At 70.9% G+C, this 81,425-nt stretch carries 71 protein-coding genes, 1 tRNA gene and 6 pseudogenes; 33 read left to right on the top strand and 45 right to left on the bottom strand.

What is annotated here, in order from left to right; all coding sequences use genetic code 11:
* Positions 1-106: 106 nt before the first annotated feature.
* From ACFYZB_RS41110 to ACFYZB_RS41100, 3 genes are all read right to left on the bottom strand, one after another.
* Positions 107-241 (bottom strand): hypothetical protein, encoded by a 135-nt coding sequence (locus ACFYZB_RS41110; protein WP_388767022.1) that lies wholly within the window; start codon positions 239-241, stop codon positions 107-109.
* Between the two features lie 63 nt (positions 242-304).
* Positions 305-389: transfer RNA gene (locus tag ACFYZB_RS41105), tRNA-Leu, on the bottom strand.
* Between the two features lie 436 nt (positions 390-825).
* Positions 826-1,083: an aldehyde dehydrogenase family protein gene (locus ACFYZB_RS41100; protein ID WP_388767021.1), complete on the bottom strand. Its 258-nt coding sequence runs from the start codon at positions 1,081-1,083 to the stop codon at positions 826-828.
* Here ACFYZB_RS41100 and ACFYZB_RS41095 point away from each other — a divergent pair.
* On the top strand, positions 1,066-1,845 hold the full coding sequence (locus ACFYZB_RS41095; protein WP_388767020.1) for a low temperature requirement protein A: 780 nt from the start codon (positions 1,066-1,068) through the stop codon (positions 1,843-1,845). The two genes, ACFYZB_RS41100 and ACFYZB_RS41095, sit on opposite strands and share 18 nt — an antisense overlap.
* Here ACFYZB_RS41095 and ACFYZB_RS41090 read toward each other — a convergent pair whose 3' ends face one another.
* The 4 genes from ACFYZB_RS41090 to ACFYZB_RS41075 form a co-directional block, all read right to left on the bottom strand.
* Positions 1,846-2,523 (bottom strand): GntR family transcriptional regulator, encoded by a 678-nt coding sequence (locus ACFYZB_RS41090; RefSeq protein WP_388767019.1) that lies wholly within the window; start codon positions 2,521-2,523, stop codon positions 1,846-1,848. It abuts the gene before it with no gap.
* A 127-nt stretch (positions 2,524-2,650) separates the two neighbouring features.
* The gene (locus ACFYZB_RS41085) at positions 2,651-3,598 is read right to left on the bottom strand and encodes a beta-ketoacyl-ACP synthase III (RefSeq protein WP_351212090.1); all 948 of its coding nucleotides are present in this window, start codon (positions 3,596-3,598) and stop codon (positions 2,651-2,653) included.
* 138 nt (positions 3,599-3,736) lie between these two features.
* On the bottom strand, positions 3,737-3,865 hold the full coding sequence (locus tag ACFYZB_RS41080) for a hypothetical protein (protein WP_351212088.1): 129 nt from the start codon (positions 3,863-3,865) through the stop codon (positions 3,737-3,739).
* Complete coding sequence (locus ACFYZB_RS41075; protein WP_388767017.1) at positions 3,840-5,180, bottom strand: OFA family MFS transporter; 1,341 nt, start codon at positions 5,178-5,180, stop codon at positions 3,840-3,842. Before ACFYZB_RS41075 ends, ACFYZB_RS41080 begins: the two co-directional genes overlap by 26 nt.
* Before the next feature lie 179 nt (positions 5,181-5,359).
* Here ACFYZB_RS41075 and ACFYZB_RS41070 point away from each other — a divergent pair.
* The 4 genes and pseudogenes from ACFYZB_RS41070 to fdhD all read left to right on the top strand — a co-directional run.
* Positions 5,360-5,840: pseudogene (locus ACFYZB_RS41070) on the top strand (ketopantoate reductase C-terminal domain-containing protein); the annotation flags it as partial.
* Positions 5,807-6,119 (top strand): annotated as a pseudogene (locus ACFYZB_RS41065) (molybdopterin-dependent oxidoreductase); the annotation flags it as partial. The pseudogenes ACFYZB_RS41070 and ACFYZB_RS41065, both read left to right, overlap by 34 nt.
* A pseudogene (locus ACFYZB_RS41060) lies at positions 6,116-6,520 on the top strand (4Fe-4S binding protein); the annotation flags it as partial. The pseudogenes ACFYZB_RS41065 and ACFYZB_RS41060, both read left to right, overlap by 4 nt.
* Before the next feature lie 7 nt (positions 6,521-6,527).
* The gene (fdhD, locus tag ACFYZB_RS41055; RefSeq protein ID WP_388767016.1) at positions 6,528-7,376 is read left to right on the top strand and encodes a formate dehydrogenase accessory sulfurtransferase FdhD; all 849 of its coding nucleotides are present in this window, start codon (positions 6,528-6,530) and stop codon (positions 7,374-7,376) included.
* 275 nt (positions 7,377-7,651) lie between these two features.
* Here fdhD and ACFYZB_RS41050 read toward each other — a convergent pair whose 3' ends face one another.
* Both ACFYZB_RS41050 and ACFYZB_RS41045 read right to left on the bottom strand, forming a co-directional pair.
* A complete protein-coding gene (locus ACFYZB_RS41050; RefSeq protein WP_351212082.1) occupies positions 7,652-8,173 on the bottom strand; it encodes an isochorismatase family protein in 522 nt (173 codons plus the stop codon).
* Positions 8,174-8,192: 19 nt separating this feature from the next.
* Positions 8,193-8,630, bottom strand: coding sequence for a MarR family transcriptional regulator (locus ACFYZB_RS41045; RefSeq protein ID WP_351212080.1), 438 nt, complete (start codon positions 8,628-8,630; stop codon positions 8,193-8,195).
* Positions 8,631-8,759: 129 nt separating this feature from the next.
* On the opposite strand from ACFYZB_RS41045, the gene ACFYZB_RS41040 reads away from it, so the two are divergent.
* Positions 8,760-9,677 (top strand): zinc-binding alcohol dehydrogenase family protein, encoded by a 918-nt coding sequence (locus ACFYZB_RS41040; RefSeq protein ID WP_388767013.1) that lies wholly within the window; start codon positions 8,760-8,762, stop codon positions 9,675-9,677.
* 124 nt (positions 9,678-9,801) lie between these two features.
* Entirely contained in the window at positions 9,802-11,679 is a 1,878-nt protein-coding gene (locus tag ACFYZB_RS41035) for an exo-alpha-sialidase (protein ID WP_388767012.1), read from the top strand.
* Here the strand turns inward: ACFYZB_RS41035 and ACFYZB_RS41030 are convergent.
* Positions 11,629-12,672: a bile acid:sodium symporter family protein gene (locus tag ACFYZB_RS41030; protein WP_388767011.1), complete on the bottom strand. Its 1,044-nt coding sequence runs from the start codon at positions 12,670-12,672 to the stop codon at positions 11,629-11,631. The genes ACFYZB_RS41035 and ACFYZB_RS41030 overlap by 51 nt on opposite strands.
* Before the next feature lie 131 nt (positions 12,673-12,803).
* On the opposite strand from ACFYZB_RS41030, the gene ACFYZB_RS41025 reads away from it, so the two are divergent.
* Positions 12,804-13,673, top strand: coding sequence for a LysR substrate-binding domain-containing protein (locus ACFYZB_RS41025; protein WP_388767010.1), 870 nt, complete (start codon positions 12,804-12,806; stop codon positions 13,671-13,673).
* 6 nt (positions 13,674-13,679) lie between these two features.
* Here ACFYZB_RS41025 and ACFYZB_RS41020 read toward each other — a convergent pair whose 3' ends face one another.
* On the bottom strand, positions 13,680-14,660 hold the full coding sequence (locus ACFYZB_RS41020; protein ID WP_388767009.1) for an Lrp/AsnC family transcriptional regulator: 981 nt from the start codon (positions 14,658-14,660) through the stop codon (positions 13,680-13,682).
* 118 nt (positions 14,661-14,778) lie between these two features.
* Here ACFYZB_RS41020 and ACFYZB_RS41015 point away from each other — a divergent pair, with 118 nt between their 5' ends.
* Positions 14,779-16,266, top strand: coding sequence for an MFS transporter (locus ACFYZB_RS41015; RefSeq protein WP_388767008.1), 1,488 nt, complete (start codon positions 14,779-14,781; stop codon positions 16,264-16,266).
* Positions 16,267-16,614: 348 nt separating this feature from the next.
* Positions 16,615-18,441: an AMP-dependent synthetase/ligase gene (locus ACFYZB_RS41010; protein ID WP_388767007.1), complete on the top strand. Its 1,827-nt coding sequence runs from the start codon at positions 16,615-16,617 to the stop codon at positions 18,439-18,441.
* A gap of 16 nt (positions 18,442-18,457) precedes the next feature.
* On the opposite strand, the gene ACFYZB_RS41005 is transcribed toward ACFYZB_RS41010, so the two are convergent.
* Genes ACFYZB_RS41005 through pqqA form a run of 9 tightly spaced genes read right to left on the bottom strand, consistent with a single transcriptional unit; the run spans position 18,458 to position 30,351 of the window.
* On the bottom strand, positions 18,458-20,488 hold the full coding sequence (locus tag ACFYZB_RS41005; RefSeq protein ID WP_388767006.1) for a PQQ-dependent sugar dehydrogenase: 2,031 nt from the start codon (positions 20,486-20,488) through the stop codon (positions 18,458-18,460).
* A 22-nt stretch (positions 20,489-20,510) separates the two neighbouring features.
* Positions 20,511-22,760: an alpha-galactosidase gene (locus tag ACFYZB_RS41000; RefSeq protein WP_388767005.1), complete on the bottom strand. Its 2,250-nt coding sequence runs from the start codon at positions 22,758-22,760 to the stop codon at positions 20,511-20,513.
* Positions 22,757-26,002, bottom strand: a complete 3,246-nt coding sequence (locus tag ACFYZB_RS40995; protein WP_388767004.1) for a glycosyl hydrolase family 28 protein — start codon at positions 26,000-26,002, stop codon at positions 22,757-22,759. Before ACFYZB_RS40995 ends, ACFYZB_RS41000 begins: the two co-directional genes overlap by 4 nt.
* A gap of 13 nt (positions 26,003-26,015) precedes the next feature.
* Positions 26,016-26,801, bottom strand: a complete 786-nt coding sequence (locus ACFYZB_RS40990; protein ID WP_388767003.1) for a Tat pathway signal sequence domain protein — start codon at positions 26,799-26,801, stop codon at positions 26,016-26,018.
* Positions 26,798-28,033: a glycoside hydrolase family 105 protein gene (locus ACFYZB_RS40985; protein WP_388767002.1), complete on the bottom strand. Its 1,236-nt coding sequence runs from the start codon at positions 28,031-28,033 to the stop codon at positions 26,798-26,800. The genes ACFYZB_RS40990 and ACFYZB_RS40985 overlap by 4 nt, the downstream gene beginning before the upstream one ends.
* The gene (pqqE, locus tag ACFYZB_RS40980) at positions 28,030-29,130 is read right to left on the bottom strand and encodes a pyrroloquinoline quinone biosynthesis protein PqqE (protein ID WP_388767001.1); all 1,101 of its coding nucleotides are present in this window, start codon (positions 29,128-29,130) and stop codon (positions 28,030-28,032) included. The genes ACFYZB_RS40985 and pqqE overlap by 4 nt, the downstream gene beginning before the upstream one ends.
* Positions 29,127-29,414, bottom strand: a complete 288-nt coding sequence (gene pqqD, locus ACFYZB_RS40975; protein WP_388767000.1) for a pyrroloquinoline quinone biosynthesis peptide chaperone PqqD — start codon at positions 29,412-29,414, stop codon at positions 29,127-29,129. The genes pqqE and pqqD overlap by 4 nt, the downstream gene beginning before the upstream one ends.
* 56 nt (positions 29,415-29,470) lie before the next feature.
* Entirely contained in the window at positions 29,471-30,187 is a 717-nt protein-coding gene (pqqC, locus tag ACFYZB_RS40970) for a pyrroloquinoline-quinone synthase PqqC (protein WP_388766999.1), read from the bottom strand.
* A complete protein-coding gene (pqqA, locus tag ACFYZB_RS40965; protein WP_388766998.1) occupies positions 30,184-30,351 on the bottom strand; it encodes a pyrroloquinoline quinone precursor peptide PqqA in 168 nt (55 codons plus the stop codon). Before pqqA ends, pqqC begins: the two co-directional genes overlap by 4 nt.
* A 328-nt stretch (positions 30,352-30,679) precedes the next feature.
* Here pqqA and ACFYZB_RS40960 point away from each other — a divergent pair, with 328 nt between their 5' ends.
* Positions 30,680-31,516 (top strand): aldo/keto reductase, encoded by an 837-nt coding sequence (locus ACFYZB_RS40960; protein ID WP_388766997.1) that lies wholly within the window; start codon positions 30,680-30,682, stop codon positions 31,514-31,516.
* Between the two features lie 373 nt (positions 31,517-31,889).
* Here the strand turns inward: ACFYZB_RS40960 and ACFYZB_RS40955 are convergent, their stop codons facing one another.
* On the bottom strand, positions 31,890-32,501 hold the full coding sequence (locus tag ACFYZB_RS40955; RefSeq protein ID WP_388766996.1) for a hypothetical protein: 612 nt from the start codon (positions 32,499-32,501) through the stop codon (positions 31,890-31,892).
* A 210-nt stretch (positions 32,502-32,711) separates the two neighbouring features.
* Here ACFYZB_RS40955 and ACFYZB_RS40950 point away from each other — a divergent pair, with 210 nt between their 5' ends.
* Positions 32,712-33,419 carry a glycoside hydrolase family 75 protein gene (locus ACFYZB_RS40950; RefSeq protein ID WP_351212042.1) on the top strand — a complete coding sequence of 236 codons (708 nt, stop codon included), beginning with the start codon at positions 32,712-32,714 and terminating at the stop codon, positions 33,417-33,419.
* Positions 33,420-33,432: 13 nt separating this feature from the next.
* On the opposite strand, the gene ACFYZB_RS40945 is transcribed toward ACFYZB_RS40950, so the two are convergent.
* Positions 33,433-34,134, bottom strand: a complete 702-nt coding sequence (locus ACFYZB_RS40945) for an SDR family oxidoreductase (RefSeq protein WP_388766995.1) — start codon at positions 34,132-34,134, stop codon at positions 33,433-33,435.
* A 126-nt stretch (positions 34,135-34,260) separates the two neighbouring features.
* A complete protein-coding gene (locus ACFYZB_RS40940) occupies positions 34,261-35,175 on the bottom strand; it encodes a class I SAM-dependent methyltransferase (protein ID WP_388766994.1) in 915 nt (304 codons plus the stop codon).
* A 144-nt stretch (positions 35,176-35,319) separates the two neighbouring features.
* Here ACFYZB_RS40940 and ACFYZB_RS40935 point away from each other — a divergent pair, with 144 nt between their 5' ends.
* The gene (locus ACFYZB_RS40935) at positions 35,320-36,084 is read left to right on the top strand and encodes a phytanoyl-CoA dioxygenase family protein (RefSeq protein ID WP_388766993.1); all 765 of its coding nucleotides are present in this window, start codon (positions 35,320-35,322) and stop codon (positions 36,082-36,084) included.
* Positions 36,085-36,112: 28 nt separating this feature from the next.
* On the opposite strand, the gene ACFYZB_RS40930 is transcribed toward ACFYZB_RS40935, so the two are convergent.
* Together ACFYZB_RS40930 and ACFYZB_RS40925 are read right to left on the bottom strand one after the other, a co-directional pair.
* On the bottom strand, positions 36,113-37,846 hold the full coding sequence (locus tag ACFYZB_RS40930; RefSeq protein ID WP_388766992.1) for a glycoside hydrolase family 6 protein: 1,734 nt from the start codon (positions 37,844-37,846) through the stop codon (positions 36,113-36,115).
* Between the two features lie 49 nt (positions 37,847-37,895).
* Positions 37,896-39,371: a cellulose binding domain-containing protein gene (locus ACFYZB_RS40925; RefSeq protein ID WP_388766991.1), complete on the bottom strand. Its 1,476-nt coding sequence runs from the start codon at positions 39,369-39,371 to the stop codon at positions 37,896-37,898.
* Between the two features lie 275 nt (positions 39,372-39,646).
* Here ACFYZB_RS40925 and ACFYZB_RS40920 point away from each other — a divergent pair, with 275 nt between their 5' ends.
* A complete protein-coding gene (locus tag ACFYZB_RS40920; RefSeq protein WP_388766990.1) occupies positions 39,647-42,565 on the top strand; it encodes a glycoside hydrolase family 48 protein in 2,919 nt (972 codons plus the stop codon).
* Positions 42,566-42,600: 35 nt separating this feature from the next.
* Here ACFYZB_RS40920 and ACFYZB_RS40915 read toward each other — a convergent pair whose 3' ends face one another.
* From ACFYZB_RS40915 to ACFYZB_RS40905, 3 genes are all read right to left on the bottom strand, one after another.
* Positions 42,601-43,350: a class I SAM-dependent methyltransferase gene (locus ACFYZB_RS40915; protein ID WP_388766989.1), complete on the bottom strand. Its 750-nt coding sequence runs from the start codon at positions 43,348-43,350 to the stop codon at positions 42,601-42,603.
* A gap of 5 nt (positions 43,351-43,355) precedes the next feature.
* Entirely contained in the window at positions 43,356-43,664 is a 309-nt protein-coding gene (locus tag ACFYZB_RS40910; protein WP_351212026.1) for a 4a-hydroxytetrahydrobiopterin dehydratase, read from the bottom strand.
* A 72-nt stretch (positions 43,665-43,736) separates the two neighbouring features.
* Positions 43,737-44,864, bottom strand: a complete 1,128-nt coding sequence (locus ACFYZB_RS40905; protein WP_388766988.1) for an ADP-ribosylglycohydrolase family protein — start codon at positions 44,862-44,864, stop codon at positions 43,737-43,739.
* A 29-nt stretch (positions 44,865-44,893) separates the two neighbouring features.
* Between ACFYZB_RS40905 and ACFYZB_RS40900 the strand changes: the two genes are divergently transcribed.
* From ACFYZB_RS40900 to ACFYZB_RS40890, 3 genes are all read left to right on the top strand, one after another.
* On the top strand, positions 44,894-45,721 hold the full coding sequence (locus ACFYZB_RS40900; protein ID WP_388766987.1) for a helix-turn-helix domain-containing protein: 828 nt from the start codon (positions 44,894-44,896) through the stop codon (positions 45,719-45,721).
* 109 nt (positions 45,722-45,830) lie between these two features.
* A complete protein-coding gene (locus ACFYZB_RS40895; RefSeq protein WP_388766986.1) occupies positions 45,831-46,694 on the top strand; it encodes a helix-turn-helix domain-containing protein in 864 nt (287 codons plus the stop codon).
* A 37-nt stretch (positions 46,695-46,731) separates the two neighbouring features.
* Positions 46,732-47,544: an SAM-dependent methyltransferase gene (locus ACFYZB_RS40890; RefSeq protein WP_388766984.1), complete on the top strand. Its 813-nt coding sequence runs from the start codon at positions 46,732-46,734 to the stop codon at positions 47,542-47,544.
* Positions 47,545-47,572: 28 nt separating this feature from the next.
* Here the strand turns inward: ACFYZB_RS40890 and dnaK are convergent, their stop codons facing one another.
* The 5 genes from dnaK to ACFYZB_RS40865 all read right to left on the bottom strand — a co-directional run bounded on the left by dnaK (position 47,573) and on the right by ACFYZB_RS40865 (position 55,202).
* Entirely contained in the window at positions 47,573-49,429 is a 1,857-nt protein-coding gene (dnaK, locus tag ACFYZB_RS40885) for a molecular chaperone DnaK (RefSeq protein WP_388766983.1), read from the bottom strand.
* A gap of 137 nt (positions 49,430-49,566) precedes the next feature.
* A complete protein-coding gene (locus ACFYZB_RS40880) occupies positions 49,567-49,992 on the bottom strand; it encodes an OsmC family protein (protein ID WP_351212014.1) in 426 nt (141 codons plus the stop codon).
* An 82-nt stretch (positions 49,993-50,074) separates the two neighbouring features.
* Complete coding sequence (locus tag ACFYZB_RS40875) at positions 50,075-51,808, bottom strand: hypothetical protein (protein ID WP_388767025.1); 1,734 nt, start codon at positions 51,806-51,808, stop codon at positions 50,075-50,077.
* Positions 51,809-51,894: 86 nt separating this feature from the next.
* The gene (locus ACFYZB_RS40870) at positions 51,895-52,956 is read right to left on the bottom strand and encodes a MoxR family ATPase (protein WP_351212012.1); all 1,062 of its coding nucleotides are present in this window, start codon (positions 52,954-52,956) and stop codon (positions 51,895-51,897) included.
* An 80-nt stretch (positions 52,957-53,036) separates the two neighbouring features.
* The gene (locus ACFYZB_RS40865; RefSeq protein ID WP_388766982.1) at positions 53,037-55,202 is read right to left on the bottom strand and encodes a phage holin family protein; all 2,166 of its coding nucleotides are present in this window, start codon (positions 55,200-55,202) and stop codon (positions 53,037-53,039) included.
* 176 nt (positions 55,203-55,378) lie between these two features.
* Here ACFYZB_RS40865 and ACFYZB_RS40860 point away from each other — a divergent pair, with 176 nt between their 5' ends.
* The 5 genes from ACFYZB_RS40860 (at position 55,379) to ACFYZB_RS40840 (ending at position 59,931) form a co-directional block, all read left to right on the top strand.
* Positions 55,379-57,718 carry a DUF4132 domain-containing protein gene (locus tag ACFYZB_RS40860; protein WP_388766981.1) on the top strand — a complete coding sequence of 780 codons (2,340 nt, stop codon included), beginning with the start codon at positions 55,379-55,381 and terminating at the stop codon, positions 57,716-57,718.
* Positions 57,718-58,110: a hypothetical protein gene (locus tag ACFYZB_RS40855; protein ID WP_388766980.1), complete on the top strand. Its 393-nt coding sequence runs from the start codon at positions 57,718-57,720 to the stop codon at positions 58,108-58,110. Before ACFYZB_RS40860 ends, ACFYZB_RS40855 begins: the two co-directional genes overlap by 1 nt.
* 77 nt (positions 58,111-58,187) lie before the next feature.
* On the top strand, positions 58,188-59,267 hold the full coding sequence (locus tag ACFYZB_RS40850; protein ID WP_351212004.1) for a MerR family transcriptional regulator: 1,080 nt from the start codon (positions 58,188-58,190) through the stop codon (positions 59,265-59,267).
* A 20-nt stretch (positions 59,268-59,287) separates the two neighbouring features.
* Complete coding sequence (locus ACFYZB_RS40845) at positions 59,288-59,797, top strand: hypothetical protein (protein ID WP_388766979.1); 510 nt, start codon at positions 59,288-59,290, stop codon at positions 59,795-59,797.
* On the top strand, positions 59,794-59,931 hold the full coding sequence (locus ACFYZB_RS40840; RefSeq protein WP_388766978.1) for a hypothetical protein: 138 nt from the start codon (positions 59,794-59,796) through the stop codon (positions 59,929-59,931). The genes ACFYZB_RS40845 and ACFYZB_RS40840 overlap by 4 nt, the downstream gene beginning before the upstream one ends.
* A 10-nt stretch (positions 59,932-59,941) precedes the next feature.
* Here ACFYZB_RS40840 and ACFYZB_RS40835 read toward each other — a convergent pair whose 3' ends face one another.
* Positions 59,942-60,445, bottom strand: coding sequence for an NUDIX hydrolase (locus ACFYZB_RS40835; RefSeq protein WP_388766977.1), 504 nt, complete (start codon positions 60,443-60,445; stop codon positions 59,942-59,944).
* Positions 60,446-60,814: 369 nt separating this feature from the next.
* Between ACFYZB_RS40835 and ACFYZB_RS40830 the strand changes: the two genes are divergently transcribed.
* Positions 60,815-61,450: a hypothetical protein gene (locus ACFYZB_RS40830; protein WP_351211998.1), complete on the top strand. Its 636-nt coding sequence runs from the start codon at positions 60,815-60,817 to the stop codon at positions 61,448-61,450.
* Between the two features lie 190 nt (positions 61,451-61,640).
* Here the strand turns inward: ACFYZB_RS40830 and ACFYZB_RS40825 are convergent, their stop codons facing one another.
* Both ACFYZB_RS40825 and ACFYZB_RS40820 read right to left on the bottom strand, forming a co-directional pair.
* Positions 61,641-62,477: an SDR family NAD(P)-dependent oxidoreductase gene (locus tag ACFYZB_RS40825; RefSeq protein ID WP_388766976.1), complete on the bottom strand. Its 837-nt coding sequence runs from the start codon at positions 62,475-62,477 to the stop codon at positions 61,641-61,643.
* 3 nt (positions 62,478-62,480) lie between these two features.
* A complete protein-coding gene (locus ACFYZB_RS40820; RefSeq protein ID WP_388766975.1) occupies positions 62,481-63,074 on the bottom strand; it encodes a TetR/AcrR family transcriptional regulator in 594 nt (197 codons plus the stop codon).
* Between the two features lie 88 nt (positions 63,075-63,162).
* Here ACFYZB_RS40820 and ACFYZB_RS40815 point away from each other — a divergent pair, with 88 nt between their 5' ends.
* The 4 genes and pseudogenes from ACFYZB_RS40815 to ACFYZB_RS40800 all read left to right on the top strand — a co-directional run bounded on the left by ACFYZB_RS40815 (position 63,163) and on the right by ACFYZB_RS40800 (position 66,815).
* Complete coding sequence (locus ACFYZB_RS40815) at positions 63,163-63,873, top strand: SDR family oxidoreductase (protein WP_388766974.1); 711 nt, start codon at positions 63,163-63,165, stop codon at positions 63,871-63,873.
* Positions 63,874-64,011: 138 nt separating this feature from the next.
* Positions 64,012-65,014, top strand: a pseudogene (locus ACFYZB_RS40810) (IS481 family transposase).
* Between the two features lie 86 nt (positions 65,015-65,100).
* Positions 65,101-66,219, top strand: coding sequence for an IS630 family transposase (locus ACFYZB_RS40805; RefSeq protein WP_388767024.1), 1,119 nt, complete (start codon positions 65,101-65,103; stop codon positions 66,217-66,219).
* Between the two features lie 80 nt (positions 66,220-66,299).
* The gene (locus ACFYZB_RS40800; protein WP_388766973.1) at positions 66,300-66,815 is read left to right on the top strand and encodes a hypothetical protein; all 516 of its coding nucleotides are present in this window, start codon (positions 66,300-66,302) and stop codon (positions 66,813-66,815) included.
* Positions 66,816-66,921: 106 nt separating this feature from the next.
* Here the strand turns inward: ACFYZB_RS40800 and ACFYZB_RS40795 are convergent, their stop codons facing one another.
* The gene (locus tag ACFYZB_RS40795; RefSeq protein ID WP_351211996.1) at positions 66,922-67,359 is read right to left on the bottom strand and encodes a hypothetical protein; all 438 of its coding nucleotides are present in this window, start codon (positions 67,357-67,359) and stop codon (positions 66,922-66,924) included.
* A gap of 85 nt (positions 67,360-67,444) precedes the next feature.
* Here ACFYZB_RS40795 and ACFYZB_RS40790 point away from each other — a divergent pair, with 85 nt between their 5' ends.
* Together ACFYZB_RS40790 and ACFYZB_RS40785 are read left to right on the top strand one after the other, a co-directional pair.
* Positions 67,445-68,218 carry an MBL fold metallo-hydrolase gene (locus ACFYZB_RS40790; protein ID WP_388767023.1) on the top strand — a complete coding sequence of 258 codons (774 nt, stop codon included), beginning with the start codon at positions 67,445-67,447 and terminating at the stop codon, positions 68,216-68,218.
* Positions 68,215-68,826 (top strand): DedA family protein, encoded by a 612-nt coding sequence (locus ACFYZB_RS40785; RefSeq protein WP_388766972.1) that lies wholly within the window; start codon positions 68,215-68,217, stop codon positions 68,824-68,826. The genes ACFYZB_RS40790 and ACFYZB_RS40785 overlap by 4 nt, the downstream gene beginning before the upstream one ends.
* On the opposite strand, the gene ACFYZB_RS40780 is transcribed toward ACFYZB_RS40785, so the two are convergent.
* The 3 genes from ACFYZB_RS40780 to ACFYZB_RS40770 all read right to left on the bottom strand — a co-directional run bounded on the left by ACFYZB_RS40780 (position 68,789) and on the right by ACFYZB_RS40770 (position 71,722).
* On the bottom strand, positions 68,789-69,982 hold the full coding sequence (locus ACFYZB_RS40780) for an MBL fold metallo-hydrolase (protein ID WP_351211992.1): 1,194 nt from the start codon (positions 69,980-69,982) through the stop codon (positions 68,789-68,791). The two genes, ACFYZB_RS40785 and ACFYZB_RS40780, sit on opposite strands and share 38 nt — an antisense overlap.
* Complete coding sequence (locus tag ACFYZB_RS40775) at positions 69,979-71,235, bottom strand: aminotransferase class I/II-fold pyridoxal phosphate-dependent enzyme (protein WP_351211990.1); 1,257 nt, start codon at positions 71,233-71,235, stop codon at positions 69,979-69,981. The genes ACFYZB_RS40780 and ACFYZB_RS40775 overlap by 4 nt, the downstream gene beginning before the upstream one ends.
* A gap of 184 nt (positions 71,236-71,419) precedes the next feature.
* A complete protein-coding gene (locus ACFYZB_RS40770) occupies positions 71,420-71,722 on the bottom strand; it encodes a hypothetical protein (RefSeq protein WP_388766971.1) in 303 nt (100 codons plus the stop codon).
* 1,144 nt (positions 71,723-72,866) lie between these two features.
* Here ACFYZB_RS40770 and ACFYZB_RS40765 point away from each other — a divergent pair.
* A complete protein-coding gene (locus ACFYZB_RS40765; RefSeq protein ID WP_388766970.1) occupies positions 72,867-74,663 on the top strand; it encodes a thiamine pyrophosphate-requiring protein in 1,797 nt (598 codons plus the stop codon).
* A gap of 306 nt (positions 74,664-74,969) precedes the next feature.
* Here ACFYZB_RS40765 and ACFYZB_RS40760 read toward each other — a convergent pair whose 3' ends face one another.
* From ACFYZB_RS40760 to ACFYZB_RS40750, 3 genes and pseudogenes are all read right to left on the bottom strand, one after another.
* The gene (locus ACFYZB_RS40760) at positions 74,970-75,104 is read right to left on the bottom strand and encodes an ATP-binding protein (RefSeq protein ID WP_388766969.1); all 135 of its coding nucleotides are present in this window, start codon (positions 75,102-75,104) and stop codon (positions 74,970-74,972) included.
* Positions 75,105-75,131: 27 nt separating this feature from the next.
* Entirely contained in the window at positions 75,132-75,728 is a 597-nt protein-coding gene (locus tag ACFYZB_RS40755) for an ATP-binding protein (RefSeq protein WP_388767026.1), read from the bottom strand.
* Between the two features lie 63 nt (positions 75,729-75,791).
* A pseudogene (locus tag ACFYZB_RS40750) lies at positions 75,792-75,905 on the bottom strand (PAS domain-containing protein); the annotation flags it as partial.
* Positions 75,906-76,216: 311 nt separating this feature from the next.
* Between ACFYZB_RS40750 and ACFYZB_RS40745 the strand changes: the two are divergent.
* Positions 76,217-77,266, top strand: coding sequence for an alpha/beta fold hydrolase (locus tag ACFYZB_RS40745; protein ID WP_388766968.1), 1,050 nt, complete (start codon positions 76,217-76,219; stop codon positions 77,264-77,266).
* Positions 77,267-77,712: 446 nt separating this feature from the next.
* On the opposite strand, the gene ACFYZB_RS40740 is transcribed toward ACFYZB_RS40745, so the two are convergent.
* Positions 77,713-78,477 carry an SDR family NAD(P)-dependent oxidoreductase gene (locus tag ACFYZB_RS40740; RefSeq protein WP_388766967.1) on the bottom strand — a complete coding sequence of 255 codons (765 nt, stop codon included), beginning with the start codon at positions 78,475-78,477 and terminating at the stop codon, positions 77,713-77,715.
* A 366-nt stretch (positions 78,478-78,843) separates the two neighbouring features.
* Positions 78,844-79,803: an SDR family NAD(P)-dependent oxidoreductase gene (locus tag ACFYZB_RS40735; RefSeq protein WP_388766966.1), complete on the bottom strand. Its 960-nt coding sequence runs from the start codon at positions 79,801-79,803 to the stop codon at positions 78,844-78,846.
* Between the two features lie 161 nt (positions 79,804-79,964).
* On the opposite strand from ACFYZB_RS40735, the gene ACFYZB_RS40730 reads away from it, so the two are divergent.
* Both ACFYZB_RS40730 and ACFYZB_RS40725 read left to right on the top strand, forming a co-directional pair.
* Entirely contained in the window at positions 79,965-80,549 is a 585-nt protein-coding gene (locus tag ACFYZB_RS40730; RefSeq protein WP_351211976.1) for a helix-turn-helix domain-containing protein, read from the top strand.
* A 640-nt stretch (positions 80,550-81,189) separates the two neighbouring features.
* Positions 81,190-81,425, top strand: a pseudogene (locus tag ACFYZB_RS40725) (NAD-dependent malic enzyme); the annotation flags it as partial.

Raw genomic sequence — 81,425 nt, 5'->3', positions numbered from 1 at the left:
CATGCTCCGCGACGGCACCTTCTACGAACCACGCACCCCCGAAGCAGCCACCGCATGACCACTCAGCCTTGACGAAGGACATAGAGGCACCCCCCAGAAGAAGCAATCACCGCTCGACGCGCGACAGATCCGGCATATCACTGAGAGTCTTGGAGATATTGCACAGCGCATCCAGATCGCCGCCGCCGAGAAGAAAGGTCCGCTCTACGAGGCCCTGGGCATCACCATCAGCTACGAACACGCAACGAGGACCGCGACCGTAAGGTCGAGGCCCTCGTCTCCGTATCGTCAATCATTGTCGTTGTGTCCGAGGGGGGACTTGAACCCCCACGCCCGATAAAGGGCACTAGCACCTCAAGCTAGCGCGTCTGCCATTCCGCCACCCGGACTAGGTGTTTGTCGCCCTGCCGGGGGTGTTCCCCGTGGCGACAGGGACAACAATACCAAGGTTTCGGAGTGCGTTTCACCTGCGTATCCGTCCCGTGGGGGCGGCCCGGGACGAGCGGGGCCGCCCGGGCGGGGGCGTGTACGGAATGGATGAGGTTGCGTACAGAACGTGAACGTTGCGGCATGACCTGGTAGTCCGGGAAGTTCCCGGGCAGCCGCTCCCCCACCCGCCCGCCGGTCACGGCGCGGATCAGGAGGTCGCCGCCTACGAAGGCACCGCGCCAGGAGGCGCCGGAGCCGCCGAGGAGCCTCGTCGCGGTCGCCCCGGGAGCGAGGGACGCCGTGGCCGGTCCAGGAGCGCGTCGAACAGGGAGCGCTGCACCACGAAACGCGGGTAAGAGGTGCAGCGCTGTTTTCCGTAGTCGAAGAGCTTGGGGATCACGGCGGTGAGCCGCTCCCAGCCCGAGAAGCCCCAGATGCCCCAGGTGTCAGGCCCTCCTGTTCCAGGATGTGCCGTTTGCCGAGGCCGGCGACCGCCGTGGCGACGTCGGCTCCGGTGTCCCGGCCGCCGACGAAGGAGACGCAGCCGATCTCCGGCGCTCGCACCAGTGCCTGGTTCAGCTCACGGTCGCTGCGCCGACCAGCGTGACCAGCACCCCCTCGCGGGCGGCCAGCGCCATGGCCAGGGTGAGGCATGCCACACCGTCGTCGGTCGGGGTCTTGGCGATCGCCAGAGCTTGCCGATCTCCCAGACCAGCAGCAGGGCGAGCAGCTCGCGGTGTGCGGCGAGCGTCCAGGGTCGCGGTGATCCGCGCCCGCCGTTCGGGCAGTGGGACGTGCACGCACTTCGTGGAGCGGCACGGACTGCTGCTGATCATCGCCTTCGGCGAGTCCGTGGTCTCCATCGGTGTCGGGATCGGTGATCTTCCGCTCACCCCCGGCCTGTTCTGCGGCGCATTCCTGGCGCTGGCCCTGTCGGTCGCGCTGTGGTGGATGTACTTCGTGCGGGACGAGGAGGGGGCCGAGGCCGCGTTCCGCGCGACGCCCGCCCCGGCCCGCTGGCGGCTTGCGATGAACGCCTACTACTACGCCTTCCTGCCGATGCTGCTCGGCATCGCCTACCTCGCCGCGGGCATCAAGAAGACCCTCGGACATCTGGCCCAGCACCCTCAGCCGGGAGCGGCCCTGGCGCGCGCGGGTGGAGTGGCCCTGTTCCTCGTGGGCGACGTGGCCTTCCGTACGGCCCGGCGGCTGCGGCCGGTCCGCTTCCGGGCGGCCGGAGTCGCGTTCGCCCTGGCCGGCAGCGCGGCTGGCATCCACCTGCCGGTCTACGGTGAACTACTGCTGCTGATGGCCGCGTTGGCGGCGATGCTGGCGGTGGAGGCCCGGTCGTGCGCGGCGGCCCGGCCGGAAGACGCACCCGTGCGATCAGGCCGTCCGGGAGACGAACCCGTGTGATCAGGACGTGTTGCGCTCGTGGTAGGTGCGGCGGGTGTATTCGGTGTGGTACCGCATCAGGTAGGCGGCCCGCTCGTCGTCGCGGTCGGCGATCGCGGTTATCAGCTCCCGGTGTTCGATCCACGACTGGCGCCCGCGCTGCCGGGCCACCGGGGTGTAGTACCAGCGGACCCGGCGGTCCACCTGGGCGGCGAGTTCGGCGAGGACCGCGTTGCCTGCCAGGTCCATGACCTTGGCGTGGAAGGCGGCGTTGAGGGCGACGGCGCGGTCCACGTCGTCGGCGGCGACGGCCTTCTCCCCTTCGGCGCACAGCTCCTCCAGGGCGCCGATCCCCGAGGCGTCGGCGTGGAGGGCGGCCAGCCGGGCCGCCTCCGCCTCCAGCAGGGTGCGGACCGTGAGGAGCTGGTCGGCCTCCTCCTCGGTCGGCTCGTGCACGAACGCCCCCTGCGCGGGCCGCAGATCGACCCAGCCCTCGGTGTTGAGCCGCTGCAGCGCCTCGCGCACCGGCTGCCGGGAGACGCCGAGGTGTCCGGCGAGCTCGCTCTCGACCAGATGCTGGCCGGGCTGCAGCGCGCGGGTGGTGATGAGCTCCAGCAGTGCTTCGTAGACGCGGTCGCGCAGGGGTCCGGGGCGGTCCAGCCTGGGCACGGCCCCATGCGGCAGTCCGGTCGACAACATCTACGGTCCCCCTCCTGGGCAGTTCTGCGCGTGGGCGCTGGACGCCAGTACCGATTGTCTTTTGTCTACAGTCTACGGTGCACACAATCCAGGCCTGTATGCGCCGGCTTCACCGTTCGTCCGGCCCTCACGGGCAGCGTACGACCTGCCCGGCGTACGACAGGTTGCCGCCGAAGCCGAACAGCAGCACGGGGTCGCCGGACCGGAGCTCCCCCTGCTCGATCAGCTTGGAGAAGGCAAGTGGGATGCTGGCGGCCGAGGTGTTGCCGGATTCGGTGACGTCGCGGGCGACCACGGCGTTGACCGCGCCGAGCTTCTCGGCCAGCGGTTCGATGATGCGCAGGTTGGCCTGGTGCAGCACGACCCCGGCGAGCTCCTCGGGTGCCAGGCCGGCCCGTTCGCAGGCGCTGCGGGCGATGGCCGGCAGCTGGGTGGTGGCCCAGCGGTAGACGCTCTGCCCCTCCTGCGCGAACCGCGGCGGGGTGCCCTCGATCCGCACGGCGTGCCCCATGTCGGGCACCGATCCCCACAGCACCGGCCCGATCCCCGGCTCCTGACCCGGCGGGCAGGCCTCGACGACGGCGGCCCCGGCGCCGTCGCCGACCAGGACACAGGTGGTGCGGTCGCTCCAGTCGGTGACGTCGGACATCTTGTCGGCACCGATGACCAGTGCACGGGAGGCGGCACCGGCCCGGACAGTGTGGTCCGCGGTGGCCAGCGCGTGGGTGAACCCCGCGCACACCACGTTGACGTCCATCGCGGCGGGCTGCGGGATGCCGAGCCGGGCCGCGACCCGGGCGGCGGTGTTCGGGGAACGGTCGATCGCCGTGGAGGTCGCGACCAGGACCAGGTCGATGTCGCCGGGGGCCGTGCCTGCGGCGGCGAGGGCCTTGGCGGCGGCGTGCGCGGCCAGCTCGTCCACCGGCTCGTCGGGTCCGGCGATGTGCCGGGTGCGGATGCCTACCCGGCTGCGGATCCACTCGTCACTCGTGTCGACCAGCTCGGCCAGGTCCTCGTTGGTGAGCACCCGGGCGGGCTGGTAGTGACCGATGGCGGCGATGCGCGAGCCGTTCATGGCGGGAGTCCCCTCGTGGCCGTGGGTTGCGGGATCCACCAGTCTGATCAGTGACCCACGGGTACGAGGGCAGGTGAAGCCACAGGAATCGGGCGTCCGAGTTGTCGGCTTCCCTCAGGCCCTCGGACGCCCGAGCAGTCACCTGGTGAACAGCTGTGTCGCCTTCTGTACGAGTTCGTACACCCCGTAGGCGAGGGGCGCCCCCACCCACAGCCAGGCGAGGGTGATCAGGCCCCGCCGGCTAGGCGGGCTGCTGTCGCTGGGCATCGGCGGCCTCCCTCGGGGCGGGGATGTGATGGCGGGCGTGGACGGGACGGACGAGTTCGTTGGCGACGAAGCCGACGACGAGCAGGCCGATCATGATGCCGAACGACAGCCCGTACAGCGCCGGGCCGTGTTTCCCGGCCTCCTTCTGGCGGTCCGCGATCCAGTTGACGATCAGCGGCCCCAGGACGCCCGCGGTGGACCAGGCCGTGAGCAGGCGGCCGTGGATGGCGCCGACCTGGTAGGTGCCGAAGAGGTCCTTCAGATAGGCGGGGACCGTCGCGAATCCGCCACCGTAGAAGGAGAGGATCACCAGGGCGCAGAGCACGAACAGCGGCTTCGCCGAGTCCCCGAACAGGGCGATGAGCAGGTACATCAGCGCGCCGACGCCGAGGTAGCAGCGGTAGATGTTCTTGCGGCCGATCCGGTCGGAGGCGGACGACCAGCCGATCCGGCCGGCCATGTTGGCCGCCGACAGCAGGGCGACGAAACCGGCGGCCGCCGAGGCCGACACCGGGGTGGAGCTGTCGGCGAAGAAGTCCGTGATCATCGGGGCGGCCTTCTCCAGGATGCCGATGCCGGCGGTCACGTTCGTGCACAGCACGATCCACAGCAGCCAGAACTGCGGGGTGCGCACCGCGCTGCGGGCGGACACCTGCACGCCGTCGACGACACGCGGCCCGTTCGCGCTCGCGCTCGTCGCGGGAGTATCCGCGCGCGGCACGCGCACGAGCAGCACGCCGAGCGCCATGAAGATGGCGTACGACAGCCCGTGCACCAGGAACGCGAGGGCGATCCCGGAGTGGCCGGTGCCGAAGGAGGAGAGCATCTGCGCGGACCAGGGCGAGGCGATCAGCGCGCCGCCGCCGAAGCCCATGATGGCGATGCCTGTGGCCATGCCGGGCCGGTCCGGGAACCACTTGATCAGCGTGGAGACGGGCGAGATGTAGCCGATGCCGAGCCCGATCCCGCCGACGAAGCCGTAGCCGAGGACGATCAGCCAGTACTGCCTCGTCTGGGCGCCGAGCGCGGAGATCAGGAAGCCGGAGGAGAAGCAGACGAGGGCCACGGTCATGGCCCAGCGGGGCCCGTTGCGTTCGACGAGGGTGCCGCCGAACGCGGCGGACAGACCGAGCATCACGATCGCCAGTTGGAAGGGCAACGCGCTCTGCGTGCCGTCGAGGTGGAGCGCGGACTCCAGCGGCGGCTTGAACACACTCCACGCGTAGGCCTGCCCGATGGACAGATGGACGGAGAGGGCGGCGGGCGGGACGAGCCAGCGGCTCCAGCCCGGGGGTGCGAGAGGGGGGCTGCTCATGCCCGCGGACGGTAGGTCGGGGAGCGGGAGTTGAGAAGGCCGCGGTCGACCGTATGCGGTGAACGGTATCCGGGACGCGTTCAACGGTCGCCGTGCGAACCCATGCCGCGGAAGTGTCGGGGAGAGGGGCCGACGCGAGTATGCAGTTCTCGGCGCCGGCGCCATCGGCGCCCACCGCGCGCTGTCTGGACCTCAGCGAGGTCATGCGGACCGGCGGGCTGAGGTGCCCGGTGGAGCGTGACCCTGCGCGGGGGCATCTGGGTCAAGCTGCGGGGGAACATCTCCTTCGACCCGATCAGCGCGCTCGCCCGCGCCACCATGCGGCAGATGTGCCTGCACGGCGGCACCCGCCAGGGCATCGAGACCATGATGCGCGAGACGCTCGCGGTCGCCGAGGCCCTCGGCTGCACAGCCGGCGTCTGCGTCGAACGCCGGCTCGCGGGCGCCGAACGCGTCGGCGACCACCGCACCTCTTCCCTTCAGGACCTGGAACGCGGCAAGCCGCTGGAGCTGGACGTGCTGCTCGCGGCCGTCGTCGAACCAGCGGAGATCACCGGCGTCGAGGTGCCCGCGCTGCGCACCGTGCACGCCATCTCGGACCTGCTCGCGCTGAGGAGCGCCGCACGAGGAAACGGCAACCGAAGACCTACACCCGGCTGACCCACCCGCTGGTCCGGGACAGCCGCGACGCACCCTTCCGCCGGGCGAGCTGGGAGGAGGCGCTGGACCGGGCGGCCCGGGGCCTGGAACGCGACAAGGGCGCACACGGGATGTTCTCCTGCTCCCGCGCCACCAACGAGACGAACGACGAACTAGGTGGCGCAGAAGTTCGTCCGGGTCGTCATGGGCACCCACAACGTCGACTCCTGCAACCGGACCTGTCACGCGCCGAGTGTCGCGGGCCTGTCGGCGGCGTTCGGCTCGGGTGGCGGCACGTCCTGTGCTGCAAGTTCGTCGACGCCTGCGGCGACCAGTGGCAGAACACCTTCGCCATCTCGGTCGCCGGGCACGGTTTCGGCGCGCGGATCGCCGTCGAGCACGACGCCCCGCTCACCGACTCGGCGTGCGTGTACTGCGGGAACTGCGTCGAGGTGTGCCCGACCGGGGCGCTCGCGCCGAAGACCGAGTTCGACATGCGGGCGGCGGGCACCTGGGACGAGTCCCGGCAGACGCGAACGTCCACGGTGTGCGCCTACTGCGGAGTGGGCTGCACCCTCACGCTCCACGTGCAGGACAATGAGATCGTCAAGGTCACCTCGCCGCACGACAACCCGGTGACCCACGGCAACCTCTGCATCAAGGGCCGTTTCGGCTACCAGCACGTACAGAACCGGGGCTGATCAGGACATGGGACGAGTCACGGAACGACGCAAGGTCCTCCGCATCCGGGACGGGGCGCTCTCCACCCGGCCGGACACACTCGTCGCCGAGGAACCCCTGGAGATCCGCCTGAACGGCAAACCGCTCGCGATCACCATGCGCACCCCGGGAGACGACTTCGCGCTGGCCGCGGGTTTCCTGGTGAGCGAGGGCGTACTGGCGACTGCAGACGATCTGCAGAACATCGTCTACTGCGCGGGGGCGATCGAGGACGGCTCGAACACCTACAACGTGGTCGACGTGAAGACCGCGCCCGGCGTCGCCCTGCCGGACTTCACCCTGGAGCGGAACGTCTACACCTCCTCCTCGTGCGGACTGTGCGGCAAGGCCAGCCTGGACGCCGTACGCACCACCGCGCGCTTCCCGATCGCCGACACTCCCCCGGTCCGGGTCGCCCCGGAGCTGCTGGCGAGCCTCCCCGACCGGCTGCGGGCGGCCCAGCGGGTGTTCGACCGGACCGGGGGCCTGCATGCGGCGGCGCTGTTCAGCGAGGGCGGCGAGCTGCTGGACGTACGGGAGGACGTGGGCCGGCACAATGCGGTCGACAAACTGGTCGGGCGGGCGCTGCAGCACGGCGACCTGCCGCTGTCGCGGGCGATCCTGCTGGTCTCCGGGCGGGCCTCGTTCGAGCTGGCGCAGAAGGCGGTGATGGCGGGCATCCCGGTGCTGGCGGCCGTGTCGGCGCCGTCCTCGCTGGCGGTGGACCTGGCCGCCGAGGCGGGTCTGACGCTGGTGGGTTTCCTGCGGGGCAGCTCGATGAACGTGTACGCGGGCGAGGACCGCATCGCCCTACGTGAGGCGGCCGCCCAGGGCTGAGCTCCCTCCCCGCAGCACGACGGCGGGGCCCGTCCGGCCGGGAGCGCCCCCTGCGCCGCCGGGTCCCGCCCCTCCTTTTGCTTCGTTCGCCTCCGGGGGCGCCTCAGCCGGTGTCGAGGGGCCCGAACGCGCGCAGGCGCGAAGCGTTGAGCACGATCGGGCCCCTCGACACCGGCACGCCCCCTACGGCTCTCTTCGCGGCCGGCGCGTACGGACAGCCGGCCTTGGTGGGCTCGCACGTCGGCCGGGGCGGGCCGGTCGGGCTGACGGTGCTGTCAGCTGAAGCTCACCTCGGCCGACCTCGTCACCGTACCCAGTCTCGGGAAGTCCAGCCGGACGGACGCCTCGTGCTCGGCGGCGGTCAAGGCCGCCATGGCGTCCTCGACGAAGACGAGGTCGTAGCCGAGGTCAGCGGCGGCGCGGGCGGTGGACTCGACGCCGAGGTTGGTGGCGATGCCGCCGAACACCAGCGTGGTGACGCCGCGTTCGCGCAGCCGCTCGTCCAGGCCGGTGCCCTGGAAGGCGCCGATGGTCCGCTTGACCACCTCCAGGTCGCCGTGCCTGGCGAGACCGGGCACGAGTCCGCTGCCGGGCGGCTGTTCGGCGAGCGAGGGGCGTTCGACCCGGACGAGGACGACGGGTGCTCCGGCGGTGCGGAAGGTCTGCGCCAGCTCTTCGGCGGTGGCCAGCACTTCGGTGCCTTTGCGGGGTTCCAGCGGCAGCGCGACGATGCGTTCCATCAGGTCGACGAGGACCAGGGCGGTGCGCTGCGGGTCGAGGACGGAAGCTGCGGTCATGACGGAACGTTAGCCGCCGTCAGCCGTCCGTGCCGGAAATCCGGATCAACAGGCCCATGAACTGATCGCGTTCGGCGGCGGACAGCGGGGCGAGCAGCTCGTCGTTGGCCTCGCGGGCCGCCTTCTCGCAACGCACCAGGAGGCGGGCGCCGTCGTCGGTGAGGGACACGGCGTTCTTGCGCCGGTCCCTGGGGTCGGGGGCGCGCAGGACATGGCCGGCGGACTGCAGGTCGTTGAGCACGCCGACCAGGTCCTTGGGGTCCAGGCCCACGCTGCGGCCGAGGTCAGCCTGGGCGACGGGCTGGAGGTCGCGGACGGCGGACAGGACCACGTGGTGCCACATCTTCTGGCCCTCGGCCGCCAGCGCGCCGGCGACCAGGGAACGGCCCCGGGCGGCGGCTCGGCCGAGGTGCCAGCTGGGCAGGGAGCGGATCGCGGGCAGGGGTGCGTCGGCCATGCCGGCAGCCTATCCGAGAAACCGTTGGACCTCCCAATGAAACTCGACTACCGTTGGGGCTCCCAACGAGTTCATGGGTGTTCCCAACGATCGACGTGCCGGGCGTACCCGGCCCCGGAGGTGTGTGCGATGCGTCGCGTCCGATACGAATCCACCGGCGGACCGCTGTTCCTGGAGGAGGCTGCGGTCCCCGAGCCCGGCCCCGGGGAACTGCTGGTGCGCTGCGCCGCGATCGGCGTCACCCTGCCCGTGGTCCGCAAGGTCACCGAGGCCGCCGAACCGATCGCACTGGGCGGCGAGATCGCCGGCGAGGTGGTGGCGGTCGGCGAGGGCGTGACCCGCTTCCGGCCGGGCGAGCAGGTGACGGGGATGTGCTTCGGGCACGGGTACGCCGACTTCGCCCTGCTGCACGAGGCCATGACCTCCCCCGTCCCGGACGGCGCCGATGCCGTGGACGCGATCGCGCTGGTGCGCAGCGGCCTGGTGGCGTACGGGGCACTGGAGGCGGCGCGGCAGGCACCGGGCGAGGCGGTCCTCGTCACGGCGGCGGCCAGCGGGATCGGCCACCTCGCCGTGCAACTGGCACGGGCGCGGGGTGCGGGACGAGTGGTGGGCGCCGTGTCCGACCCGGGGAAGGCGGACTTCGTCCGCTCGCTCGGCGCGGACGACTGCATTCGGTACGGCGACGACAGCTGGGGGGACCCCGTCGACTGTGTACTGGACGCCGTCGGCGGCGACCTGCTCACCCCCGCCCTCGCCGCCCTGGCCCCGCACGGCCGCCTCGTCGCCTACAGCTCGGGCGGCGGCACCATCCAGGCGTACGACCTGCTGGTCGGTGCCAAGTCGGTGATCGGGTTCCAGATGGCCCTGATCGCCCGCGGCCGGCCGGACCTGTACGAGCAGTGGCGCCGGGAGCTGTGGCGGCTGTTCGCCGAAGGCGCCCTGAAGCCCGCCGTGCACGCCGAGTTCGCGCTGGAGGACGCGGCGAAGGCGCACGAGACGATCGAGCGGCGGGCCAACCTCGGCAAGGTGGTGCTGCGCCCGTAGCCCCCGTACGCGCTCCTTGTGCTGCACGCTTCTTGTGAGGCGACCTGGCCCCAACTACCTTCGACGGGGCGCACGTTGGACATGGGATGTCCGGATGTCCTCCGACGAAGGGCAAGGTCGCACCATGCCGTCAGGCCTACGCGCCCGTCTCAGAGCCGTACTCGTCACCGCCCTCACCACGGCGGCGCTGCTCCTGGTGCCGCTCGCAACCCCCCACCCGGCACACGCCCGATCTCCCGCAGCCGACCCCGAGTTCGCGCAACAGGTCCTGTTCAAGGCCTCCCAGGACCCCGGCTACGCCTGCTTCCGCATACCGGCGATCGTGCGGACGACCGACGGCACGCTGCTGGCGTTCGCCGAGGGCCGGGTCCTCAACTGCGGGGACGCCGCCGACATCGACATCGTGCTCAAGCGCTCCACCGACGGCGGCCGCACCTGGGGCCCGCTGCGGGTGGTCAACGACGGCGGCGGCGACACGCACGGCAACCCCGCGCCGATCGTGGACCGCGCAACGGGCCGGGTCTGGCTCGCGGAGACGTACAACACCGGCCGTACCGACAGCGCCAGTTGTTCGATCCCCTGCGACCGCACCCCGCACCTGCAGTACAGCGACGACGACGGCCGGACCTGGTCGGTGCCGCGCGACCTGAGCCCGGAGATCCTGGCCGCCGACTGGAACTCCTGGTACGCGACCGGGCCGGTACACGGTATCCAGCTCACCAAGGGCAGGTACGCGGGCCGGCTGGTCTTCGGGGTCAACACCGAGACCTGGGACGGCACCCGGGTCACCGCCAACCACGCGGCGCTGATCGTCAGCGACGACCACGGCGGCCACTGGCGGATCGGCGCCACCGACACCTGGCCCATCGCCGACGACGGCACCTTCCGGCAGAAGCCGTCCGAACTGGCCCTCGCCGAGCGCGGTGACGGCTCCATCCTGGTCAGCGGCAGGGAACAGGACGGCACCGACCTGGGCCACCGCACTCAGGCCGTCAGCCGCGACGGCGGGGGCAGCTTCACCGCGCCCTTCCACGACCTGCCGGACCTGTACGCCCCGCAGGTGGAGGGTTCGCTGCTGCGCCTGGGCGACCGCGTGCTGCTCGCCTGCCCCGGCGACCCCGACCGGCGGCGCACGATGATGATCCGCTCCTCCTACGACGGCGGCCACACCTGGGACAGTGTGGACCGCGGCACGGTCGTCACCACGGACTGGTCCGGCTATTCCGACATGGCTCGCCTCGGCGCGGACACGGTGGGCCTGGTCTACGAGGGCGGCGCGGTGGACGCGCGCGACGAGATCCGCTTCGCCCGGTTCACCGAGGACTGGCTCGACCCGCGCCGCGGCCCCGACCCGGTCACCGCCGACCTCGCCCCGCACGCCCGCCCGGCCGCCGTGCTCGGCGGCGCCGAGGAGACGGCCGGGGTCTTCGGGGGCGCGCTGCGGTTCGACGGCACCGACGACGCCGTACGCCTGCCCTTCCGCACGGAACTGCCCCTGGGGACGAAGGACTTCACGGCGTCCCTGTGGTTCCGGTACACGGCCACGACCGGGGAGCAGCCCCTGCTGTGGATGGGCGGGGTCGGCACCACCCAGCCGCAGGTGTGGGTGCGCGGGGAGCCCGCGAACAACCGTATCCAGGGGCTGATCACGGTACGGGACGGGGCGAACGCGCCCCAGACCGCGTACGTGCGCACGGACACCGCATACAACGACGGCCAGTGGCATCACCTCGTGCTGCGCCGGGGCGGAGGGCGGCTGGCCTTGTTCGTCGACGGTGTGCCGTCGTCCGTCGCCGACATACCGGGTTCGGTCAGCCGCAACTCCCCCTTCGGCGTGCACATCGGTCAGCGCATGGACAGCCGGGCCTTCTTCACCGGCGCCCTCGACGAGGTCCACGTCTGGGACCGGGCCCTCACCGACGAGGAGCTGTCGGACCCCAGGGCGCTCAGGTCACCGAAGGACACGGTCCTGTGGCTGCCCCTCGACCAGGTGAGCCGCTGACCCGCCGACGACGCCCGGGGCCTCCTGCGGGTCCCGGGCCCGGCGCTTGGCGATGACCGCGCACACCATCAGCTGCATCTGGTGGAACAGCATCAGCGGCAGCACGGCGAGGGAGGCGTGGGCGCCGAACAGGACACTGGCCATGGGCAGCCCGGAGGCCAGGGACTTCTTCGAGCCGGCGAACTGGATGGCGATCCGGTCCTCCCGGCCGAAGCCGAGCGCCCTGCCGCCGTACCAACTCAGCAGGAGCATCACGGCGAGCAGCACGGCCTCGACGGCGAGGAGCCCGCCGAGCCGGGCGGGGCTGACCTGGTGCCAGATGCCCCGGACCATGCCCTCGCTGAAGGCGGTGTAGACGACCAGCAGGATCGAGCCGCGGTCGACCAGTCCGAGGACCTTCTTGTGCCGGGCGACGAAGCCCCCGATCCAGCGCCGCAGCACCTGCCCGGCGACGAACGGCACCAGCAGCTGGAGCACGATCTTGACCAGAGAGTCGGCGGAGAACCCCCCGCCGCTGCTGCCGAGCAGCCCGGCCGCCAGCAGCGGGGTCAGGACGATGCCGACGAGAGAGGAGAAGGAGCCCGCGCAGATCGCCGCGGGCACGTTTCCGCGGGCGATCGAGGTGAACGCGATGGACGACTGGATCGTGGACGGCACGAGTGTCAGGAACAGCAGTCCCTGGTAGAGCGGCTGGGTCAGCAGCACGGGCACCAGGGCGCGCGCCGCCAGCCCGAACACCGGGAAGAGGACGAACGTGCAGACCAGCACGGTGACGTGGAGCCGCCAGTGGCGCAGTCCGTCCACCGCCTCCTTCGTGGAGAGCCGGGCGCCGTAAAGGAAGAAGAGGAAGGCGATCGCGGCCGTGGAGGCACCGGAGGCGACATGCGCGGCGGTGCCGTGGGCCGGGAACAACGCCGCGAGGCCCACCGTCCCGATCAGCAGCACGATGTACGGGTCGACCGGTATCCAACCCGGCCAGGACAGGCGTTTCACAGTGCTCCGTTCCGTTCGTTCGCGGGCCCGCAAGGGCCTCCTCCATCGTCCTCCACGGCACACCGATCGGGAATCCCGCATACCACTCTGACTGACATCACGTTTCACGATGGCCAGATAGCCTGGCAGGCGTGTACGACCCGACGCAGCTGCGCACCTTCCTCGCCGTGGCCCAGACGCTGAGCTTCACGCAGGCCGCGCGCCGGCTGGGGCTGCGCCAGTCCACGGTCAGCCAGCATGTGCGCCGGCTGGAGGACGCGACCGGGCGGCAGCTGTTCACCCGGGACACCCATGCGGTGGAGCTGACCGAGGACGGCGAGGCGATGCTGGGCTTCGCGCGCCGGATCCTGCAGGTCCACGAGCAGGCGACGGCGTTCTTCACCGGCACCCGGGTGCGCGGCCGGCTGCGGTTCGGCGCGTCCGAGGACTTCGTGCTCACGAGGCTGCCGGAGATCCTGGAGGGCTTCCGCTACGACCACCCGGAGGTCGACCTGGAGCTCACCGTGGAGCTGTCCGGCACCCTGCACGAGCAGCTGGCCGCCGGGAAACTGGACCTGGTGCTGGCCAAGCGGCGCCCGGAGGATCCCCGGGGCGAACTGGTCTGGCGCGACGACCTGGTGTGGATCGGCGCCGAGCGGCTGCGCCTGGACGCGGACCGGCCCGTCCCGCTGATCGTGTACCCGCCGCCCGGCATCACCCGGGCCCGCGCGCTGCGGGCGCTGGAGCGCGAGGGCCGCGACTGGCGGATCGTGTGCACCAGCGGCAGCCTCAACGGACTGATCGCGGCGGCCCGCGCCGGGCTCGGCGTGATGGCCCACTCCCGGCGCCTGATCCCGCCCGGTCTCTTCCGTCTGCCGGACCGTGCCGGGCTGCCCGACCTGGGCAAGGTCGACTTCGTCCTCGTCCACGGCCGGCGCCGGGGCACGGCGGAGGACGCGGCGAACGCGCTGGCCACGGCGGTCCTGGCGGGCGGGGAGCGGCTGCGGCGGCGGGGCGGCTGAGAGCCGTCAGCGGGGCACCGGGTACGTCAGCTGTTTGACCCGGCGCAGGAACGGCGTGGTCTCCACGTGCTGCACTCCCTCCAGCTGCCCGAGGGGACCGCTGAGGTAGGCGTAGAGACCGGCGGTGCTGCGGGCCAGCGCGGTGACGACGAGGTTGGACGGTCCGGCCGTCGCGGAGACCCAGGCCGTCTCCTCGTGCCTGGCCAGCGCCTCGCCGACGGAGTGCAGAGCGGCCGGGGCGGCGGTGATCCACAGGATGGCGGCGACGGGGTGGCCGAGTATCTCCGTCTGGTACTCGGTGTCGAGGTACACCGCCCCGGAGGCGCGCAACAGCGCCAGCCGGCGCTTGAGCGAGGACTCGGAGCGGCCCGTCGCCCGCTGCAGTCGCGGGTACGAGGCGCGGCCGTCGCGCTGCAGCACCGCCAGCAGGGGTTCGTCCTCGGGCTCGAGGCGTGGCGGTCCGGGGACGGCTTCGAAGGCGGGGCGCAGGGCGGCGATCTGCTCGTCGGTGAGGGCGCCGAACTTGCTGATCCAGCCGGCGGCACCACCGTAGAAGCGGTGCAGGAGCTGCTGGGCGCGGATCTCGACCACGCTCGGGGTGCGCGGCAGTTTGCCGAGCAGCAGGTCGTCGTGGTCGCCCGGATGGCGCGGCCGGGTCACGCACAGCACCTCGGTGCCGCCCGAGGCGAGGCCGATCCAGGAGGTGTCGGGGCGCTTGGCGAGAGCCTCCGCGATGGCCAGGGCGCCGTCCGGCGCGCAGCGGATCCGCAGCATCCACTGGTCCTGGCCCAGCACGTAGCCGTCCCGCACGGCGACCACGCGCAGGCCTCCTTCCGCGCACAGGCGCCGGTAGCGGCGCGCGATGGTCTGGTCGGAGACGCCGAGCACGGAAGCGATGCGGCTGAAGGAGGCCCGGGCGTCGACCTCCAGCGCGGACAACAGCTGCAGGTCGAGTCGGTCGAGTATGTCGGATTCCATCTCCAGCATGCCCTCTCCTGTCGGATTCTGCCGTTTCTGTGCGGTGCACACATCCGATCGGCCGTGCCGGGGCCATCGTACGGAGCGATCGAACGCCGTCGTACGGAATTGCGGGGAGTGGAAGGACATGCGCAGTTGGGGGACGCTCACGGCCGTGTGCCTGGGCACGTTCATGTTGCTGCTGGACGTGACGATCGTGGTGGTGGCGCTGCCGGACATGGCCGCTTCGCTGCACGCGTCGCTGGGTGATCTGCAGTGGGTGGTGGACGGGTACGCGCTCGCGCTGGCCGCGCTGCTGCTCGGGGCGGGGGCCGCCGCCGACATTCTCGGGCGCCGCCGGGTGCATGTGGCGGGTGTCGTGCTGTTCGCGGCGTCCTCGCTGCTGTGCGGGGTCTCGACGGGGCCGGCCGTGCTGGTGGCCGCGCGGGCGCTGCAAGGGGTGGGCGCGGCCGCGATGTTCGCGACGACGCTGCCGTTGCTGGGCTCGGTCTACCAGGGCAGGCAGCGGTCGGCGGCGCTCGGCGTATGGGGCGCGGTGAGCGGCGGGGCGGCGGCGGTCGGTCCGGTGCTGGGCGGGCTGCTCACCGAGGGTCCCGGCTGGCGGTGGATCTTCTTCGTGAACCTGCCGGTGAGCGTCGTCGAGGTGTGGCTGACGCTGCGAGTGGTGCCGGAGTCCCGGGGACCGCGGGGCATGCGGGTGGACTGGGCGGGCATGGCCGCGTTCGCCGCCTTCGGGGGCGGGGTGACGTACGCGGTGGTACGGGCCGGCGAGGACGGCTGGACGGCACCGGGGGCGCTCACGGCGTTCGGCTGCGCGGCGCTGGCGCTGGTGCTGTTCGTGGCGGTGGAGCGGCGCACCGCACATCCGCTGCTGGACCTGGCCCTGCTGCGGCGGCCCGCGTTCGTCGGGGTGATGCTGGGGGCGTTCGCCTTCAACGGGGCGGCGTTCGGCGTGACGCCGTACCTGTCGATCTGGATGCAGACGCTGCTGGGGATGTCGCCGGTGCGCGGCGGGCTCACACTGCTCCCGATGACGGTCGCGGCGATGCTCGTCGCCGTGCTGGTGGGCCGGCTGCTGCACGGAGTGCCGCCACGGCTCACCATCGGCGGCGGCCTGCTGCTGATCGGCACCGGCAACCTGTGCCAGGCCGTCCTGGACGCGGGGGCCTCCTGGACGGCGCTGGTGCCCGGGTTCGTGCTGGTCGGCGTCGGCACCGGGTTCGTCGGACCCACGGTGGCCGGAGCCGCGCTGGCCGCGGTGCCGCCGGAGCGGGCCGGGATGGCGGGCGGTGCGGTGAACACCGTCCGGCAACTCGGGTACGCGCTCGGCGTGGCCGTCTTCGGCACGCTGCTCACCTCGCGGATGACCGGCCCGCTGCCCGGCGGCGCGGCCCACGCGCTGGCCGGCGGCGGAGCCGGTGCGCTGCGCGGCGGCTTCCCGGAGCACACCCTGCGCGCCGCGTTCGCCTCCGGTCTGAACGGCGCGCTGGTGGCGGCGGGGCTCGCGGGCATGGTCGCGGGTGCGCTGGTGCTGCTGCTCGTGCGGGCGGACCGGCCCGCGCAGCGGCGGACGGCCGGGGCGGAGGCGGAGAAGGCGGTGCCGGTGCGCCGCTGACCACAGGGCGCGGCGGCGAGGGCGGCTCCGGGAAGTGCTCCGGGGCCGCCCTCGCCGGGGTACGCCCGCCGGGCCGATCCGCGCCGGGTTTGCGGTGATTGGTACGAGGTGCGCCGTAATCGGCGCGTACAGATTCGGTGGAGATTACGGCACCGGAACTTACTGACCCGTCAGTACCGTGTCCGACCCTTCCCCATGTGCGGGTATTTTCCCGTCCCCGCCCGGGGGAAACGTGACGTTTGCTCGGTTTCCGACCCCCTCCCGCCCGGTGACGGCGTGGGGTAGCTTTCACCGCGCTGTGCCGCGTATCACGGGCGTGACCAAGCAGTGAGGACCGGGGAGCGAGGATTGCGCGAGTTCACCAACCCGCCGCTCACGTCGGCACCGCCGGTGGGCGGTCTGGCCGACGCGGTCTTCGAGCATGCCCGGACGGACCCCACACACATCGCCCTCGGCCGCAAGGACACCGCCGGGCAGTGGCGCGAGGTGACCTCCGCCGAGTTCCGCGACGAGGTCCTGGCGCTCGCCAAGGGTCTCCTGGCGCGCGGCATCCGCTTCGGCGACCGGGTCGCGATCATGTCCCGCACCCGCTACGAGTGGACCCTGTTCGACTTCGCCCTGTGGTCGATCGGCGCCCAGGTGGTCCCCGTCTATCCCACGTCCTCGGCGGAGCAGTGCTTCTGGATGCTCTACGACGCCGAGGTGTCCGCGGCGATCGTCGAGCACGAGGACCACGCGATGACCATCGCCACCGTCATCGACCGCCTCCCGCAGCTGCGCCAGCTGTGGCAGCTGGACTCCGGCTGTGTGCAGGAGCTGTACGACGCCGGGGCGCATCTGGACGACGAGCTGGTGCACCGGCACCGGCAGGCGGTCACCCCGGATTCCGTCGCCACGATCATCTACACCTCGGGCACCACCGGCCGCCCCAAGGGCTGTGTCCTCTCGCACGCCAACTTCATGTACGAGGCGGACACGATGATCGAGCGCTGGCAGCCGGTGTTCCAGACCAAGAAGGACGACGAGGCCTCCACCCTGCTGTTCCTGCCGCTCGCGCACGTCTTCGGGCGGATGGTGGAGGTCGCCGCGATCCGCGGCCGGGTCCGCTTCGGGCACCAGCCCCAGCTGAACGCCGCCGCCCTGCTGCCCGACCTGCAGGCCTTCAGGCCGACCTTCATCCTCGCGGTGCCGTACATCTTCGAGAAGGTGTTCAACGCGGCCCGCCGGAAGGCGGAGAAGGAAGGCAGATCCGGGCCGTTCGAGAAGGCGGTCGACATCGCGGTGAAGTACGCGGACGCCGTGGAGGCCAAGGCGTGGGGCACCGGACCCGGCCCGTCGGCGGGACTGCGCATGCAGCACCAGCTCTTCGACAAGCTCGTGTACTCCAAGGTCCGCGCGGCGATGGGCGGCCGGATCCGCAACGCGATGTCCGGCGGTTCGGCGATGGACCGCCGGCTGGGCCTGTTCTTCGCGGGCGCCGGCGTGCAGATCTACGAGGGCTACGGCCTGACCGAGTCGACGGCCGCGGCGACCGCCAACCCGCCCGAGCGCACCCGCTACGGCACCGTCGGCCAGGCCATCCCCGGCGTGACCGTGCACATCGCCGATGACGGAGAGATCTGGCTGCACGGCGGAAACGTTTTCCAGGGCTATCTCAACAACCCGAAGGCCACCGACCAGACCCTGCACGAGGGCTGGCTGGCCACCGGCGACCTCGGCTCGCTCGACGAGGACGGCTATCTGACCATCACCGGCCGCAAGAAGGAGATCCTGGTGACCTCCGGCGGCAAGAGCGTCTCCCCCGGCGTGCTGGAGGAGCGGGTCCGCGAGCATCCGCTGGTCAACCAGTGCATCGTCGTCGGCAACGACCGGCCCTACATCGCCGCCCTGGTCACCCTCGACCAGGAGGCCGTCGAGCACTGGCTGCAGATGCGCGGGAAGCCGCGGATGACCCCGGCCGAGCTGGTGCGCGACCCGGACCTGGAGACGGAGGTGCGGCGGGCGGTGGTCGCCGCCAACACCCTCGTCTCCCAGGCCGAGTCGATCCGCACCTTCCGCATCCTGGCGCAGCCGTTCACCGAGGAACACGGCCTGCTCACACCGTCGTTGAAGCTGAAGCGGAAGGCGATCGAGAAGGCGTACGACAACGAGGTCGAGGCGCTCTACCGGACGTGACTCTTCTGATGGGGCGTCAACTGATCGTCACCTTGAAGATCTTGTCGGACCCGTCGGCGGCGCCTCCGTTGTTGTCGCAGTTGGTGGTGGACAGCCACAGCTGGTCGGCGCCCGGCACCTTGGTCACGGTGCGCAGCCGGCCGTAGGTGCCGACGTAGTACGCGCTCGGAGTGCCGACGCTCTCGGTGTCGCCGTTGATGGGGATGCGCCACAGGCGTTCGCCGCGCAGGGACGCCATGTAGATCACGTTGCGGACGACGGCGATGCCGCTCGGCGAGGCCTCGGAGACGTTCCAGGTGGCCTTGGGGTTGGTCATGCCGGCGACGTCGCAGCTGCCCTCGCAGGTGGGCCAGCCGTAGTCGGCGCCGGGCTTGATGAGGTTGAGTTCGTCCTTGGAGCTGTTGCCGAACTCCGCCTCCCAGAGCCTGCCGTTGCGGTCGAAGGCGAGGCCCTGCGGGTTGCGGTGGCCGTAGGAGTAGACGTAGTTGCCGAAGGGGTTGCCGGGGGCCGGCCTGCCGTCGGTCGTCATGCGCAGGATCTTGCCGTTGAGGGAGTTCTTGTCCTGCGCGAGATCGGGCTGCTGGGCCTCGCCGGTGGAGACGTACAGGTAGCCGTCGGGGCCGAAGGCGAGGCGGCCGCCGTTGTGGTAGCGGTTCTTCTTGATGCCCTGGAGCAGCACCTTGTAGTCGCTGAGTTTCGTGCCGTCGTAGGTCATGCGGACGACCCGGTTGCCCTCCGCGGCGGTGTGCATGAAGTAGACGTAGTGGTCGGACTCCCACCCGGGGTCGACGGCGACACCGAGCAGGCCGCCCTCGCCGTTGGTCGTGACGGCGTTGGGGACGGTTCCCACCTGTGTCTTCGTGCCGTTCTTGGTCAGCTTCCACACCCGGAAGTCGTCCCGCTCGGTGACCAGTGCGGACTGGCCGTCGGGCATCCAGTAGGTGCCCCAGGGGATGGTCCAGCCCGTGGAGAGGGTGGCGATGGACGACGGGACACCGCCGTCGGTGGCGCAGGCCCTGGTGGTGAAGGTGACCGTGTTGCTCGGTGCGGAGACATTGCCGGCGGCGTCACGGGCGACGACGTTCAGGCTGTACGGGCTGTCGCAGGCGAGCCCGGTGAGGGTGGTGGACGTGCCGCTGGTGACGGTCTGGTAGACGGTGGTGTCGCTGCGCACGTCGTAGGCGGTGACGCCGCGGTCGTCGGTCGAGGCGCCCCAGGTGAGGTCGACCGTGTTCGATGTGATGTCGGCCGTGTGCAATGTACCGGGTACGGTCGGCGGTGTGGTGTCGGAGCTGGGCCTGGTGGTGCAGTCGACGACCGGGCTGGCGGGCGAGGCGTTGCCGGCCCCGTCGCGGGCGATGACCGTGAGGTCGTAGGTGGTGTTCGGGGCGAGCCCGGTCAGCGTCTTCGAGGTCGTGTCCCCCGGCGCCTCGCCGATCTTGTTGCCGTGCTCGTAGAGGTCGTACGCCGCGACGCCGACGTCGTCGGTCGACGCGCCCCAGGACAGGGTCAGACGGTCCTCACCGATGTCCGAACAGGAGGGCTGCCCGGGGCGGGTGGGGGCCTGGGTGTCGGACGGTGTGCCGAGGCTCATGCGGTCGAGGTTGGGGCCGCCGTTCGCCGAGGTGGCCGTGGCCCGGATCTTGTTGCTGCCCGCCTTCAGGGTGACGGTGACGGACTTGGCGGCCCAGGTGTTCCAGTCCGCCGTGGCCGGGAAGGAGACGGCGGGCGCGACGACGGTGCCGTTGACGGAGAGGTCCATCGGCCGGTCGGCTGCGGTGCCGTTGGCGTACCGCAGGGTGACCGAGGCGGGACCGGCGGAGGCCGCGCTGACCGTGAACTCCACGTAGGAGCCCTTGACGTTGGTGTAGTCGACGAATCCGGTGCCCGTGAACCCGGTGTGGTTGACGGCGACGGTGCCCTGGGAGATCAGGGCGTCCTCGGCCTGGTAGTCGGTGGCGGCGAGGGCGGTGCCCTGGCTGAGGCCGGCCAGGGGCAGTGCGAGGGCCGCGGCGAGCCCGTACGGCAGAACTCTCTTCAGATGCATGGGTATTTCCCCTTGTTTCCCCTCAGCCCGTGTACTGGGTGAAGACCTTGAGGTAGTCGTACGGCTGCTGTGGCACACCGCTGCAGGAGTCGCCGTCGGTGCCGGAGCCGCAGGGGCGGTCGCGGTTGGCGGACCAGTAGGTGAGGCGCGCGATGTGGTGCTGCCGGGCGTAGGCGAGCATGGTCCGGAAGTCGGCGACGCGGACGCGCTCACCGGAGTCGTCGGTCTTCCCGTTCATCGACGACAGGCCGATGTGGGCGTAGGCGGTGGCGTCGTCATAGCCGTAGGCCGCCTTGACCCGGGCCTTGAGACCCTCCATGGCCTGCGTCGTCAGGGTGCCCATGTTCGTGGTGCCGCCGCCGAAGTCGAACGGCATGACGCACCAGACGTCGTTCGACAGCCCGGACCTGGCCGCCCGCTGGATCATGTCGACGCCGGTGGCGTCGGGGCCGGATGTGGTGGTGCCGAAGGTGATGACCGTCTTCAGACCGGGGTTGTTGGCCTTCACGGTCTTCAGGGCGTCCACGACACGTTGGCGGACGGTGGCGTTCGACCACTCGGTGTTCTCGATGTCGATGTCCAGCGCCTTCAGCCTGTACGCGTTGATCACCTTCTGGTAGGCGCCGGCCAGTGCGGAGGCACTGGAGCACCTCTCCCCCAGCTTGGCGCCGCTCCAGCCGCCGACGGAGACGATCACGTCGCCGCCCGCGGACCGAATACGGTCTATCGCGGCCTGGTCGCTGCCGCCGGTCAGCGGCCGGGTGCCGTCCCACTTGGGGTTGCAGCTGCCGTCGGACAGGACGAAGGCGAGGGTGAACCACTTGACTCCGGTCGCCGACATCACCTGGGTCGGGTCCGGCGGATCGCCCCAGCCCAGGTACTCGTACGGGGCGACGGCCAGGCCGGGGGACGCCGCGAGTGCCGTGGCGGAGGCGGTGGGCCTGACCCGGACGAGCCGGGTCTCGCCGGGGCGGAGGGTCGCGCTGTAGGAGCCGGTGACCGTGCCCCTGTGGGAGCCGGACCACAGATCGGTGACGTCACCGGAGCCGGTGAAACCGACCTGGGACCAGTTCACAGTGACCGTGGCACTGCCGGAGGTCCCGGTGTTGAACAGGGCCACCAGGTAGTCGCCGTTGCTCTCCCGCTTGCTCCAGACCTGGCTGACACCGCTGTTCACGATGCGTTTCGCCGCGACCCCGTCCTGGTCCACGCCGATCAGCCGGTCGTTGGTCAGCATCGCCTTGTCGACCGGGTCGAGGTGGGTCAGGTCCGTGCCCAGCAGCAGCGGTGCCGCCGCCATCGACCACAGGGTGAACTGGGAGCGGCGCTGGTCGGCGGTGAGTCCCGCCCGGTCGCCGTTGCCGATCTCCACGGAGTCCAGGTCGTTCCAGCCGCCGGGCCCGGCGTACGGCTGCCAGGCGGCGGCCGAGTCGAAACGGGTGGAGACGTGCGACCAGTTCGTGAGCGGGTAACCGCTTCCATCGGGGCCGGGCCCGCAGTAGCACTCGACGTCGCCCTGGGTGCGCCAGCTGTTGGCGAGCGCGCGCCAGGTGGCGGCGTGGTCGAGGGGGAGGTTGTTGGACAGGGCGAAGGTGAGGGGCCGGCCGGTGGCCCGCAGGGCCTTGTCCCAGGCCCGTACGTCGGGGACGTCCTGGCTGCCCACGCCGTCGATCTTGAGGTAGTCGACGCCCCACGAGGCGAACTGCCGGGCCCAGGAGTCGACGAACTCCTGGGCGCCGGGCCGGGAGTAGTCGATGGCGTACATGTTCCTGCAGTTGTAGTTCTTCTCCGTCTTCGAGGTGTCCGCGATGTCCTTGGCGTGGTAGGGCGTGCCCTCGATCGGGGTGTTCCTCAGGACGGCGTTCCTCGCGATGCCCGGGGTGACGTAGAAGCCGAACTTCAGGCCCTTGGCGTGGATGTGGTCGGCGAGAGCCTTGATGCCGTCGGGGAACTTGGCGGTGTCCACGGCCCAGCGCCCGTACGAGTCGACCGTGAAACCGTTCGCGTCGCACTTCTGCCAGAAGTCGTCCAGGTTGACCTGCACGAAACCGTGGTCCTTCAGGCCGCTCGACGCCAGCGCGTCGGCCTGGGCCTCGATCTTCGCCTCGGTCGGCTGCCGGCGTACGAAGCTCCAGCTGCTCCAGCCCATGGCGGGCCGCAGGGACTGGCCGTTGTCGGAGGCGACCGCGGGAGAGGCGGCACCGGCGAGGGGCACCGCGGCGGCGACGAGCAGGCCGGCCGTCGCCGTCGTGAGGGTTCTGAGCCGGGTCATGGACGTCCCTTCGGTGCGGGTGTGGCGTAGGAGGTGCCGATCCAGGCCTCGTCGATGCGCAGCCGCTGGTAGCGGGCGGTGTCGCTGGAGGCGGCCCAGGTGGAGTCGATCTCCAGGCGGACGTAGCGGGCCGTGGCGGCGGGCAGGTCGATGACCTGGATCCCGCGCGCGCTGGGCAGCTGACCGGTCTTCACCGGGCTGCCCCAGTTCCTGCCGTCGTCGCTGAGGTAGACCTTGTAGTCCTTGATCCGTGCGGACTGCTCGGTGGCGGAGCGGGCGTAGGCGACGGAGTCCTCACGCTGGTTGAGCCCGATGTACTGGACCTTCTTCGCCGCTGCGAGGTCCAAGGTGAGGTTCACCGGGAGCGTCTTGTCGTTGTCCCAGTAGGTGAGGTAGTCACCGTCGCCGGCGGCGGAGCCGGGGTGGCCGCTCGCGGACGTGCTCGCGGTGACGCTGACTCCGGTCGCGATGCCCTGGCGCCCCGCGGTGATCACCTTGAAGACGGTGTCGTACGGGTCCCAGTCGCCGAGGCCGGTGAGGGTGAGGGCGCCGCCGGACTGCGACCAGGAAACCGGCGCTCCGGTGCGGAGGTTGGTGACCGAGGCGATGCGGTAGCCGTTGTCACGGATGCGCAGGGTCGAGGTCCTCGGCGGGGTCAGGACGTGGACGTACTGCCGGTTCGGGTCGTCCTTGGCGATGGTGGTGACGCCGTGGGCGCCGTCGTTCCAGAAGCCGGGCTTGAGGCCGCCGTACATGTAGCCGCCGCCCTCGGTGCCGTGCAGGGACTCCCAGATCCTGTCGAGGTAGGAGTTCGCGAAGGTGTTGAAGTCCGCCTGGTTGGCCGGGAACTTCCCGTTGACCTGGGCGGTCTCCGCCATGAGCGCCTTCACCGAGGAGCCCACGTTGGTGATCAGCCGGCCGAGCGTGAGCATCCTGTCGACGGTCGGGTTCGTGCCGTCGTACCACCAGGCGCCGGTCGACGGCAGCTTGAAGTCGGCCTCCGTCAGGCGGGGTTGGGCGGTGTAGATCGCCTGCGGGTAGTCGTAGGCGGGCGTCATCCCCGTCTTCTGCTCATTGCTGATCATGTCCATGATCGGCGTGTCTTCGTTGTTGTTGCTGAGCGTGTAGTTCGGACGCTTCTGATAGATCTGCGCGTAGAGGTTGTGGCTCTCCCAGTACGCGTTGTCGTTGTCGATCCAGAAGCCGCCGAGGTCCGGGTAGCGGTCCATGACCTCGAAGAAGTTGTCGTACGAGAACTGACCGAAGCCGTCGCGGGTGGTGAGGTCGATGTTCCTGCCCTTGTAGGCGGAGTAGGCGGCCGAGTCGAGCCACTCGTGGCCGCCCTCGTCGTGCCACTGGGGGTCGTCGGTCATGTAGAGGATGACCTTCATGCCCTTGGCCTTGGCCGCGTTGATCAGCTCACCGAGGAAGTCCCGCTCGGTCGAGCAGGAGCCGGGGATCTTCGACGGCCAGGGCCGGGCGTAGCCGAGCCGGCTGTGGAAGGTCGCCAGCACGATGTACTGCGTATGCAGTTTCCGCGCCTCGTTCACCCAGTAGTCCGGCGTCCAGCCACCGCTGGTGACGTCCTTCTCCCAGGCACTGCAACTGGTGTGCGCGGGGGCGGTGCGCAGGCCCCAGTGCAGGAAGAGGCCGCCGACGGAGGCGCGGAGGAAGGCCTGCCGGGGGTTCTCGACGTCGCGCGGGCGGACTGGGGCGGCGCAGTTCTGGCTCGATCCGGTGGCCGAGACGCGGAGGGCGCCGCCGTTGGTGGTGTGGCTGTCACTGACGCAGTAGCCGGTGACGGACTGGAAACCGAGGTCGTGCGGCGAGTGGCCGCCCTTCTGCGCGGTGAACCGGGTCAACCGGACGCCGCTCACCGCGTTGGCGATGAGGGCGGGGCGGCCGTCGTCCGCCGCGAACCTCACGGAGCTGTCGGTGAAGGTGACGCCGTCGGCATCGTGCAGGTACCAGCCGTACGCCGGCCGGGTGCCGATGCTCTTGGGGTTGTAGTCCTTCGGGTCGTTGCCCGGCACGCCGGTGGACATGGTGCCGTTGCCGCCCGGGACCGTGATGTCGACATGGTTGAAGCTGACATCGCTGATGCGGTGGCTGTCCTCGCCCCACAGGGTCGGGCTGAAGGACGGGCTGTTGCCGGTGGCCGTGATGTTGTCGTAGGTGACGTTGCTGATCGAGCCGACGCCCGGACTGTTGCCGCACCGCTTCCGCGTTCCGATCTTCTCCATGATCGGCGAGTGCACGTTCGTCATGGTGATGTCGCGGTAGTGGACGTCGGAGATGCTCGCGCCGTCCATGGAGACCATGCCGAGCCCGGACTTGCCGGCGCCCTCGATACGGATCTTCTCGAACTGGTAGTCGGAGAAGTCGCCGCAGGTCTCGGAGCCGAACATCAGGGCGTTGCAGCAGCGCGCCGACAGCACCGAATCGCTCACGCGCACATGGCCGTTGGGGAGCTTGGCGCCGAGGGCGTAGTCGCTCTTGAAGACCAGGGCGTCGTCGTTGGCGGCGATGTGCGCGTTGGTGATCGTGACGTTCGTGGTGGAGATGACGTTCCAGCCGTCGCGGTCGCTCGCGGTGTCTATGGTCAGGCCGTCGGAGACGACGTTCGTGCAGCCGTTGATCAGGGCGGCGAAGTGGCCGCCGCGGCGCAGGGTGAGACCGTCGCCGAGCCGGAGCCCGTCGCAGCGGGTCAGCGAGAGGATCTTGTCGGCCTGGCCGGACTTCGGGTTGCCGGTGATCAGGTTTCCGGCGCCGTCGATGACCCCGCCGCCGGTGAAACCGATGTCGGTCAGCCGGTCGCCGTAGATCATCGCGTCGTGGAAGTGGCTGTGCCCGTAGTCCTGGTACTTGTCGTTCGGATTGGACTCGGGCGGGTCGTAGGTGCCGGAGGAGGAGCCCTGCAGGGTGGCGCCCTTGTCGACCTGGAGCGTCACATGGCTCTTCATGTGGATGGTGTTGCCGGACCTGTAGGTGCCGGCCGGGAAGCGGACCGTCCCGCCGCCGGCTGCGTTGGCGGCGGTGATGGCCTTGTCGACGGCGGGGGTGTCGTTGGTGGAGCCGTCGCCCTTGGCGCCGTAGTCGCGCACGTCGTAAACGGTGGCCGGACGGGGCGTGGCGGGGTGCGGGGCGGCGAGGGCGGCGGGGTGGGCGAGGCCGAGGACGACGGCGAGGACGCACAGGACGATCGCCGCCGCCCGTCTCGGGTCGGCGATGCGGGGTTTCACGAGGACGGCTCCTTCAGGCGAGTTGGTAGCCGCGGAGGTTGGTGAGCAGCAGGTAGGTGTCCTGCAGGGAACCGGAGGTGTCGCCGAGGGAGCGGTAGATGCCCCACTTGGGGCGCACTCGGTCGGCGAGGAAGGTGTCGACACCGGATCTGGACGTGTCGACGACGGTGGTGGAGCCGCTCTTGAGGATCCAGCGGACGGAGCCGGCCTGGCCGTTGCCGACCTTGATCTGGAAGTCGACGTCGGTCCATGTGTCGTGCAGGGGATCGAGGCCGGTGCTGCCGACGAGGATGTCGTCCACGGCGAGCCGGAGTTCGATGGTCTGCGTACCGTTCACCCGCCGCAGCGACTGCACGACGATCGGGGAGGTGCCGGCGCCGGGCTGTTTCATCTGCATGATGTGGGTGAAGGTGGTCGTCCCCTTCAGGGTGCTGGGGATGTACATCGAGTACGTGAGCCGCCAGGTCTGGCCCTCGGTCCACTTCAGATAGCTGTCGGCGCCGGTGCGCAGGCCGGTGACCTCTTGGCGCTGGCGGTCGGTGGAGGTGTCCCGGTCGACCGTGTGCATGTTGAAGCGCCAGTTGTCGCCGGTGGCGAAGATGTGCGGATGGCCGGCCGGGTGGGAGTGCGCGCGGTCGTCCTCGACGGTCTCGAAGGCGCCGAGCCTGTCGGTGCGCGCCGACGGCGACCACTTCAGCTGCCAGGAGGCGGCGTGGGCCTCGGCGGCGGGCAGGCCGGTCGCGGCTGCCGCGGCGCCGCCGAGCGCGGCACCCAGCACAGCCCTTCTGGATGTGCTCATGACACTTGATCACCTCGCAGTTGCTCGTTCATGATCAGAAAGGCCCCGAGGCCGTGGAAGTCGTTGGTCGCCCGGGTGCGGCCGACGTAGTACGCGTAGTCGCCGACGTTGGTGCCGACGGAGATGTCGGCCAGGTTCGTACGGCCGTCCGTGCCGATCGACAACCGGGCCAGCACACCCTGGCGACCGCGCCGGGCGATCGCGTCGAAGTGCGGGTCCAGATAGCCCTGTTGGACACCGCGGGACAGGGCGTAGGCGAACATGCTGGAGCAGGAGGTCTCGGTCCAGTTGTCCGGCCGGGACCCCTTGTCCATCACCTGGAACCAGCGCCCGGACGCCGGGTCCTGGTACTTCTCCAGGGAGGAGGCCAACGTCCGCAGGATGCTGAGCAGTTGGGGACGCCGGGGCTGGTCGGCGGGGATCGCGTCGAGGACGTTCACCAGCGCCATGGCGTACCAGCCGACGGCACGGCACCAGTGCTCCGGGGCGAGCCCGGTGGCCGGGTCGGCCCAGCTCGCCGACCTCGACTCGTCGTAGGCGTGCCGCAACAGGCCGTTCGCCACCTGGAGATGACCGCCGTAGACGGCCACCTGCTTGGCGGCCTCGCTGTTCGTGTACGCGCTGTCGCCGAACTCCCTGCCGTACTCGACCAGGAACGGGTTCACCATGTAGGCGCCGTCCGCCCACAGTTGGTGCGCCCGGCTGCTGGTGTCGGCGTGCCAGAAGCCGCCGTCGGAGGTGCGCGGATAGCTGTCCAGGCGGTCGCGGATCTTCCTTGCGGCCCTGCCGTAGCGGTCCTGGCCGGTCTCGTGGTGCAGGATCACCAGCAGCCGGCCCGCCTGCATGCTGTCGAGGCTGTCGAAGGTCTGGTCGATCGTGCCGTCGCGGTGCACGAACCGGTCGACGTAGGCCTTGATGTAGGCGAGCAGGCGGGGGTCGTGGGTGCGCCGGTACACGAGGTACTGGCCGTAGAGATACAGACCCACGGGGTACGACCAGCCGCCGATGGTGGCCGGTGTGTAGCGCGCCATGGTGGAGTCCACGACGTCCGTGGACCAGTCGCGGGCGGCGGCGGGACGGGACGCGGGGGTCGGCGCGGAGGGTGCGGGGGCGGCGCTCGCCGGGGGTGCGGGGGCGGCGCTCGCCGGGGGTGCGGTGGCGGGCAGCGCGGTCAGGGCGGCGGTGGCGAGCGTGACCGCGGTCAGTGCGGCCCGCCGGCGTCGGCGTCTCATGGTCCTCCTTCTCGGTGGACGTACGCGGGTGGATGTGCGGTACCGGCCGCGCCGTGGACCAGGGCGTCGACCAGAGGGCGGTCCGGGGCGTGTCGGCAGGCGGGGTCGGTGCGGGTGGCGTCGCCGGTCAGGGCGTATGCCTGGCAGCGGCAGCCGCCGTGGTCGACCGTGCGCAGGGCGCAGCCGCGGCACGGTTCGGGCATCCAGGTCTCGCCCCGGAAGGCGTTGAAGGCCCTCGACTCCCGCCAGATCCAGGCCAGTTCGCGGTGTGTCACGTTCGGCGGGTCCAGGCCGGGCAGGGTTCCGGCGGCCGGGCACGGCAGCACCGTGCCGTCCGGGGCGACGGTGAGCGAGAGGGCACCCCAGCCGCCCATGCAGGGTTTCGCGGTGGCGTCCACCAGGTCGGGGGCCACCCACACCAACTCCAGTGCGTCGCCCAGTCGTTCACGCCAGTGAGCCACTCGGGCACGGGCGCGGTCGACCTGGCCGCGTGAGGGCAGCAGCGCGGCGCGGTTGCGGGCCGCCCAGCCGTGGTACTGGGTGTTCGCCAGCTCGATCCGGTCGGCACCCCAGTCGAGGGCGAGCCGGATCAGGCCGTCGAGGTCGTCCAGGTTGCCGCGGTGCAGGACGGCGTTCAGCCCGAGGGGCAGTCCGGCCTCGCGGACCAGCCGGGCGGCGCGTTCCTTCGCGGTGAACGACCGTGCTCCCGCGATGCGTTCGGCGGTGGCTCGGTCGGTGTGCTGCACCGACAGCTGCACACTGCGCAGCCCGGCGCCGGTCAGCTCGTCCAGCCGGCGCTCGCCGAGGCCCACCCCGCTGGTGACGAGCTGGGTGTACAGGCCCGCGCCGTCGGCGGCGGCCACCAGGTCGGGCAGGTCGCGCCGCAGCAGCGGCTCGCCGCCGGACAGATGGGTGTGGACGACACCGAGGGCACCGGCCTGCCGGAAGGCCTCCGACCACTGCTCCGTGGACAACTCCGCTGACCGACCGACCAGTTCGACGGGGTTGGAGCAGTAGCCGCAGCGCAGCGGGCACGCGTGGGTGAGCTCGGCGAGCAGGGCCCAAGGGGGAGCGGGGGGTGCGGGAGGTACGGTCATCTCAGCCAGCCCTCCTTTCGTAACCGGTCCAGAAACTCCGGGACTTCGGCGGCGACGGGCGCGGCGGGGTGGCGTACGGCCAGCTCGGCGACGACGGCATCCAGGTCCCGGACGCCGTCGCACAGCCGGAGCACAGCGCCCGCGCTCCCGTCGAGCACCACCACCCGCTCCGGCAGCACCAACAGGTCGGCGTCCCGCACCGGATCGCGCCGCAGCACCACACCACGGGCGAGGACGGGGCGCCATGACGTGGCGGGCGGGTCCGGCGACACTGCTGTCGGCATGACCGTCGACGTCACCGTGGTCGATGTCGATGTCGATGTTGATGTCGATGTCGACGTCATGCGTCGCCCCGGTCCACCGCGTCCAGCAGGGCCCACAGCACCTCGCACTTGAACTCCAGTGCCTGGACGGCCCGTTGCTGCTCCTCGTGGGTACGGGCCCGGGCGAGGACCAGGGCGAGGGCCTGCTCGGCGTCCCGGGCGCCCTGGGTGACACGGGTACGGAAGTAGGCGAGGCCGGCCGGGTCGATCCACGGGTAGTGGCGTTCGAAGGCGGCGATGCGGGTGCGCATCAGGTCCGGGGCGGACAGTTCGGTCAGGGAGGCGGCGACGGCGTCCAGCACCGGGCGGCGCCCGCAGAAGGTGACGTACCCCTCCACCGCGAACCGCACCCCGGGCGGTACCCGGACGGTGTCCCACAGCTCCTCGCGGGCGAGGCCGGCCGCCTCGCCGAGCCGCAGCCAGCGCTCGATACCGCCCCCCGTGTCGTCGGTACCGTCCTGGTCGTGGATGCGGCGCAGCCAGGCGCGGCGCTCCTCCGGCCGTTCGAGCTTCGCGAGGATCAACGCGTCCTTGACGGGAATGTGCCGCTGGTAGTGAAAGCGGGCCGCGATCCAGCGGCGCAGTTCGGCGGGGGTCAGTTCGCCGCGGTGCATCCGCCGGTTGAAGGGGTGCCGGTCGTGGTAGCGCGTCGCGGTGACCGCGCGCAGCCGCTCGGTGAACTCGGCGGCGGGCCAGGCGGCGCGGCCGTCGGCTTCCGGTGGCGCCGCGGTCATGCGGCCGGGGGCGGCTCGGGCGGACGGCGGTCGGCGAGCGCGTAGGCGGTCACCTCCAGCGCGGTCTCCACGATGTGGTAACCAGGGCTTTTCCAGACCTTTTCATCCGATGTATCCGGAGCGGAGTGGTGCGTCAGGGCAGACGGGCGAAGGCTCTCGCTCATGCGTGCGTACTCGCTTTCCTGAGGGTGGGGGAGTCTCAGAAGGGCGCCGGAGGGAAGACGCGGCCGTGGTCAGGGGGCCGGGCCGACGGTTCACATGCATGCACTGGATTCAGCGACATGTCCAGCGGCTCGATACAGAGTTGCGGGACGGAGCGCTCCGGTCAATGGTCCGGACCGGAAACGTCGGATGCGTTTCCGGCCAATCTCCGGGAGCAGGGGCTGAATGACCGGTCAGTTCTGCCAGATCGTGCCGTCAGGAATGCATTGCGGCGCGTGATCGTTGACGATGGGAGTACCACCTGTCGACTACCGAAGGATCAACAGGCTCGTGAGCAGCAAGGTCCCCCCGATCATCCTGAACAACGGCGTCGAGATGCCCCAGCTGGGCTACGGCGTGTGGCAGGTGCCGGACGACGAGGCCGAGCGGACCGTCGCCACGGCGCTGGAGGCCGGGTACCGCAGCATCGACACCGCGGCCATATACGGCAACGAAGAGGGCACCGGCAAGGCCGTCGCCGCCTCCGGCCTGCCCCGCGAGGACATCTTCGTCACCACCAAGCTCTGGAACAGCGACCAGGGGTACGACGCCACACTGCGCGCCTTCGACGCGTCGCTGCGGAAGCTGGGGCTCGACTACCTCGACCTGTACCTGATCCACTGGCCGCTGCCGGCCCGCGGCACGTACACCGACACCTACAAGGCCTTCGAGAAGCTGCTGGCCGACGGCCGGGTCCGCGCCATCGGCGTGTCCAACTTCCTTCCCGAGCACCTCGAGCGGCTGATCTCCGAGACCTCCGTCATCCCGGCGGTCAACCAGATCGAGCTGCACCCGCATCTGCAGCAGCGCGCCGCCCGCGAGTTCCACGCCGAGCAGGGCATCGCGACCGAGGCCTGGTCGCCGCTCGGCCAGGGCAAGGGCCTGCTGGAGGTCCCGGCGATCGTCGCCATCGCGCAGAAGCACGGTCGCACCCCGGCCCAGGTCGTGCTGCGCTGGCACGTCCAGCTCGGCAACATCGTGATCCCGAAGTCGGTGACGCCGTCCCGGATCAGGGAGAACATCGAGGTCTTCGACTTCAGCCTGGACGACGAGGACCTCGCGGCGATCAGCGCGCTCAACGAGGACCGGCGCCTGGGCCCCGACCCGGCCACCTTCGACATGGGCTGACACCCCTCGTCGCCGGCCTGGGCTGCACGGCCGGCACCAACCGCGCACCACACGGCCGCGCGTCCCGTCCGCACGGCGGGACGGGCGGCCGTATGCGATGTGAGGGTGGTCAACCGGCGCGCCATGCGCCTGACCCGCGGCGCCTCGGACCGTACGGGCCACAGCCGGCACCGGGCCGTACGCCCGCACCACCCGTCGCACCACACGGTCGCGCGGCCGGGCGGGCACCGGGGATGGACGTGGGTGGGCCTGTGTGCCGGAGCGGACTCAGGGCGCCGAGGGGCGACCACCGATGACCCGGCACGGGGGCGCGCACCGCTGCATGACCCGAGCCGCCGCATGACCCGAGCCGGCGCAGGTCAGCCGCAGGCGCTCAGTCCCCCCGTACGTCCGCGTGGACGACCTCGAACTCCTCCAGGGCGACGACGGTGGAGTGTGCCTTTGCCGCGCCTTCGCGCCGGATCGCCGCGGCTCCGGCCCGGGACGCGGTGAGGGACGCGCGGTCGGCGAAGAGTACGCCCGCCATGCCGCGGCCGCGTTCGCGGTCCAGGAAGAGGGCCGCGCCGGCGAATCCGGGCAGGACCTCCAGCCGGGGCAGCGCGCCGGTGTGGAAGGTGTCGGCGGCGAGGTCCGCGTCGGCCGGGTCGAACTCGAGCCTGGTGACCCGCAGCCCGCCGCCGGTGACGGGCCGGCGCGCGCGGTGGAAGATGGCGGCCTCGTAGTTCTCGACCGCGACGGTCCCGGCGAAGGGCTGCAGCAGCTCCGGCCGCCGTACGCTCATCACCTCGTCGCTGTTGCGGCGCGCCTCCGCGGACTCCCACCAGCTGACCGTGAGCAGTTTGCCGAGGTCACGGTCGACGAAGACGCCCGCGCCCCGATAGCCGGGCCGCTCCTCCAGCAGGTCGTGCCCTCGCGTGTTCAGGGCCCCTACGGCCGTGCCCAGCCGCGCCGGATCACCGGTCGCGTACACCGTGCGTACGAACATGCGCGTCGCCTCCCGGAGCGGTGCCCCCTGCCGACCAACGCGGCCGACATATCCGGAAAAGTGGTCTCCTACAGTTTTGCCACGGTCTCAAATCACCGCAATACGCACAGCTTTCGGGAGCCCGCAACCGGAGGGTTGACGCGGACATGTACACGGGTCCACGGTGTACGCCACTCGGTAAGGAAACTTTCCTAACAGAAGGGCCCCACCGTGCGCCTTCGAACCCTGACCCTTGCCGCGGCCTCCGGGGCCGCCCTGCTGGCCGCCGGAGTGCTGCCCGCGCACGCGTCCGCCGGCCCGGCGGCGCGGACCGCTCCCGCCTCCGCCCAGGAGGGCTCGGTCAGCGCGGCCGATCTGCTCGCCAAGGTGAAGTCCTGCTCACAGATATCGAACGGCAAGTACAAGACCGACGACGAGACGTCGGCCACGGTCCCCGTGTGCGGCAAGAACGGCGCGGTGTTCTGGAAAGCCGACATGGACATCGACTGCGACGGCCAGCGCACCACCAACTGCAACGAGAACCGCGACCCCTGGTACCAGAACGACACCGCCTTCCACCAGTCCGACGGCAAGCCGCTGAAGGCGGAATCGCTCCCGTACATCGTCGTCCCCAGCTCCAGCAGCATCTGGAACTACTCCAGCGCCGGCATCAAGGGCGGCGGCGTGGTCGCGGTCATCTACAACAACAAGGTGGAGTACGCCGTCGTCGGCGACACCGGCCCCACGAAGATCATCGGCGAGGCGTCGTACGCCACCGCGAAGGCGCTCGGCATCGACCCGGACCCGAAGACGGGCGGCGCCGACTCGGGCGTGACCTACATCCTGTTCAAGAACTCCAGGGTCTCCCCCATCGAGAGCCACAGCGCCGCGGTCTCGCTCGGGGACCAGCTGGCCAAGCAGTTCCTGGCCAACAACTGACCGGCCCAGTACGTCAGTTGGGCTGGCCCAGCGGACGTACGACCACGGTGTTGACGTCGACCCCGGCCGGCTGCCCGATCGCCCAGACCACCGAGTCGGCGATCTGGTCCGCGGTCAGCAGGTGGCCCGGCGGCAGGCTGCCGAGCCCGTCCCAGAACGGGGTCTCCACCCGGCCGGGGGCGACCAGCGTCACGCCGATCCCGAACTCCGTGACCTGCCGCCGGGTGTTCTCGGCGAGCCCGGTGACCGCCCACTTGGTGGCGCCGTAGATGTTGCCCGGGGTGTTCACGAACCCGGCGACGCTGCCGATGAGGACGATCCGGCCGCGGGACTCCTTCAGCGCCTCGACGGAGGCCCGGACGAGCAGGGCCGGGCCGAGGACGTTGGTGAGCACCATCTCGGTCCAGCCGGCCGGGTCGCCCTCGGCGACGGTGTCGTGCGTGGCGAAGCCGGCGTTGGCGACGACCGTGTCCAGTCGGCCGTATGCCTTCAGCGTACGGTCGACCGCATCCTGTACATCGTCGAATGCCGACGCATTACCGGCGACCGTCAGCAGTTCCTCCGGATTCCCGAGCCCGTCGGCGAAGTCCCGCAGCCGGGCCTCCGTACGGCCGGTGACGGTCACCCGGTGACCGGCGGCCAGCAACTGCCGGGCGACGGCGGCGCCGATGCCGGTGGCGCCGCCGGTGATGAGTGCGACCGGAGAGTCGTTCATGTGGGGTTCCCCCTGTGTGTCGGTGAGAACGGGAGTCCATCACCTGGAGCGCTCTCGAAGTCAAGTGCCGTCGCGGGTACGGCGGGAGCGTATGTGCAGCGGCCGCCTGGGGGGGGGCGCCGTCGGTCAGGCCGGCCGCACGGCCCGGTGCACCGTGTGGGCCGCCAGGACGAAGACGTCGGGGCGGTGGTGCACGCTGCGGGGATCGGCGGGGTCGAGGAGGCGGTCGAGGGTGGCGCGGTCCTCGGCGTCCAGGGCGTCGGCGTGGATGTCCCGGGTGCGGCTCAGCACACCGACGACGAAGGCGCGCACCCGGTCCGGCACGGGGGCGGGGATGTCGAGGAGGAAACTGCGGGTGCCCGTGTGCTTCAGGCCGGCCGCGGTCAGCAGGGCGGACCAGTCCTCGGTCTCGGCGACCGCGCCGGGCAACTCGGCGCGCATCCGCGCGAAGCGGGCCTCCTGGAGCACATCGAGGCGGGCCTGCAGCCCGGGGCGGCCGAAGCCGAGGTCGCGGGGCAGGTAGCGGGCGGACAGTCCGCCCTCCAGGATGGCCAGGGTGCCGCCGACGGCCAGCCGGGCGCCGAACGCGGCGAGCGCGGCCTTCTGGTCGCCGAGGTGGTGCAGGCTGCGGCTGGCCCACAGCAGGTCCGCCGGGTACTCCAACTTCGCCAGGGATTCGGGGAGTTCACCGGCGAGGGTGTCGAAGCGGTCGGTGAAGCCCTGGCGGGCCGCGCGGGCGCGGGCGCGCTCCAGGAGCGGTTCGGAGGCGTCGGCGGCGACCACTCGCGCCCCGGGGAACGTCTCCGCCATCAGGCAGGCGATCACCCCGGGCCCGCTGCCCGCGTCCACGATCAGCCCGGGCTCGGTCACCTCCTTGCCCAGCCAGGCCAAGGCGCGCGCGTACGCCGGGGCACACACCTCGGCCTCCGCCTCCAGCAGCGCGGCCAGCGCCGCCCAGTCGACGTCGCCGCCGTGGGTGTCACCGTGGGTGTGACCGTGCTGAGTGGGGTGCCCGTGGTGGGCCTGGTGGTCGTGTGCCATGTCGATCAGCCTCTCGCTCGGATGCGGCCAGCGTGCGACGGCGCACGAGGAGATGCCACTTTCGTTGCCGATGCCGCAAAAACGTGCAAGGCGCGGCGGAAAATCAGGTGCGCCCGTGCGGCCGCGGCCCCAGCATGGACCACCGTGGACGACGAACTGGTGCGGCGGTTCCTCACCGACGGTTTTGTGAAGCTCGACGGCGCGGTCCCCGCTGCTGTCGCCGAGGACTGCGCCCGGCTGCTGTGGCGGGAAACCGGTTACGATCCGGACGACCGCGGCACCTGGAAGGCCCCCGTGGTGCGACTCGGGGACATGGCCCAGGAACCTTTCGACACAGCCGTCAACTCCCCTCTCCTGCATGAGGCGTTCGATCTGCTCGTCGGCGGGGGCCGGTGGGCGCCGCGCCATTCGCTGGGCGGTTTCCCGCTCCGCTTCCCGCACGCCAAGGAACCGGACGACGCCGGCTGGCACATAGAAGGCAGTTATCTGCCGCAAGGCGCCACCTGGTACCACGCCAACCTGCGCTCACGGGACCGCGCGCTGCTGATGCTGTTCCTGTTCAGCGAGGTCACCGAGGCCGACGCCCCGACGCGGATCAGGGTCGGTTCGCACCTGGACGTGCCGCCGCTGCTGGAGCCGTACGGCGAGGCGGGGGCGTCCATCCTGGAGATCGCCCCGGAGCTGGTCGAGGCCACCGACCACCGCCCGCTCGCGTACGCCACCGGCCGTCCCGGCGACGTCTACCTCTGCCATCCGTTCCTGGTGCACGCGGCCCAGCCGCACCACGGCACCCGGCCGCGTTTCATGGCGCAGCCGCCGCTGTACCCCGCGGTGCCGTACGAGCTGGAGCGGGCGGACGGCGCGTACTCACCGGTGGAGAGCGCGATCCGCCGGGGTCTGGGCCTGTAGGGTCCGGACCCCGGCGGAGCTCACCGGGTCAGGACAGCGGCGGATACGCGTTCTGCATCAGCTGCTGGAACTGGGCCGAGAACCAGTGCCCGGCCAGCGGCGCGCCGGGCAGGGCGCCGGTCGGGTTGTTGCCGTTGCGGGCGTTGCCGCCGTACGTCGGGTCGCACATCCGGTCGAAGCCCTTGCCCTCGCCGTTGGCGATGGCGGTGCTGGAGCCGTCGGACTCCCCCGGCGGCTTGGCCCACACATAGGCGTCGATGCCGGCGGCCGGGGCCGCCGTCGGCCGTTCGCCGAGGCCGGCACCGCTCTGGTTGCACCAGTTGCCGACGTGGATGCGCCGGTCGAGGCGGCCTCCGTTGACATAGTCGTCCACGGAGGTCAGCGGGCCGGGACCGGTCGGCCGGGCGGTGCCGCCCCAGCCGTTGCGGGAGGTGTCGATCAGCATCCCGAGCCCTGAGTCGAACCCGGCCGCGACCAGCTTGTCCCGCAGGGCGAGGGCGTACGACTGCTCGTCCACGTACTGGTTCCAGCCCACCCACGTGGACTGGCGCACGGTGGTGCCGCCCACGGTGTCGGAGACCTTGAAGTAGGGCTCCTTGGTCGCGCTGTAGTTGGCGGTGTTGACGATGAACCCGGCCACGTCGTTGACGCTCGCGCCGTTCGTCGTGGCGACCTTGTAGAACTCCTGCACCGCCGGGCCGAGGTTGGTGTCCCAGCCCAGCCAGCCGTGGTGGCCGGCGTCCACGTAGTTGTAGACGTTGGGGATCGCACCGAGCCTGGACAGGGCGTAGGAGACGCCCTTCTCGTAGTTGCCGTTGTTCTTCATGGTCACGCAGGCGTCCGTGCTGGTGTTGGTGCCGCCGGCGTTGGTGACCAGGTTGGGCAGCGAGTCGGGCTCGATGACGGTGGCGATCCGCAGGGACGCGTAGGCCGGGTCGGAGAGGATCGAGGCGATCGGGTCGATGTAGTCCGTCTTGTACGTGGCGATGTCGTCGGGGCCGAGTTCGCCGTTGGAGGCGAGGGCGGCGCAGTCGCGTCCGGGGAGGTCGTAGATGACCAGCTGGACGACCAGGTCGCCGGAGCCCTTCTGCTTCAGGGCCGCGTTCAGGTGGTCGCGCAGCCCCATGCCGCCGCCCACGCCGTTGATCGTGGCGATCCGGTCGAGCCAGACGGCCGTGGGCTGGTTGGAGACACGGCTGCCGCCCGGTTCGGCGGCGGCCTCGGCGGACCATTCGGGGTTCACATAGACCTTGGCACCGGCGTAGGGGTTGTCGACCCGGCCGCCGGTGCTGCCGCCGCCCGTGCCCCCGCCGCCCGTGCCCCCGCCGCCGGATCCGCCACCGTCGTCGACGTTGCAGGTGACGCCGTCGAGGGTGAACGTGGTGGGCACGGCGTTGGTGCCGCTGTAGGAGGCGTTGAAGCCGAAGCTGACCGAACCGCCCGTCGCGAGCGAGCCGTTGTAGCTCGCGTTGGACGCGGTGACGTCACCGCCGCTCTGGCCGATCTGCGCGTTCCAGCCGCTGGTGACCTTCTGGTTGCCGGAGTACGACCACTTCACCGACCAACTCGACTTGGCGGTTGCGTTGTTGGTGACGGTGACGGCGGCGGTGAAGCCGGTGTCCCACTGGTTCTGCACGGTGTAGGCGACGGTGCAGGGGATGGCGGCGGTGGCGGCGCCGGCCGGTGCCGCGAGCAGCGCCGTCCCGGAGGTCCCGGCGACCAGCGCCAGGGCAGCGAGCGGCGAGGTTCTGGTACGACTCATGAGTGCGGGTTCCTTCTGTCGTCCGTGGTGTCCACGGGGTTCGTGGGGCCTAGGGGTTCAGGGCACGCAGGTGGTCGCGCAGCCCGGTGCCGTACGCGGTGGGTGTGCCGTCGTAGGCGGAGATCAGGGAGGGGCCGGAGGAGCAGTCCCAGGTGTTCCAGGTCCAGCCCAGATAGGACAGGTTCCGGTCGTCGAACCACTTCATGACCTGGTCGACGAACGCGTGCGAGCAGGTGTTCTCGCCGATCTCACCGGCGATCAGGGGCACCTGGGCGGCGACCGGGGCGAGGGTGGAGTTCCAGCAGCTCTCGGTCGAGCAGGTGTTGAAGTTGTAGACGTGGTAGGCGGCGGTCAGATTGCCGGCCGGGTCGGAGGGCCTGTAGGCCGTCCACTGGCTGAGGTCGTTGGAGTACGCCAGGCCGCCGGCCATGATGACGTTCTTGGCGCCTGCGCCCCGGATACTGTCGACGAGATCCTGCATTCCGGCGACCTCGTACGGGATCCCGGGGCAGGTCCCGCCGTCCCGCCAGCACTTCCAGGCGTCGGTGACGCTGCTGGTCGCCCGGTCCGGATAGGGCTCGTTGAACAGGTCGAACACCGGTGCCGGGTCGTCCTTGAAGGTGCCGGCCACCGACGCCCAGAACGACGGGCCGTACTGCTTGTCGGGCATCGGCTTCTGGCAGGTTGCGTGGACGTCGGAGCAGCCGGCCGAGTTGCCGGTGTACTGGCCGTACGACCAGTGCAGGTCGAGGACCGGCGTGAGGCCGTGCGCCTCGACGCGGGCCACCAGGTCCTTGACGGCGGCTCTGTAGGTGGCGCCCCCGTACTCGGGTCTGATGTTGGAAAGGCCCAGCCAGCACTCCTCGTTGAGCGGGATGCGCACGGCATCGGCCTTCCAGTCGGCGATCGCAGCGACGGCCGCGTCGTCGACCGGACCGTCCCAGATGCCGCGGCCCTGGACGCACATGAACTCGCCGCCCGAGCGGTTGACGCCGAGGAGGCGGTGTTCCTTGCCGTCGGCGTCCACGAGCTTGTTGCCGGCGACGTGCAGGGCGGGGGCGGTGCCGCCGGAGGTCGGGGGCGGTGTGGTCGGCGGCGGGGTCGGCTCGGAGTCCACGTTGCAGGTGGTGCCGTTGAGCCTGAACACCGTCGGCGCGGTGTTGGACCCCGACCAGGAGGCGAGGAAGCCGGCGGTGACGCTCGCGCCGCTGCCGAGGGAACCGTTGTAGCCCTCGTTCCCGGCGGTCACGGTGGTGCCGGACTGGGACCACTGGGCGTTCCAGCCCTGGGTGACCTTCTGGCCGTCGGCGAAGTCGAAGGCGAGCCGCCAACTGCTCAGTGCGGGTTGGTTGTTGGTGATCCGCACGGAGCCCTGGAAGCCGCCGTCCCACTGGTTGGTGACGGAGTACTCCACCGTGCACGCGGGCGTGGCTCCCTGGGCGGACACCACCGGGACCACCGCGCTCGCGACGAGCGCGGCCGCACCGGCGGCGGCTAAAAGTACTGAACGCGGGGGGTGTCGCATGAGCGACTCCTTGCAGGTGGGCGCGCCGTGACGGGCGCGTCGACTGACCGGAACCGCTCCCACTGGTGCGATGGAAGGTAGCGCCAAGTGGCGTTGATGCACAGGGGAGTTGCTGACTTTTCCTCAGCCGCCTCCGTCGAATTCTTTTCGACTCTTCAAGGACCTTGACCGTTCACCGGGTCCTCTCCACTATGGGAGCGCTCCCACTGGTTCAAGCCTTGACTTCTCCCGAGGACGCTCTCCCGAGCGACAAGCCCGCAAGGAGGAACCAGCACATGGATCCCGGACGCAAACGCAGAGCCGTGCGGCGGCTCTGGACCGCCGTGGCGGCCGCCTTCGCCCTTCCCCTGTCGATGCTCGCCACCGGCGCGACGGCCGCGCACGCGGCGTCCGTGCAGTGCAGCGTCGATTACAGGACCAACGACTGGGGTTCCGGTTTCACCGCCGACCTCACGATCACCAACCGCGGCACGGACGCGATCGACGGCTGGACGCTCGCCTACGCCTACACGGGCAACCAGACGCTGTCGAACGGCTGGAACGGCACCTGGTCCCAGTCCGGCAGGACCGTCACCGTGAAGAACGCCTCGTACAACGGCACCATCGCCACGGGTGCCGCCGTCTCCACCGGTGCGCAGTTCGGCTACAGCGGCACCAACACCGCCCCCACCTCCTTCAGCGTCAACGGCACGACCTGCGCCGGGGCCCACCAGCCGCCGGTGACGGTGCTGACCAGTCCGGGCGCGGGCGCGGTGTACACGCAGGGCGACGCGGTGCCGCTCGCGGCGACCGCGGCGGCGGCCGACAACGCCACGATCAGCAAGGTGGAGTTCTACGACGACACCACGCTGCTGGGGACGGACACGAGCGCGCCGTACACGCTGTCCGTCTCTGATTTGACCGTGGGCAGTCATTCACTGGTGGCCAAGGCGTACGACAGCCTCGGCGCGACCGCCGAGTCCACACCGGTGGGCATCACGGTCGCCTCCGGACCCGCGGTCGTGGCGTCGCCGACCCAACTGGGCGTCCAGCAGGGCACGTCGGGCACGTTCGGCGTCAAGCTGTCGACGCAGCCGAGCACGGACGTGACGGTGGGCGTGGCCCGTACGGACGGCAACACCGGCCTGTCCGTGACCGGTGGTTCCTCGCTCACCTTCACGCCGTCCGACTGGAACACCGCGCAGAACGTGACGGTCACGGCGGACGCCTCCGGCACCGGCAGCGCCACCTTCACCGCCTCGGCCACCGGGTACACCAAGACCGCGGTGACGGTGACCGAGCTGGCCGCCACGAAGGCCTACGACGCCCGTTTCCTGGACCTGTACGGGAAGATCACCAATCCGGCGAACGGCTACTTCTCCCCGCAGGGCATCCCGTACCACTCGGTGGAGACACTGATCGTCGAGGCCCCGGACTACGGCCACGAGACCACCTCGGAGGCGTACAGCTACCTGCTGTGGCTGCAGGCGATGTACGGCAAGGTCACCGGCGACTGGTCGAAGTTCAACGGCGCGTGGGCCCTGATGGAGAAGTACATGATCCCCACGCACGCCGACCAGCCGGCGAACTCCTTCTACAACGCCTCCAAGCCGGCGAGCTACGCGCCTGAGGAGGACACGCCTGACCAGTACCCGGCGAAACTGGACACGTCCGTGTCCGTGGGATCGGATCCGATCGCCGGTGAGCTGAAGAGCACCTACGGCACGGACGATGTCTACGGCATGCACTGGATCGAGGACGTCGACAACGTCTACGGCTACGGCGACACACCGGGCGGCACCTGCGAGGGCGGCCCGACGGCGAGCGGTCCGTCGTACCTGAACACCTTCCAGCGCGGCCCGCAGGAGTCGGTGTGGGAGACGGTCCCGCAGCCGACCTGCGACGCCTTCAAGTACGGCGGCAAGAACGGCTACCTGGACCTGTTCACCGGCGACAACTCCTACGCCAGGCAGTGGAAGTACACCGACGCCCCGGACGCGGACGCCCGCGCGGTGCAGGCGGCGTACTGGGCGGACGTGTGGGCGAAGCAGCAGGGCAAGGGCGGTGACGTCTCGGCGACGGTCGCCAAGGCCGCGAAGATGGGCGACTACCTGCGGTACGCCATGTACGACAAGTACTTCAAGAAGATCGGCAACTGCGTGGGGCCCTCGACCTGCGCGGCCGGCACCGGCAAGGACGCCTCGCACTATCTGCTCTCGTGGTACTACGCCTGGGGCGGCGCCACCGACTCCAGTGCGGGCTGGGCGTGGCGGATCGGCTCCAGCCATGTCCACGGCGGCTACCAGAACCCGCTCGCCGCGTACGCGCTGAGCAGCTACCCGGACCTGGAGCCCAAGTCGGCGACCGGTGCCTCGGACTGGGGCAGGTCGCTGCAGCGGCAGCTGGAGTTCTACCAGTGGCTGCAGTCCTCCGAGGGCGCCATCGCCGGCGGCGCGACCAACAGCTGGCAGGGCCGCTACGCCACCCCGCCGACCGGGACGCCGACGTTCTACGGCATGTACTACGACTGGGAGCCCGTCTACCACGACCCGCCGTCCAACCAGTGGTTCGGCTTCCAGGCGTGGTCGATGGAGCGGGTCGCCGAGTACTACCAGCAGACCGGCAACGCGACGGCCAAGGCGGTCCTCGACAAGTGGGTGAAGTGGGCACTGTCCAAGACCACGATCAACCCCGACGGCACCTACCGGATCCCCTCGACGCTGCAGTGGTCCGGCCGGCCGGACACCTGGAACCCGTCGAGTCCCGGCACCAACAGCGGACTTCACGTGACGGTCGCCGACTACACCGACGACGTCGGCGTGGCGGCCGCGTACGCCAAGACGCTGACGTACTACGGCGCCAAGTCCGGTGACACGACGGCGAAGTCCACGGCGAAGGCGCTGCTGGACGGCATGTGGAACAACGACCAGGACAGCCTGGGCGTCGCCGTCCCCGAGACCCGCAGCGACTACAGCCGGTTCGGCGACAGCGTGTACGTGCCCAGCGGCTGGAGCGGCACCATGCCGAACGGCGACGCGATCAACTCCTCGGCCACCTTCACCTCGCTGAGGTCCTTCTACAAGAACGACCCGGCCTGGTCGAAGATCGAGGCCTACCTCAAGGGCGGCGCCGCGCCCGTCTTCACCTATCACCGGTTCTGGGCCCAGGCGGACATCGCCCTGGCCATGGGGTCGTACGCTGAGCTTCTGGAATAGGCGACCCCGGCACTCCCACGGCGCAGATTCCGCCGTCAGCCCGCCCCCGCCTTCCGGAATGCCCGCACCGCGAACACCGGGTCCGGGCGCGGGCGGTCCTGGTCCGGGAGGCGGGACAGGCGGGCGGCGAACTCCTCGGTGCGCGGCTCGCCCGGTGGCAGCCGGGTGAACCAGCCGCGGCGCAGGTCGGCGATGGTGACGCGGGGGCTGCGACCCTGGCCGACGCCGGGGAACGTGGTGTCGCCGGCCGGCCGGAGCCCGTGCCGGACGGCGTGTGCGGCGACGGTGGCGGCGGCGTCCTGCGCGGTCCGGCGCGGACGGGAGGCGAGAACGGCGTCGATGTCGCTGCCGACGTCGTGCGCCGCGGCCTTGTCGACGGTGGTGACGTAGACCCCGCCGGGCCGCAGCACCCGGGCGCACTCGCCGACGATCCGGCGGACGTCCTCGGCGTCCTGCAGCAGGTGCAGCAGCCAGATGCTGGTGACGGCGTGGAAGGTGCCGGTGCGGAACGGGAGCCGGCGGCCGTCGGCCCGTACGATCGCGCCCGGCAGCCGCGCACCTGCCCTGCGCACCATGGCGGCGGTGAGGTCGGCGCCCGTCACCCGCAGCGCGGGACGGTCGGCGGCGAGCCTGCGGGTGACGATGCCCGTACCGCAGGCCACGTCCAGGAGCCGGCCCGGCCCCTCGGGGATCAGGCCGAACACCGCCCGCGTGGCCGCGGCGGCGCGGGCCTCGCCGCCCCGGGACACGTCATAGGCGTCGGCTTCCTTGTCGTAGTCGAGCACGCCCCTCAGTGTGCTTGGTGACCTGGGGCGATGTCCTCCACCCTGCGGGCGAGCGCGAAGTCGTTCGCGGTGAGCGCGCCGCCCGCGCTGTGTGTGTGGACGCTGAGGGAGACGGTGTTGTAGCCGAGGGTGAGGTCGGAGTGGTGGTCCAGTTCGTCCTGGACGGCGGCGACATGCATGACCAGTGCCGCCGCCGCGACGTGCGAGCCGAGGCGGTAGGAGCGCGTGAGCCGGCCGGAGTCGTCGACCGACCAGCCCGGCAGTTCGGCGAGCCTGTCCTCGATCTCCTTCTGCGACAGCGGTTCGACGGCCATGGCCTCGTCCTTCCCGGTGATGCGGCACAGACTCCCAGCGTGCCACAGCCGTACCAGGTCGGCTCCCGTCGATCACGCCGGCCCGAAGAGCCACCCACGGACCCGCACCGCGCCGAGGTCGTCGGCGAGCACGGCGATCCTGGCCCGACCCTCCACCCGCTGGACCCACTCGTGCGGCAGGGCATGGTCGCCGTACTGGGCGCCGAGGAGGTTTCCGCAGATGGCGCCGGTGGAGTCGCTGTCGCCGGAGTGGTTGACCGCCATCAGCAGCTTGGTCTCGACGCGGCCCGGATACAACGCGCAGAAGACGGCGATGGCCAGCGCCTCCTCGGCCACCCAGCCCGCGCCGAGCCTCTCGACACGCTCCGGCGGCGCCACCGAGCGGTCCCCGGCCTCGGTGACGGCACGCTCCAGGGCCGCGGTCGTCTCCTCGTGGCCTGGGTAGCGGGCCAGCAGCCGCATCGCACGCAGGACCGCGCCCTCCATGGAGTCCCCGGCGACAAGATTGGCGACGATCGCGGCCAGCGTGCCGGCCGCGTAGTAGCCCGTGGGGTGGCCGTGGGTGATCTGGGCGGCGCGGGCCGCCATCTGGAAGGCGACGTGATCGTACTCGGCGATGAGACCGAAGGGGGCCGAGCGCATCACCGCGCCGCAGCCCTTCGAGTCGGGGTTGACCTCGCCCGGTCGGCCCTCGAGAGGCAGCCACCGGCCGGGGGCGTACCGCTGGGCGACGCCGGACAGGCAGGCGTTGCCGGGGGCACGGCGGGCGTACAGCCACGGCTCGGTGACCAGGCCGTCCGCAGGCCCCGCCGGCAACGGCGCGGTCACCGGTCCGGGCTGGGACTGGGTGTGCAGCCAGCGTTCGTACGCCTGGAGCATCATCTCGGGCCAGCGGTCGGAGATGTCCCCCATTCTTCTGCGGTCGTGGCGTTCCCCCTTCCTTTCGAAGGAGTGGGCCTCGACGAGGGCCTCGGCCGTGAAGAGCGTCATCTGCGTGTCGTCACTGATCAGGCCCACCTCGCCGCGCGGCCCGGGGACCAGGTCGGTCACCCCGTGGGGGCCGTGGGCGGCGCGGATCCGGTCGATGGCGTCGAACTCGACGGGATAGCCCAGCGCGTCGCCGATCGCCCCGCCCAGCAGACAGCCGCGCACCCTGGCGCGGTACTGCGCAGCGCCGTCCCTGTACCACGGCCCGTTCATCCATGCACTCCTCGACTACGGTCGTATCCATGACCATTGTCGCGACCGGTAAAGCCACTTACTCCACCACCCCGTCCGACAAGGGCGTCGGCCCGCTGCTGCGCGCCTGGCGGGAGCGGCGCCGGGTCTCCCAGCTGGAGCTGGCGCTGCGGGCCGACTCCTCCGCCCGGCACATCAGCTTCATCGAGACCGGCCGGTCCCGGCCGAGCGAGGAGATGGTGCTGCGGCTCGCCGAGCATCTGGACGTGCCGGTGCGCGAGCGCAACGCGCTGCTGCTGGCGGCCGGTTACGCCCCGCACTATCCGGAGACCCCGCTGGACGACCCGGCGCTGGACGCGCTGCGCGACGGCATGGAACGCCTCATCCAGGGCTACGAGCCCTATCCGGCGCTGGTGGTCGACGCCGGTTACACGGTCGTCGCGGCGAACCGGGGAATCGAGATGCTGCTGGACGGCGTGCCGGAGACACTGCTGTCGCCCCCGAACGCGATGCGGCTGACCCTGCATCCGGAGGGGCTCGCCCCGCGCATCCACAATCTGCGCGAGTGGCGCGGGCATCTGCTCGCGCAGATGGAGCGGCAGATCGCCCTGCAGCGCTCGGACCAGCTGCGCGCCCTGTACGAGGAGGTGGCCGCCTACCCCGTGCCGGAGGACGCGCCGGGGGACGAACCGGCCGAGCCCGTCCCGTACTTCGCGCTGCCGCTGCTCATCGAGCACGACGGCCGGATCCTGTCGTTCGTGTCGTCGATCTCCACGTTCAACACGCCGATGGACGTCACGGTCGCCGAGCTCGCCATCGAGACATTCCTTCCGGCGGACCCGGCGACCGCCAAGTACCTGCACACGCTTGCCGTCTGACCACCCGACGGACAGCTCCCCCCTGTCCGGATTCCCCTCGGACCGGTGTGCGAGCCGGGATGACATGGCAGACTGCCCGCGTACTTCGACGCGTAGGGGAGGGCGTGGCGTGAGTGAACGGCGGCCTGCGCCCACCGTGGGCCAGGTGGTGCTCGGCAAACGGTTGCAGGAACTGCGCGAGGCGTCGGGCCTGAGCCGGGAGGAGGCCGCCAAGGTCCTCAGGGTGGCCTCGGCGACCGTACGGCGGATGGAGATGGCCGAGGTCGCGCTGAAGATCCCGTACGTGCAGGTGCTGCTGGACACCTACGGGGTGGCCGAGGAGGAGGCGGCCGCGTTCGTGCGGCTGGCCGAGGAGGCGAACCAGCCGGGCTGGTGGCAGCGCTTCCACGACGTGCTCCCGGACTGGTTCAGCCTGTACGTCAGCCTGGAGGGCGCCGCCCGGATCATCCGCTCCTACGAGCCGCACTTCATACCCGGTCTGCTGCAGACCGAGGACTACGCGCGGGCGGTGCTGGAGGCCGGGACGATCGGGCAGACCTCGCCGCAGAGCGTGGAACGGCATGTGTCGCTGCGCATGGAACGCCAGCGGCTGCTGGAGCGGGACGACCCGCCCCACCTGTGGGTGATCATGGACGAGACGGTGCTGCGGCGCCCGGTGAGCATGCGCGGCACGGTGATGCGCGAGCAGCTGGAGAAGCTTCTGGAGTACGCCGAGCGGGACCGGGTCACGCTGCAGCTCGCCGAGTTCGCGGCAGGCCCGCACCCGGGGACGTACGCGCCGTTCACGCTGTTCCGGTTCGCCGAGCCGGAGCTGCCGGACATGGTGTTCACCGAGTACCTGACCGGCGCGCTCTACCTGGACTCCCGCCGCGAGGTCGTCGCGCATCTGGAGGTGCTGGACCACATGACGGCCCGCGCCGCCTCGGCACAGCGCACCCAGACCCTGCTGCGGGAGTTCCGCAAGAGCCTGTGACGCCACGCACGGACCGCACCGATGGGGGAACACCCGCATGACCGCACGCGACGACGCCACGCCCACGCCGATCGACACCAGCCGTCCGCACCCAGCCCGGGTGTACGACTGGTGGCTGGGCGGCAAGGACAACTACCCGGTGGACGAGGAGCTGGCCCGGAAGATCCTCGCCGTGGACGGCACGGTGGTACGCGGGGCGCGGGCCAACCGCCGGTTCATGCACCGGGCCGTCCGTACGGCGGCCGAGGCGGGCGTACGGCAGTTCCTCGACATCGGGACCGGTATCCCGACCGAGCCCAACCTGCACCAGGTGGCCCAGGGCGTGGCCCCGGAGTCCCGGGTGGTGTACGCGGACAACGACCCGATCGTGCTGCGGCACGCGGAGGCGCTGCTGCGGAGTTCCGCCGAGGGCGGCACCTACTACGTCCACGCCGACGTCCGCGATCCGGACACCATCCTCCGGCTGGCGGGCGAGAGTCTCGACTTCGGCCGCCCGGTGTCGTTGTCCCTGGTCGCCCTCACCCACTACCTGGGCGAGCAGGAGGACGATGTGTTCGCTCTGGTCAAGAGGTACGTCGACGAGCTCGCCCCCGGCAGCTTCCTGATCCTCTCCCAGGTCACCCAGGACCTCAGCCCCGATGCCGTGGCCGGAGCGGCCGAGCTGTTCCGCAGGAGCGGCACGCCGTTCCACCCCCGCTCGCTGCCCGAGTTCTCCCGCTTCTTCGACAGTCTGGAGCTGCTCGGGCCCGGCGTCATCCCCGTGCACGGCTGGCGCCCGGAACCGGTGGACGTGGCGGCCCAGGCGGAGGGCGTGGTGCCGGTGTACGCGGGGGTGGCGGTCAAGCGCTGACGCGTGCGGGAGGCCAGCACCGGCGGCATCAGGCCGCTCCCCCCTTGGTGTCCCTGTCCTCGTCGACGATCTCGGCGTCGACCACGCCGTCCGCGTCGGCCGTGGTCTCGCCCTCCTGCGTGGTCTGACCGCCGGCGGCGGCCGCGTACATGGCCTGCCCCATCTTCTGGCTGACGGTGGCGAGCTTCTCCACGCCGGTGCGCAGGGCGGTGGTGTCGGCGTTCCGTTCCAGCAGGGTCTTCAGTTCCGCCGCGGCCGTCTCGACCTCGCCGCGCGTGTCGGCGGGGACGCGGTCGTGGTTGTCACGCAGGAACTTCTCGGTCTGGTAGACGAGTTGCTCGGCCTGGTTGCGGGTCTCGGCGGCCTCGCGGCGCCTGCGGTCCTCCTCGGCGTACTGTTCGGCCTCCCGCATCATGCGGTCGATGTCTTCCTTGGGCAGCGCCGAACCGCCGGTCACGGTCATCTTCTGCTCGCGTCCCGTCGCCAGGTCCTTCGCCGAGACGTGCATGATCCCGTTGGCGTCGATGTCGAAGGCGACCTCGATCTGCGGTACGCCGCGCGGGGCGGGCGGAAGGCCGGTGAGGTCGAAGACGCCGAGCTTCTTGTTGTACGCGGCGATCTCGCGTTCACCCTGGTAGACCTGGATGCCGACCGAGGGCTGGTTGTCGGTGGCGGTGGTGAAGATCTCCGAACGGCGGGTGGGGATCGTAGTGTTGCGTTCGATCAGCTTGGTCATGATGCCGCCCTTGGTCTCGATGCCGAGGGACAGCGGGGTGACGTCGAGCAGCAGGACGTCCTTGACGTCGCCGCGCAGGACCCCGGCCTGGAGCGCGGCGCCGACGGCCACCACCTCGTCGGGGTTGACGCCCTTGTGCGGGTCCTTGCCGGTGAGGTCGCGCACCAGGTCGGTGACGGCGGGCATCCGGGTGGAGCCGCCGACGAGGATGACGTGGTCGATCGCGGACAGCTGGATCCCGGCGTCCTGGACGGCCTGGTGGAACGGTTTCCTGCAGCGGTCCAGCAAGTCGGCCGTCAGCTCCTGGAACTGAGCCCTCGTCAGCTTCTCCTCCAGGTGCAGCGGTCCCTCGGCGGAGGCGGTGATGTAGGGCAGGTTGATCGACGTCTCCGAGGACGAGGACAGCTCGATCTTCGCCTTCTCGGCGGCCTCCCGCAGCCGCTGTACCGCCATCTTGTCGGCGCCGAGGTCGATGCCGTGGCTCCCCTTGAACCGCTTCACCAGGTACTCGACGATCCGCTGGTCCCAGTCGTCGCCGCCGAGGTGGGTGTCGCCGTTGGTGGCCTTCACCTCGATGACGCCGTCGCCGATCTCCAGCAGGGACACGTCGAAGGTGCCGCCGCCGAGGTCGAAGACCAGGACCGTCTGTTCGTCGCCGCGGTCCAGGCCGTAGGCGAGGGCGGCGGCGGTCGGCTCGTTGATGATCCTGAGCACCTTCAGCCCCGCGATCTCCCCGGCCTCCTTGGTGGCCTGGCGCTGGCTGTCGTCGAAGTACGCCGGTACGGTGATCACCGCGTCCGTGACGTCCTCGCCGAGGTAGGCCTCCGCGTCCCGCTTCAGTTTCTGCAGCACCCGCGCGGACAGCTCCTGGGCGCGGAAGCGGGTGCCGTCGACCGACCCCTGCTCCGGAAAACGCCAGGAAGCGTCTCCCATGTGCCGTTTCACCGACCGGGCGGTGCGCTCCACGTTGGTCACGGCCTGCCGCTTGGCGACCTCGCCGACCAGCACCTCCTTGTTCTTCGCGAACGCCACCACCGACGGTGTGGTCCGCGCGCCCTCCGCGTTGGTGACGACGGTGGGCTCGCCGCCCTCCAGGACGGCCACCACCGAGTTCGTCGTCCCGAGATCGATCCCCACCGCACGTGTCATGGTCCGTCCCCTTCCGCCCGGGCGCCTGCCGCACTCCCAGCACAGGCCGTGCCCGCGACGCTGTCAATGGCCCAGGGCCCGGACACGGCGATGCCGCGCCCCGGGAGCGGGACGCGGCATCCGGGGCCGTACGGGCGTCAGGCCAGCTCGGCCGTCAGCGTGATGGTCGTACCGGCCAGGGCCTGGCTGACCGGGCAGTTCTTCTTGGCGTCCTCGGCGGCCGAGGCGAAGCCCTCCGCGTCCAGGCCCGGCACCTCGCCGCGCACGGTGAGGTGGATGCCGGTGATGCCCTCGCCCGGCTGGAAGGTCACGTCGGCCTTGGTCTCGAGCCGGGTGGGCGGGGTGCCGGCGCCGGCCAGACCGTGCGAGAGGGCCATGGAGAAGCAGCTGGAGTGGGCGGCGGCGATCAGCTCCTCGGGGCTGGTCTTGCCGTTCGCCTGCTCGGCGCGCGACGGCCACGACACCGCCTGCTCGCCGATACCGGAGGAGTCGAACGTGACGACGCCGTGCCCCTGGAGCAGATTGCCTTCCCAGAGGGTGTGCGCGGTGCGCGTGGTGGCCACGATGGTTCCTTTCGCGTCGGGTCCCGTGACGTGAGATCCCGTTACGGGGGTTTTCCGTGCCCCTATCCGATCACATCCGGGCTCATCGCACTCTGAAGACCGGCCCACGCGGCGTGAACGGGAGGTGACTTCCCTGCGGGATCAGATAGGCGTGCTCGCGGCGCACCCGCAGCACGTCGCACCAGCCGTCGGTGATCACCAGCACCGGTGCGGCGGGCGGGAAGTCCTCCGCCCGGTGCAGCAGGTCGATGCCGGGCTGCAGGACCGTGCCGCCGCGCCCGTGCACCCGGACCCGGCCCGCGATCTCGGTGACCGGGAGATAGCCGGCGTCGTGCGGGGGCACGTCGCAGAACACCACCCGGGCGGCCGGTACGTCCCGGGCCTCGGCGTAGGAGGCGATCGCGCCGAGCGCCTTGCCGAGCAGGGTGCGGCTCATCGAGCCGGAGGTGTCGAGAACCACTCCGAAGGTGCAGCGGGCGACCTCCTCGGGCGGGAACCAACGGCCGGCGCGCGGGATGTCGGGGGTGGAGGCCTGGCGGCGGGCCGGGCGGGCGAAGGACCGTACGGGCTCCGGGCGGGGCACGAACTCATCGAACCAGCGGGCCAGTTGCGCGTCCCAGGGCAGCGGCGGATGGCTGAGCGCGCGGATCTCCTCGACGAGGCCGCCGGGCAGGAAGCCGCGCTCCTGGGCCTGGTGCAGATCGAGACCGCGGCCGAGGCCGCGCCGGTAGAACTCGTCCAGGTCGACGTAGTCGCCTGCTGGGCGCACCGGTGCGCCGAGGACGTCACCGGTGCCCTTGCCGCGCAGGGTGGCCAGGCGCCGGACGCGGCGCAGGTCGCCGGCGATGCGGTCGTGGACCTCCTCGGCGGACAGGCCGGCGAGCTGCGGGTCGTGCAGCAGCCCCTCGGGCATGGTGCCGACCCGCATCTCGACCAGCCAGCCGTTGATGACGTAGTCGCAGGCGACGTTGAAGAGGTAGGGGTCGCGCGGGCCGCAGCGGTCGCCGTGGCGGAGGGCGGCGTGCAGCATCTCGTGGGCCAGGACGAACCGCCACTCCTCGGCGTCGAAGGTGCGCAGCGGGTTGACGTAGATCTCGCCGGCCGCGGGGTCCACGGCGGCGATCTGGATGCCGTGGGCGCGGGCGAGTTCGGCGTCGGCGACCAGCTTGATGCCGGCGGCGATGCCACCCAGCAGCGGGTACGAAGAGACGAACCAGCTCAGGGCCGTCTCCCAGGGCCGCTGCGGGGTCCGCTCGCCGTCCAGGGAGTCCCGGCGGCCGGCGGCCATGTCCATCGCGGCGGACACGGTCCGGGTCAGCGCGGTCGCGAAGGCCAGCTGCCGGTCCGGGACGCGTCCCTGCCAGGCGCGCCATGCGGTGAGCACCTGGTCGGGTGCCCCGCCCGCGGTGCCGCAGTGCTCGTAGGCGGGCGGCAGGCCGTGGGCCCGCCAACGCGCGGCGAGGCGCTCCTCGTCCCCGTCGGGGTAGCTCGCGGGCAGGTCCTCGGGGGTGGTGCCGACGGGGAAACCGAGCAGAAAACGGTTCACCACGACGCAGCGGGCGGCGAGGTCGTAGCGGTCGGGCTGCTCGCGCGGGCCCCTGGCGGCCGGGACATGGCCGAAGCCGAGATGCAGGGCGGCGTGCGCGAGCGCCCAGGCCCAGGCGCCGGGTTCGGCGAGCCTCTCGGGGCGGGCGTGCACGGTGGCGTCGGAGTCCACGACGACCAGGCCGTCGCGCGGGGCGAGGGCGCAGGTCTCACTGCGGCAGACGCCGAAGTCGACGGCGGCGAGGGCGGGGTTGGCCCGCAGCAGCCGCATCCCCTCGGCGAACGCCTCTGCGGCGAGGTCGCGTTTCTGCCGCGTCCCGTTCTTCCCGGGTCCGGTCTTCTTCGGCGGGGTACGGCTCACCGCCGGGCCTCCACCAGGCGGGGCATGTCGCGGGCGGCCTCGACCAGGAACCACGCGGGCAGCACGGGGTTGCCGTCGGCGTCGGAGGCGATGACCGTCTGGGCGACCTCCACGGAGATCTCGGCGAGCTGCACCAGCAGCGACTTGGCGCGGTAGGCGATCTGCCGGCCGTTCGCCGACATGTGCTCCTTGCCGGCGGGCAGTTCCTTGACGAGCCGGCCGCGGAACGACTCGGCGAGGTAGTAGAGCAGGTCCCGGTCCTGCATGCGGTGCGGCCAGCGGGCGTCGCCCTTGATGATCGCCTCGATCCCGAACCGACTGCGCACGACCTTGACGTAGCCGCAGAACGCGGTCGCGTGCGCGGGCGTGAGCGTGCCGTGCGCGAGGACCGTGAGGGTCGGCTCGTCCGGATCGGGGCCGAAGGAGTGCAGGGCGTCGGAGAGCATGTGCCAGGAGCGGGGGGTGGAAAACGGTTCCTCGGTTTTCGGCGGCTTGGACCACAGGTGGTCCGGCCGGTCGGTGAGATGGTCCAGGATCCAGGGGTGGATGCCGTTGTCCGCCGCCCAGGCCAGCCAGTCCGTGGCGGAGACCTCCAGGTGGACATGGGCGAGCCGGTTGACCAGGGCGGAGGCCAGCGGCCGGGCGAGCGCGTTGTCGGTGGACCGGTTGCCGGCGCCGATGACGACGGAGCCCGCGGGCAGCTCGTAGTTTCCGATGCGACGGTCGAGGATCAGCGAGTAGAACGCCTTCTGCACGTCCGGGGTGGCCGCGTTCAGCTCGTCCAGGAACAGACAGTACGGCTCGTCCCGGGCGATCGTCTCCGGCGGGCAGAACACCGACCGTCCGTCGCGGATCTGCGGCACGCCGATCAGGTCCTCGGGGGCGAGCTGCGTACCGAGCAGGCTCACACACTCCAGGCCCAGCGAGTCGGCGAACTCCCGCACCAGGGAGGACTTTCCGATCCCGGGGGCGCCCCAGAGGAACACGGGCCGGACGGTGGCGAGGCCGAGGAGGAGTTCGGGGAGGCGGGCGGGAGTGACGGTGACGGCAGCCTGCAAGGCGGGGCATCCTCGGGAGTGTTCGAGCGGTGTACGACTCGAACAGTGTGGGTGTCCGGCCGGGTGGACGCAGCCGATTTTCAGGCGGCCCGCTCGTCCTCGGTGTCGGGGGTGTCATCGGTGCGGGTGTCGGCGCCGGTGTCGTCGGCGCCGGTGTCGTCGGTGAGCGGGACCTGGGGTCCGTTCAGCTCGCCCAGCCAGCGGCGCAGCACCTGGTGCACCTGCTCGGCGCCGGTCAGTTCCGCCTCGCCGTCGACGGGTGCGGGCAACTCCAGCGGCGAGAGCAGGAAGGGGCGGGACTGGGCGCCGCCCAGGCCGCCGTGGGAGCCGATCTGCTCCTCGAAGGCGAGGACCTCGCCGTCGGTGGGGTCGAAGGCGGAGTTCACCATGATGTCGGCGGTGTGCGGGAAGGAGTGGGTACGGCGGACCGCGGCGGCGGCGCCGGGACCGAACCGGGCCAGCGGGCCGGACCGGTCGTCGAGTTCGGCCAGCGGGATCTCGGCGCCGTGGGCTCCCAGCACCACACCGTCGTGCTCCGCACTGCGCACCAGCAGGAAGCCGATGCCCGGGTGGTTGGCGAGGGTGCTGAGCAGGGCGGGGTGGCGGGCGTCGATCTCCTCCTTGGTCATGCGGTGGGGCACGTCCGGGAAGGACACCAGGCCGAGGTTGCCGGAGGCCAGCACGATGGGCTCGGAGCCCGGGGCCGGATGGTGCTGCTCGCTCTTCTCCTCCACGGGCCGGCGCAGCGCGGCCCGGACGGCGGCACGGGCCTCGGCGCCACTGTGCGTGTGTTCGGCGCGGCGCGGCACGTGCAGCCCGCAGCCGGCCCGGACCAGATCGCCGAGGGTGAGTCCGTACCGGGAGCGGAAGGTCTCGCCGGGGCTCTGCCCGTGGTCGGAGAGGACGACGATGCGGTACGGGCGGGGCGCGTGCTCCGCGACCCGCTGCAGGAGGGCGAGGGAGCGGTCGAGGCGCTGCAGCACCTTCTCGGCGTCCCGGCTGCCCGGACCGGAGTGGTGGGCGACCTCGTCGTAGGCGACGAGATCGGCGTAGACGGCGGTGCGCCCGGCGAGCATGTCACCCATCACCGCGGCGACGACGACGTCCCGTTCGACGACGGTGGCGAAGGCGCGGACGAGCGGGTAGAGCCCGCCGCGGCTCACCCGGGGGCGCTGTCCGCGCATGCGGGCGCGGGTTGACTGGCCGATCTCGCGGGCCACTTCGGCGAGGAAGGACAGGGCCGTGCGGACGGCGTTCGCGGGGTCGGAGAAGTAGGCGAAGTAACCGGCGCGGGAACGGTTCTCCCGGGCTCGGCGGCGGGTCGCGATGGACAGCACGAGGGCCTGTTCACCGGCACCGCCGCTGAAGAGGTTGCCACGGCTGGCGCCGTCCACCGTGAGCAGTCCGCCGTCGCCGGTACGCAGGATGGCGCGGCGCTGCAGTTCCGCAGCGCTCGTCGGGCGATTGCACACCATCACCTCCCCCCGGTCCTTCTCGTACCAGCGGAAGGCCGGCACGTCGAAGGTGCTGCCGTGGAGAATGCCGAGCTGGCTGGCACCGGTCTGGCTGGACCAGTCGGTGCGCCAGGGGGTGAGTCGGTGGGTGGGGCGGGGGGTGGACCGGGGGATGTCGTCGCTGGTCGGCTGCGTGCCCTCGCCCGTCCCGAGCCAGCCCGCGACCGTCGGCATCAGTCCCTTGCGGACCGCGTCCCCGAGGACGTCGTGGCCGACACCGTCGAGCTGGACGAGGACCAGGCCGGGGGTGGTCGGGCAGGGCGGGTCGGATCTGCGGCGGCGGGCGGCGAGGCGGTGCAGGCGGCGCCGGTAGGTCTCGTCGTCGCGTACGGCGAGGGCCGCGCCGGTGGCGGAGGCGACGGCGGACATCACGGCGGCCACGATGACGGCGGTCTCGGGGGCCGCCTCGCCGCGGCCGGAGGGGTTGATGCGCAGGGCGAGCAGCAGCAGGGAACCGTTGAGGAAGAAGACCAGCAGGCCCAGCACGAGGGCGGGTACGAGGAGCAGCAGCCGGACCAGGAGCGGCCACACCACGGCCGACAGCACACCGAAGGCCCCGGCGCCGCAGGCGGCGGTGACGGCGATGCGGGTGGCGCTGTCGCCGTCGGCGGACTGGAGCCGGAAGTCGGGCAGGAGCGCGGCGAGGACCATCATGGTGAGGGTGGAGACCGCCCAAACGGTGGCGCTCCGGCCGATCTGACGGGCGACCCGCCGCCATCGCACGCCTCGCACGCCCCGCACCCCTCACGTCCCGGCCCGCCCGACCGGGGCCTCGCCCCACCTTGTCACAGGGGTGCCGTGCGCGGCCGGGGCGATCGCGTTGTCAGTCCCGCCTGTCATCATCCCGCCATGCTGAACGACGACTTGGTGCCCCTTTCCCGCACGGGCGACTTGGGGAGGAGTGCCTGATGGACCTCGTGGCACGGCTGATGTGCGCGCTGACCGACCCGGACTTCACCCTCGGGGAGGGGCGCCCGGATCTGTCGCAGGTGTCCGACGAGGAGCTCGGCAGCCTGCTGGTGGCCGCCTACCGGGTGGACACCTCCGCCCCGCCGGCGATGCTGGCGGTCGGCTTCGCGGTCGAGAACGCGGCCCGGGAACGGCAACCGCGCTACACGCCCGAGGCGTGCCGGCGCATGTTCGAGGTGCTGGTCGAGCACTACGAGGGCCGTGGATGGGCGAACCTGAACCGCGGCCTGGACGCGCTGGAGCACTGCACCGGGCCGCTGCCCGACGTCTCGGAACAGGCCCGCGCCCTGGTCAAGTTCTGGTTGGAGACGGACACCTCGCGGCAGCCGTATGCGCTCCTCGCGATCGCGGAGCTCGGCGGCGAGGGGACCCTGCGCGCGGCCGTGGAGCGCCTCCCGCTCGAGGTGGGTCCCATCGTGGCGGACGAGATCGCCGTCGTCGCCGGGATCCCCACGGGCCGGCAGCCCCTGCTGTCCGGGAAGGACCGGGACCACCGATTCCCCTCGCCGGTCGAGCAGGCGCGGCTCAGATCGGCGGACAACCCCGCCTACGTGGCGTTCACGCGTCGCGCGTTGGAAGCGGCGGCCGACCGCACCGACGCCATCCGGGCGGGCGAGATCCCCTACCGGGCGGACAAGGCGTTCACCGACCTGGAGGTCAGCACCCTCGGCGAGGCCCTGCGGGTGGCGCTGCAGCGTGACGAACCCTGGCTGCCGGAGCTGTTCGACCGGCTCCTGCCCGGCGTCTCCCTCGCCCCGACGGCGGCGCGGACGCTGCCCTCGCAGGCCCTGCTGTACGAGGTGGTCCGCGCCGCGCAGGACTTCCCGACGCCCGAGCTGGTGACCGCGATCCGCACGGTGCGCCGGACCGTCCGGCACGCCGGGGTGCCCAAGCAGCTCGACAAGATGCTCAAGAAGGTCGACGCGGCCCTGGCGGAGCGCACCGAAGTGGCGCTGCGGCTGCCGCGACTGGGCTTCGACACCGCGTCCATCGGCGGTTCCGCGCCGGTCGGCGTCCTGCGCCGGACGGCCGGTGAGTACCAGGCCGTCGTCACGGTCGCCGAGTCCGCCACGGTGACGTGGGAGAAGGACGGCCGCCCGCTGCGCAGCCTGCCGGCGCCGGTGCGCCGCGACCACACCGCCCTGGTCCGGGAACTGCGCGACCTGGTGAAGCGGGTGAACGCCCAACTCGCCACCCTCCTCCGCGCGTTGGAGGGCGGCTTCACCGTCGACGCCGTTCATCCGTACGGCTGGTGGCGCACCGAACTGGCCGGGCACCCGCTCGCCAGGACCCTGGTGCGCCGGCTGATCTGGGAGGTCGAGGTCGCGCCCGGCGAGTGGCGGTCCGTACTGCCCGAGGCGGACGAGCACCTTCCCGACGCGCCAGACGACGCCTCCGTACGGCTGTGGCACCCGCTCCGCTGCGACCCGCAGGCCGTGCGGGTGTGGCGGGACCGGCTCACCGAGCACCGCATACGCCAGCCCTTCAAGCAGGCGTTCCGCGAGATCTACCTGCTCACGCCGGCCGAGGAGCAGACCCGCGTCTACTCCAACCGGTTCGCCGCGCATCTGGTCCACTACCGCAGGATGTTCGCCCTGTTCCGGGCCCGGGGATGGAAGAGCAACCTGCTCGGCCCGTGGGACGGCGGGGACGACGACGAGGCCGAGCGCACCCTCGCGGGCGGGCAGTGGCGGGTCCGCTTCCGCCACGGCTGGGCCGACGGGGCGGGCGACGACGAACTGGCCTCGACCGACCAGGTGCGCTTCGACCGCCGGGTGGCGGGCGCCTGGCGTGCGGCAGCGCTCGCCGACGTGCCCCCGCTGGTCTTCAGCGAGGCGATGCGGGACGTCGACCTGTTCGTGGGCGTGACCTCGATCGCCGCCGACCCCGACTGGACCGACGGCGGCCCCCGGCGCACCTACTGGGAGCGGGTCTCCTTCGGCGAGCTGACGGAGAGCGCCGAGGCGCGGCGCGACGCCCTGGGGCGGATCCTGCCGCGGCTGAAGATCGCCGACCGGTGCACGCTCGACGGCCGCTTCCTGACCGTCCGCGGCGACCTGCGCACGTACCGGATCCACCTGGGCTCGGCCAACGTCCTGATGGAACCGGACGACAGCTACCTGTGCATCGTCCCGGCACGCGGCCAGGGCGCCGGCAGGGTGTTCCTGCCCTTCGAGGACGACCGGCTCTCCCTCATCCTCAGCAAGGCGTTCCTGCTCACAGCCGACACAAAGATCACCGACCCGACCATCCTCACGCAGATCGAGCGAGGTGCCTGATGGCCACCGTGACGTTCCGGGACGAGACCGCGACGGGCAAGCCGCTCACCGAGTGGGAGGTCGCCGGGCTGCCGGACCGGATGACCGTACGGGAACTGATCAGACTCCGGGTCCAGGAGGAGGTCGCCCGGCACAACGCCTGCCCCGACGACCGGTTCAACGGACTCGTGCGCCCCGCGCACGCCGAGGTGGAGCTCAACGGCTACCGGCTGCACGAGCCCCGCCGCATCGACGGGGAGCGCCATGCCGAGATCGCCGAACGCGCCTTTGCGGCCAACGGGTTCTTCGTACTGACCGGCGATCGCCAGGTCGAGGACCTCGACGAGGTCGTGGACCTCACCGTCGACCCCGACCTGGTCTTCATCAAGCTGGTCGCCCTGGTGGGCGGCTAGCTGTTGCTGGCCATGACGTTGGTGACGCCCCACGTCGCTGTTGACCTTCGAGTTGGTTGAAGCTCAATGATGGCGAGGTGCCAAATTCCGAGCTGATGCCGATCGGGGTCTTTGCCCAACGCAGTGGCCTGACCTCCAGCGCGTTGCGGTTCTACGCCGACTCCGGGCTACTGCCCCCTGCCGAAGTAGACCCGGTCACGGGCTACCGCTACTACGCCGCCGACCAGCTGGCGCGGGCAACCGTACTGCGTCAGCTCCGCGAGATCGCCATGCCTCTCGCTGCGGTCGAGGCGGTCCTTGACACCGAGGCCGAGGAGGCGGCACGGCTGCTCGACGAGCATGTCGCCAAGATCGTGGGGGATGCGGCTGCGGCACTGCAGAAGGCTGGTGTCATCAAGTCCGCGCTCGGTGCCAACGCGCCCGGTCTGCTGATCGCCACGCTGAAGGGCCCCGTCCTGGCGGATGCGGTCGAGCAGGTCCTGACCGCGACCGCGACCGCGCACGAGCCGGGGATGGCGGTGCTCGCGGGCCTGCACATCGAGGCGAGTCGTGAGGCGATCGGCCTGACGGCGACCGACCGATACCGGCTCTCCACCCGGACCCTGGTGCCGCCAGAGCCACCGTCCCAGGCGTGGGCCGGCACGGTTGACGGCGACGATCTGCGGGCCGCGGTCGCCGAGGTCCGGCGCAGTGCGCGGGTCCGCATCGAAGCGGTGCCGCACGGGGTCTGGCTGCGCATGCCCGAGCGGGAGGACCGGCACTGCCGGTTGCTGTCCGAGGATTTCCCCGACCACCGGCTGATGCTCGCCTCTCTGGGCGAAGCCACCACCCGCGCGACGGTCTCGAAGGACCCGCTGCTGCGCGCCCTGGAAGAACACCCCGGCGAACGCATCGTGCTGCACGTCGGCGATCACGGAGTGAGCGTCCGGTCAGCAGACGGCGAGCACCCCGGCATCCCACTCCCCGCCACCGTGACGGGCGAGGCCCTCCAGATCCAGTTCGAGATGACCACGCTCTATCCCGCCGTGAGCACGGCGATTGGCCCCGACGTGATGCTCGACCTGAGGGGATACGACCGGCCCGTCACAATCCGCTCGGCCGACCGCGGCGATCTCACCACCCTGGCCATGCCCATCAAGTTCGACCACTCAGCCTGAGAACGACGACGAGGAATCTCATGACCACCACACCTGCCAGCCCCGACCCGACCATGGAAGCCATCGGCCAAGCCGTTGTCGAAGGCCGGACGGGCGACATCGTTTCCGCCCGCCACAAGCTCCTGAACCTGTGGTCGGCGATCGGCGTCATCGGCGACCCGCTGCACCGTTGCTCACTCGCCCACTACCTGGCGGATCTCTACGAAGATCCCGCCCAGGCCCTCGCCTGGGACGTCCGGGCCCTGGACGCGGCCGACGCCGTGACCGAACAGCGCGTCCAGGAGCACCACGCCGGCCTCCACATCGCCGGGTTCTACCCCTCTCTCCACCTCAACCTGGCCGACAACTACCGCCGGCTCGGTTCCTTCGATGCGGCCGCCGAGCACATCAACGCGGCAAAAGAGCACGCCCCCAACCTCCCCCAGGACGCATACGGCGCCTTCCTACGCATCGCCCTGGACGAGGTGGCAGAGGCGATCTCGCAGCGAGACACCGCCAAGCGGCCCTCCGCGCCCGGTCCCACTGCGTGACGCACCGGAACGCGCCCCTCACCGTCGAGGGGCCGTGGTCCGCGTCCCGGATCGCCTTCGAGCTGACGGAACGGCACCGGTCGCTGGGCAAGCCCGTGCGGTTCACGTACCCCGAAGTCGACCCTGACGCCTGACTGCCCGCTGTCACCTCGACGCGGTTCGGAACGCGAGATACCGGCTGAAGGCTTCGTGGCTGTCGGGAGTGAAGCGCCACTCCAGCAGGGCCGACCGCAGCTCCGGCTCGGTCAGCCAGCCATGCCAGGCGACCTCATCGGGATCGGGGACCACGGCATCCGGCACCACGGCTTCGTGCACGCCGAGCCAGTGAGGGCTCAAACCGCTGCGGTTGATGAACGTGCACAGCAGGCGCGGCAGCGCACGAATGCCCAGCTCTTCGGCCAGCTCACGCGCGGCGGCCTGTTCATAGGACTCGCCGACATTTGCGGCGCCACCGACCTCGACCTCATAGAGCCCGGGGAAACGCGATACCTGTTCCGACCGCCGGTGGACGAGGATCCGGCCACGATCATCACGACACACCGTCACGGCAACCCGGTGCAGCCAACCCTCCCGGATGGCCTGCCGACGGCTGACCACCATCCCCAGCACACGATCTTGATCGTCGACAAGCTCCACCAGTTCGTCCATGACGCACACCCTGGCAGAGCCCACCGACAACGCCGCTTCCCGGTGACTCGCGGAACCGGGCCAAAGAGCCACCTGGGCATGAAGGCCGGGCCCGGATGACGACAGTTGTCCCGTCTCATCCCAGTTGGCAACTGCTGGGTCTCTGGCCAGCCGGGGTTGCCAGGTGGTTTGAGAATGTCGGCGGGCGTCATTCTCAGGCGAGTTGGCTTTGACGGAAGCGGCGCCCCCGCAACGAGCTGTTCAGCCAGGCCTGGCCTGGATGGCGAGCTGTCTCACGATCCGACCGACATGTCATGGCCGGTTCGCCTGCCGATGCTGCCGAGCCCTCGGGTTAGGGTGAGCGGCCGCCACGCTCAAGGAGCCTGAATCATGACCATTCACCCTGATGTAGAGGCTTTGCTCCGGATTGTTCCCGCAGAACACCGGGGCGAAGAGTGTATGGACTGGACGGCTGCGGAGGCCGCGTTGGGCACGAGGTTGCCGAGCGACTACATGTCATTCATAGACACCTATGGTGTGGGTGACATCGAGGAGTTGGTCATCCTTCCGCCACTGCCTGTCGATGTTCCCAGTCTGAGCGACTGCCACATAGGAGCCATGAGTGAGGGACTTCGCTGGGTGTGGGAGAAGGAGGGTGGTGCGCCAGGCGTATCTGCTGGCCCGGAGACCGTTCTGCCGTGGGGTTCCGGCTGTAACGCTAACGAGTTGGCTTGGCTCATGACCGACTCGGACCCGGACAAGTGGCCTGTGGTGGCATGGCGGCGCCAGGTTTCCTATGGCGAGTCCCGGTGGGCGATCTTCGACTGTGGCATGGTCAAGTTCCTCACACGCATGATGCTCGCGGAGTTCGACGAATGCCCGCTCGGTGACGCGTCACTTTGGGGACGTCCTGGAGCCTTCGTCAGCTGGCGCGAGCAGCGCCGCCGACTCGTCGCCGGACTGGACCCCTTGACCGGTGAGCCGGACCCCTATGCCGAGATGTTCCCTATCTCCGATGACGACTGAGATCCCTGAGAATCCGCCAGAGCGAACGAGAACGAGCGAGAATCTGACAGCTTCGATGCGAAAGGACAACAGTTGTCGTGCAATACGGCACCTATCGCGCTCGGGCTCATGACAACAAGCGCTGGAAGGTGACACCTAACTGTTGCGGGCCATGAGGTTGGTGGCGCCAACGGGGTGTCGGGCAGTGCCGTTAGATCTTCGAGGGTCGTCCAGGGCGCTTGGTGAGTCTGGTGCTGAGGTCCCAGAGCTTCTGCTGGATGCTCGGATCGTAGGCATCGGCGTGTGCCCTTGCGGCACGGGTGCGGTCGTAGAACTGTCCGGTCACCCCGTCGAGCTCGGGGGCGAGGATGAGGCGCAGGGTGGCCTGCAGGCCGGTTTCGAGGGAGTCGATGCTGTAACCGACCGAATCCAGGACCATTTTGGTCGGCATGTAGGTGGCCGGGTGCAAGCTGTTGACCGTGATCCGGCGCGGGTCGAGTTGTCGGGCGAGCGCGAAGCCGGTGGTGATCATGGCCAGTTTGGACTGGCCGTATGCGCGCGTGCCCGAGTAGCCGTGTTCGAGGGTGGGGTCGTCGAAGTTGATGGGGGCCTGGCCGATCGAAGCGACGTTGACGATACAGGCGGGGGCTCCGCGGTCGAGCAGCGGCAGCAGGCGCTGGGTCAGCGCGAACGGGGCGAGATGGTTGACCGCGAAGCGGAGCTCGTGCCCGTCGACGGTGAGTCGGCGGTTTGTTCCGTCGGGTTCGCCGCCGCCGATGCCGGCGTTGTTGACCAGTACCGCGATGTGATCGGTGAACTCGGTGATCTCGTCCGCAAGGCGGTGCACTTGCGTCAGCTCGGAGAAGTCGGCCCGGACCGTGTGGATCGAGGCCGGTGCATCGGCCAGCGTGGTGGCCAGTTCGTCGAGCCGGCTCTGGTTGCGTCCGTGGAGGATGAGCGTCGTTGCGGGCCGGTGTGCGAGGGCGCCGCTGAGTGCGCGGCCCAGCCCGTCCGTTGCTCCGGTGATGACGATGGTTCGATTGGGCATGCGCTACTCCTGGCCGGGGTGTTCGTTCAGCAGTCGTCGGATGGCGGTGATGTCGTCTTGGCCGAGCAGGCGCTCGGTGGCGAGGACCCGGTACCAGATCAGGCCGAACACCAGGTCGGCGACCAAGGCTGCCGTCAGGTGAGCGGGCTTGTCGCCGCGGGCTGCGGCCCGCTCGACGATGGTCTCGAGCGCGGCCCTGCGTTTGCTCAGGAAGCCGTCCTGGAAGCGGCGCCGGAAGTCTGCGTCGCGCTGCGCCTCGGCCATCAAGGAGCGCAGGACGGGGACCACCCCTGGAAAGGCCATCAGGGCGGCGGAGTCACGCAGGAACGCGTCCAGCTCCGCGTCGAATGAACCCTGGTCCGCGGTTGAGACCTTCAGATCTGCCTTGAGCGCCAGGGCTTCGAGCAGGACGTCCGCCTTTGTGGGCCACCAGCGGTACACGGTCTGCTTGCCTGCCCCGGCGCGGGCGGCGATGCCTTCGATGGTGAGGTCCGGGAAGCCGACCTCGGTCGTGAGCTCGTAGGCCGCGGTGAGGATCGCGAGCCTCGTCTGCTCGCTCCGTTTGCGGCCGCGGGCGGGTGTCGTAGCGCCGGTCATACGGGTCAGCCTAACCCATTATCGAGACGTCACGTCTAGGAATGGGCTAGGCTCATCGAGACGTCACGTCTCGAAATAAGGAGTGAGCATGACCACTGCACTCGTGATCGGTGGCACGTCGGGGGTCGGCCTGGCGGTCGCGCGACAACTCACCAGCCGAGGACACGAGGTCCACATCGCCGGACGAAACGCAGAGCGGCTCAACCGGGCAACCGCGGCCATCGGCGGAGATGTCCACGGGCACGTGCTCGACGCCGCCGATGCGGAGGCGGCCGCCGCGCTCGCGGCGAAGATCGCCCCGATCCGCCACCTCGTCATCACCCTCGCCGGCAAGGGCGGCGCCGGCCCGCTCGGCGACTTGCCGCTCGATGGCCTGCGGCAGGCGTTCGAGGAGAAGTACTGGCCCACCGTCACCGCACTCCAGGCCTCGCTCGCTCACCTCAGCGAGGACGCCTCGATCACCCTCGTCGGAGCCGTCACAGCGAGGGCTGCCCTGCCCGGCACCGCCGGGATCGGCTCGCTCAACGCCGCCATCGAAGGGCTCGTCCAACCGCTCGCCGCCGAACTGGCGCCGATCCGAGTCAACGCCGTCTCGCCGGGATACGTCGACACGCCCTGGTGGGACGGACTCGCCGCCGAGGACCGATCCGCGTTCTTCAAGCAGGCTGCCGACGCCCTGCCCACCAAGCGCATAGCCACCGCCCCGGATGTCGCCGAGGCCATCGTGCTGCTGGCCACCAACCCCAACATCACTGGAACCGTCATCGAAACAGACGGCGGCGCACGCCTGACTGCCTGACACTTCTTCGCCATTGCCCAGCCGCCGCACCGTGGTGACACGGAACGGCTTCGGCGAGCAAGTGATGGCCTGCATGCGGAACGGGGCCGCGAGCCGCTGCTCGCGGCCCCATTCCGCGCCGCCTTACGGAGCCTTCTCGTGACGCACGCCAACGCACCTCTATCCATCGAAGGACGCCGCCGACTCGTCGAGCGATGCAAGACGCGGCCGATCGCACACGTCGCAGCGGAGATGGGGATATCCCGCGCCTGCGCGTCGAAGTGGGTCAACCGCTACCGCCGCCACGGTGAGCTGGGCTTGCACGATCTCCCTTCAACCCCGCGCCGCCGGCCGACCGCGACAGACGCCGCTGTCGTGGCCCGGATCTAGGACCTCCGCCGCAGCCAGAAATGGCCAGCGTCCCGGATCGCCTTCGAGCTCCAGACGGAGGGCGTCACGATCAGTTGCCGCACAGTGTCACGGCACCTGCTCGCGCTCGGGCTGAACCACCGCAAGTTCATCGACCCGAACGGCCAATCGAACCGGGAGCCGCGGAAGATCAACGCGCGCCGCCCCGGGCACATGGTCCACGTCGATGTGAAGAAGGTCGGCCGGATCCCTGACGGCGGCGGCTGGAGAGCCCACGGGCGCGGCAGCGAACAGGCCAAGAACGTCGAGCGTCGCAAGAAGAAGAGTGGGCGCGGCGGCTACATCTACCTCCACTCCGCCGTCGACGGGTTCAGCCGACTCGCCTACACCGAGGCCCTGCCCGACGAGAAAGCAGCAACCGCCATCGCGTTCATGCACAGGGCGAGAGCATGGTTCGCCGCCCACGGCATCACCCACATCGAACGGATCGTCACCGACAACGGAGCCTGCTACCGCGCCAACGCGTTCGCCCGAGCACTCCTCGGGTCACGCCACCAGCGGATCACGCCCTACACCCCGCGACACAACGGCAAGGTGGAGCGCTACAACCGGATCATCGCCGAGGAATTCCTCTACGCCCACACCTGGCTATCTGAAGATCAACGCCGCACAGCCCTCGGCGTCTGGAACGTCCACTACAACTACCACCGCCCCCACAGCGGAGCAGGGGGGCCAGCCACCGGCCTCTCGGCTAGCCGACCACGTCACCAACGTCGTGGCCTCCTACAGCTAGTGCTCTGACCGGGATGGTTCGCCGGGTTGGTGGTTCGGGCGGTTGGATGTGTGGTGATGTCCGTGGATCCGACCGTGGGCGGTGTGGTGGCTGAGCCTGTCCGTGCGCGCAGGTTGACCGACCAGGAGGGGCAGAAGCTGCAGCAGATCGTGCGCCGGGGCAGCACCAGTTCGGTGCGGTACCGGCGCGCGATGATGCTGCTGGCCTCGGCTGGCGGGAACCGGGTCCCGGTGATCGCGAAGCTGGTCCAGGCGGACGAGGACACCGTCCGCGACGTAATCCACCGGTTCAACGAGATCGGCCTGGCCTGCTTGGACCCTCGGTGGGCGGGAGGCCGTCCCCGCCTTCTCAGCCCTGACGACGAGGACTTCGTCGTCCAGACGGCCACCACCCGCCCGACCAAGCTCGGCCAGCCATTCACCCGCTGGTCGATCCGCAAGCTCGCCGCCTACCTGCGGAAAGTGCACGGCCGCGTGATCCGGATCGGCCGCGAGGCGTTACGGTGCCTGCTGGCCCGCCGCGGCATCACCTTCCAGCGCACCAAGACGTGGAAGGAGTCGCCCGACCCTGACCGCGACGCCAAGCTGGACCGGATCGAGCAGGTCCTGGACCGCTTCCCGGACCGGGTGTTCGCGTTCGACGAGTTCGGTCCGCTCGGCATCCGGCCCACGGCCGGCTCCGGCTGGGCTCCCGCTGGTCGTCCCGAACGGCACCCCGCGACCTACCACCGCACCCACGGCGTCCGGTACTTCCACGGCTGCTACTCGATCGGCGACGACACCCTGTGGGGCGTCAACCGCCGCAAGAAGGGCGCCAACAACACTCTGACCGCCCTCCGCTCGATCCGGGCGGCCCGCCCGGACGGCGCCCCGATCTACGTCATCCTGGACAACCTGTCCGCCCACAAGGGCGAGACAATCCGGCGCTGGGCGAAGAAGAACCGCGTCGAGCTGTGCTTCACCCCGACCGACGCGTCCTGGGCCAACCCGATCGAGACCCACTTCGGGCCACTGCGGCAGTTCACCGTTGCGAACTCCAACCACCGCAACCACACCGTCCAGACCCGGGCCCTGCACGCCTACCTCCGCTGGCGCAACAAGAACGCCCGCCACCCGGACGTGTTTGCCGCCCAGCGGAAAGAGCGTGCTCGTATCCGCAGCGAGAAGGGCCTTCGCTGGGGCGGTCGACCAGCCCGCGCCAGCTGACTGAACAGCTCTGCGAACTACCCGGACATGGCACTACCCTCAGCGAAGCCGCAGCGTGCGGCAGCGTAGACGCGGGAGCGATGGCGTTGTTCGACGTGCAGGTCATTCCGGAGCGGCTCAAGATCGATTCCCGCGAGCCCCTCTTTGTCGACGGCCCGGTGTGGCTGACGCTAGGGGACCAGACGGTTCCGGAGGCTGGCTGGACGGACGCAGTGCTCTCCGTGCTCGGCTCGATGGGACACGCGGTCGCCACCGCCCTCGAAGGCAGCGTCGGCGATTTCTACTTCTTCGATGGCCCCTACTTCGTCAAGCTCATCCCGCTGCCGGACACTCCCGGCACACTCCGTCGTGTGCGGGTTGCGGCAGTGGACGACCGCCATGCGACGCCCGCGGACGACGGAGGCTCTGACTTCGGCCTCGGTGAGGGGGAAGTGCTCGCCGAAGTCGTCCTACCGTTGCACGGGGTTGCAGAGCGCTACAGCGCAGCCGCGGAGCAGATCCGCACATGGGCCTTGGCGCATGGGGAGGCCAAGGTCATTGAGTTGTTGGCCCAGATCCCCCACTTCGACCCGTCGGATCAACACTTCACACACTGACCGCCAGACGGCCCAGGTGCAAGGCACGCCCGACGGAACTACACGGACGCCGGAACCGGGTTGAGCTCCACCAACGGCATTCCGGCGAACCTTCCCGGTCAGAGCACTAGCGGCCGTCGTAGCCGGCCGTCGGCATGGACAGCCGGCGATGCACGCGAGCTTTCATCTGCGCGTCGTACGACGGCTCGGCCCGCCCGACGGTCTCCACACGCACGCCCCGGCGCGCGCACTCGGCGGTGAACGCCTCGACCGAGGAGAGAGCGCGCCGGAGAACGCGCAGGCTGGGCGCGACGAACACGTCCACTCCGGGCCGGACACCGTCCCACAGCGCGCCGTGGTCGAAGCGCACCCCGCCGACGAGGAGTTCCCGGGCGATGACGTATCCGCGTTCGGCTGCCCAGCGGGCGCACATGGCGTGCTGGCTGCGGGAGTCGACGAGGAAGGGGTCCTTCTCCAGTTCCTCCAGCGGGGCCAGGCTGGCGATCGCGATGACCCGCACCGGCGCGGGCGCAGGCATGTCGGAGGTACCCCGCAGCTCTCCCATGGCGTCCCCCCTCACCTCCGGGTTTCGCCGCCGACCCTACTCCTGCCCGTAGGCTTCGGGGAGTCGCGTGAAGGAGGCGAAGAGGGTGCCGGTGGAGATCACCTGGTGGGGTCACGCCACCTGCACGATCCAGGACGCGAACATACGGGTGCTCACCGACCCCCTGTTCGCCCTCCGACTGGCGCATCTGCGGCGGCGCCGGGGTGCCCCGCCGCCGGCCGAGGCCCGCCGGGCGGACGTGGTGCTCGTCTCCCATCTGCACGCCGACCACCTCCATCCGCCCTCGCTGACGGAGCTCGCCCCGGGCACGCGCCTGCTCGTGCCCCGGGGCGCACCTCGGGCGGTGCCCGCTCTGCGCCGGCTGGGCGGGATGCGGGTCATGGAGGTGGTGCCCGGGGACGTGGTGCGGCTCGGTGAGCTGCTGGTGCGGGTGGTGCCGGCGCTGCACGACGGTCGGCGGCTGCCGGTGGGCCCGCACCGCTCGCCCGCGCTCGGCTATGTCGTGGAGGGTGAGGCGCGGACGTACTTCGCCGGGGACACCGGGCTGTTCGACGCGATGGCCGAGCGGGTCGGTCCGGTGGACGTGGCGCTGCTGCCGGTGGGCGGCTGGGGGCCGTATCTCGGTGCGGGGCATCTGGACGCGGGACGGGCGGCGCGGGCGCTGGCCCGGCTGGCGCCGCGGGCGGCCGTGCCGGTGCACTACGGGACGTACTGGCCGATCGGGATGGACGCGGTGCGCCCGCACGAGTTCCATGCGCCGGGGGACGAGTTCGCGCGGCTGGCGGCCGTGGCGGCGCCGGGGGTGGCGGTGCACAGGCTGGGGCACGGCGAGAGTGTGCGGCTGGAGGTCGCGCGGTGACGTGGCTCGCCGACGCGTCGAGAGCCGTGACGAGCGAGTCCACCCAGCAGGCGGTGGGTTGTCCGTCGCTGTTTCTGCTGGTGCTGATCGGGGCGTTGGTGCCGGTGGTGCCGACGGGCGCGCTGGTGAGTTCGGCCGCGGTGGTGGCCTTCCACCAGTCCGTGCCGTTCGCGCTCGCCTGGGTGTTCCTGACGGCCTCACTGGCCGCGTTCCTGGGGGATGCGGCGCTGTACTGGCTGGGGCGGCGCGGGACGCGGTCGCGGAACGGGTCGCGGTGGCTGGAGGCGATACGGTCGCGGGCACCGGAGGAGCGGGCCGCGCAGGCACGGGAGAAGCTGGCCGAGCACGGGGCCGCGGTGCTGGTGTTGTCGCGGCTCGTGCCGGCCGGTCGCATACCGGTGATGTTGGCCTGTCTGATGGCGGATTGGCCACTCAGGCGGTTCTCTCAGGGGAACCTGCCCGCGTGTCTGGCGTGGGCGGCCACGTATCAGGTCATCGGGATTCTGGGTGGGTCGTTGTTCGCAGAGCCGTGGGAGGGGGTCGTGGTGGCGGTGGGGCTGACCGTGGTGATCAGCGCGACGCCGAGTGTGGTGCGGTGGTTTCGGTAGCGCCGTCGGGGTCGGTCGGGGGCAGTCGAGGGCGTCGGTCGAGCACCTTTGAAGCGCCGATCGGCAGATCCCACAGGTCCTCTCGCTCCAACCCCGCCTTCTCCCACGCCGCCCGCACCCTCGTGAGCGGTTCCAGGACCGGCTCGGCCGAGAGGATGAAGGTGCCCCAGTGCATGGGGGCCATGCGGCGAGCCCCCAGGTCCAAGGTGGCCTGTACGGCCTCCTCGGGGTCGCAGTGGACGTCGCTGAGCCACCAGCGGGGGTCGTAGGCGCCGATGGGCATGAGGGCGAGGTCGATGCCGGGGTAGCGGCGGCCGATGCGGGAGAACCAGTGGCCGTACCCGGTGTCGCCGGCGAAGTAGAGCCGCTGTCCGTGGGCGTCGGTCAGCACCCAGCCACCCCAGAGGCTGTGGCAGGTGTCGGTGAGGGTCCGCTTGGACCAGTGGTGGGCGGGGACGAAGTCGAAGCGGACGCCGGACAGTTCGGCGCCCTCCCACCAGTCCAGCTCGGTGACACAGGTGAAGCGGCGCCGACGGAACCAGCGGGCGAGGCCGGCCGGTACGAACACCGGGACGTCCCGGGGGAGTTGGCGCAGGGTGGGAGCGTCGAGGTGGTCGTAGTGGTTGTGGCTGATGACGACGGCGTCGACGCGGGGCAGGGTGTCCCAGGGCACGCCGACGGGGGTGATGCGGGCCGGGGTGCCGAGGATGCGGCGGGACCAGACAGGATCGGTGAGCACGGTCAGGCCGCCGATCCGCACGACCCAGCTGGCGTGTCCGGCCCAGGTGACGGCGAGGGTGCGGGTGTCGACGCGGGGCAGCGGGGCGGGGGCGCAGGGCAGGCGGGGGACGTCCGCGAGACCGTCGGATCCTGGCCGTACGGCGCCTTCGCGGGCGAAGCGGGCGAGGGCCTTGAGGCCGGGCAGGGGCGCGGTGAGCCGGTCGTGGAAGGTGCGTGGCCACACGCGGTGTTCGCCGAGGGGGCGGGGCTCGGCCAGCGGGGGGAAAGGGGGTGCCAGGGGGGTGGCTGCGGCGGTGTGGCGAGGAGGTGCGGTCGTCGGGTGCGCGGTGGTCGTCGTGGCCGATCCTGGCTCGTGCGTTTCGTAATAGTGCGTGTCGGGCTCATGGGTCTCGGGCTCGTGCGTCTGCTGCGTCATCGAGGAGGCTCCCGTCGCTGAGCGTCGTCGCGGAGATCGTCGAGGACCGACGTCAAGGAGATCAACGCGCGTTGCACATGTGGCAGTTCCAACGGCACGGGTGAGGTGAGGCATTCCGCGCGTTCCTCGTCGGTGCCGCCCAGCAGGGGGCCCGTGCTCAGTCGTACGCGCAGCGCCCCGAGGTCGTCGCCGAAACGGTGGCCGCCGGGCGCGGGCATGCCGAGCCGGGCGGTGAGGAGGTCCTCCAACTCCTGTGCGTCGCCGACGCCTCGTTCGGCGAGGGGTTCGCGCAGCCGGCCGAGGTCGGCGTACAGGTGGCGGCCGGACTGCGGTGGGCGGGCGAGCGCACCGCCGGCGACGACGGCGGCGTGCGCGGCGGCGGCCACACGCGCGTGCAGCCGTACGACGGCCTCGCGGCGCTCGGTGACGGGCGGGGGTTCGTCGAGGGCGTAGCCGGCCGCGGCGGCGACGGGCGCGGCGATGCGGGCGCCGAGCCCGGTGAGGATGTCGAGCACGCGCGCGTGGAGGTGCCGTCCGGATTCGGTGGCCGGGAAGCGGGCGACGGCGGCGGGCCAGCCGGCCGGCAGCAGGGATCCGGCGAGGTCGGTGACGACGGTGACCCGGTCGGGCTGCATCTCGGCGGGGCTGAGCAGCACGGTGTCGTGGGGGTGGTGCAGGGTGTCACGCCAGGTCTCGTCGCTGACCAGGTGCAGTCCTTCGGCGGTGGCGGCCTCGACGGTCTCGTGCAGCAGTTCCGGCGGGGCGACGGTGGCGGTCGGGTCGTCGGCGACGGACAGCACGAGGAGCCGCGGGTCACCGCCCTCGGCGCGGACCCGGCGGACGGTCTCCAGAAAGGCGTAGGGGTCGGGCACGCCACCGCCCTCGGCGGGGGTGGGCACGTGGTAGGCGGGCCGGCCGAGCACCCGGGCGTACGGCGCCCACCAGGCGGCGCAGGGGCGCGGTACGAGGACGTCGGCGCTGTCGCCGACGAGTGCGGCGGTCAGGGCGAGCAGCAGCGCGGGGGCGCCGGGGCCTGCGGCCACGTGGTCGGGGACGGTGGGCAGTCCGCGCCGGGTCCAGTAGCCGCAGGCCGCTTCGAGGAGGGCGGGGGCACCACCGACGGGCTGGGCGTCGGCGCGGCTCGCCGCTGCGGCGAGTACGGCGGTGAGTTCGGGGAGCACCGGGAGGCCGTCGCCCGGCAGGGGCGGGCCGTAGCGGACGGGGCCGTGGCCCTCGGGGTCCGTCCGCCGCATGTCCGCCTCCGCGCGGTCCTGGTGCTCGGGTGTCGCCGGTCCGGGCCGGGTGGCCGGGACGGGCGGGCTGTGTCGTCGTGAGCTGTGTTGTGGTCCGTGGCCTGTGCTGTCCATTGGTGTGGGGGTCGCCTACAGGTGCCCTCGGGAGGGTGTGTACCCGCCGGACGGCACTCCATGAGGGTGACTACACGTCGGTGGACCGGCCCCGCGCGGGGCGCAGGCGGCCGTACAGCCGGTAGCCGGCTCCGCCGCAGGCCGCGGCGATGAGGGTGGCGCCGGCGGCGAGGGCCGGGACCGAGTCGGTGAAGCTGCCTCCCGCGCCGGCCTCGACTCCGTGCTGGACGGTGGCCGGGTCGCAGCCGTCGGTGTAGGGAGCCGACCGGCCGTCGGCGTTGCCACAGGCGTGACCGGCAAGGCAGGGCTCGTTGTGTCCCTGCGTGCACCCCCCGGCCGCCGTCGGCACAGGCTCCGGCGTCGGGGCAGTCACGGCCGCCCCGCGACACCGATCGGCATCACTGCACGGCGTCCGGCTGGGGCACGCCTCTCCCGGCTTGCACGCGGAGCCGCCCAGGCACACCTCCCCCGGCTTACACGCGGAGCCGCCCAGGCACACCTCCCCCGGCTTACACGCGGAGCCGCCCAGGCACACCTCCCCCGGCTTACACGCGGAGCCGCCCGGACACGCCTCCCCCGGCTTACACGCGGAGCCGCCCGGACACGCCTCCCCCGGCTTACACGTCGCGCCGCCCAGGCAGACCTCCCCCGGCTTACACGTCGCGCCGCCCGGGCACGCCTGCCCCGCACCGCACCCCGTGACGTCGGGGCGCGGGCAGGGCTCGGGGCTGTGGCAGCCGCCGCTGTCCTGACAGGGGCCGCCGGACGGGCAGGGGGCGGGGCTGTCGTGGGACGCGCCGCACTGCTGTGGGGCGGCGCACGGGCTGGGGACGCCCGTCGGCGCGGCGGTGAGGGCCGGGGACGGGGGGTCGGCGGCGGAGGCGGCGGGCCCGGCCAGGGCGAACACGGCACCGGCGAAGAAGGCGACGGACAGGGCACGAGCGGTGCGGCGCATGGAACGGGCTCCTCGGCGGGCACGGCGGATCGGTCGGTGACGGGGGTACGCCGGAGTCCGGTTACGGGCGGTACATCGGGCACCGGTACGGCGGCGCGGGGCCCTGCCCGCACGGCGGCGCGGGGCGTGCCCTCGCTGCCATGACAGCCCGCGCGGCGGCGCGGCGCGCGCGGCCGGACCCCATTCGCGGGACGGGGACGCCCGGCCGGGTGACAAACAGCCGGCGCGCGGTTTCCGGCACCGCCTGCTGCGCCCGGCTCCACGGACGCCACCGCGGCGGCCGTGTCGCGGCCGTGTCCATGTCCGACACCTACCTGGCCGTTCCATGCCTGCGGCGCCCTGCCGTTCCATGCCTGCGCTCACCCGGCGGTTCCGGCGCCCACCGCTCGCCCCCGCCGTTCCAGCACCCGCCACCCACCCGGCCCTCTCCGTCCGCCGATGCCCAGGGAGGTTTTCCGTCCCCTGTGCCGGTGACTCGGTATGCGCTGACCGGATCGTCCGCTTCGTACGCACCGCCTGCGTACGCATCGCACGCTCACTCACCGCACCGGGGAGGTCCTCCATGAGCACCAAGGTCGCCGACCACGTCCTCGAGCGCCTGCGCGCCTGGGGTGTGGAAGAGGTCTTCGGCTATCCGGGTGACGGCATCAACGGGCTGCTCGCCGCGTGGGGCCGGGCCGAGGACAGGCCGCGGTTCATCCAGTCCCGGCACGAGGAGATGTCCGCGTTCGAGGCGGTCGGGTACGCGAAGTTCGGCGGCCGTGTCGGGGTGTGCGCGGCGACGTCGGGACCGGGCGCGATCCACCTGCTCAACGGTCTGTACGACGCCAAGCTCGACCACGTGCCGGTGCTGGCCATCGTCGGCCAGACCAACCGGTCCGCGATGGGCGGTTCCTACCAGCAGGAAGTCGATCTGCACACGCTGTTCAAGGACGTCGCCTCGGACTTCCTGGAGACGGTCACGGTGCCCGAGCAGCTGCCGAACGTGCTGGACCGGGCTATGCGCACCGCCTACGCCCGGCGCTGCCCCACCGCCCTGATCATCCCCGCCGACGTCCAGGAACTGGACTACTCGCCGCCGACGCACGAGTTCAAGATGGTGCCCTCCAGCATGGGCATGAGCGAGTACACCATGACCCCGACCGACGAGGCGCTGCGCCGGGCGGCGGACGTGCTGAACGCGGGCGAGAAGGTGGCGATCCTGGTGGGCCAGGGCGCGGCCGGCGCGGTCGCGGAGGTGCAGGAGATCGCCGAGCTGCTCGGCGCGGGGGTGGCGAAGGCGCTGCTCGGCAAGGACGTGCTCAGTGACGAACTGCCGTACGTCACCGGGCCGATCGGGCTGCTGGGGAGCCGGCCGTCGTACGAGCTGATGCGGGACTGCGACACCCTGCTGACGATCGGGTCGTCGTTCCCGTACACGCAGTTCATGCCGGACTTCGGCAAGGCGCGCGGGGTGCAGATCGACATCGACGCGCACATGATCGGGATGCGCTTCCCGTACGAGGTGAACCTCGTCGGGGACGCGCAGGCGACGCTGCGCCGGCTGATCCCGCTGCTGGACGGCGACCGGGGCGGGCGCGAGTGGCAGGACACGGTGTGCGCGAACGTACGGCGCTGGCACGAGGTGATGGAGCGGCGGGCCGGTCTGTCGGCCGATCCGATCAACCCGGAGTACGTGGCCCGGGCGCTGGATCCACTGCTGCCGGAGAACGCGATCCTGACCTCCGACTCCGGTTCGGTCGCCAACTGGTACGCGCGGCACATCACGATGCGGCCGGGCATGCGCGGTTCGCTGTCCGGGACGCTGGCGACGATGGGGCCGGGTGTGCCGTACGCGATCGGCGCGAAGTTCGCGCATCCGGACCGGCCGGTGTTCGCGCTGGTCGGTGATGGCGCGATGCAGATGAACGGCCTGGCGGAGATGATCACGGCGGCGAAGTACCGGGACCGCTGGTCGGATCCGCGGCTGGTGGTGGGCGTGTGGAACAACCAGGACCTGAACCAGGTGACCTGGGAGATGCGCGCCATGGAGGGCGCCCCGTCGTTCCTGCCGTCGCAGGCGATCCCGGACGTGCAGTACGCGGCGTTCGCCCGCTCGCTGGGTCTGACCGGCGTCCGGGTGGAGAAGCCGGGGGACGTGGAGGCGGGCTGGCGTGCGGCTCTCGAGGCCGACGGGCCGTGCGTGATCGAGTTCCTCACCGATCCCGCCGTACCGCCGATCCCGCCGCACGCGAGCTGGGAGCAGATGGAGGCGACGGCGGCGTCGATCCTGAAGGGGGATGCCGACCGGGGATCGATGGTCAAGCAGGGCCTGAAGGCCAAGGTGCAGGAGTTCCTGCCCGGCAGGAACAAGAGCTAGCCCACTGTGGACCTGATCGAAGCCGGGGCCAGTGGCCGGGAGGGGCCCGGCGGTTCGGGGTGGCCCGGATGCCGGCGAACCGGTGGCGGCGGGCGATGGCTTCAGGAGGGTGACGGGCCCCGCTTCCAGGGGCACCGGCGGTGCCGTTGCACGCTCCACGCGGGACGACTGCGTGCGTTGGAGGCGGTGTCGCATGCCGGCCCGGCCGCCTCCTGCTCGCCTGACCGGTGCCGGACGGTGGCGAGGATCGCCGCCTGGAGGGCCGAGCAATGGCCGGCGTACCACCCGGTCGACAGCCTCTCGGGCTCACCCGGTACGGCTGTCGGGCCGTGGCTTGAGGACTTGTTCCGTCCAGACGGTCTTGCCGTCGGCGCTGTAGCGAGTTCCCCAGCGCTGCGCGAGTTGCGAGCAGATGAAGAGGCCGCGTCCGCCTTCGTCCACGGTGCGCCCGTGGCGCAGGTGCGGTGCCTAGCTGCTGCTGTCGTGGACCTCGCAGGTGAGGGCGCGGTCCTTGATGATCCGCAGGAGTAGGGGCGGGGCTCCGTACCGTACGGCGTTGGTGACCAGTTCACTGACGATCACTTCGGTCGCGTAGGCGGTGTCGTCGTCCACTTCCCATGCGCTGAGCCGGCGTTGAGCATGTGCGCGCGCGGTCCCGGCCGCTGACCGGTGGTGGTCGAGATGCCAGGTACCGACGTGGTCGGCGGCCAGGCCGTAGGTGCGTGCGAGGAGGAGGACGCGGTCGCCCGGGCGCGGATGGTCATGGAGCCGGTAGAGGACGTCGTCGCATATCTCCTCCAGGGGCCGGCCGGAGGCGGTGAGTCCCTGCCCGAGCGGGCCGGGGTCGCCGGGGAGAACAGCGCGGTAGCCGGGCAGCAGGGAGTTGGTGTGGAAGGCCAGGACACTGCTCTCGGCCAGCGGGAGGGTGCCCTGGGCGAAAGGTGGCCCCTCGGCGCTGCCCAGAGGCGGTCCGTCGGGCAGTCCGGCAACCCCGTCGTGTCGCAGCAGTGGCCGAACCCGCAGGTCGCCAGTGGCCACGCGGCCGCCGGCGTCGTGAAGCACCATCTCCTCGGGCAATGGCCCTGTAGCCGGAGCAGTCGCATCTGCAAGCCGGGACAACAGTGACGTGACCGACCTCCCGACCACCTCATCCGCCGGCCGCCCCAGCAACGTCTCCGCCTGGCTGCTCCACCGCAGCATGACGCCCGCACCGTCCACGACCATCAGCGGAACGCCTGCCATCCCAACCACCTCCACCTCCCAGCCTGCCCCTGCCAGCAGGGGCCCGCCTCGGCGGGACAGCCGTGTCATCCGCACCAAGCGTTGCCGCCGGTACGACCGGGAGGTCGCGCATCTTCGGCTCCGGTTCCCGTGGTTCGGCTCCGTGGCCGGGCACTGACGTGCCGGGGGCTCGTATCACTCCGGCGGAGCAGTGCGTGATGCGCCACCACTGTGACGCGTGTTGCATGGCAGGGAGGAAGCGTCAGTACGAGGGTGCCGTCGTGAGGACCCCGGGTGGCCTGCCAGCGCCGCCTCAACGAGGAGATGCGTCGATGGAGATACCCGGGCTCACCCACAGTCGTCGCCACTTTCTTGGCGCCGCTGCCGCCGCCGCTGCGGCGACGGCGCAGTTCGGAATGGCCGGCAGCGCGCGGTCCGATTCGGAAGGACACGTGACTCACCCCGCAGACAACTCCGTCACACGCACATCATTCGGTCCCGTGAAACAGATCAACGCCGGCGATCTGAACGTGGGGTATGTCGAGGCCGGACCTGCGCACGGGCAGCCGGTCATACTTCTGCATGGCTGGCCCTACGACATTCACAGCTACGTCGCGGTCGCGCCTTTGCTCGCGGCGAAGGGATACAGGGTGGTTGTCCCTTATCTGCGAGGTCACGGCACGACGCGATTCCTTTCAAGCAGCACGCCCAGGAATGCCCAACAGTCGGCGTTCGCCGTTGACATCATCGCCCTGATGGACGCGCTCAGGATCGAGAGGGCCATCCTCGCCGGATATGACTGGGGATCACGGACTGGTGACATCATCGCGGCCCTCTGGCCAGAGCGTTGCAAGGCGCTGATATCCGTGACCGGCTACCTGATCGTGAATGTCCAAGCCAATAAGATGCCGTCGCCGCCGAAGAGCGAATGGGCCTGGTGGTATCAATACTACTTCGCCACCGAAAGAGGCGTGCTCGGCCTCGAGAAGTACCGACACGACTTGGCCGAACTGGTGTGGCGGTTCAACTCTCCGACATGGAATTTCAGCGAAGCCACCTTCGACCGCACGGCAGCGGCCTTCCAGAACCCGGATTACGTCAGCATCGTGATCGACAATTATCGCTGGCGGCTTGGCCTCACAAAAGGTGAGCCCCGGTACGACGCCCTCGAAAAGCGTCTTGCCACCGCACCCGTCATCGGGGTGCCTACGATCACCATAGACGGAGCGCACGACCCGTTCACCCCGCCGGGAAACGGATCGGCTTATCGTAAGAAATTCACGGGAAAGTACGCACACCGGACCCTGCCCGTAGGACACAACGTTCCACAGGAGGCCCCGCAGGCCTTCGCGGCGGCTGTCGTAGAAGTCGATGGATTGTGAGCGCGTTGACGCCGAAGTCCAGGCCCCCCGAGGTACCGACGGCCACCTGGGCGGCGCGTGCGACCGAATCCTCGTCGCCGACGTCACACTGGACGTAGCGGGACGCACCGCCGGCCTGGTCGATCACGCGTACGGTCTCTTCGAGTGTCGCCACCGTACGTCCGCGACGGTCACGGTGCAGCCCGCTGCGGCCAGGGCGAGTGCGCAGGCCCGGCCGATTCCTGTGCCGCCGTCGGTGACAGGTGCCGTAGTGCTTTCGAATTCCTGTTCCATATGTCTGTCTGTTCCTTAAGACGGGCCGCCCTGATCTCCTCAGGGCGGCCGGTCGCCGGGTCGTTCGGTGGGAGGAATGGTGGGGCGGCGCCGTCGGACGGCTGTCGCGGCGGTCGCGGGCACGCCGAGGGAGATCTGCCGCCGGGGGGTGCGCCGTAACGGGTTTCACCATTTCACCAGGTCTGATCGGCAGCGCGTACGAGGACCTCGTTGACCGACACCCGGCGGTCGCGCGTGACGACGAAGGCGACCGCGTCGGCGATGTCCTCGGGACGCAGCATCTCCATCCCGGCCAGCTGCTGGTCCAGTGACGCCCTGATCTCGTCCCGCGTGTGGGTGACGAACTCGGTGTCCACCGTCCCCGGTTCGACCACGCTCACGCGCACTCGCTGTCGCATGACCTCCTGGCGCAGGGCCTCGGTGAACCCGTTCACGCCGAACTTCGTCATGCTGTAGACCGCCGTGCCCGGCCGGGCCACACGCCCGGCGGTGGAGCTGATGTTGACCAGGTCGGCGACGCGGCGAGGGGAGTCCTCAGCGGCGCGCAGCAGATGCGGCAGCGCCGCGTGGGTGACATGCAGCAGGCCCCGCAGGTTCACCGTCAGCATGCGCTCCCATTCCTGGGCCGGGGCGTTCAGGACCGGTCCGGGCATGCCCACTCCGGCGTTGTTCACCAGGACGTCCAGGCGGCCGAGTTGTGCCACCACACGTTCAACCGCGGCCGCCGCCCGGTCCTGTTCCGTGATGTCGGCCTCCACCGCGAGCGCCGTCCCGCCCTCGGCGCGGATCTTCTCGGCGAGCTCTTCGAGCCGGTCACGGCGCCGGGCGACGAGCGCGACGGCAGCGCCCTCCGCGGCCAGGCTCAGGGCGGTCGCCGCGCCGATGCCGCTGCTGGCGCCGGTCACCAGAGCAACGGTGTCCTGCAGACGTGTGGACATGACTGTCTCCTTGGTTCAGGTCGAGTTGATGCGAACCGAGTCGGATCGGAACGAGTTGAACGGGGTCGGAACGGATTCGAGCCGGTGACTTCACGGACGGAAGATCCGGGCAAGCGGTGGCTCGGGCATGAAGGGCCACGCGGCGGTGTCACGGACGTGTTCGGTCAGGGTGCTGCGGCGAGCACCGAGGGCCTCACTCGGCCCGCTGCGGCGCCGCACGGTCCCTGCGGACACTGTGCTCGGTGCCGGGGTCGAGGGGTGGAGTCGCGACGGGGTCGTAGGTCCGGCCGGAAGGCGTGGTGGGGGATCGCCCGGGAAGCATGCCGGGCGCGGCGGTGCTCGTGGTGGTGGCGGGTGACGGCGTCGTCAGACCTTCGCGGCGGCGGCCTCGACCATGTCGAGGGAGATCCGCCACAGGCGGGCCGCGCTCCGCGGGTCCACGGCGTGAGCGGCCACTCCCCGGCGCACACCGGGCCGGTGCGGGCCGGCCTCGTTGCAGTCCTCGAAGTACCGGCCGGTCACACCCTCGACCAACGGGGAGGCGGCGAGCAGCACCGAGGTCGCCGCACCCTGCTCGATGTCCTTCCAGGACACGTCGGTGCTGGTGGCATCGAACGAGGACGGGCTGTTGGAGATGTCCCCGATGTGGCGGCCGAGCCGGGTGCTGGTGATGCGGCCCGGATTCAGGGCGTTGACCGTGATCGAGTCGGACGCCCAGCGGCTGCCCGCCTCGACCGCGAACAGAACGTTGGCGGTCTTGGACTGACTGTAGGCCGCCCAGGGGTCGTAAGGGTGCCGTTCGAAGTGGATGTCGTCGAAGAGCACGTCGCCGTTTACGTGGCCGACCGAGCTCACGGCGACCACGCGTGCGCCGCGGGCCGCCGCCAGGGCGCCGTGCAGGCCGGCGGCGAGGGCGAAGTGGCCGAGGTGGTTGGTGGCGAACTGCGTCTCCCAGCCCTCCTTCGTCCGCTCCAGCGGCGAAGCCATCACGCCGGCGTTGAGGACCAGGATGTGCAGTGGTCCTTGCCATGCTTCCAGGAAGGCGCGCACGGAGGCCTGGTCGGCGAGGTCGAGCAGCGCGGCGCGCACCGTTCCCGGGCCGCCTGCCGGCGTGATCTCCTCGGCGGCCGTCGCGCCCGTGGCCAGGTCGCGTACGCCGATGGTCACCTCGGCGCCGGCGGCGGCGAGGATGCGCGCGGTCTCCCGTCCGATACCGGAGGCGCCCCCGGTGACGATGGCTCGCCGGCCGCTCAGGTCGATGCCGGCCAGTATCTCGGCGGCTGTCGTCTGTGCGCCGAACGGGGTCGTGACGAGGTTGTCGGGCATGGGATTCTCCAGCAAGAGGGTGGAATGGTGCGTTCGAGTACACGGCCGGTGGCGCGGGGGCAGGGGCCGTCGTACCCTCATATCCGGAACTGGTTCCGGTTCGCCTTCGAGACTAAGCGGAACCGGTTCCGGTTGCAAGTGTGGCAGGAAGGGAGTCGAAAGTGACTGGCCACGAGGGGGACACGGTGCGGCCCCGCAGGCCGCTGCGCGCGGACGCGCAGCGCAATGAGGACCGGCTGCTGGAGGCGGCAGCGGCCGCCTTCGCCCGCGAGGGGGCCGGCGCTTCGGTCAAGGACATCGCCCGCGTGGCCGGCGTCGGCGTCGGCACGCTCTACCGCCGGTTCCCGTCCAAGGAACTGCTGATCGAGGCGGTCTATCGGCAAGAAGTACAGCGCCTGTGCGAGGTGGCACCGCACCTCACCGCCACGCGGTCACCGGTGGACGCTCTGCGGACCTGGATGGAGCGATTCATCGACTTCATGGCTGCCAAGCAGGGCATGGCCGACGCGCTGGCCGTGGTGCTGACCGACGAGAGCGAGCGTCTGCAGACCCGGGCCCTGCTCGCCGACGCCATCGCCCACCTCCTCACCGCCGCACAAGCCGAGTCCGCGGCGCGGCCGGGCGTCGATGCCCGGGATGTACTGATGGCCCTCGGCGGAATCAGCCTCATGGCCGCCAGTGAGGAGCAGCGCGACCTGGCCACCAGGCTCATCGACCTGCTCCTGCACGGCATCGTGAGGAACTGACGCGATCAGGCGGCCGCCGGGCAGGTCGCCCTCAGATTCGCCAGGCGTGGAGCGCGCCTCTCGACCGCTGCCCTTTCGCGGGATCGCCCGTCGCCCCATTCCCGCCTTCGCCCGATGCAGCCGGTCCTGGTCCGGGCATACGACGCCTCTCCTTCGCGCACACGGGCACGCGAGATCGCTGCGCGGGGGAGGCTGTGGTGGGGGTCATGGCGGCGGCATCCGGGCTGAGGCCCGCGACGGCCGGCGGTGCTCTCACCGTTGCCTTCCAGTTCAACTACCCACGGGAAGTCGCGCAGTCCGTCGGCCGGTAGTTAGCCTGAACTCAGACCCTGGCACCCACGAGGCGTCTATCGCGATGTGCGGCGGGCCCGCCGGGCGGCGCAGGTGCCGGCACCGCCCGGGTGGGGACGCCAGCCTCAGACCTCCATATTCCGCCGGCCCGGAGCCATTCAGACCTCCGCTGGTTCCGATCGAGGCGCGCTCTCGCCTGACTTTCGTGGCGATGGCCGCACCTGCTGTCTGTGTGACGGGCTTCGCACGTCCGCGTCCCCGGCTCCTCTTCGACCGCCGCGGCATGGAGCGTGTCGACGCAGTCACCCCGGTCAGAACCGGCTCGGCATGCGCACACAGGGAGCTTCCCATGACCGAGAGCCACGTGCAGACCCCGGCGACGCCGAGCGTCCTCGTCGATCCGCTGCGCAATCGCGGCGTGGCCTTCACGCCCGAGGAAAGGGACGCGCTCGGCCTCACCGGGCGCCTGCCCTCGGGAGTACTCACGCTCGAGCGGCAGGCACAACGTGCCTACCAGCAGATGCGGGCTCAGGACAGCGATCTCGCCAAGAACGTGTATCTGGAACAGCTGCATGATCGCAACGA

Origin of the sequence: Streptomyces sp. NPDC001852, assembly GCF_042891825.1 — a bacterium.
GTDB lineage: Bacteria > Actinomycetota > Actinomycetes > Streptomycetales > Streptomycetaceae > Streptomyces.
This window is presented reverse-complemented; position numbering and strand designations above follow the sequence as displayed.

Excerpts from the sequence above, each read along its gene's own strand:
- ACFYZB_RS41095 (WP_388767020.1), top strand. The coding sequence starts at position 1,066 with ATGGCCAGGGTGAGGCATGCCACACCGTCGTCGGTCGGGGTCTTGGCG.
- ACFYZB_RS41100 (WP_388767021.1), bottom strand. The coding sequence starts at position 1,083 with ATGCCTCACCCTGGCCATGGCGCTGGCCGCCCGCGAGGGGGTGCTGGT.
- ACFYZB_RS41090 (WP_388767019.1), bottom strand. The coding sequence starts at position 2,523 with ATGTTGTCGACCGGACTGCCGCATGGGGCCGTGCCCAGGCTGGACCGC.
- ACFYZB_RS41085 (WP_351212090.1), bottom strand. The coding sequence starts at position 3,598 with ATGAACGGCTCGCGCATCGCCGCCATCGGTCACTACCAGCCCGCCCGG.
- ACFYZB_RS41080 (WP_351212088.1), bottom strand. The coding sequence starts at position 3,865 with ATGCCCAGCGACAGCAGCCCGCCTAGCCGGCGGGGCCTGATCACCCTC.
- ACFYZB_RS41075 (WP_388767017.1), bottom strand. The coding sequence starts at position 5,180 with ATGAGCAGCCCCCCTCTCGCACCCCCGGGCTGGAGCCGCTGGCTCGTC.
- fdhD (WP_388767016.1), top strand. The coding sequence starts at position 6,528 with ATGGGACGAGTCACGGAACGACGCAAGGTCCTCCGCATCCGGGACGGG.
- ACFYZB_RS41050 (WP_351212082.1), bottom strand. The coding sequence starts at position 8,173 with ATGACCGCAGCTTCCGTCCTCGACCCGCAGCGCACCGCCCTGGTCCTC.
- ACFYZB_RS41045 (WP_351212080.1), bottom strand. The coding sequence starts at position 8,630 with ATGGCCGACGCACCCCTGCCCGCGATCCGCTCCCTGCCCAGCTGGCAC.
- ACFYZB_RS41040 (WP_388767013.1), top strand. The coding sequence starts at position 8,760 with ATGCGTCGCGTCCGATACGAATCCACCGGCGGACCGCTGTTCCTGGAG.
- ACFYZB_RS41035 (WP_388767012.1), top strand. The coding sequence starts at position 9,802 with ATGCCGTCAGGCCTACGCGCCCGTCTCAGAGCCGTACTCGTCACCGCC.
- ACFYZB_RS41020 (WP_388767009.1), bottom strand. The coding sequence starts at position 14,660 with ATGCTGGAGATGGAATCCGACATACTCGACCGACTCGACCTGCAGCTG.
- ACFYZB_RS41015 (WP_388767008.1), top strand. The coding sequence starts at position 14,779 with ATGCGCAGTTGGGGGACGCTCACGGCCGTGTGCCTGGGCACGTTCATG.
- ACFYZB_RS41005 (WP_388767006.1), bottom strand. The coding sequence starts at position 20,488 with ATGCATCTGAAGAGAGTTCTGCCGTACGGGCTCGCCGCGGCCCTCGCA.
- ACFYZB_RS41000 (WP_388767005.1), bottom strand. The coding sequence starts at position 22,760 with ATGACCCGGCTCAGAACCCTCACGACGGCGACGGCCGGCCTGCTCGTC.
- ACFYZB_RS40990 (WP_388767003.1), bottom strand. The coding sequence starts at position 26,801 with ATGAGCACATCCAGAAGGGCTGTGCTGGGTGCCGCGCTCGGCGGCGCC.
- ACFYZB_RS40985 (WP_388767002.1), bottom strand. The coding sequence starts at position 28,033 with ATGAGACGCCGACGCCGGCGGGCCGCACTGACCGCGGTCACGCTCGCC.
- pqqE (WP_388767001.1), bottom strand. The coding sequence starts at position 29,130 with ATGACCGTACCTCCCGCACCCCCCGCTCCCCCTTGGGCCCTGCTCGCC.
- pqqD (WP_388767000.1), bottom strand. The coding sequence starts at position 29,414 with ATGCCGACAGCAGTGTCGCCGGACCCGCCCGCCACGTCATGGCGCCCC.
- pqqC (WP_388766999.1), bottom strand. The coding sequence starts at position 30,187 with ATGACCGCGGCGCCACCGGAAGCCGACGGCCGCGCCGCCTGGCCCGCC.
- pqqA (WP_388766998.1), bottom strand. The coding sequence starts at position 30,351 with ATGAGCGAGAGCCTTCGCCCGTCTGCCCTGACGCACCACTCCGCTCCG.
- ACFYZB_RS40955 (WP_388766996.1), bottom strand. The coding sequence starts at position 32,501 with ATGTTCGTACGCACGGTGTACGCGACCGGTGATCCGGCGCGGCTGGGC.
- ACFYZB_RS40945 (WP_388766995.1), bottom strand. The coding sequence starts at position 34,134 with ATGAACGACTCTCCGGTCGCACTCATCACCGGCGGCGCCACCGGCATC.
- ACFYZB_RS40940 (WP_388766994.1), bottom strand. The coding sequence starts at position 35,175 with ATGGCACACGACCACCAGGCCCACCACGGGCACCCCACTCAGCACGGT.
- ACFYZB_RS40930 (WP_388766992.1), bottom strand. The coding sequence starts at position 37,846 with ATGAGTCGTACCAGAACCTCGCCGCTCGCTGCCCTGGCGCTGGTCGCC.
- ACFYZB_RS40925 (WP_388766991.1), bottom strand. The coding sequence starts at position 39,371 with ATGCGACACCCCCCGCGTTCAGTACTTTTAGCCGCCGCCGGTGCGGCC.
- ACFYZB_RS40920 (WP_388766990.1), top strand. The coding sequence starts at position 39,647 with ATGGATCCCGGACGCAAACGCAGAGCCGTGCGGCGGCTCTGGACCGCC.
- ACFYZB_RS40910 (WP_351212026.1), bottom strand. The coding sequence starts at position 43,664 with ATGGCCGTCGAACCGCTGTCGCAGAAGGAGATCGAGGACAGGCTCGCC.
- ACFYZB_RS40905 (WP_388766988.1), bottom strand. The coding sequence starts at position 44,864 with ATGAACGGGCCGTGGTACAGGGACGGCGCTGCGCAGTACCGCGCCAGG.
- ACFYZB_RS40900 (WP_388766987.1), top strand. The coding sequence starts at position 44,894 with ATGACCATTGTCGCGACCGGTAAAGCCACTTACTCCACCACCCCGTCC.
- ACFYZB_RS40890 (WP_388766984.1), top strand. The coding sequence starts at position 46,732 with ATGACCGCACGCGACGACGCCACGCCCACGCCGATCGACACCAGCCGT.
- dnaK (WP_388766983.1), bottom strand. The coding sequence starts at position 49,429 with ATGACACGTGCGGTGGGGATCGATCTCGGGACGACGAACTCGGTGGTG.
- ACFYZB_RS40875 (WP_388767025.1), bottom strand. The coding sequence starts at position 51,808 with ATGCGGCTGCTGCGGGCCAACCCCGCCCTCGCCGCCGTCGACTTCGGC.
- ACFYZB_RS40860 (WP_388766981.1), top strand. The coding sequence starts at position 55,379 with ATGGACCTCGTGGCACGGCTGATGTGCGCGCTGACCGACCCGGACTTC.
- ACFYZB_RS40855 (WP_388766980.1), top strand. The coding sequence starts at position 57,718 with ATGGCCACCGTGACGTTCCGGGACGAGACCGCGACGGGCAAGCCGCTC.
- ACFYZB_RS40845 (WP_388766979.1), top strand. The coding sequence starts at position 59,288 with ATGACCACCACACCTGCCAGCCCCGACCCGACCATGGAAGCCATCGGC.
- ACFYZB_RS40835 (WP_388766977.1), bottom strand. The coding sequence starts at position 60,445 with ATGGACGAACTGGTGGAGCTTGTCGACGATCAAGATCGTGTGCTGGGG.
- ACFYZB_RS40830 (WP_351211998.1), top strand. The coding sequence starts at position 60,815 with ATGACCATTCACCCTGATGTAGAGGCTTTGCTCCGGATTGTTCCCGCA.
- ACFYZB_RS40825 (WP_388766976.1), bottom strand. The coding sequence starts at position 62,477 with ATGCCCAATCGAACCATCGTCATCACCGGAGCAACGGACGGGCTGGGC.
- ACFYZB_RS40820 (WP_388766975.1), bottom strand. The coding sequence starts at position 63,074 with ATGACCGGCGCTACGACACCCGCCCGCGGCCGCAAACGGAGCGAGCAG.
- ACFYZB_RS40815 (WP_388766974.1), top strand. The coding sequence starts at position 63,163 with ATGACCACTGCACTCGTGATCGGTGGCACGTCGGGGGTCGGCCTGGCG.
- ACFYZB_RS40800 (WP_388766973.1), top strand. The coding sequence starts at position 66,300 with ATGGCGTTGTTCGACGTGCAGGTCATTCCGGAGCGGCTCAAGATCGAT.
- ACFYZB_RS40795 (WP_351211996.1), bottom strand. The coding sequence starts at position 67,359 with ATGGGAGAGCTGCGGGGTACCTCCGACATGCCTGCGCCCGCGCCGGTG.
- ACFYZB_RS40780 (WP_351211992.1), bottom strand. The coding sequence starts at position 69,982 with ATGACGCAGCAGACGCACGAGCCCGAGACCCATGAGCCCGACACGCAC.
- ACFYZB_RS40775 (WP_351211990.1), bottom strand. The coding sequence starts at position 71,235 with ATGCGGCGGACGGACCCCGAGGGCCACGGCCCCGTCCGCTACGGCCCG.
- ACFYZB_RS40765 (WP_388766970.1), top strand. The coding sequence starts at position 72,867 with ATGAGCACCAAGGTCGCCGACCACGTCCTCGAGCGCCTGCGCGCCTGG.
- ACFYZB_RS40755 (WP_388767026.1), bottom strand. The coding sequence starts at position 75,728 with ATGGTGCTTCACGACGCCGGCGGCCGCGTGGCCACTGGCGACCTGCGG.
- ACFYZB_RS40745 (WP_388766968.1), top strand. The coding sequence starts at position 76,217 with ATGGAGATACCCGGGCTCACCCACAGTCGTCGCCACTTTCTTGGCGCC.
- ACFYZB_RS40740 (WP_388766967.1), bottom strand. The coding sequence starts at position 78,477 with ATGTCCACACGTCTGCAGGACACCGTTGCTCTGGTGACCGGCGCCAGC.
- ACFYZB_RS40735 (WP_388766966.1), bottom strand. The coding sequence starts at position 79,803 with ATGCCCGACAACCTCGTCACGACCCCGTTCGGCGCACAGACGACAGCC.